A 115,343-nucleotide genomic window follows, 5' to 3' on the forward strand; every position below is an offset into this window, starting at 1 on the left:
ATCACAATGATAGGTGCGGTATGCAGCGGAGCTCCAAAAACTTGATAACTTAAGTTAAGGCTAGCATAAACAGCACCATTATGCGTGGTGAAATTTTGTAAAGTAATATGTGTTGGTTTATTTTCCAATGTCAAATCTTTTATTGATTTTGATTTGTATTTGGAAATATTAAAAAGAAAAAACTAGGTAAATACTAGAGAAATTCTTGTTGTTATCTTTCCACTTTTGGGAGTGGTAGAATGCAGCACCTTCTTCGATTTCTCGAAGGGTTGCTAAGGCATCATCGGGTCTAATCCCTCGTCCTTTCTTTATAACATTTCAATACGATTGTGAACTTTGAATTGCAAATTAACTACTATTTTATGTAACAAGCAAATATTATTAGGCTAGTTTTCAAAGCAGATACAATAAATAACAGAAAAAGCAGGACATCTCTAAACATAATTATTTAGAAACAACCTGCGTATTAAACACTATTAAAATTTGATACTATCAATTAAATAAAGAGTGTGTCATTTTCCTTGGAATACATCAAAAACTGTAAAGAATTTGGTGTGTTAATTAAATTTTTCACATCTGTGTCATTGATACCAAATCGTGGATGAACTAAATCATCAACTGAAAATTTTATTATACTTTTTTTCGATTTTAAATTGCTCAAAAAATGTACTGCCCTGGTAATTCTACTAATTGTCCCCATTTGAATGCTTATTAAATTTTTATATTCTACTTTTTAATTCAATTAAATACTGCCCTGATAAATCTAAATTTCAAAACCTCTACTTTTATCTTTTACCCCCATTAAATGGTAGCAACCTATTACTACAATTTTTAATTTACAGCTATAAAAAAACCCTCCATGTAAAAGGAAGGTTGACTTATAAATATAGATATATTATATAGCGATCACCTCCTTGCGGTTGATTTCGATTTAAGTTTGTATGAAACATGAAAAGTTAAATTCATTTTTGGTATTTTATTTACACAAATTTGAGCGTTTTTTAGATTGTTTCCTAATGATTTACAATAATTTAACATTGATTTACAGCAAATAGTTTAATTTCATAACATACCCTAAAAATACTGTAACATTAAGCGTAGTTTGAGTTACAAAAGCAACAAATTTGCGTCTTATATAGCTGAAAATAGTTAACTGTAATTTTTTAAACAGACCTACTTTAATGTAAAGAAGATGTACATGCTAATGTTCTACATTATCTCAAAGAAAGTAATAAATACATTATTAAACAGTATCGTTTATAATTAAATTCTTTACACAAATAGCAAGACAGTCAATTGCATCTTTGCCTCAATACTATTTTTTACAACAAAAAAAGTTAGGTTTAATTTATTATTCAATTTGGTTTCATACCTTTGCGCTCTAATAAAGAGGAAAAATTTGAACTGATTGCAACCTCTTCATAATGAAACTAATTCGTTATGGATGCTGAAAAATTTTCAGTAGAAAAAAAATGCTAAAGCAGAAACTCTTCTTTAGCTTTTATTGTTGCAATTCCTTTTTCTCGCTTAATTTAAAAATACTATTTATTATGGCTTATTTATTTACGTCAGAATCTGTGAGTGAGGGACATCCAGACAAAATTGCAGATCAAATCTCAGACGCATTAATTGACAATTTCTTGGCTTTCGACGCCAATTCAAAAGTAGCATGTGAAACTTTAGTTACAACTGGACAAGTAATTTTGGCAGGAGAGGTAAAGTCAAACACTTATCTAGATGTTCAACAAATTGCACGTGATGTGATCAAAAAAATTGGTTACACAAAGTCAGAATATATGTTTGAAGCTAACTCATGCGGAATTCTTTCAGCTATTCATGAGCAATCTGCAGATATCAATCAAGGAGTGGATCGTTCAAGCCCAGAAGAGCAAGGAGCGGGAGACCAAGGAATGATGTTTGGTTACGCTACTAATGAAACGGAAAACTACATGCCATTAGCATTAGATCTTTCTCATAAATTATTGCAAGAATTAGCTATTTTAAGACGCGAGAACAACGAAATCACTTACCTACGCCCTGATGCTAAATCTCAAGTTACTTTAGAATACAGCGACGATAACAAGCCGACTCGTATAGATGCAATCGTGATCTCGACGCAGCACGATGATTTTGACGAAGAAGCCACAATGCTTGCCAAAATTAAGAAAGATATTGTTGAGATTCTGATTCCCCGAATTATTGCAAAAAATCCAACAAGTGCTCATTTATTTAATGACAGCATTACGTACCACATTAACCCGACTGGGAAATTTGTAATTGGTGGACCTCACGGAGACACTGGATTAACTGGTAGAAAAATAATTGTAGATACTTACGGTGGTAAAGGTGCTCACGGTGGTGGTGCATTTTCTGGTAAAGACCCAAGTAAAGTAGACAGAAGCGCTGCTTATGCAACACGACATATCGCTAAAAATCTTGTAGCTGCAGGTGTTGCCGATGAGATTTTAGTACAAGTTTCCTATGCTATTGGTGTTGCTAAACCTATGGGAATATTTATTGAAACCTACGGAACATCAAAAGTAAACTTAACTGACGGTGAAATTGCTAAAAAAGTAGAGGCTATATTTGATATGCGCCCTTACTTTATCGAGCAACGTTTAAAATTAAGAAACCCGATTTATAGCGAAACTGCGGCCTACGGACATATGGGACGTACACCAGAAACGGTAACAAAAACGTTCTCAGCTCCAGGTGGTTTAACTAAAACTGTCGAAGTTGAGTTGTTTACATGGGAAAAATTAGATTTTGTTGATGAAGTAAAAACTGCTTTTGAACTGTAATTCATATCCCATAAATACAATAAAACGGCTGCCTTTATGGTTAGCCGTTTTTTTTTAATATAACTCCCAAAAAAAAAGACTATCATATAAAAAATGATAGCCTCTTTACTTTAAAATTAAATTGTGTAATTACAATTTATAAGTAATACCAAGTTTTGCACCACTTACCACGTTTCCACCACCTAGTTGAAGATTTACTCCAAAATTTTCATTAAAGAAATAACGACCACCAACTTGTAAACCTAATCCAAAATTATCTGCTCCGTCATAATTGTATGTACTTCCGTTTTGTTTAGAAGACCAGCTATAGTAATTTAAGTTAGCTCCAGCATAAAAATCCCACTCACTAGAAATATCTAGAATTTCATTAAAATGATAATTTCCATTTGCTTGAATTCCAAAGATAGAACTTCTTACTTCTCCTACTGCCGCTCCAAAATTTTGGTTATACGATTGGTAAGAAAGTTCTCCTCCGACAGTAAAGTTGGTAGCAATACCATAGTCAAGACCAACGTAAACAGGTGTTCCCCAACCTGAAGTCCCTAAACCAGCATTCAGTTGTAATCCATCTTCTTCTAATGGTGCTTGAGCATTCGTGAACCCAAATGCGAACAATGCTAAAAATAAAGCAATCTTTTTCATAATTTTTTGTATCTTATTTTGTACTAAAAAAATACCAGCAATTCGATTTCAAAAATACTATTTATCCTGCTAATTAAAATAATTTTTCAAGCTGAAATAGCCGTACCTAATGAAACAATTATAAATTATATTTCAAACTTAAGATCACATATCTTGGCTGAACCATATACTGAGACGTTCTAAATCCTGTTTGACTAAAACTATCATCATTTAAAGTTTTGGTATTTAGTAAATTCGTCGCGCTAACCGTATACTCCATTTTTGCATCTTTTTTACGATAGCTTAAACTTGTATTAAGAAACTCATACTTGTTATTTACTGTACCCTGCGAGTTCGAATAATTGTAATTATTATAATCAGCTGTAAAAGAAAAACTCTTTAAGAACAGATAATCCAACTTAGCAAAAGGTTGTTTAGTTTTGAAAATCGTATTTTGATAATCATTTAATGTCAAAGAATAACCTACTTCTAAGTTTGGCCAAACTTTAAACTGCGTTCCAAGTGATCCTCTATAACTCTGAGTAAAGGATTCTGTAGTTTGTATGAAATCAATTAAAGGGTTTGTTGGATCAGCAGGATTAGCACGTAAACTATTAAACTTAGACCAGTTTAAATTCACATTTACAGATGCTTTGTAATACTTCATGAATGAACGCTGGTAGCCTACTGTACCATTCAAGCTCTCATTTTCAAAATTAGCATTCACCTTCTCACTAACTTGATTGATCCCTGTAAAAAAAGCTCTATTTACTACTGGATTAGACGTTTTACTGTAATTAAGATTACCAAACATAGTCGTAAAATTATACAAATTATACTTGAAATAACGAAGCGAATGCGTCTCCTGCAAAGCGTTTTCTAGAAAGCGATTTCCTCTATTGAAGGAGTTAAAATTAGAAAAAACATAGCCTTGAACGAAAGAACTAACATCATTGAAAACGTTTGCTTTTCTGTAATTATAGGTAAGTGATTCCGACTTTTTGATTTGGTATTGCGCAAAAACATCAGGCAAAAAACGACTAAAATTGTCTTCTTGCTTGGAATTTAGCTGTACGTTATTTGTATTGTACTGATGAATACTAACACCTGGATTGAAGGTGAATTTACCTGATATAAATTTATAATGAACTCCCAAATAAGCATCATTAAAACGATATTGAACATCATTTATATAATCAGGATCAATAAGATTAGATTGTGTCCCATTATCGAACAACTGATAAATAGACGAATTATAATCTTGATACGAATTTGTATTTCCTGCTGTAATATTCAAATTACTCTTGGCAGTTAATGAATAGTAGTAATCTACTTTTACATCTAGTTTATTTGTTTTAACAAAGCGACTTTGATTGATATTAAAGCTAGTTTGATTTGAATCAAACCCTAAAAACGGAAAAGGATCGTTTAAAAGGTCTGGATTATAGAAAGGATCTTCGTTCTGGTATAAATGCTGCATTTCTAAAGCCCACGTGCTTTTCTTACTTTGTGTCCAAAACATATTTACACTTTGGTTTACTGCGATAGGCTCTTGTTTCTTGAAAGAGGCAATAGTGTTGTTTTGAACAATATCTCCATTGGGATTAAAAGTAATTGAATTAGTAAGGAGATCGTTATCTTCTGTTTGATTTGATTTTCTAAAGGAAATATCGTAGTCAAATTGAAAATTAGTATTTGGCTTGAATTTAGATCCTAATTTAAAAATAGCTAAATTATTTCTCAAATTAGAATTATCTATTCTGTTTTCTGTAGTACTGATCTCAGTAGAATTCGGTTGAAAAATTCCGTTTCTACTTATTGTGTTAGTAAGTGTTTTGTTTGATGAAAGCACTCCAAAAGCACTTAAACTCCATTTTTTGGACATTTGATGGGTCACATTCACTGCCCCAAATTTATTTTCGATATTTGAAGCTCTATTATCACGAGCTGTAGATATCCCTAAGTCATTACTAGACACATTAAAGTTAGTCCCATTTCTACCAATTGTATTTCTAGAACCACCTGTTAATCTAAAATAATCACGAATTGAAAAAGGAACATCTCCAATATTATTAAAATTAGTTAGCACGTTAACGCTTGTCTTAGGACTGTAGTAAAACAATTTGGGATTAATAATGAAGCGCTCTCCAAAATCGGTACCCGCAGAGATATCACCAAAAAAGAAATTCTTCTTTCCTGATTTCAACTTGATATTAATAGCTACATCATCATTATTATTCTCTAATCCTTTTAATTGGCTTACATCACTAAAATTTCTTAATACCTGAATTTTATCTACTGCATCAGCTGGAATGTTTCTTGATCCTAATTTAGTATCTCCTTCAAAGAATTTTTTACCATCAACAAGCATTTGTGTTACTTTTTTACCTTCTACTTCTATCTCTCCATCAGCATTAATCTCAACACCAGGGAGTCTTTTCAACACATCTTCTAGCTTTCGCTCCGTACCTGTTTTAAAAGAATCGGCATTGTAAACAATCGTATCTCCTTTTATAGAAACAGGCATTTCACGTACAATTTCAACTCCGTCTAATTCAATTCCACCTTCCTCAAGCACAATAGTTTTTGTAATATTTTCAGCAGTAGTTATCACTTGCACCTCCTTATTCTGCATTCCCAGGAAGCTTATTTTAATCGAATAGGTCGTATTCGGCTTTAAACTCAGCGAAAACTTTCCTTTATCATTAGTTATAGCATAGGAATCCATTGCTTTTGTGCTGACATTAACCGCCATAACATTTGCCATTTCAAGCCCTAAAGCTTTTGAATCCGTAATAAGACCATCTAATTTAACAGATTGACTAAAAGAGGTTGCGCTTACTATAAGCAACAACAGTAGTAAAGATTTTTTCATATAAACTATGGGTAAAAAAATATTTGAATTAATGCGTAACTAATTATTGACCTATTCTAAATTGTCCACCCCCATTACCTCCACGACCTTGGTACATCTCTCTCATTTCTTGCATTTTTTTGGTAGTTGTTTCATCAAAATCCTTTTGTGAAATTTCTTTACCTTTTGTAGGAGCTTTAATATCAGTCTTCGTTTTAGGATTCAAAACTACTTTTGAGCATAATATCACCGTCTTACCATCATTTACCTCTAATATCAAACCAGGCAATCCCCAGTATTTATCAGGACCTTGATTTACCGGAATTTCAGGAGTATACCACGCTGTTACTATTACATCCTTCGGCATCTCTAAATTATCCATGAAATTTGTTTTCTTCTCTTTCTCTTCGCTCTTCTCTTCTTTTTTCTCTGCAGAATCTTCAGATCTTTTTGGTCTTAAGTTTCTAAAATCAGTTTGAGTTACAGGTACTACTGCTGTAGCCTTAAAACAATTATATCCTCCTATCACCCTAGTTTCACCTTCCAATTTCCAATTTAAGCTCGCTAACGAGTCCTTAACTAAAAACTCCTTACCCATTAGCTCCTTATCAATAGCGTAATACTTATCCTTAACATTCTTATACATTGTACCTCCTGATCCGCTCATCGAAGCCATCATTCGCATTCCTCCTCCTCCTCCTTGAGTAGGACCTTCTAATCGTTCTTCTTCCTTATAAATAGATGCTGTTTTATCAAAATTCAAGAAAAATGTTTTCTCAAACATGGATTTCATTCCCTCTTCCATATTTTTTTGCATTTCAGGCGTAACATTTCTGTTTCCAGACATCCTAGCCTTAAAATCGGCTGTACTGGTTTTAGATTCATACACAGCCATCCCCTGAAAATTTTGAGCAGCAGCTCCAAAACAACTTAAAAAAGCAATCCCTAAAGTCAACGATATTTTATACATAGTTCTATTTTTTTTGCAATAAGACACAACGCTTACTTATTTGTTACATGTTTCTTAAAAAAGATAAGACTACGTAATTGTTAAAAGGTTTAATTGTATTTTAGCTAATTATGAAAAAACTTATTCTTTTGCTAAGTGTATTTATTAGTTTAGGCGCTTTTGCTCAAGACAAAGCAACAATTGTATCGAAAATAAATAGTATTGTAGTCCATTCTGCTAATGCTATTGGTCAAGATCAGTTTGGCTTTTCTTACTATCTATCAAATAACGTTTTTCATAAAATGAAAGACGATAAAGTACTCGAGTATAAAAATGTGTCTTTAGGAAACATCACCAATGTTGATATAAAAAATCCTTTAAAGATTTTGTTATATTATGAAAATTTCAATACTGCCATCCTTTTAGACAACCAATTAAACGAGGTTCAAAAAATAAATTTTTCTGAAAATAATCCTGCATTACTTATTAGTGCGATTGGCATGTCTACTCAAAATCGACTGTGGCTATACAATTACCTCAACCAACAGATAGGTCTATTTGATTACTTAAAAAATGAATATCGCTCAGTCTCTACTTCATTACCAGGAAAGATTATGGCATATCAAGCTAACTACAATTCATTCGAATGGATTGATGAAAATAACAATTGGTACAGTTGTGACTTATTTGGAAAAATCACTACTAAAGGTAAAGTACCTTACTTTGATGAAGTTGTCATTACAGATAATGATCAAATTATATATTTGAAAGAGCAATTATTATATCATTTTGACCGAATAAAAAGCAAAATTACACCAATCAAAATTTCAGAAAAAAGCTTTCGAAATTTTGATTACAAAGACCAAATTTTATCTATTTTTACATCCGAAGGAATTATCAATTATAAAATCACAATACCGTAATGCACATAGCAGTAGCAGGAAATATAGGTTCAGGAAAGACAACATTAACACGCTTACTGGCAAAACATTTTAAATGGGAACCTCATTTTGAAGATGTGGTAGACAACCCATACTTAGACGATTTTTACCATCAAATGGAAAGATGGTCATTTAATCTACAGATTTATTTCTTGAATAGTCGTTTTCGTCAAGTGATGCAAATTCGCGAAAGCGGAAAAAAAATCATTCAAGACAGAACGATTTATGAAGATGCGCATATTTTTGCTCCTAATCTTTACTCTATGGGTTTGATGACCAATCGTGATTTTCAAAATTACTCGTCTCTCTTTGAATTAATGGAGTCAACGGTAAAAGCGCCTGATTTACTTATTTATTTAAGAAGCTCTATTCCTAATTTAGTAGGCCAAATTCACAAGCGTGGCCGCGAGTATGAAAACTCTATTTCTATTGATTACTTAAGTCGCTTAAATGAGCGTTACGAAGCTTGGATTCATTCTTATGATCGTGGAAAATTATTAATAATTGACGTTGACAACATTAATTTTGTAGATAACCCAGAAGATCTAGGGAATATTATCACTAAAATCGATGCGGAGTTGCATGGTTTGTTTTAGATAAAAAAGCCTACAATGAATAGTTGAATCCTATAGTAAATTGTCTTGGTCTCAATGAAAATTGATAAACATTCACGAAATTAAAATAACTGTTTGTTGTTCTGAAAAATTGTGTGTTAAAAACATTATTTAAAGAGGCATTTATATTTACTTTTTTAGAAGGTTTGTAATGAAGAGACATATTAAAAAGCGTGTTTTGATCACTAGTATCACTTTTTGAAGTTGCTGTTCTAGACGAATCTAAACCAAAATTGATTCGTGTAGAACTAGTGGTATATATATCCAAATTCAAATTCTGAAAAAGAATTGAGTTGTTAATTTCATTAGTTGTAGTTGCTGACGTTCCAAAGTTAAACTTAGCTTTATAATCAAGCGTAAACCAACTACCTTTATCCCAACTCAAGCCAAAATCTATACTTTGCCTCCTATTAATTGCATCAAGAAATTGATCATTAAAAAACAATTGACTTTTACTAATATTGTATGCATATGTCAACTCTGTTTTAAAAGAACCTAAAAACCCTTTTGTTACATATAAAGTAAAACCATAATTTTTTAAAGAATTAGGCTGTTTTATAACTTCTGTAACCATAAAACCATCGCTGTTTAACTCATTTGAAAATGTAGCGTCGGATTTGTTTTGATTCAAATTACCTTTTAAACTTAAAAAAAAACTTTTTAGAATATTATTATAATTTATGTAGGAGGTAAATGAATTTATTCTAGTAGTGTTAACAAAATTTGGATTTTGAACTAATGCATTAAAACTAGTTAAAATTATGGGTGTATAAAGCTGTGAAAAATTGGATATGTTATTATTTAAATCATAACTAACAGCAAAATTCCATTTTGAATTAAAACTATATTTAACAGATATACTAGGCTGGATAAATAAAAAGGAATCACTTATTTCCATAGTAGTGCTATTGTTCTCAATAGAATTTAACTTAATATAGTCCGCAGATAGACCCCCGGAAAACATTACTTTGCCTATATTTATTTTTGAATTAAGTTTAGTCGTTGTTTCAACTTTTTGATAATCAAAGTTGCTTGCTAAAGGAAAGTTTTGGTTAGTAGAATTTGAAATTTGTTTTAGATTACTATCAAATCTAAAATTATTATATTTTAATTTCTGATTTAAATTCCATTCTGATTTGAATAATTTAAAATCATATTGGGCAAAACCAGCTAAGTTAATTTTGCTAACAGAAACATCTTGTAAAGTAGCGCCACTACCATTACCACTTCCTATTAAGGTTTCAAAAACTGGAGGTGTCACACTAAGTTCTTCTTTATTTTGTTCATATTGCGCAAGTAGTCCACTTTGTAATATGTTTTTTTTACCAATTAAAGTTTTCAAACTAGTGCTATTACTGAATTGAAAATTATTCTTTAAGTAATTTGATTCAAGATAGTTAGTGTTAATCAAAACTCTTTCAATCCCTGCATCATTTGCAAATCTGTAACTGGTATTATTCTTTAAATAGAAATTACGTTTATTAATTTCTTGATTAACGCCAGCATTGAAACGTACCGTTCTTAATTGATTTCGGCTTTTATTTATAACACTACTCGATTCATTGTTAGACAAAAAAGTACTAGATAAATTATTATCTATTTTGCTTAGTTCGTTGACATAGTTAAAATTCCATTTTACTATAGTTGAATCATTAACTTTGTGCAAAGCATCATTAGTTATTGCATAAGAGTCATTATTGAGCCAATACTTTTCAGAAATAGCAACTCCATTAATATTTGGCACTTTAATAACGTGCGTTTCTTCTAGTATTAGCCCTCCTACATTTATGTTACCAGAAGATAAATCATTACCAATATCACGAAGCGTTTTACCCGTATTGTTTAATTTACCACTACTAATGTTTTGAAATTTATCTTTAAAATAAATTGGTGTGGCATCTAATTTTCCTGTTAAAAATGGCACTCCCGCATCACCTTTTAAACTACCAAATAATAAACCAACATCATCTTTGATTTTTAAGTTAAATGACACGTTATCCGTTTCGGTTCTACCAATATCAATGCGCTCATGATGATGTTTTTTCATTACATCTATTTCTAGTACAGCATCAGCAGGAATTCCTTGTGTTGCAATAGAGTAGCCTCCTTCTAGTAAATCTAAACCATTAATATATAAATGACTGATAGGTTTGTCAAGATATCTTATCTGCCCACTTTCACTTATACTTACCCCAGGTATCCTGCTAATAACCTCTTCGATCGTATAATCTTTTTTAGCTTTTAATCCATTGACATTATAGGTAATCGTATCACCTTTTATCGTTACAACCTTATCTTTCTTTATCAGAACCTCATCAAGTTTTTGGATTTTTAAACTCATTTGAAAATCTTGTTTAGCACTTTTGAGCGGTATTTTAAGAAGAATAGTTTCGTATGAAATATGCCTAATTATTAACCAAATACTATCTAATTTAATTTCTTTACTTAAAATTAATTTATAATCCCCCCTTGCATCTGAATTTTTAAAGGCTAAAATATTGCTGCCATTTTCAGAATCACTAGCAACGATAGTACAACTAGATACGGGTACATTATTATTGCCAAATGTAGTTCCTTCAATTTCAATCACTTGTGAATAACCAAAAAAAGGCATCCCAATTAGGAATGCCAAAAAAATAAAGAAGAAGAGATTGTTATGCTTTTTTACAATCATTCGAAACGTTCTATGAAATTTTTATTTTTGGGTTTTGCATTTAATCTCGATTTTTCACCATTTTCTCCTACGGCAACTAAAGTTGGTACAGCGATTTCAGCACGATTCATAAATCTAATTTTATCACTGAGAGACATTTCACTAAATTTTTTTCTAATTTTGTAAAATTCATCTTTGTCGATATATTCAAATTTTCTATCCTTCTTTTTTACAAAAAAATTTTCGGTTTTTGAATCAATAGGAAAATCCCCTTTTTTTACCTCATTTACAATAAAACTAAAAACATTTTCTGCATCCTTGATCATCATCACCAATCCCGGTAGTCCATGAAATTTATAGGGACCAACTGTAATTGGTATGTCTGGGTTGTACCATGCACTCCAGTCTCTACCTGCATAGTTTACCGTTGCTTTTTTACAAACATAACCACTAATAATAGTATCTTGATTGATTAGTTTCCAATTGTGATTAAGATTTTCTTTGAACTTGTATGCATCACTTCCAATATTCTCATAATGCTCTGTAGAGTCTCCATATGTCTTTACCAAAAAATAAAAGGATGATCTATTGAGAAGCACATCAGCCTCTGTGAGCTCTCTTTCTTGTTGTATTTTATCAAAGTTCATCATTGCCTCGAAAGTAAACAATGAACCTTGATTTGTAACAATCAATATAGCACTTGTACTTTCAGAGGGTACTTCGGTCGCTAATTTTTTGTAGTTCAATTGATACGACACCCAAAGATCTGAACTTTTAATAGGCTTTGCTTGCGAAAAGACAAAATAACTCATTGCAAATACTAATATTGTGATTATTTTTTTCATAACTTTTTTAAAATCGTTCATCAGCAACTATCTTAAGTTCACTTACAGTAGGCTTTCTCATCATAGTACTTCCTGTGACAATCAAACTTGCGTTGTTATCTAATAAATGCCAATTAATGCAGACACTATACTTTCAGAGTTCTATTAACTAACTTATTCAGCTGACAGATCAAAAGAAATATAGACCGAATAATAATTTAAAAATAAAGATAAATTCTCTCATAATTTATCTTTATTTTTTAATTTATTTTGACTAAAAAATGTCAGAGAATATTTTTTAGTCAAACTGCAGTTTAACATAATGATAATAATAACGAGACAAACCATTCATTCAAAACAAAAACGCCTCACTTTAATGAGACATTTTTATTATGATAGCGTACAAACTGATTATTTAAGCAGATTAAATGAGCGTTACGAAGCTTGGATTCACACCTATGATCGCGGAAAGTTATTAGTGATTGACTTAGACAACATTAACTTTGTCGATAATCCAGAGGACTTAGGTAACATCATTACTAAAATTGACGCGGAATTAAATGGATTGTTTTAGAATATACATATAGAAGCAGATCCTTATAGCGTAAAGCCATAAATAAAAAATGCCTCACTTTCATGAGGCATTTTATTTATGAAATAGTAAAAAACGACTATTTCAGAGCATTAAGTTGCGCTTTTACCTCTTCTTCAGTTCCTTTAAACGTTTGAGTTGTAGTCTCACCATTACTAATTTTAGTGTAAGTCCCTACTACTACTCCATTGTCATTTTTAATTTCAAAAGTTATATTTTCTTGCATTGCTGCATGCATGCTAGCTGGATTCATAAATTTACAAGTGGTACTTTTACATCCTTTAGCTACACATTCTTCTTTTGACATTGAAGTACATTTATCCGACATCATGCAGCAAGTCGCCACACCCTTATCAGAAATTGTATGGCTACCATTTCCTAAAATTGGTGCCATTACTAGCCCTATCAAACACGTTAATTTAATCAAAATATTCATCGATGGTCCAGAAGTATCTTTAAACGGATCCCCTACAGTATCACCCGTAACCGCTGCTTTGTGCGCATCAGAACCTTTATACGTCATCTCACCATTAATTAGCACTCCTGCTTCAAAAGATTTTTTGGCATTGTCCCATGCACCACCCGCATTATTTTGAAAAACTGCCCATAATACACCTGATACCGTTACTCCTGCCATATAGCCCCCAAGCATTTCTGCAATCAATTGGTTATTGTTTGCGTAAATTAATTTTCCAAGTAAAACAATAGCGATAGGAAAACCAATAGTCATAATACCCGGTAACATCATTTCGCGCAAAGCAGCTTTAGTAGAAATATCAACACATTTTGCATATTCAGGCTTAGCTGTACCTTCCATGATACCCGGAATTTCTTTAAATTGTCGGCGTACTTCGTACACCATATCCATAGCTGCTTTCCCTACCGAATTCATGGCTAATGCCGAGAAAACTACTGGGATCATTCCACCCACAAATAGCATCGCCAGTACCGGTGCTTTAAAAATATTGATTCCGTCAATTCCTGTAAAAGTGACGTAAGCGGCAAATAATGCTAACGATGTTAATGCTGCCGAAGCAATAGCAAAGCCTTTTCCTGTAGCTGCAGTAGTATTACCTACTGAATCTAAGATATCTGTTCTAGTACGAACTTCTTTTGGTAATTCGCTCATTTCAGCGATTCCACCGGCATTATCAGATATAGGCCCAAAAGCATCTATTGCTAACTGCATTGCCGTAGTTGCCATCATAGCCGATGCTGCTAAAGCTACACCATAAAAACCTGCCAAGGCATAAGTCGACCATATTGCTGCTGCAAATAATAAAACGGTTGGAAAAGTAGAAATCATTCCAGTTGCCAAACCAGCGATTACGTTAGTCCCTGCTCCAGTTGACGATTTTTGAACGATAGCCATTACAGGCTTCGTTCCCAATCCTGTATAATACTCTGTTACTGATGAAATAGCTCCACCTAAGAATAGCCCAATTAAGGTTGCATAGAATACTCTCATAGAGGAAATATCCTGACTTCCTTCACCAAAAAATTCCATCTTCATAGTTACGGGAAGCATGTATTGTACTAAGAAATAACAAGCGATTGCTGTAAGTCCAATAGACACCCAATTCCCTATATTTAATGCTTTTTGAACCTGAGGCTCCTTGGCATTTTCGTCTGTAATTTTAACTAATAATGTTCCAATGATTGAAAATAAAATACCGAATCCAGCTATAGCCATTGGTAGTAAAATAGGTCCTATTCCGCCAAAAGCGTCATTAATACTACCTCCCATATCTTTAATCACATAATTCCCTAATACCATCGCAGCTAAAACAGTTGCTACATACGACCCAAATAAATCGGCTCCCATTCCGGCAACATCCCCCACGTTATCACCTACATTATCCGCAATTGTTGCTGGATTTCTAGGATCATCTTCGGGAATTCCTGCTTCGACTTTACCTACTAAGTCAGCACCTACGTCGGCTGCTTTAGTGTAAATACCACCACCTACACGTGCAAACAAAGCAATAGACTCTGCTCCTAATGAAAAACCTGCTAAAGTCTCCAAAACAATGGTCATATCCTCAGAATTAGTCCAAACTCCATTCATGAAATAATGAAAAAAGAAAATGAAAAATCCAGTCAATCCAAGTACAGCTAATCCCGCTACTCCTAATCCCATAACCGTTCCTCCACCAAATGAAACTTTTAAAGCTTGTGGTAAACTTGTACGAGCAGCCTGAGTTGTTCTAACATTAGTTTTGGTGGCTATTTTCATTCCCATATTCCCAGCTAAGGCCGAGAAGAAAGCACCAAAAACAAAGGCAATAACTATAAATAAATGCGTTTGAACGCCTTCGATTCGTGTAATTCCAGCCAATACTACACTTGCAACCACTACAAAAATAGCTAACAGCCGATATTCTGCTTTAAGGAAGGCAAGCGCACCTTCATAGATATAATCTGAAATCTCTTTCATCTTACCGTCTCCAGCATCTTGCTTTAATACCCACGAGCGTTTCATCCACATGAAAAGCAGTCCTACCACTGCCATAACTATTGGCAAATAAATCATAATTGAATTCATAAATTTGGTTTTTTTTTGGTTGTTGGTTAATTATCAATACAGTATAAAAACGAATTTAAACAAAAAAGCAACACTCTTCACGGAATGTTGCTTTTTTTATAAAATATCGGTTGAAATATTATTTAATACTAAATAATCCCTCTGGTTTATTTTCAATTTGATCAAAACGTTCAGTACATTTTTTGATGATTTCATACGCTTCATCAACATTTCCCCATCCTCCTACGTCAACTGTTTTGTTTTCAAGGTCTTTATACACTTGGAAAAAGTGCTCAATTTCCTTAAGTAAGTGCGGATTCATATCTGATAAGTCATTCAATGAATTCCAAATAGGATCTGAAACAGGCACACAGATTACTTTTTCGTCTGGACCTTTATCGTCTGCCATATGGAAAACACCAATAGGTTTAACCTCCATCACACAACCTGGAAAAGTTGGCTCATTTACTAACACTAACACATCTAGAGGATCTCCATCTAATGCAAGTGTTTCTGGAATAAAACCATAATCAGCTGGATACATCATCGAAGAGAATAACATTCTATCAAAACGCATTCTTTTGATTTCGAAATCATATTCATATTTATTTCTACTTCCTCTAGGGATTTCGATTAAAACGTCGAAAGTTTTTATTTTGTCTGCAGTCATTTTATTAATTATCTAAAGTTCATTTAATTTGGTTGCAAAAGTAACTCAAATACGCTTTTATTACAAAGATATTTATATTTAATACGTATTAAAAATGTAGTCTTACTTGCATAGTCCTTAAAAATAAAAACCAAATGAACCCTTTATAGTGAAATTTTGAGCCTCTGGGTTATTTAAATAATTTCCTCTCCATGCAAAATCAAGACGAAAAACTTTGAAAATATTCCCAATACCAGCACTATATTCCCAATATGCTTTCTCAGGAGCTACGTATGTTAATCCTGAAGCATTAATTGCTCTATTTGCATCGGAGATCCTACCATAAACGGTTCGTGCCCCTATTATTTCTCTCCAATTTAACTTTCTCATAAATGGAATCCTACCGAATAAACGTCCTCCAAAATTATGCTCCCATTGTAATGTAGCATACTGATCAGTTACGAACTCGTAAAAATTCAAATTACTAAAGGTATTCTCTATACTAAAGTAAGTTTGATTTCCAGGTATCACATTCATTAAGCCTAAAGGAATAGTGCCAAAAGTTTTACCTAGCTCTACAATAACATTAGAGCGCCCTAATGGCCCTATAATAATAGGTTGCTTGTAGTACACTTGTATTTTTTCATATTGAAAATCACTATCGAGTAATCCCTTAAAACCTTGACTGTAGTTAAGAAAAAATCGGCTATAAGGACTATCTACAATGCTTCTCTCTACTCCATAACCTATTGTTTTTCGATTGGGAGAATATTCGATTTGAAAATTAATTTCTGATTGCTTCACATCACTCTTAGTAACAGTGCGTGCCGAATCAGTAAAATAATCAAGACTAAATATACTCGATGCTGATTGCAATGTTCTATAAGAAAAACCAGTTTGAAAAGTCAAATTTTTAACAGGCTCAATTTCAATCGCCACATTAGAAAGGTTAATATTAGTTAACTTCCCATTACTTCCTGACGAAAACAACGATGACGATGCAAAGCTTCGTCCTAACACGTCGTTAGTCGTGGTTAAACTAGCACCAATTTGTTCAATATCTCTACGGTTACCTGCTGATAATATGATTCTCTTTTTCTTATCGACCATCCACTTACCTGACAAACCGTATTTGAATTTATCATCATCAAACCCATATGCAGTATACCCTTGCAAACGCCAAGCGTCATTGGGACCAAAATACGTCCTACCTCCTACTCGTAACCTGATTCCCTCGACTACATTGTAACCAAAAGAGGAAAAAATAGGACCATAATCAAAATTACCAAACTGCACATATCCGCTTCCTAGTATAGAAACTGCGCTATAAAGCTGCTTGAATTTTTTAACGGTTTGCAAGGTATCTAACATTTGGTACACACCTCGTTCGTCCTTATTTAAATTTTCAAAGCGATTCTCCTCCCAATACTCCTCGCTTTTACTGTACACCTCGTTATCAATGTAATTGACTTCCTCTTTATACAAAGCGAGTGGCTGCTCGATATTAAACTTATGGTTTTGATACAATGTAGTTCGTTTACCATAAACTCCACGAGATTCTTCTTTTTTGTTCAGCGCAAAGTCAGACATCATGTAATCTCTCGTTAGCAAGAAAACCGAGTCGTTTTGCACCTCAAATTCCTGCTCAATATAAATATCCTTTACCCAGTTAATATTGGCACTTTTAGTCACTGCCATATTTATTTTCTTGATCGCAAATGTGGTATCGCTTACCCAAAAATCTCCTTTAAACGTAAGTTCGTTTTTACGACGTGGGTAAAACAAAATATTAAAACACCACTTGTTATCGATATATGCGCTATCTCTTAAAACATAGTTATATACATCGATTCCTGTTTTAGAAAGCGGGCTCGTAAAGCTCTTATCAAAAAAAGTAAGGTGGTTATTGTAAATATCATAATCAGAATAAAGATCTTTTACAAAAGACAAAATTTGCTGATTATTACTAAAACCAGAATTCTTGTTTGCTTTTAGCTTCTCTTTTACTTTATTGATTTTGTTGTTTCCATAAACATCAGCCAAAGATTCATTAATAAAAATGGGCAAATACGTTTTACCGGTAACATCTGAGGTATCTATATGCTGAAATACAAATTCCATTCCCTTAAAAAGTTTACTTTTCATGAAAGCACTATCAATAGTGTTCATATCAAATTCTACTTTCTCATACTTTTCCATTTGGTATTGATCAAACTGATACAAGCCATTCTTGCGTTTTCTCTCCCAAATTTTTCTCAAGATATCAAGTGCAGGATTGTCTTTTTTAGAAGTTTTACCAGTAAAAATCACAACCTCATTCAAACTTTCAGCCTCGTTCAAAATCACCTTAAAATCGTAACTAACCAATTTAGTAAGCGTAATTTCTTTATCAGAAAAACCAACAGAGGTAACAATTAATGCTTCATAATTATTTTTCGATTCAAGATAAAATCGTCCATCTTCGTTTGACATAACACCTTGATTGGAACCCTTAAAAACCACATTGGCATAAGGAACAGGTTGGTTCATTTTATCTACAATGATTCCGCTTACTTTTGTTTGTGCAAACAAAGAAGTAAGAGAAAAACTCATAAATATAAGAAAATATAAAAACGTCTTGTTCATAGGATCTGTTTTAAAAAAAAGCTTCATCAAACTAACGTAAGATGAAGCTTTTATAGTATTTAGTAAACGTATTTAATTATTTATACATTACCTTTTTTACTGCCTTAATAACATCATCAGCATTTGGCAACCATTCCTTTAATAAAACAGGAGAATATGGCGCTGGCGTGTCAGCAGTAGTAATTCTTTGTATTGGCGCATCTAAGAAATCAAATGCACGCTCTTGAACGATATAAGTAATTTCCGAAGCTACACTAGCAAATGGCCAAGCTTCTTCAAGAACAACTAATCTATTTGTTTTTTTAACTGATGCAATAATAGCATCATAATCCATAGGACGTACCGTTCTTAAATCGATAATTTCGCATGAGATTCCTTCTTTTGCCAACTCTTCTGCAGCAATGTGAGCCTCTTTGATAATTTTACCAAATGAAACGATAGTAACATCAGTTCCTTCACGTTTGATATCAGCAACACCAAGCGGAATTACATATTCGCCATCAGGAACTTCGCCTTTGTCACCATACATTTGCTCTGATTCCATAAAAATTACAGGATCATTATCACGTATAGCAGCTTTCAACAAACCTTTGGCGTCATAAACTGTAGATGGAACTACAACTTTTAAACCTGGAGTATTAGCAAACCAGTTTTCTAAAGCTTGAGAGTGTGTTGCCCCTAATTGTCCTGCCGAAGCTGTTGGACCACGAAAAACGATAGGAACATTAAACTGTCCACCTGTCATTTGACGCATTTTAGCTGCATTATTAATAATTTGATCAATACCAACTAAACAAAAGTTGAAGGTCATGTACTCCACGATCGGACGGTTCCCGTTCATGGCTGAACCTACAGCAATACCCGTAAAACCAAGCTCAGCAATAGGAGTATCTATCACTCTTTTTGCTCCAAACTCAGCAAGCATTCCTTTAGACGCCTTGTAAGCACCATTGTATTCAGCAACTTCTTCACCCATTAAGTAAATGGACTCATCCTGACGCATTTCTTCGCTCATCGCTTCGCAAATAGCCTCTCTAAATTGTATCGTTCTCATATATATATTATGTAAGTCAAGTTTTCGAAAAGCAAAAATAAATATTTAAAACCATTTACAAGCATAATTTTCTGTAAAATTACTAGGAGCTTTTTCCGGCTATTCACTTTATCTTCTTGAGCCTAAAGAAGGCCCAAGAAGGATGCCGTTCCTATCCGGGCTACGAAATCGAAATAGTTTAACAAAAAAATATTGAATAATTTTAAGTCGCAATCACAAATAACTAGTATCATGTTAAATAAAAGTGAATTGTAAACTACTTAATCCCTTTTTATTTTTACTTTACGAAAGATTTAAGTTACAAACAAAACACAAAAAACAGACCTATAAACACGCAATACAACAATGAAAAAAAAAGTACTACTAACATTGTTTTTTTTAATAACAATCACCCACCTGCACAGCCAAACCTTAAAAGGAATTTTAACTAATATCCAACTACAAGGTGTTGGAGACGAAACAGTATTGTCAAAAAAAGCATCAAAACCCATGACGTATTCGTATACGAATTCTCAAAACAAATCAATACAAAACCTAATATCTATTGAAAAGTCATCTATTGACACAACCTATATCGAAAAATACGGAAATAAGTACCAAACCACTTCTACAGTAAACAGGCCGTCCTCTATTACTTCTTACAAAGATTTTGAAGAAAAAAAATATAAGATAATTTCTACTATGAATGATAAGGACACTAATATAAAAGAAGCATTACCAACCTTCAATTGGAAATTAGTAAACGAGAGTCAAACCATAAATGGTTATGCATGCAAAAAAGCGACTACTACAAATACAACTTTTAATTCAAATCAATCTATTGTTGCATGGTACTGCGAATCAATTCCTTTAAACGACGGACCAGGACAATATTGGGGACTACCTGGATTTATCATACAAATCGAGATTAATAAAAACGCTATATTAACTTTTGATAAATTAGTTTTCAGTAAAGAAAATACGCAAATAAACGTGCCAAATAACAGTGCTCCTGAGCTTAGCTATAGTGACTATTTAAAACAAAATTCTCATTAATGACGCATTTACAAAGCATTACAATACATTTAAAAAAGCAGTTATTCTGCTTTTTTTTATTTTGCAGTTTCCCTCTTCTAGCACAACATAGTATCACTGGATCAGTATTTGATGCAATAGGCAAACCAATAAGCCAAGCAACTGTGGTTGTAAAAAACATAAAAACAGATCAAACTATAGCATTTTCTTACTCTGGAAAAGACGGGAATTTTAGTATTCCTCTGGAAGGCAAAGGAACATATATTCTTAAAATTAGTTATCTAGGTTTAGCAACTTATAATAAGGAAATCACCGTAAATACTAATTTATTAGACTTAGGAAAAATCACACTCACTGAAAGCAAAGTTGACCTAGAAACAGTAATTATCAAAAGCGAATCCTCTGGAATGACAGAGGTTGGCGACACCTTAAAATATCGCATTGAAAAATTCTTAAACGGCACTGAAGAAACCCTCAAGGATGTTTTAAATAAACTACCCGGCTTGGATGTCGATAATGAAGGTAAAATCAAAGTTAATGGTAAAGCGGTAGATAAATTTTTGATTGATGGTCAAGAATTCTTCATCGACCAACAAAAAATAGCGACTGATAATATCTCCGCTGAAATGATTAAAAACATTGAAATCATAAATAACTACACTGAATTCAAACAACTTAAAAAAGAGCAAAAATCAGGATTAACCGCTATTAATGTCAAAATCAAAGACAAATTTAAAAATAAAATCACTGGAAATATTGCCTTAGGAGTTGGCCAAGATAAATTTAATCTACACACCAATCTCTTTAATTTTGGCAAAAAAATATACAGTAGTCTTATTAGCGATTCTAACAATACAGGGGAACTCGCTCTTACTATTAATGATTATATGTCGTTTGTCAACAAAAAAAATGATGCCACTAATGGCGAAGTTACCTTCTCTAAAAACAGTGACTTACCACGATTTTTAACATTAGGAAATAACGTTAAAAGTCGTGAATCTTATTTCACTGGACTAAATTTCAAATATTTCCCTTCAAAAAAAATGGAGGTAAACCTATATTCCTTATTTAACACCAATAATCAAACAGAGGAGCAAATAGTAGAACAAGAATTTTATGGTGCAAATTCTAATTTTTTCAATACCGAAAAAAGGAATACACAGGAAAACTCCGTATTCAATATCACGTCCTTAGATGCATCTTACAAAAACACCTCAAATTCACTGTTTACCTATAAATCTATTTTCTCCAACTTTTCTAAAAACAACTTTGTTGTTTTAACCACATCCAATAACAAAATAGACAACGAAAACAATGCCGTAGATTTCAACTTCAATCATAACTTAGAGTACTCCTTAATTTTAAAAAGAAATAAGCAATTGCGAATAAAAGCAGCACAGGAAATCACACACAAATCCAATGATCTAAATATTAATGCAAATCAACCTATTTTAAATTTAAATTTCCCATTTAACAACTATACTATCGCTCAAAATACTAATTATAAAAAACAGGTCTTACTGTTAAACTCAAATTTTGATTTTTATGTAAAAAACCACCCTTTTAGTATTTATAATGAACTTGTCAGCAAAAGAGAGCAATTCGAATCTTTTGAGAAACAATTTTTGCAGTTCCAAAATGAGCTAATACTAGACAACAACTCCAACACAATAGGACTTACCTCTAAATTTGAATTAGGTTTAAAAAATACATTGACAACAAATTTATCGTACTCCGATATATCCTTGAACACAGGTACACAAGAAGCCAAAAAGCAGCTTTTTACACCTAGTTTTGCCCTAAAAACATCTTTCAGCAAACAACATTACGTCAAGTTGAGCTATGCACTAAACAACAAATTATTTGGAGTTGAAAATTTAATTGAAAATCAAACTATTGGAGATTATAGAACTATTTACAGCAATAATGATGTTCAATTTGATGCTATCAATAAAAATAATCAGTTTGGGATGGAGTATTTTTACAATAATTTAAAAAGGAACATAACAGTTATTTCAAATATATCCTACCTCGAAGACACAAATCCAATAACAAATAACTCATTTGCAACTCAAAACAGCAATTTAATTCAATATAAACTAGCACCTTACGAGAGTTTCTTTAACTCGTTTGTATTTGCCGAAAAACAATTTAAAAATTTCCCCTTTTCCCTAAAAGGTAGTGTTTCCTATGCAATTAATAACAAAAACATCTTTTACGAAAATCAAAAAAATGAATTAAATACGATTTCATATAGTGGATACTTTGGAATCATTTCAAGATTAAAAAATAAAAAATTACAATTTGAAACTGGTATACAATACTCCCAAGACACCTATACTGATTCATTTGCCACAAACGAACTAACAATAACAAAACCATACTTTAATTCAAGCTTACAATTATCAAAAGGCCTTTCCTTCACGTCCAACTTGAGTATTATGAAATACGAATCAATATCCTCATCAAATACTATTACTTTTTTTAGTCCAAGGTTAAGATACAGTATTCCAAATTCCAAAATAGAATTGAGTGCAATAGGAAACAATGTATTTAATGTTAAAAATAACGAACAAATAACGATATCAAGCGCCGCAAATTACAATCAACAAAACAGGTCACAAATCTTAGCAGGATATTATCTCTTTTCGGCAAAATTAAAACTGTAGGCACGAAATCGTAATAGTTTAACAAAAAAATATTATGCACGCATAGTATATTATTCGATTTATTATTTTAAATTTGTAAAACAAAAGAATGACAATTAAATATATACATCATGAAAATACTAGTTTGCATAAGCCATGTTCCTGATACTACCGCTAAAATTAACTTTGTTAACGGCGACTCAGAGTTTGATACAAATGGCGTACAATATGTAATTAATCCTAATGACGAATTTGGATTAACACGTGCTATTTGGTTCCAAGAAAAACAAGGCGCAACGGTTACTGTTGTAAATGTTGGTGGACCTGACACCGAACCAACTTTAAGAAAAGCGTTGGCAATAGGTGCTAACGAAGCAATTCGTATTAATGCCAATCCAACAGATGGTTTCTTCGTAGCAAAACAATTAGCTGAAGTAATTAAAAACGGAGGATACGATTTAATTATCGCAGGAAAAGAATCATTAGACTATAATGGTGGAATGGTTCCAGGAATGGTAGCTGGAATTTTAGGATACAATTTCCTAAACTCTTGCACGGAACTAACTGTTGACGGTACAGCTGCTACTGCAGTTCGTGAAATCGATGGTGGTAAAGAAACTGTTTCTACATCATTACCATTAATCATTGGTGGTCAAAAAGGATTGGTAGAAGAAAAAGACCTACGCATCCCAAACATGAGAGGAATCATGACTGCTCGTACAAAACCATTAACAGTAGTAGAAGCTGTTGATGCATCTGTAACAACAAAAGCGGTGAAATTCGAAAAACCAGCACCAAAATCAGCAGTAAAACTGATAAATGCTGACAACTTGGATGAATTAATCAACTTACTACACAACGAAGCTAAAGTAATTTAATAAACAGTCGAAAGCCATCCGTCGAAAGTCGAAAAGTAAATACCATTTACTGCCGGACATTAGACATTTAAACTTTAAGACTAAAAAAAAAAATATTATGTCAATATTAATATACGCAGAATCAGCTGAAGGAAAATTCAAGAAAGTAGCTTTTGAATTAGCTTCTTATGCGAAAAAAGTAGCTGAATCATTAGGAACAACCGTTACTGCTTTAACAATCAATGCAGGAGACGTTTCTGAATTATCAACCTACGGAGTAGATAAAGTATTAAAAGTTAGCAATGATAAATTAGCTGGTTTTACCGCTAAAGCTTATGCTGATGTAATCAAGCAAGCAGCTGAAAAAGAAGGTGCTAAACTAGTTTTACTATCTTCTACTACTGATAGCATTTACTTATCATCACTTACTGCAGTTGCGCTTAACGCAGGTTATGCTTCTAACGTAGTAGGACTTCCTATAAGCACTTCACCATTTCAAGTTAAGAGAACTGCTTTCTCTAATAAAGCATTCAACATTACTGAAATTGACACCGAAGTAAAAGTATTAGGTCTTGCCAAAAACTCTTACGGAATTTTTGAAAATCCAACTTCAACTACTGAAGAAGATTTTAGCCCAACTATTGGTGACAATGACTTTGGTGTAAAAGTAGAATCAGTAGAGAAAGTATCAGGAAAAGTTTCTATCGCTGATGCCGAAGTGGTAGTATCTGCAGGTCGTGGTCTAAAAGGACCTGAAAACTGGGGAATGATCGAGGAGCTAGCAACCGTTATGGGAGCAGCAACTGCTTGTTCTAAACCAGTATCTGACTTAGGTTGGAGACCTCACGGAGAACACGTAGGACAAACAGGGAAACCAGTAGCAACTAACTTATATATTGCAATTGGAATCTCAGGAGCAATACAGCACATTGCAGGTATCAACTCATCAAAAGTAAAAGTAGTAATCAACTCTGATCCTGAGGCACCATTTTTTAAAGTGGCTGATTACGGAATCGTTGGTGATGCCTTCGAAATTGTACCACAATTAATAGAGAAAATGAAAGCTTTCAAAAGTCAGCAATCATAAATTAAACCTCTGTAGTTAATTAATAGCTGTCTGAGAACAAGATAATCGTATCTTTGTTTTCAGACAGTTTTTTTTGTCCTATTTTTGCATTAAAATTGTACGCCATTTAACAACTACAATAAATCAACAAAACAGGGTATTTATTACCTTTCATTACAACAATTATGAGCTTAGTTAAATTATCTATAAAAGGAATTTCATACAGCCAAACACAAAACGGAGCCTACGCTTTAATATTAAATGAAGTCGATGGCGAAAGAAAGCTACCTATCGTAATTGGAGCATTCGAAGCACAATCTATAGCGATTGCTTTAGAAAAAGAAATAAAACCCCCTCGCCCTCTAACGCACGACTTATTTAAAAATTTTGCAGAGCGCTTTGATATCGTTGTTAAACAAGTAATCATACACAAATTAGTCGATGGTGTTTTCTACTCAAGTATCATTTGCGAACGTGAAAATGTAGAAGAGATTATCGATGCGCGCACATCAGATGCAATTGCACTAGCACTTAGATTTAGTGCTCCTATTTTTACGTATAAAAACATCCTAGACAAAGCGGGTATTTATTTAAAAACCAATAATCAGGACAACGATAAAGACTCACAAGAAATTGATGACATCCTATCTAACCCAGAAACTTTTGGAATAGAAGACGATCACAATTCTGATCGTATTTACATTAAACATAGTTTACAAGACCTAACAGAACTTTTAGAGCAAGCCGTATCGCAAGAAGACTACGAGAAAGCAGCTCAAATTAGAGATGAAATTTCTAAAAGAGAATCCTAAAATTTATTTCAAAATCGGTTAGCTATTTAAATCATACAATCACAAACCGATTAACTTGATACTTAAAAAATGAAACAATATTTAGATTTAGTACAGCACGTTATGGAGAACGGTTGTCAAAAAGGTGATCGCACTGGAACTGGAACGAAAAGTGTATTTGGATACCAAATGCGTTTTGATTTAAGCGAAGGTTTCCCTATGGTAACTACCAAAAAACTGCACCTTAAATCTATTATTCATGAATTACTTTGGTTTTTAAAAGGAGATACAAACATTGGATACCTTCAAGAAAACGGTGTGAAAATTTGGGACGCTTGGGCCGACTCCAATGGAGACTTAGGACCAGTTTATGGCCATCAATGGCGCAATTGGAATAGTGAGGAAATTGATCAAATAAAAGATCTAATTACCGAACTAAAAACCAATCCTAATAGCCGGCGCATGATAGTTTCAGCATGGAATCCATCAGTACTGCCAGATACCAGCAAATCCTTTGAGGAAAACGTAGCTAACAATAAAGCTGCTTTACCTCCTTGCCATGCGTTCTTTCAATTTTATGTAGCCGATGGCAAATTATCATGTCAGTTGTACCAACGTAGTGCTGACATTTTTCTAGGTGTTCCTTTTAACATCGCTTCTTACGCCTTGTTAACAATGATGATTGCCCAAGTATGCGGCTTCGAAGCTGGTGAATTCATTCACACTTTTGGCGATGCACATATTTACAACAATCATTTTGAGCAATTAGAGTTACAACTATCTAGAAGTCCAAAGCCACTACCTAAAATGATAGTGAATCCAGAAATAATGGATATTTTTGATTTTAAGTTTGAAGACTTTACACTCGTTGGATACGAACCACACGATGCAATAAAAGGCAATGTAGCCGTCTAAATTATTTTACACTTCCAAAACACTATTTTCTGCACCAGCAAAAGAATTGTATTTGTAAGCATCTGCTTCAGATTCATTTACATAAGCCCCGTCAATAATATATTTATATTCGTATGACGCATCTTTGTCTATATCAAAAACCCCTTTAAATGTTCCGTTTTTTAATTTACTAAGCTCTCCTTCTTCTGGATTCCATTTATTAAAATCACCAACTACTGAAGCTGATTTTGCCTCTTTTGCCTCTACTGAAAAAGTAACTTTACATACTGGCTTTGTTTTCACAAATTGTTTTTTTACTGACATAACTACCTTATTTATAGATTTATATAACAAAGGAAAAGAATTTTTATTAAACAACAACTGCCTAAATAAACTTTTGAGACAATTGAATAAATGGCGCTACATTTAAGTGAATAATCTAAAATAAGAGCTAAAAATTATCAATTAAAAAAAAGAAAACGATTTCATGAAAAATTCCGCAACATACCTTTAGCGACTTTCCAATTTATATTTTATCTTTATAATCTAAAAATCTACCTAATGGAAAGAGACCAACACGAACTTTATGAGTATGCTCGAAAAAGATTAAAGCAAAAAAAGAGGCTTTATTTTCATTTTGTGGTACTTTTTATAGCTAGTCTATTTCTATTCATATCAACAAAAATTTTTAGCTTTAGTCCCGAAACCAATTGGTACATTTGGATTATAACCATCTGGCTTTTTCTTTTCATATTACACTTTATAAAAGTTTTTATAACGGACCGTTTCATGAATAAAAACTGGGAGAGAGAACAATTAGACCGTTTAATAGGGCTACAGCAAAAAAAGATAGCAGATTTACAGTTAAAAATTGAAGAAGAAAACAACAGTTAACACACGAACATCAATGATTATAATGATTGCAGCCGCTGCAGAAAACAACGCACTAGGCAAAAACAATGATTTAATATGGCACTTACCTAATGACTTTAAAAGGTTTAAAGCGCTAACAACCGGCCATCATATTATCATGGGAAGGAAAACTTTTGAAAGTTTCCCAAGACCATTACCCAATAGAACACACGTAATAATTACAAGATCGAAAGACTATGCACCTGAAGGCTGCATTGTTGTTAATAGCATGGAACAAGCCATTGCAGCATGCCCAAAGGAAGAAGATATTTTCATTATAGGTGGAGGAGAAATATATAATTTAGGAATTACCTATGCAGACAAAATCGAACTTACGCTAGTTCATCATACATTTGAAGCTGATGCTTTTTTTCCCACAATAGAGAAAGAAAATTGGATTTTACAAAATTCAGAAAAACAACTAAAAGACGACAAGCATCAATTTGACTATACTTATCAAACCTTTGTTAAAAAATAAAAACACCCTTTCGAGGGTGTTTTTATTTTTAAATAAGTTCAATGAAGGGAACAGGACCTACTCCTGAAACAGTATTTGATAACATAAAATGATGATTACAAATGCTAACAATATCCCCGAGATAAAGATGATAGCATTTGCTGATTTTTGAGAGTACATCTCAAAGAAGCCCTTAATACCAAATACCACAAAGGTACTAAAGACAAAGAAAATTAAAATTTCCAAAAACAAATTTAATCCTAAGAACGTATTTCGCGTTAAACTTACACCGCAGTTTTTAAATACTGCAGCTTCAAAACAGCTTACAAGAACAAGTGAGAAAAGCAACGCAAAAACTAACCACTTGATTTGGGCCTTCCATTCCCTAATAATCATTGAATTTTTATTTTTGTAAATTTGCGCATTTATACATAAGTGCACAATACCCACTTTTAGTGATTTTTAGCTTTTTTAGCTTACCTATTTTTTTAATTTAAAAACCCATTAAAAAGATGACATATAGAGTTGACTGCTTTTAGATAAAAAGTAGAGACTATTATATTATCTTTGTAAAAAATAATAAAATGTCAAAAAATATTACCCCATATAAAGATTCAGGACTTGGAAAAAAAGAACAAGTAGCTCAAATGTTTGATAACATTTCAGGAAATTACGACAGCTTAAACCGTGTAATTTCTTTTGGTATCGATATAAAATGGAGAAAAAAAGTACTTAAAATAGTCCAAGACAGCCAACCCAATACAATCTTAGATATCGCTACAGGTACAGGAGATTTAGCTATTTTAATGGCCGAAACAAATGCTAAAAAGATCATTGGATTAGACATATCAGCAGGTATGTTAGAAGTGGGTGTAAAAAAAATAGCAGAGAGAAAACTGTCTCAAACAATAGAAATGGTTTTAGGCGATTCAGAAAACATACCTTTTGACGACAACTATTTTGATGCAATTACAGTTGCTTTTGGAGTAAGAAATTTTGAAACGCTAGAAAAAGGATTAGCTGAAATATTACGAGTACTAAAGCCTAATGGTGTTTTTGTAATTTTAGAGACCTCCGTTCCAGACAAAACTCCGTACAAACAAGGTTATAACTTTTATAGTAAAAATATCTTACCGCTCATTGGTAAAATGTTTTCCAAAGACAATGAGGCATACGGATATCTATCTGAATCTGCGGCTGCATTTCCATATGGAGAAGCCTTGAACAATATTTTACGAAAAGTTGGGTTTATAGATGTTGTAGCAAAGCCGCAAACTCTTGGTGTAGCAACTATATATGTTGCTTCAAAAAAATAAACAAAGCTTACTTTCGAATGAAAAAAATTGCAGTCATAATCTTCCTCATGCTCACTAGCCCTGGATTCACTCAATCTAAGGGCATGTTTAGCAGAGATCCTTTAATTAATTTAGAAAATTTCCAAAAGCAAAAAGTTTATTTTGGATACTACCTTGGGTTCAACTCTTTTGATTTTAAAATAGATTATAAAACTGTAGGACCTGACATTCAAGTAAAAAAAACCACAGGATTCAATGTTGGAATAGTGGGTGATTTAAAACTGCAAGAATACATTAACTTGCGGTTTGAACCCGGCTTATATTATACAAAAAGAGACTTAAATTACCCGAATTTCAGCAGACCCGTAGACGCTCTTAGGGAGGTAAATAGTACCTATATTCACTTTCCGTTATTATTAAAATTCTCTTCGCTACGTACCGGAAACATAAGACCTTATTTAGTTGGTGGTCTTTCTGCTACTTTAAACTTATCGAGCAATTCTAAATCTATAGATGATAACGAAGAGCAGCGATTTAGAGTTAAACCATGGACTACCAATTACGAATTAGGATTAGGTATAGATATTTTTTCTGAATACTTTATATTTTCACCCTCTATTCGAGGTGTTTTTGGTATCAATGACGAATTAATTCGTGACAACGACCCTAACAGTCCTTGGACCGGAAACATAGAGTCACTAAAATCTAGAGCTATATTGATCAATTTTACTTTTCACTAGTAAATATTATTCATTTTAGGTTTATAAAGCATTTCTTTTAAACTCACTTAAAATAATACCAGTCGCGGTTGCTACGTTTAAACTTTCTGTTTTTTGAACTGGACCAAAACGCGGAATAGAAAGCTTACTTGTAACCCTGTTTTCTATTTCCTTTGAAATTCCGTTAGCCTCGTTACCCATGACAATGATACCTTCGTGAGGTAAATTGCTCTTGTAAATAGAATCTCCATCCATAAAAGTACCAAAGACCGGTATCGAAACATTGCTTAAATAAGCCTCCAAATCAATATAATTAACATTAACTCTTGTTATGGAACCCATAGTTGCTTGTACCACCTTAGGATTATAGATATCCACTGTTTCCTTCGAACACAAGATTTGCTCTACACCAAACCAATCACAAAGCCGAATAATAGTTCCCATATTACCAGGGTCTCTAATGGAATCCAGCGCAACAATCAAACCTTTAGTGCTAGTGGGTTTTTCAACAGGTATATAAAAAACAGCTAAACACGTATTTGGCGTAGCTAAAGCAGAAATTTTTTTTAAATCACTTTCAACCACCACTGATTTTTTATCAGTTGCCACTGAAGCAAAGTCATTTTGAGTGGTGTATAAATGAACAAGCTCTAAATTAGATGACAACAATTCGTTAACAGCTTTAATACCTTCGGCAAAAAACATTTGATTAGCTGTTCGATACTTTTTTTGCTGTAAACTAGTTATTAGTTTTATTTGGTTTTTACTAACCATAAAAATATGTACTTTTGAATTAAATATATTAGAACACTTGAAAAAAATCTTAACAAAAATATCATTATTTATTCTAATAGGAATAATAATATCTGCTTGTGACGCTGAAAAAAGAGTCCCAGCTGATAAAAGACTACTAACTAAAAATGAAATTATAGTTAATGACAAAAAAATAGCAGATGAAATTGTATTTAATCAGCTGTATCAAAACCCCAATAGCACTTTGCTCTTAGGGTACAAACTTAGACTTAATTTGTACAATTTAGCTAATCTAAATCCAGACTCTACTTACCAAGCAAAATTCACCAATAATCCCGGCAAATATGAGCGAAAGTCTAAATGGCTATCAGCCAAACAGGTTGATCGCTTAGGCCAGTCATTTTGGTATCATGGCATACACGAGTTTTTAAAAAGAACCGGTGAACCTCCTGTAATAATTGACAGTGCTAAAACTACAAAATCATTATTAAGACTAAAATATTATTATTTTAATGATGGTTTTTTTGATGTAGAGACATCGGCTAGTCTAGATACCGTTAAACCAAAAAAGGCTGCGGTTAAATATTTAATAAAAACTGGTGCCGCCTACTTGTTAGACACCATCAAAACTACTATTTCTACACCTGCGCTAGACTCTCTTTACGATTCTAGAAAGGAAACTGCTATGATACAATCTGGCAAGCAATATAAAACAACCGATTTTGAAGAAGAACGCAATCGAGTTTCGACGCTTTATAGAAACAATGGAGCTTATTACTTTCAACCCACGTACGTAAACTTTGACATCGATACCATAGGAAAAATAAACAAGGCTAATGTAAACTTGATTATAAACGACTATTCATATCAAGAGCAAGACTCAACTAGAACAGAACCATTTAAATTGTACACCATTAGTGATGTCAATATCTATACTGACTACAATTCAAACAAAGAATCTCAAATAATTAAAGATAGTCTTACGTACAAAAACTTTAATATCTACAGCCACAATAAGCTGAAGTATAAGCCTTATGCCATAACAGATGCTATTTTTATAGCAAAAGGAAGTTTATTTGCTGATTTTAAAACCGTACTAACAAGCAGGTATTTAAATAATCTCAAAATTTTCAACTATCCAACCATACAATACGAGCTTGATAAACGCGACTCAACGGCAAGCTCTTTAATAGCAAAAATATACCTAACACCCAGAAAAAAATACAGCTTTGGAGCTTCGTTTGATGTTACCCACTCTAATATCCAAGATATTGGAATAGCATTCAGCCCTTCATTAACCATACGAAATGTATTCAATGGTGCCGAAACATTAGAACTTTCGGCACGTACAAACATAGGTTCATCTAAAGATTTAGCAAATCCCAATAATCAATTCTTCAACGTTTCAGAATACGGTGCGGATTTAAAACTAAATATCCCAAGAATCTTTCTACCATTTAGAACGGAAAAAATCATCCCAAAAAGTATGATTCCGTCCACTTTGATGGCAATAGGTATCGCCAGACAAACAAATATTGGTCTAGATAAAGAAAATTTCACTGGAGCTGTTTCATACAATTGGAATCCAAAAAGAAATAATACCGCGAGATTTGATTTGTTTAACGTTCAATTTGTTCGCAATCTAAATCCAAATAATTACTTCAATGTATATCGCTCCTCTTACGATGCGTTGAATGCAATTGGGAAAACTTTTAACACCAACAGCACCTATTTTGACAATTCAGCCGACAGGAACTTAATTATTCAATCAGGGACTACAGGGTTCACCAATGATGTGCTCAACAATGCCACGGCATTAACATCGGGAGATGATGAGTATCAGTCTGTAAAAAGTATTGAGGAAAGAAGAGTTCGATTGACGGAGAATGACTTTATATTGGCTACAAGTTTCTCTTTTACGAAAACAACTAAAAAAGACCTTCAAGACAACTCATTTTATCAATTTAAAACTAAAATCGAATCAGCTGGATCCCTATTATCGTTTATTGCGAATGCATCAAACCAATCATTTAATGCGAATGGAAATAGAGAAATTTTTAATTTAGAATACTCTGAATACATTAAAACCGAATTTGACTACATCAAACATTGGGACCTTACTAAGGAAAAAGTCTTAGCAGTAAGAAGCTTTTTTGGGATAGCCATCCCTTTTGGAAACTCTGACAACATTCCCTTTTCACGAAGTTATTTCTCAGGAGGATCTAATGACAATAGAGCTTGGCAACCCTATAGTTTGGGACCTGGTAGCAGTGGAGCACTTAATGATTTCAATGAAGCAAACATGAAAATCGCACTAAGTGCTGAGTTTAGATTTAAGCTTTTAGGAGATCTAAAAGGAGCGTTATTTGCTGATGCAGGAAACATTTGGAACGTGAGCGATAATGTTACTGATCCAAAATCCACATTTACAGGCATTAGTAGCTTACAAGATATTGCCCTTGGTTCAGGATTTGGACTTCGATACGATTTAACCTTTTTAGTTGTGCGTTTTGACTTTGGATTTAAAACATACGATCCCGCGAATGAAACAGGAAAAAAATGGTTCAGACAATACAACTTTGCTAACTCCGTTTTAAATTTTGGTATCAATTACCCTTTCTAATGCTATTTAATTCTTATTTTTGCATACTAAAACTAAAAAAAAGAACCAACTAAAAACAAATTAAAATGGGACACAACATCAAACCGGGCGTTGCCACAGGTGATCAAGTACAAGAGATTTTTAATTACGCAAAAGAAAAAGGCTTTGCACTTCCAGCAGTAAATGTAACTGGATCTAACACTATAAATGCAGTGCTAGAAACAGCAGCAAAACTAAATGCGCCAGTGATTATTCAGTTTTCTAATGGAGGAGCACAATTTAACGCAGGAAAAGGATTATCTAATGAAAATGAAAAAGCTGCAATAGCAGGTGGTGTAGCAGGAGCACTACATATTCATACTTTAGCTGAAGCTTACGGAGCAACAGTAATTTTACATACTGACCACTGTGCAAAAAAACTATTACCGTGGATTGATGGTTTATTAGATGCATCTGAAAAACATTTTGCTGCAACCGGAAAACCTTTGTATAGCTCTCACATGATTGATTTATCTGAAGAGCCAATCGAAGAAAACATCGAAATCTGTAAAGGTTATTTAGAGCGTATGAGTAAAATGGGTATGACATTAGAAATCGAGCTTGGAATCACAGGTGGTGAAGAAGATGGCGTAGACAACTCTGACGTTGATAGCTCTAAATTATATACACAACCAGAAGAGGTGTCGTATGCTTACGAAGAACTTTCTAAAATAAGTCCAAAATTCACAATTGCTGCTGCTTTTGGAAATGTACACGGAGTTTACAAACCAGGAAATGTAAAATTGACTCCAAAAATTCTAAAGAACTCTCAAGATTATGTTCAAAACAAGTGTAACACAGGACACAATCCAGTTGATTTTGTTTTCCACGGTGGATCAGGTTCTACGCTGGAAGAAATCAGAGAAGGTATTAGCTACGGAGTAATAAAAATGAATATTGATACTGACTTGCAGTTTGCTTTTACAGAAGGTATTCGTGATTACATGGTAGAAAAAATAGACTACCTAAAAACACAAATTGGTAACCCTGACGGTGCTGATGTTCCTAACAAAAAATATTACGATCCAAGAAAATGGTTGCGTGAAAGTGAAATCACTTTTAATACTAGACTAGAGCAAGCATTTGCCGACTTGAACAACGTGAATACATTATAAAATAGTGGACAGTAAGCAGTTTCTAGTAGGCAGTTTAAATCAATTTTACTGAATACTTCAACTAATTACAAGCACTAAACATTTGAATACTGAACACTGAATACTAGAAAAATGGCTTGGTTTAAAAGAAAAGAAAAAGGAATTACGACTGCTACCGAAGACAAAATGGATGTTCCAAAAGGACTTTGGTACAAATCGCCTACGGGAAAAATTATCGATGCTGACGAGTTAGAACGCAATTTATTTGTTAGCCCAGAGGATGGTTTTCACGTTAGAATTGGCAGTAGTACCTATTTTGAAATTTTGTTTGATAACAACGAGTTTGTAGAGTTAGATAAAAACCTTACCTCTAAAGATCCTTTGCATTTTGTAGACACAAAAAAATATGCAGATCGTTTGAAAGATGTAATGGAAAAAACAAAACTGAAAGATGCTGTTCGTACAGGAGTAGGAAAATCTAAAGGAAAAGAATTGGTGATTTGTTGCATGGATTTCGCCTTTATTGGTGGCTCTATGGGAGCTGTTGTAGGTGAAAAAATTGCAAGAGGAATTGATCACGCAATTAAAAACAAACTTCCTTTTGTAATGATTTCTAAATCTGGAGGAGCACGTATGATGGAGGCTGCTTATTCTTTAATGCAACTTGCTAAGACTTCTGTAAAATTAGCGCAGTTAGCAGAAGCAAAACTACCATACATCTCTTTATGTACTGACCCTACCACTGGTGGAACTACAGCTTCCTACGCTATGCTAGGAGACATCAATATCTCTGAGCCTGGAGCCTTAATTGGATTTGCTGGCCCAAGAGTTGTAAGAGACACTACGGGTAAGGATTTACCAGAAGGTTTCCAAACAGCTGAGTTCTTGTTAGAGCATGGATTTCTAGACTTTATCACACCAAGAAAAGAATTGAAAGACAAGATTAACTTGTATATCGATTTAATACAAAATAATGAAGTTAGATAATTAATCACTATTTCATTAAAAGCAAAAAACCCAAGAACTATTTCTTGGGTTTTTTTATACGTAAAAATCAACAAATGGATTTTATTCTCTATGAATTACATACAATAGCAAAAAACACTAGGCCTATTACATCCCAGTTCTAATTGCCTCCACAGGATCTAATTTTGAAGCTGTAATAGCAGGTAAAATTCCAGATACCAAACCAATCAACGCCGCTAGTCCAGTTCCTAATAGCACATTCCCCATTCCTAAAACAAATTCAAAATCTAAGGCCTCTGTTAATACAAAAGCAATAATCCAAACAAGGAACAAACCTATTGCACCACCAATTACCGAAAGAATAATAGCTTCGAATAAAAATTGAAATAAGATAAATCTATTTTTAGCACCCAATGATTTTTGAATACCAATTAAATTGGTTCTCTCCTTTACAGAAACAAACATAATATTTGCAATTCCAAAACCTCCTACTAAAAGTGAAAAACCACTAATCATCCAGCCACCAAATTTCATATTTAAGATAATTCCATCGATTAGATCCGTAAAACCAGAGAAAACATTGATAAAGAAATTATCAATTTCACCTGCTTTTAATCCTCTATTCGTGCGTAGCTTTTGTGAAATCTCTTCTTTGTAAGCCTCCATATCTACCCCACTATTAGGCTTAAACACGATAACATTTGTTAAAGAGGTATTATTATCGCCATACGATTGACGGATGAAGTTCACTGGCAAATAAGCAGATGTGTCATCACTATCTCCAAAAAGTCCGGCACCTTCCTTTTTTAAGACTCCAATAACAGTAAACTTTTGCCCATATACACGAACACTTTTCCCTAGGGGATCTATATCTTCAAAGAGTGAACTAGCTATTTCGTTTCCTAAAACAATAACCTTCGCTCCTGAATTAGATTCGGATTCATTATAAAATCGACCTTTCTCAAATTCCAGACCTTGAATATCTATAAACTCGTAAGATACAGGCACCATATTCACATCAGAAACCACATTAGAGTCATACTTTATAGATTCTCTTTTGGTAAAAATCTGAAAGGCAACCTCGTTTGTATTGGTCATTGTACTTTTTAGATAAGTATATTCATCATACGCTACATTAGGAAACTGCTCTCTCTTCCACTGCGGAATATCTGATGGCCCAAATGAGAATCGCATTAAGTAAATAGTGTTTTTATCCAATGAACTAAGATCTTTAGATATCTTTCTATCCAAGGAGTCAACTGCTGCAAGAACTGCTATAATGGAAAAAATCCCAATAGTCACACCCAACAACGATAATAAAGTTCTTAATTTATTATTGCTCAATGCATTCATTGCAAAAGTGAAACTCTCTTTCAATAATCGAAAATATAGTAACATAAAATCTTTATTTGTGTTAAGGTAAAAATCTAAAAATTATATTCAAAAACCTAGCAAGCTATTAATTTGTTTAAACAGCTCAGTTACAATTTCAGTACCCAGTTAGGATAGCAAGCAACTTTATAAATTATCTCAAATTCAAATAGCTCAATTTTAACTTTAAAAAACTATTTTTGCACTTTATAACTATAACTACACATGAGCACAACTAAAACAATTCAATCAGCATTAATTTCTGTTTTTTCCAAAGAAGGTCTTGAACCAATTGTAAGACAACTAAACAGTCAAAATGTTACACTTTATTCTACAGGAGGGACAGAAGATTTCATAAAAAACTTAGGCATCCCCGTTATTCCAGTTGAAGATGTGACGTCATACCCATCTATTCTTGGTGGGAGAGTAAAGACATTACACCCAAAAGTTTTTGGAGGAATTTTAAATCGTCAAGATAATCCTAGTGACGTTCAACAAATGGAAGAATTTAACATTCCACAAATTGACTTAGTGATTGTCGATCTATACCCTTTTGAAAAAACAGTTGCATCGGGAGCAAGTGAAGCAGATATTATCGAAAAAATAGATATTGGTGGAATCTCCTTAATACGCGCTGCAGCTAAAAACTTTAAAGACACCGTAATCGTAGCTTCGGTAAATGATTACAGTACGCTACTTGAAAAAATAACAACACAAAACGGAGCGACAACATTAGAAGACAGGAAATTATTTGCTACAAAAGCATTCCATGTATCTTCACACTACGACACAGCTATCTTCAATTATTTTAATACCGACGAGACCATATATAAAGAAAGTATTACTGAAGGCCAAGTATTAAGATACGGAGAGAACCCGCATCAAAAAGGATTTTTCTTTGGCGATTTTGATGCTATCTTCAACAAAATACACGGGAAAGAGTTATCGTACAATAATTTATTAGACGTAGACGCTGCTGTTAACTTAATTAATGAGTTTAAAAACGACGGCCCTACCTTTGCTATACTTAAACACAATAACGCTTGTGGTCTTGCCTCTAGAAAAACAATTAGCGAGGCTTATGTTGCTGCACTAGCATGCGATCCTACATCAGCATTTGGTGGCGTTTTAATAGCTAATACAAAAATCGACGTTGCTACAGCAATAGAAATTAATAAGTTATTTTGCGAAGTTGTAATAGCACCAGAATATGAAAAAGAAGCGATTGCGATTTTAGAAGAAAAGAAAAACAGAATTATATTAATTCAAAATGAAGTTGAACTACCTAACAAACAAGTTCGTACTTGCTTGAACGGTCTTTTAATTCAAGAAAGAAACAATATCACAGACAATAAAGACGATTTAAAAACCGTTACAACAACAAGCCCTACAGAACAAGAAGTTGAAGACTTAATATTTGCTTCTAAAGTGTGTAAAAACACGAAGTCAAATACAATTGTGTTTGCAAAAAACGGAACACTCATTTCATCAGGTACAGGACAAACATCACGAGTAGACGCATTAGTTCAAGCAGTAGAGAAAGCAAAGGCTTTCGGTTTTGATTTAAAAGGTGCTTCGATGGCAAGTGATGCTTTTTTCCCTTTTCCAGATTGCGTTCAGCTTGCAAAGGAAGCTGGAATAACAGCAGTAATCCAACCAGGAGGATCTATAAAAGATCAATTAAGCATAGATTATTGCAACGAAAATAAACTTGCAATGGTATTTACAGGAACCCGTCATTTTAAACATTAATTTGTTTAACTTTGTTGGCTCTTATTTTTTAACTTTTAAACCCCTAAAAGACATATGGGATTTTTTGATTTCATGACCGAGGATATTGCGATAGATCTTGGTACCGCTAATACTTTAATCATTCACAATGATAAAGTAGTAATTGATAGCCCATCAATAGTTGCCCGCGATAGAATATCGGGCAAAATCATTGCTGTTGGTAAAGAAGCCAACTTAATGCAGGGTAAGACACATGAAAACATTAAGACCATAAGGCCTTTGAAAGACGGTGTAATTGCTGATTTTGATGCTTCTGAAAAAATGATCAGTATGTTTATCAAAAGTATTCCTGCTTTGAAAAAAAGAATGTTTACTCCCGCTCTTAGGATGGTAGTATGTATTCCTTCAGGAATTACAGAAGTAGAAATGAGAGCTGTTAAAGAATCATGTGAAAGAGTAAACGGAAAAGAAGTTTACTTGATACATGAACCTATGGCTGCAGCAATTGGTATTGGTATCGATATCATGCAACCTAAAGGAAATATGATTGTGGACATAGGTGGTGGTACTACAGAAATTGCAGTAATCGCACTTGGTGGGATTGTGTGCGACAAATCAGTGAAAATTGCTGGTGATGTTTTTACAAATGATATTGTGTATTACATGCGTACACAACACAACTTATTTGTTGGTGAAAGCACTGCTGAAAAAATAAAAATCCAAATTGGAGCTGCTATAGAAGATTTAGAAACTCCTCCTGAGGACATGTCAGTTCAAGGAAGAGATTTACTAACAGGTAAACCTAAACAAGTAGACGTTTCATACAGAGAAATAGCGAAAGCACTAGACAAATCAATTCAACGAATTGAGGATGCAGTAATGGAAACATTATCACAAACGCCTCCTGAATTAGCAGCAGATATTTACAATACTGGAATATACCTTGCTGGTGGAGGATCGATGTTAAGAGGTCTCGACAAACGTATTTCGCAAAAAACAGACCTACCAGTTTATATAGCTGAAGATCCGTTAAGAGCGGTTGTTCGTGGTACAGGTATGGCACTGAAGAATATTGGAAAATTTAAAAGCATCTTAATTAAATAAGATGCTATTAGACTTGAGGCTCTCTAAGATTTCCTTAAATCAATACTATCCAAATACTTACGGTTTTTCAGAACAACTTAATCAAATTTAGAGAATGCAGCAAATATTTAATTTCATATTCAAAAACAGTAATCGTTTACTGTTTTTGCTGTTATTATGCATTTCGTTTTTGCTTACCATACAATCTCACTCCTACCACAGAAGCAAGGTGATCAGCTCAGCTAATTTCCTCAGTGGTGGTGTGTACCAACAAATCAATGATGTAAGTGAGTATTTGAATTTAAGAACAGAAAACGAGGCATTAGCTCTTGAAAACGCAAGGTTAAAAAGCATTCTTTTTAATAAAAAGGACACCAGCTATCTCAAAAAAATGGATTCTATTGTTGGAATTCCTGCTGATGATATTTTAGTATCTAAGGTTATACACAATTCCTATAATGTACATGAAAACTACTTAACACTGAACTCAGGATCTAATGATGGAGTAAAACAGGATATGGGAGTCATAAACAATTTAGGAATCGTAGGAATCGTCGATAATACCTCCCCGAAATTTGCTACCGTAGTTAGTATCTTAAATGTAAAATCGCAAATTAATGCCAAAATTAAAAAATCAAATCACTTTGGTTCTTTGGTTTGGAATGGTAAAAGCACTGGTTTTGTTCAATTGATAGATGTACCAAGATTGGCATCTGTTCGAAAAGGAGATACAATTGTAACCGGAGGCCAATCTGTTATTTTTCCAGAAAATGTTAACGTTGGTACCATTCATAAAATATACATCGACAACAAAACAAACTACTATACTTTAGATATTAAACTTTTTAACGACATGACTAACTTAGGACATGTTTACATAATAAAAAGTAAAAATCGCGAAGAACTTAATAACTTAGAAAAACGAAACACAGATGAATAGCACTTTGTTATCCAATATATTTCGGTTTATCTTGTTATTGGCCGTACAAATTGTTATTTTTAACAATATGAACTTTTTGGGATTCATAATTCCATTACCCTATATTTTGTTCATCATACTTTATCCGGTTAACGGAAATAGGTCAGCATTACTTTTAGCTAGTTTTGCATTAGGATTCATGATGGACATTTTTTTAAACTCAGGAGGAACACATGCTACAGCCTGTTTGGTACTAGCTTACATTCGACCTTCTATTTTTAAATTTTCATTTGGAATTAGTTATGAATACCAAACCATCAAACTAAATGATGTTTTAACACCAGAGCGGTTTTCATTTATACTGCTTTCAGTTGTAGTGCACCATTTTATTTTATTTCTGCTAGAAGCCTTTCAAATTAGCTTCTTTTTGGATATTTTAATACGAGCACTTTTAAGCGCCGTATTCACAATCATTAGTTGTATAATTATAATATACCTTATTAAGCCTAACAAAAGATGAGAAAACTTCTGCTGCCTTCTTTAATAATCATTGCAGCATCATTGCTACTTATTCGAATTTTCTATTTGCAAGTTGTCGATGATACTTTCAAATTGAAGTCGGAAAATAATGCAATAAAAATCAAATACGATTATCCAGAGAGAGGTTACATCTATGACAGGAATGGTAAATTACTAGTTGCCAATCAAGCATCCTATGATATTATGGTTATTCCTAGAGAGCTTAAAAACATTGACACTCTAGAATTTTGTCAGTTACTTAATATTACAAAAGAGGACTATATTACTAAAATCGCTAAGGCAAAAGTATACAGTCCTAGACTTCCCTCTGTTTTTTTACCACAGTTAAATAAGAGCGAATTCGCCGCATTTCAAGAAAAAATCAGAAAATTTGAAGGTTTCTATTTTCAAAAACGTTCCTTACGTGACTATGAAGTAGATTTTGGAGCCAATGTATTCGGCTTTATTACGCAAGTAAACGAAAAACTTATTGCTAAAAACCCGTATTATAATAGTGGTGATTTAATAGGCCGCCAAGGAGTAGAAGAAAGTTACGAAGAAATATTACGTGGTATCAAAGGCGTAAAATACATCCAAAAAGATAAATACAACAGAGAAATTGGTTCTTATAAAGATGGAAAATACGATACAATTGCCGTACAAGGAGAAGACATTAACCTGACATTAGATGCTGAATTACAGAGGTACGGTGAGCAATTAATGATCAATAAGCGTGGAGGTATCGTTGCTATAGAACCTAAAACAGGAGAGATTCTAGCTTTAGTAACTGCTCCATCTTATGACCCTTCTATCTTAGTCGGGAGACAGCGATCAAAGAATTATACTCTACTGTACCGCGATTCGATTGCAAAACCGCTTTACGACAGAGGGTTACTTGCAGAATATCCTCCAGGATCACCTTTCAAAATCTTAACAGGTTTAATTGGATTGCAAGAAGGTGTTATAGATGAGCAAACTTCCTTCATGTGCCATCATGGATTTAGCTACGCTAGAGGACGATTTATGAAATGCCATGGATTTGGACCGCATACATTACACAACGGAATTTATAATTCATGTAACACCTATTTCGCTCAGGTGTACATGCGAACGATCAACAAATATTCAAAACCAGGATATGCTGTTGATGTATGGAGCAATCACGTTAAAAGCTTTGGCCTTGGCGATTTTATGGGATACGATTTACCAACAGGAAAAAGAGGTAATGTGCCCACATCTCAAACATACAAGAAAATCTATCCTAATGGTGGATGGCGAAGTACCACAATTGTATCTAACTCCATAGGCCAAGGAGAGGTGTTGATGACCCCTATTCAATTAGCGAATATGATGGCTACGGTAGCTAATGAAGGACACTACTACACACCTCACATCATCAAAAAGATAAAAGGAGGTAATATAGATCCTAAATTTAAAGTAAAGCATGAAACTACAATAGACAAAAAATACTTTAAGCCAATGATTAGCGGTTTATTTGATGTGTATAATTTTGGTACTGCTAGCGCTCTTAGGGTTGAAGGTATCGATATTTGTGGAAAAACAGGAACTGCTGAGAATTTTGCTAAAATAAATGGAAAAAGGACGAAGTTAGAAGACCACTCTATATTTGTTGCTTTCGCACCAAAGGATAATCCTAAAATTGCTATAGCTATCTTAGTGGAAAACGGCGGATACGGTGCCACTATCGCTGGACCAATTGCCAGCTTAATGATTGAAAAATATTTAAGAAATAAAATCACAAGAACCGATTTAGAGAAAAGAATTTTAGAACGTAGTTTACGAGACCGATACGCAAAATTAGGAGGAATGAAGGAAGCTAGCGCTATCGAAACAACCCCTAAAGACACCATCAAGAAAACGGTAACGACAAAAATGAGAACTATTGCAATTGATACTACAAAAGAGAATTAACAAGAGATTCATTTAAAATGAAAAACCAAAGTATAAAAAAAAATATTGACTGGAGTTGTGTCATTATATATGCCCTGCTAGTATTAATGGGGTGGCTTAACATTTACTCTTCATCTCTATCATCTCTAGATGGTACCTACGAAAAACAGTTAATATTTATTGTATTAACCATTCCGTTAATTTTCATGATTCTCGCAATAGACGGTAAATTCTATGAAAAATACGCCAGTATCATATTTGGAGTTTCATTACTTACACTTGCCGGATTATTTCTATTTGGAAAAACGATAGCAGGTCAGCGCTGCTGGTACGCTATCGGTAGCTTTACAATACAACCTTCAGAATTTGCCAAAGCAGCAACGGCACTCGCTTTAGCTAAATATTTAAGTGATTCTCAGATAAATTTAAAAGAAGTTAGCAGACAAGTTCAAGCTCTGGCCATTGTGTTTTTACCTGTTTTATTAATCCTACCTCAACCTGACCCAGGAAGCGCACTTATTTACAGTGTATTTCTAATAGTATTGTATAGAGAAGGTTTGCCATCATGGTATATTTGGACAGGCTTCATTGCAATAGCACTATTTATATTTACCCTTGTATTAGAACCACAATATGTCATTTTAATAGCACTAATTGTTATACTACTTGTACACTTTAAGTCAAGATTAGCAGATAGAAATATTGTCCTAAGTGGCATCCTTTTAGTCTTCATCTCTGGCTTTGTCCTTTCTGTGGACTATGTATTTGATAATGTATTTAAGCAGCATCACAGGGATCGTTTTAATATTCTTTTAGGAAAGACAGTCGATTTAAAGGGAATTGGATACAACACTAATCAATCAGAAATAGCTATTGGATCTGGTGGATGGATCGGAAAAGGTTTTCTAGAAGGAACACAGACCAAAGGCGGATTTGTACCTGAACAACATACCGATTATATTTTTACCACTGTTGGCGAGGAATGGGGCTTTGCCGGTTCGATTGTAGTAATTGGCTTATTTGTAACGTTATTTTTAAGAGTAATTTACCTGGCAGAAAGACAAAAAACCAAATTTAGTCGCGTATACGGCTACTGTGTTGCTGGTATACTATTTACACATTTTTTTGTAAACATTGCCATGGTAATTGGAATATTCCCAACCATTGGAGTACCACTACCCTTTTTCTCCTACGGAGGATCGGGATTATGGGGCTTTACGATTTTATTATTTATCTTTTTAAAAATGGATGCAAATAAAGTAAATGAGTGGTAGAGCACGGGCTACTACTATTTACTAAACCAAGGACTACTTACTATCCACTGATTTTTCCAGTTTATTTTCAATGCTATCTTCAAGCGCTGGAAAAAAATTTATACCTGGTATTTTTTCTATGTAATCTACGGATACCACATAATTAAATAGTGGCTTTTCGCTAGTTTTATTAGGTAGTCTAAAAGCAATCATTTTATAGCAGCCATTAGATTCATCTAAAACTACTTTATGAAATTGTTCTGGAATTGCAATATCTTCGTATCCTATAGTTTTTAGAGACGGATTAAGAACTCCTCTCACAACAACATATACTCCATTATATTTCTCCGCCCAAAAGCGAACTTTTTGCTCTAATCGATTCCAAATACTGCTATTACAATCGTGATCCTGCGGCGCCATATTAGAAGTCAAAAAAGTATCATTATAGACGCCTAGATTGAATTCCATATTAGCTGGCTAGTTGTTGATTTAGGTAAGAAATTAAATTCTGCTGCAATCTCAACGACACCATTTTTACTAGAATATAATTCGACGCTATCTACTACCGAACTAACAGTATTTATCTTTTTACAAGTAAGAACAACCAAGACAAGAGTCACAAAAACCAAGCTAAACTTACTTAACTTCATAAACTCATTTTTCATTTTAAGTATTAGAAAAACATTCAAAATACAAAAGCGCATCAAGATTAACTATGTAATCTTGATGCGCTTTTTATAGTGCTACTAGCTCAATAAAGATTTGACTAAGACTTAGCCACTTTATCCTTTTTTAATGAAGTCGTCATTGACTTTTTAACTACTGCCTTATCTTGTAAATCATCTAATACATTTAAGGCTTCTTCAACATAAACATCCTTTGCCAAACCTTCATGCCATCTCTCTCGTTTTTCTTTTAAAATTTTGTCCTTAGCCATTTGCTCCACTTCGTAAGGAAGCGATGAAAACTGCAAAGAATTTTTATACTGTAAAATTGGCTTGTATCTCTTCGCCGCTTCTTCTACAGCATTTTGCTCCATTTTAAATTTATCGATATTTAGACTATAATCGTTTTCTTTACTTCTATTGTCGATCCATTTAGCATTCTCTTCAATTAACTTGAATTGTGCATTATTCTGAATTCTACTTTTACTATTTGCAATTGCTTTATTAAAATTTGCTGTCTTATCCCACACAGTATAATCTGCAGCATCAATTTTATCCCAAGGCATCGCATTATCCATATCGCGTTCACCCATTTTTAAATAAGCATAACGATCTGGCATAACCACATCACTACTTACTCCTTCTAACTGAGTTGATCCACCATTTATGCGATAAAATTTTTGAGTAGTAGTCTTTAATGCCCCTAAATCTCCAACTTCATTGTTACGAACAAACTGGTTAAGGTCTATAACGTTTTGAACCGTTCCTTTTCCATAAGTCTGCTTACTACCTATTATGATTCCACGCTTGTAATCTTGAATCGCCGCAGCTAAAATTTCAGAAGCAGAAGCCGAAAAGCTATTTACCATAATAACCAATGGTCCATCATACTCAATTTTTTTATCACGATCATACAAAACTTCTTTTTTCCTTCCGGCAGATTTAATTTGCACAATTGGTCCTTGCTCTATGAACAATCCTGCTATATCAACAACAGTAGACAATGAACCTCCACCATCGTCACGAACATCTAAAACGATTCCATCAACTTGTGCACTTTTCAGTCTTTCTACTTCAAGAGCAATGTCCTTACCAGCATCTCTACCGTCTTTATTTTCAAAGTCGATGTAAAATTTAGGAAGATAAATAACTCCATACTTTAAGCCATTTCTGCTTACAATACTTGTCTTTGCGTAAGTCTCTTCAATCTCAACAATGTCTCTAATTATGGAAACAATTTTTATTGTACCGTCCACTTTTTTAACTGTTAAACGAACTTCTGACCCTTTTGGACCTTTAATTTTCTTAACAACATCATCCAAGCGCATTCCTACAACATCTACTGCCTGACCGCTTCCTTGAGCCACTTTCATAACTATATCTCCGGCCTCAAGATCTTTACCTCTCCATGCAGGACCACCCGAAATCAATTCTGAAATCTCAGTATAGTCATTCTTCTTTTGTAAACGAGCCCCAATACCTTCAAGTTTACCACTAATACTCACATCAAATCTTTCCTTTTCTTCAGGAGCAAAATAGTTAGTATGCGGATCAAATCGAGCAGTAATAGAGTTAATATATACTGAAAACCAATCATTTCTATCTAAATCATTCATGAAACCAAAATATTCGTCTAAAGACTTTTTGGCAGACTCTCTCGTCTCTTTTTCAAGCTCATCATATGTTTTAATCTTATCTGCATCCCCTATATCTTTTTTTGAAGCAGCCGCATTTTCTGTCAAGTCATCACCTTGAATTAAACTTGCATCTGTATCACTTACAGTATCCTGTTTAATTCCTTTACTTTTATTTTCTTGCAATTTCAAGCGATCAGTCAAAGAGGATAAAGTAGATAATTTAAGTTGCTTACGCCATCTGTCTTTTAATTCAGAAGTTGACTTGGCATAAGGTGCTTTGTCATAATCTGTATTAAAAGTCTCATTGATCTTATAATCAAAAGGAGTTTTTAAAATATCTCCGTAAATCCCCTTACTTTCTTCCATTCTTTTCATCAAACGATCATAAGTCAGATTAAAAAATGTCAAATCCTTATTAATAATTTGGTCATCCAGCTCAGTTTCATACTTTACAAAATCGTCAATATCGGCTTGCAAAAAGAATCTTTTCGAAGGGTCTAAAGCTTGAATATAGTCTTTATAAATTCCTTTTGAGAAGTTATCATCTATCGCAGCGGGGTTGTAATGGCCTTTTTCTATTACAAATGTTAACAATTCCAAAAGCAATTTGTCTTTATCAGGATCTACCTCATTTGAGGATTTCATCTTGAATGCAAACAGCGTTACAGAAAGTAATACAAGTGCAAGAAGTATTTTATAATTTCTTTTCATATAGTTAATAATAGCATTCATCAAAAATTTTTAATCTAAGTTACGTCAAAAACCATCCCAACGATGGCAAGGCTCGCATAAATTTTTGTTAAAGATAATAAATTGTTTTTTTGTTTTATCATTAACGAAACAAGTTAATAATATTTACTTCCTTTGTTACAAATCACCTTATCAAACTGTTATTTACTAAAATCAAGTCATGAAAAAAGCGAAGCCTTTAATATTAGTTACAAACGACGATGGAATTTCGGCCCCTGGTATGAGAGCACTAATTGATGTGATGTCAGATATTGGAGAGGTAGTCGTAGTCGCACCTGACAAACCTCAAAGTGCCATGGGACACGCCATTACAATAAATAACACCTTGTATCTGAATAAAATTTCAAGCGATGGCGATAAGATTACGGAGTACAGTTGCTCTGGCACACCTGTTGATTGCGTGAAAATTGCAGTAAATGAAATATTAAGTCGCAAACCAGACTTATGCGTATCTGGTGTTAATCATGGATCTAATTCGTCTATAAATGTAATATATTCGGGAACCATGAGTGCTGCAGTCGAAGCTGGAATCGAAGGCATCCCTGCAATAGGTTTTTCACTTTTAGATTTTGAATGGAATGCAGACTTTGAAACTATAAAAACATTTATCCGAAAAATCACGCTCGAAGTGCTAGAAAATAAGCTACCAAAAGATGTGGTATTGAATGTGAACTTCCCAAAATTGAAAAAGGAAGAAATAAAAGGAATAAAAATATGTCGACAAGCAAAAGCTCTTTGGGTTGAAAAGTTTGACAAAAGACAAACGCCGCAAGGGAAAGATTATTACTGGTTAGCTGGTGAATTTGTAAATCAAGACAAAGGAGAAGATACTGATGAGTGGGCACTTGAGCACGGCTATATCTCCGTTGTTCCAGTTCAATTTGACCTGACCGCCCACCACGCTACACAGCAACTTAATACGTGGAATTGGAATGAATAAAAAAAAATTATTTGCGGGAACCATACTTGGTTTTGCAGGAACCATACTTGGTTGTTACATCTACTTATCTCTCTTTACTAAGTTTGACTTTAATCAGGGTGTTTCGGTATTGAAATCACAAGGGTCATTAGGTAAACTAATAACCTTGGGATCCATAGTAAATTTGATCTTATTCGGAATTCTTTTAAAACTAAATCAGGATCTGATGGCACGAGGAATAGTACTTTCTGTAATCATGATGGCGATAGTAACTATGTTCATCTAAAAAGTCTATCTTTTATTTGATTCCTTACAGTGCAATAACTATTTTTGAAATCAATTCTATTTAATCTTTTTAGATCCTAAAAATGAAATACTACATCATAGCTGGAGAAGCCTCAGGCGATTTACATGGCTCTAATCTAATGAAAGCTTTATACCAAGAAGATAGTGTCGCAGATATTCGTTTTTGGGGAGGCGATTTAATGGAATCCGTTGGTGGAACTCTTGTAAAACATTACCGTGAATTAGCCTTTATGGGGTTTATTGAAGTGGTGTTTAATCTTAAGACCATTCTAGGAAATATAAAAGTATGTAAAAAAGATATTTTAAAATTTAAGCCTGATGTAATCATTTTTATCGATTATCCAGGTTTTAACATGCGCATAGCGAAATGGGCGAAAGAAAGTGGAATTAAAACTCATTACTATATCTCACCCCAAATTTGGGCTTGGAAAGAGAATCGTATTAAAGATATAAAGCGTGACGTAGATAAAATGTATGTCATTTTACCATTTGAAAAAGATTTTTACGAATCCAAGCATAACTATCCCGTTACTTTTGTGGGGCATCCACTTATCGACGCCATACACAATCAAAAAGCAATTGTTTTAGATGATTTTAGAATACAAAATAATTTAAGCGACAAACCAATTATAGCCTTATTACCCGGTAGCAGAAAACAAGAAATCACAAAAATGCTTTCTATTATGCTAAGTGTAATAAAAGATTTTCCCGACTATCAATTTGTTATTGCAGGTGCTCCAAGCCAGGATTATTCCTTTTATGAAAGTTTTATTACTAATAGCAACATCAAATTCATCTCTAATAAAACCTATGATCTACTAAAAATAGCAACAGCTGCATTAGTTACTTCGGGCACTGCAACCTTAGAAACTGCCTTATTCAAAGTTCCCGAAGTGGTTTGCTACAAAGGAAGCTGGGCGTCCTACCAAATTGCAAAAGGTATTATAACTCTCAAATACATCTCGTTAGTTAATCTTATCATGGATGAAGAGGTTGTTACTGAATTAATTCAAGACGATTTTAATACTAAAAACTTAAAAAAAGAGTTAGTTAAATTACTTGCGCCCGCTCATCGAGAGCAACTACTAAAAAAATATAATTTATTAGAAACTAAGTTAGGTGGAACTGGTGCTAGTAAAAAAACAGCTCGGTTAATTGTAGCCGATTTAAAATCATAATTACAAAGCCTTGAAACCAATACTTTATTTTATTTCTTTTATTCTTCTATTTGCCTCTTGCAAATCATCATCTGTACTTACTAGTAAAACTGAGCGAAAAGAAAATAAAGAAAATCTGAAATTAGCTGATAACATCATCTATTCTGCGAGCGAAAATCTTGGTGTACGCTACAAAACCGCGGGAACTACTAAAAATGGATATGACTGTTCTGGTCTAGTTCTTTCTACTTTTTCTAAATACGACATTTCCTTAGCCCGAACCTCCTATAATCAAGCAAGGCAAGGAATTATCTTAGGCAAAAATCTAAATTTAGCAAAAAAAGGAGATCTTATTTTCTTTAAAACTAATGGCCGATCTCAAATTAATCATGTCGGCATCGTGACAGAAGTGAAGGACGAGGAGGTACTCTTCATTCATACCTCTACCTCAAAAGGAGTGATTATTTCCTCCACAAAGGAACCCTATTATCAAAAAACTTTCGTACAGTTAAACAGAATTTTAAACTAACAACACGTTTATAAGTAAAATTGAGTACTTTAGAGTAATGAAAGTACTACATTTCCCTTTAATAAAGATTACTTTTGGATTCATTCTGGGAATAGTATGCACCTACTATTGGGCTATATCCCAAACAGCGAATTATTTTGGCTTAGTCTTATCATTGTCCCTTTTTTTTCTTTTTTATTATCTCAAAAAAAATAATGACACAAAAACACTCGCGTTTGGTGTCCTAATTCATTTAGTTGCTTTTTTTATAGGAGGAGTTACATTAATTAATAATACTGACTCATATCGGCAAAATAACTACACGCATTGCGATGTTGCTTTTTCTGCTCCTCAAGAAATGACCTTATTGGTAAGAGAAAATCTAAAAAACACCAAGACAAATGAGCGTTACATTGCGTTGCTACAAACGATCAACGGGATACCATACAGCGGAAAAATAATTCTAAATATCTCAAAAGACAACCATTTTAAAGCGCTTAAAGTAGGTCAATATATCTCCGTTAAAGAATTATTATACAAAAACAAGGAGCCAAACAACCCCAATCAATTTGACTATGGAGCTTACCTCAACAAAAAGCAATTATATGCCCAACTGTACAGCAACACCAATCAAATCGTAATTGGGAGCGAATCTAAAAAAGACATTTGGTTTTACACAGACCAATTGCGAACAACCATTAAAACAAATCTCGAAAAAAATAATTTCAGCAAAAAAGAATTAAATATTGCTGTCGCTTTACTGATGGGACAAAAGCAAGAAATAGATCCTGATATTATGCAAGACTATCAATATGCAGGAGCTATTCATATTTTATCAGTTTCAGGACTACATGTGGGTTATTTGATGCTGTTTTTAACCTTTCTTTTAAATCCTATTCCTAACACTAAAAAAGGGACTTTTATAAAGCTAGTGTTAATTATACTCACTTTAGTAGCTTTTGCAATTATTGCGGGACTCTCACCCTCCGTTTTACGATCTGTTGTAATGTTTTCGTTTGTGGCAATCGGTTATCAATTGCGAAGAAGCGTTAATGTTTATCACACTCTACTGGTTTCGGCGCTATTGCTATTATTCTTTCAGCCCTATTTTCTTTTCGACATAGGTTTTCAATTAAGTTACCTTGCACTTTATTTTATATTGTGGTTTCACCCCTTGATCGAGCAATTATTTGCACCCAAAACAAAAATCGTAAAATACGGTTGGACTCTTCTTAGTATATCAATAGCAGCGCAAATCGGTACACTCCCTTTAAGTATCTATTACTTTCATCAATTCCCGGGCTTATTTTTTATAACAAATCTTGTCGTTGCACCTCTACTTACATTTATTATGATTGTAGGGATTATAGTGATGTTCTTAGCCTCAATTGACTTTGTATTTACGGTACTAACGGTTCCTTTAGAGCTTGGGATCTACAGCTTAAACTACGTCATCCACTTCGTGGCTTCTTTTGAACAATTTTTAATAAAAGATATTCCTTTCAATACTTTCCTTCTACTTACTCTTTATGCAATTATAATAAGTGCTATACTGTACTTGAAAAAACCTGCGTTCTCAAAATTAATAAGCGTGTTGTCACTTGTAATAATCCTACAACTTGGCCAGCTCTACAACAAATTTACCATTCAGAACGAGCAAGTATGGATTGTTTTAAATTCGAAAAAAAATACTATAATACTTGAACGAAATGGAAGCAAAGTAAAAATGTTTACAAACGATAAACTAAAAATAACCGACTATAGTAGTACGATTGTACGCTCCTACTTAGTAGCCAATTATAGTCAACTAGAGGCAAAACTAAAGCTATCGAATGTACTGTACTACAATCATAAAAGTGTTTTGATAATTGATAGTACAGGTATATATCCCAAACAACTACAACCTGACATTCTACTACTTACCAATTCACCCAAGCTAAACTTAGATAGGGTGCTAAAAACACTTAAGCCTAAACAAGTTATTGCAGATGCAACGAACTACACTAATATGCAGAAACAATGGGAAGAAAGTTGTAAAAAACAAAAAATCCCTTTTCATGCCATTGCTGAAAAGGGATTCTTTAAACTGAATTAATTTAATTCTGCGTATGTATGATTCCGTTGGCAACTTCTAAAAAAGCTGTTGGCCCTCCCGGAACGTATCCTGTACTACCCAAACCTTCAAAATTAACCTTGCCTTCTTTTTGAGTCGCCTTTACGAGATGTATTGTAGGAAACCCTTGTACACCAAAAGCCTGCATAACCTGATTGTTTTGATTTTGCATCTCCGGAGTTTGCAGATTCTTTCTAGGGAAATCTAGCTCGACTAATATTACATTTGCAGCAGCCCATTTTTCAAACTCAGCTGTTCTCAATACTTCTTTTTGAAGTTTAATACACCATCCGCACCAATCGCTACCAGTAAAAAATAGCAATAAGGGTTTGTTTTCTTTATTACTTACAACCAAAGCTTCCTTCACATCAGTATGCCATGTTAAGTTGGTTGCTTCTCTAGAATCGCTATTAGCTTGTGAATGAATTACCAGCATGTTAAAAAACAAAGCTGTGATAAAAAATAAATTTTTCATGAGTAAATTTAGGTTGTAATCTTAAAGCAAAAATGATACCGTAAAAAACTAGAAGCTACTTTATTCCGTGCATCAATTTCTTCATTACCGGAGTTAACATAATCATCAATAGTCCAATACTAATAGACACAACCGTAAAAATCATAAAAAAAGTAGACAAACTATATTGGGTACTGATAGTTTCGATCATTCCTCCCATTAACCCTGCAATCTTATTTCCCATACCAATAAAAAGGTAATAAACACCGAACATTATCCCAATCCAGGTTGCTGGCACAAGCTTACTAACATAAGACAATCCAACCGGTGAAATACATAACTCTCCCAGAGTATGAAACAAATAAGCAGCGATTAACCAAAACATGCTAACACGAACAACAGATTCCGGATTAATACCCATACTTCCGTAAGCTAAAAACCCAAAACCTAAACCTAATAAAGTCATTCCTAATCCAAATTTCATTGGTCCCGAAAGATTATAGCGACTTTCCCACCATTTTGAAAAAACAGGTGCAAAACACACAATAAACAAAGAGTTTAAAATACCAAACCACGTTGCTGGCACCTCAGTACCTGTAGCAGCGAACTCTCTTCCCACTTTCCACAAAACTATCCCCCAAATCATCACAAAACTAGTTGCTAGAATAAAGTTACCTGTAGCGTACTTTTTATAAGTCTGTTTGAATAATTTCACTAAAACATAAGTAATGACCAAAAGTGGTATAATCGTTAATAACGCATCCGCAATTTTAAATATGGAAGCACTTGCTCCGAAGAGTTCTCTTTGCGTATATTTTTCAGCAAAAATAGTCATTGAACCCCCCGCTTGCTCAAACGCTGCCCAAAAGAATACAGTGAAAACAGAAAAAATTAAAACTGCAATAATTCGATCTCGGATAACATTAGGAGCTGTATTTTCAGCAGCTGCTTTTGCTTTAGACGCTTGCTTAGATTCAGCAGACGGTTTTAAACCTATATCTCCAAAAATATCTTGCGTAAAATAGAATTGCAACATTCCAAAGAACATAAAGATTCCAGCTAGTCCAAATCCCCAACTCCAAGAAATTTTTTCCCCGATGTAACCGCAAAGCATAATACCTAAAAAGGCTCCAGCATTTACTCCCATGTAGTAAAGAGAATAGGCTCCATCTTTCTTCTCAGGGTGTTTTTCGTACGCATAAGAAATAATAGAAGTCATATTGGGTTTAAACAATCCATTACCTACCATCAAAAACCCAATTCCAATATATAAAAACAAAGGTGTTTCCACTGCCATCGAGGCATGTCCTAAAGTCATTGATATAGCCCCTAAAATTACTGCCCAGCGATATCCTAAGTATCGGTCCGCTAACAACCCTCCAATTACGGGTGTAAAATAAACAGCCATTGTGTAAGTTCCATATAATGATAATGCATCTTCAATAGTCCATGCCCAACCACCTTTGGCTAATGAAGATGTTAAGAAAAGTACGAGTAAAGCACGCATTCCATAATAAGAGAAACGTTCCCACATCTCGGTGAAAAACAATACAAAAAGTCCAGCTGGATGTCCTAAAACATTAGTTTTAAAAAAATCGTCGTTCGTGTTTTGATTCATTCTATTGTAATATATAATTTAATTACTTTTTTATTTTTCGTTATCCTCTGCACCGTGAGTCAACCTTTTTAATGGTTTCAATAATAATAAAAAGATTCCTCCTATCACAAGAGTGAAAATTAGTATTCCTAAAAACACCGTGTACTCTCCTAAACTACTTGCTGACTCGCCTATGATACCAGCTACTTTATTCCCAAGACCAGTTGCTGCAAAATATACCCCCATCATTAAAGACGCATATTTTACGGGCGATAACTTCGTTATAAAAGATAGAGCTACAGGTGATATACAAAGCTCTCCTATTGTATGAAAAAGGTAAGCCAAAACTAACCAGATCATACTAGATGACCCTGATTCTTCGAATTGCATTGCGGCAAAAACCATGAATAAAAATCCAAATCCCATGATAACGATACCAATCGCCATTTTACAAATAGAGGAAGCTTCTTTACTTTTCAATTTACGTTTTGCCCAAATACCAGCTACAACGGTAGCAAAAAGTATAATAAATCCTGCATTTAAGCTTTGGAACATAACTGTTGGCACTTCAAAACCTAGCAACATTCTATCCGTCTTAGTGTCTGTATACAAGTTCATTAATCCTCCAGCTTGCTCGTAGGCACCCCAAAAAATAATCACCATAATAAATGATAACAATAATACCAAAAAACGATCCTTATCTTGTTGAGAAGATAGTTCTTTATAAATCATCATCATTAAACCTACGACAACCGTTAAAAACAAGAACAATAAACCGTAACCCCATCCTAAAGTATACCATCCAAACAAAGACAAAATCAAAAACAAACCTGTAATCATTAATTGGTTTGTTGACTTCAGTAAATCCCCAAAAAGCTGACCATATGAACTTTGTTCTGTATCAGCCGCGTCCTGTTTAACAAAGTTACCAACATGTACCAAATATTTTTGTCCCCATAAATATACTACTAAACCTAAAACCATTGCTATACCTGCCAATCCAAAACCAGCATGCCAACCCCATTGTGCAACAACAAAACCAACAATCATAGTAGCTAAAAGTGACCCTGTGTTTATACCTATATAAAAAATGCTAAATCCTTTATCCCTGCGTATATCACCTTGACCATACAAACCTCCTACCATTGTAGAAATATTAGGTTTAAGCAAGCCAACTCCCAAAACTACTAGCCCTAACCCAGTATAAAAAGCCCACGTTTGAGTAAACACTAGAACCCCGTGGCCTATGCACAAAACGATTGCACCTACTAACACAGCCTTTTTCTGTCCTATTAGTTTATCTGCAATCATACCGCCAGGAATTGACATTAAATATACTAACATAGTATACCATCCATAAAGTGCTAAAGCCTCCTGACTTGTCCAGCCTAAACCAGCACCTCGCGGATCATCTCCAAGTGTAGAGGTCGTTATATACAACACTAAAAGTGCTCTCATTCCATAATAAGAAAAACGCTCCCACATCTCTGTAAAAAACAAAATATACAACCCTGTCGGATGACCAAAAAGAGTTGAGTTAATAGGTGCTACAGCGGTTTTTGACATAATATTAAATTTGGTTAGTATGAATATTGTTTTGATTATTGAATATAACAAAAGCCATAGAATGAGAGACTATGGCCGTGCTGAATTATTATTCTTAAAGGTTATCTTTAATAAAATTAGTCATCTTAGTATATAGCTGAATTCTAGTCATTCCGCCAGAAATACCATGATTTTTATCTGGATATATTTGTGAATCGAATTGCTTATTTGATTGAATAAGTGCTTCCATCATTTGCATCGAATTTTGCACATGTACATTATCATCGCCACTTCCATGAATTAAAAGGTATTTTCCCTTCAACTTATCTACATGATTAATTGGTGAATTCTGATCGTATCCACTTGCATTTTCTTGCGGAGTATGCATGTAACGTTCCGTGTAAATACTGTCGTAAAATCTCCAATTAGTTACTGGCGCAACTGCAATTGCAATTTTAAAAACGTCGTTCCCTTTCAAGATGCAATTAGAAGCCATAAAACCACCAAATGACCATCCAAAAATACCAATTCTTGATTTATCAACGTAAGGATAATTACCTATAACTGTTGCAGCATCAATTTGGTCTTCTACTTCGTACTTTCCTAACTCTAATTGAGTCACTTTTTTAAAGTCGGCTCCTTTGTAACCCGTACCTCTACCGTCTACACAGGCAACGATATACCCTTGCTGTGTCAACATCATAAACCAATAGTCGTTTGAACTTGACCAAGTATTCGCCACTTGTTGTGAACCTGGACCTGAATACTGAAACATAAATACAGGATACTTTTTAGAAGGATCAAAATCCTTTGGTTTAATCATCCACGCATTCAACTCATTTCCTTTCTCTGTTTTAATAACAAAGAATTCCTTAGTAGGTAAATCAAATCCTTTGATCTTCGTTGCTAATGCAGCGTTATCTTGTATAACTTGCAATTGCTTTCCATCCTTAGCTGAATTCAGTGTGTAAAGAGTGGGCTGACTTGCGCTTGAAAATCTATTAATGAAATATTGAAAGTTGGGGCTGAATGTAGCTCCATTAGTACCTGTTTGTGTAGACAATTGTTTTTTGCCTTTACCATTCAACCCAATACTATAGATCGCTCTGTTAATAGAACCATTCTCTGTAGATTGATAAAAAATAGAATTTGTTTTTTCATCAAAACCATAATAAGAGGTTACCTCCCATTTTCCGGTAGTAACTTGGTTTTTTAGTTTTCCTGATTTATCATATAAATAGATATGATTAAACCCATCTTTTTCACTTGTCCAAATAAAACTATTATCTTTCAAAAAAGTTAAGTTATCTGTTACATCGACATAGGCTTTATCTTTTTCGTTTAAAGCAACATTGACTTTACCAGTAGTTCCATCGACAAAAAGCAAATCTAAATTATCTTGATGACGGTTTAAAACTTGCGCCGAAAGCACATTGGCATCTTTTGTCCATTGCATTCTTGCAATATAAAAATCGTTGTATTTTCCTAAATCAACTGTTTTTGCAGCATTAGTAGTAACATCAAACAAGTGCAACGAGACTACTGCATTTTTCTCCCCCGCTTTTGGGTATTTAAAAGTTTCTACTGTTGGATATAAATCTTTATTAAACATAGACATCGAAAACTCTGGAACTTCGCTTTCATCAAAACGGATGTACGCTAGCTTCTTACTATCTGCACTCCAATCAAATGCTTTTACAAAGGCAAATTCTTCCTCATACACCCAGTCAGTAATTCCATTGATAATGGCATTTTTCTTTCCGTCAGTTGTAATTTGAACTACTTGTTTGGATGCTAGATCGTATACAAATAAATTATTACCTCTTGCATAAGCAATTTTCTTTCCATCAGGAGAAAAAGTTGGCTCTTGAATTTGAAAATCAAATAATTTAGTTAATTGCTTTGTCGCTATTTCGTACAAATAATAGTCAGCTGTAAAGGAGTGGCGGAAAATTTGCTTAGAATTACATGCCAAAAGCATTGTTTTTTCTGTTGAATCAAATGTATACCCATCAATGAAAGGAAGCCCCTTATGATCTTTAGTATCTATTAATGTTACCGATTTTTTTAAAGTAGCATAATCATATACATCAACTTGTATGCTTCTAGAGGCACGATCCATATTGAGAACAGTATACTGATTTGTGTTTTTCAAGGACTGCAATGCATCCATTCCTTGAGCGCGAAAAGTACCATTATAAATTTGTTCAACAGTAATTTTTTGTTGTGCAAAAATACTGACACAAAAAAATAAAAATAAGACCGAAAAATGTTTTGACTTCATATTATTGATTGATATGTAAAAAGTAGCCCAATTTTAGTGAAAATTTTACAATTATCTAACATTTGTTATGTTAAAAGTTAAAAGCAAATAACCAAAACCCCTTTATTCCAGCTACTAAATTCAAAATCGAAACAGCTAAAAATGTATCTTTGCATTTAATTATAATATAATCTATTGAGAATGAATAACGCCGTTACAGGATTTTCTAAATTATCGAAAGAAGAAAAAATCAATTGGATTGCCAAAGAATACTTTTCGACTCCAACAGAAGCGATCAAATTGCTAAAGAACTATTGGAATACTGATGAAAAAATACAAAAACTACACGATGAATTCATCGAAAACACCATAACAAACTTCTATATACCACTTGGAGTCGCTCCAAATTTCCTAATCAACGGGAAATATAGCACCATTCCTATGGCAATCGAAGAAAGTTCAGTAGTTGCTGCAGCATCAAAATCAGCTAAATTCTGGTCAACAAGAGGTGGTTTCAAAGCAACTGTAATCAATACTGAAAAAATAGGTCAAGTACACTTCTTGTTCAATGGAGACCCTTCTAAATTAGCCTTGTTTTTTGTTGAAATGAAGCAGAAATTCTTTACCGATACGGAAAGCATTACTAAAAATATGCAAAAAAGAGGTGGCGGAATTTTAGACATCACCCTTGAGGACAAAACAAATTTACTTCCTAACTACTATCAACTCCATGCAACCTTTGAAACCAAAGACAGTATGGGTGCTAATTTCATCAACTCCTGCCTAGAGCAATTTGCCAAAACACTAAAAGAAGAGGCACTGAGCTACGCACTTTTCTCCGAAACTGAAAGGGAAATCCAGGTGATTATGAGCATTCTTTCTAACTACGTGCCTAATTGTGTTGTTCGTGCCGAAGTTTCTTGCCCAGTAGCAGATTTACAAGAAAAACATATTGAAAACCCGCTAGAATTTGCTCAACGTTTCGTTCAAGCAGTTCAAATTGCCGAAGTAGAACCTTTTAGAGCCGTTACACATAACAAAGGAATTATGAATGGTATCGATGCCGTAGTTTTAGCAACCGGGAATGACTTTCGCGCAGTCGAAGCGGGCATACATGCCTACGCCGCAAAATCAGGCACCTACACCAGTTTATCCCATGCAAAAATAGAGAACGATATTTTTACCTTTTGGCTAGAAATACCATTAGCACTAGGAACCGTAGGCGGACTAACTTCCTTGCATCCACTAGTAAAACTATCCCTAGAAATGCTCGAGAATCCATCGGCACGCGAACTAATGCAATTTGTAGCTGTAGCAGGATTAGCACAAAACTTTGCAGCATTACGCTCCTTAACAACAACAGGAATACAGGATGGTCATATGAAAATGCACTTAAACAACATCTTAAATCAATTTGATGCAACTGACTCCGAGCGAATCGCTATTAGAAACCATTTTAAAAGCCAGGCCGTTTCCCATAGTGCTGTAGTAGATCTAATCGAAAAATTAAGAGAAAAAGCTATATAAGCTCCATTTTCCTAGGAGCTATTCCCGCTATACGCTGCAATCTTTTTACTTCCTTTTACTTTTCAAGTAAAAGGAAGTAAATAGGATTTACGCTGCTATCGGGGCTAAAAAAATCTGATTCTGAACAAAATCCAGTCAAAATGAAACAAACATTTTACAGCAACGGAAAACTATTAATTACAGGAGAATACCTTGTTTTAGATGGTGCAAGAGCATTTGCACTACCCACTAAATTCGGACAATCTTTAATCGTAGAACAAGGAAATAATAACGAAATAGAATGGACAAGCTATGATGCTGATGGTAGTATTTGGTTTAAAACACTACTCCCGTTTGCAACCATAACCTCAACACCTGACCCAAAAGAAACATCGATAGAAGCTACCTTAATTACTATATTACATCAAGCCTATTTAGCAAATAGTGCTTTTATTGACCAGAGCAAAGGCTTAATTATCTCAACACAGCTTACATTTCCTCGAAAATGGGGTTTAGGCACATCATCAACACTGATCAACAACATTGCGCAGTGGACACAAATAAATGCCTTCACACTGCTTAAATCAAGTTTTGGTGGTAGTGGTTACGACATTGCGTGCGCGCAAAACGACGAACCTATAATTTATCAAATAATCGACCAAGAACCACAGGTCCAAAAAGTGAACTTTGAACCCGCTTTTAGCAATTCCATCTATTTTGTTTACCTAAATAAAAAACAAAACAGCAAGACAGCAATAAGCAATTATCAGAATAATACAAAAACGGAGCTGGCTAAAAATGTAGCAATGATAAACAACCTAACTACTACAATTTTGCACGCGCCAAATTTGCGAACATTTACACAAGCTTTAGAACAACATGAGGTGCTACTAAGTCACCTGTTAGAGACAAGCACCGTACAAGAGAACTTATTTCCTGACTTTGATGGCACCATAAAAAGTCTTGGTGCATGGGGAGGTGATTTTGTAATGGTCATAAGCGAAACAAACCCCAAAAACTATTTCAAATCAAAAGGATTTGAAACCATACTTTCCTATAAGCAAATGATACTTTAATAGTACAAAGCACATTTTAAGGCATAAAAAAACTCGATACTTGGTATCGAGTTTTTTTTATGAATAATAATTAACTAGGTATTTTTAGTAATTAAATTGTTTTCTGTTATCTTCAATTTCTGCCTTATCTTTAAGTGCAGGTAATACCCTGTTTACATCACCAGCAGTTTGACCTTTAATTCTAGCAACATATGGACTAAAGTCTTTTATCGCTGGAGCTTTAGTTGTACTTACGTTTTTAACTACGTAGATACCAGTAGATCCTTCAATAGGAGCTGATACTTTATTCGCAGCCAAAGCAAAAGCAGTACCTACTACTCTAGGCTCTTGACCTACACCACCCGCTAAAACTGGGTTAGCTAAAACTACATCTGTAGCTTGCTCTACTTTTGAACCTGTTGCTTTCGCAATCGCTTCTAAAGAAGATCCTGTCATCTTTGCTTTAATCAATTCTGCTTTTTTCTTGTTCTTTAATATTGGCTCCACGAAAGCTCTAGCTTGTGTAACAGGAACTAAACCTGAATCATCAATGCTTTTCACTCTTGCAATTACGTGACCTACATTAGCAACCTCAAATCTTTTTACTGCACCTATTTTAGAATCACCTTCAAAGGCCCATCTAACAATTGCTCTCTGATTTCCTAACGGACCAAAATTTTCTTGCATAGCACCTACAACGATAGGTCCTGCAACATTTAGTTGCATTTGCTTCGCTAAAGCTGAAAAATCTTTATCTGCCGCTTCCATTTCAAACTTAGTAGCTTGAGTAAATGATTTATCAGAAGTAGATTCTGACGCTTCTAATTTAAGAGCTACAGTAGCTAAACGAATTCCATCTTGCTTATCTGTAATTTTAATAATATGATAACCAAAATCTGTTTCCACTAAACCAACTTTCCCAATCCCATTGTTAAAAACAAAATCATTAAATGGCTTTACCATTTGGTTTGGACTAAAATAACCTAAATCACCACCTTGTTGAGCTGATGAATCATCAGAACTTTGAAATGCCAACATTAAAAAACTATCAGGATTTGCATTTACCTGTGCTAAAATAGCCTCAGCTTTAGCTTTAGCTTCTTCTTTAGTTCTACTTTCTTTCTGATTAGGGACTTGAGTTCCTTCATAGCTAATTAAGATATGACTAGCTTTTGCATTCACTCCTAATTTTTTACCATAAGATTTAGAGATACAGTAGTAGTTACCAAAAACGTAAGGACCATAAACTTGGCCTGGAGCTAAGTTATACAATTGGTCAGCATCAATAGCTGGCAAATCTTTTTTAGCTACATAAGTAGAATCGTAAGGAACATCTGAATTTGAATTAACAAATTCCTCTACATTCTTTGCATTTCTAAAACCAGCCAAAGTATCATTTTTACCAGTTGCTTGGTTATAAACAACACTTCCTGACAATAATTGATTTATTCTTGATTTTACTTCAGCCTCATCTTCTTTTGATGCTTTGTCTTCTATAAGAACATATTCTACCTCACGAGACTCTTCTGATTTGAATTTCTTTTCATTCTTCTTCATGTAATCAACAATCTCAGCATCCGTAACTTTTACATCACTATCTTTTATTGTAGAGTACAAACCAGCAACATAAGCAAAACTAACTTTGTTTGTTTCCATCTCATACTGTAACTTACCTTCAACATCAGTGGTAAAAATCGCTGATCTTACCAGTGTGTTATAGATTTGGTATTTAGCATTAAGCTCAGCATCTTTCTCTTTGTCTTTCAAAAACTGTGCTTGCGCAGGATTTGATTTAAAGTATTCTTTAAATTTTGCAATATCAAAAACTCCGGCAGTATTCAAGAACATTGGGTTTTGCCCAATACTTTGATCGGCTTTTAAAACTTCAAGAATATGCTTCTCACCTACTCTCAAACCTAATTTATCAAATTCAGAAGTTAATAAAGCTACTGAAACCTCTTGTTCCCATACTCTAGTAGCTGCCGCTGTAGAAGTGATTCCTTGACCACTTTTTTCAACGTTACTTACTTTAATTCTAAAATCCTCAAATGAAATATCTTTTCCATTAATGCTTCCCACATCCTTAGAGGTACTGTTGAAACTTCCACTTTGGAATAAATCACCAATGATAAATGCAAATAAAGCAAATGCGATAACTGCAATCATTAAAGCGGAACGTTGTCTAATTTTTGATAAAACTGCCATTTTTATTGTTGTTAATTTTATATTCAGTTTGCGAAAATACAATTATCTAATTAATAATTATACTCGTAACGTTTTATTTTGCAAAAAAAAACTCATTGAAAAAAAAATCAGTCTTTTATGGTCATTTTCACTAATTCAATTTTCTTATTTGTTGCTTCTTCTATAACAAAGTGATAGGTTCCTATAGAAATAGCCTCTCCTTTTAGCGGAATTTCCTTCGTGAAATCGACAATAAATCCACCAAGGGTTCCATAAGAATCACTTTCGGGAATTTGCAGTTTATAGGCTTGATTTAAGTATTCTACATCAAATCGAGCAGAAAAAAGATAGGAATCATCGCCTAATTCTTCTTCTATTAACGTTTCATCAGCATCGTGCTCATCCTCAATCTCCCCAAAGAGCTCTTCAACGATATCTTCCACTGTGATAATCCCAGAAGTTCCTCCGTATTCGTCTAGAATAACAGCAACGCTTTTTCTCTTAATAGTCAGTAAATTCAAAACATCCTTGATAAAAATCGTTTCCGGAAAAAATTCTACAGGGATCACCACTGACTTAATATTTTTTGGCTTTTTAAACAAATCAAAAGAGTGTACATAACCAACAATATCATCAAGTGAGTTTTCATAAACTACAATTTTAGAATAGCCTGTCCTAACAAACAAATCCTTCAACTCATCTATTGGATCAAACAAATCTATAGCCACAATCTCTGTTCGAGGCGTCATAATATCGCGGGCTTTAACACCTGAAAACTCTAAAGCGTTTTGAAACATTTGAATCTCTGAATCGACCTCCTCATTATCTTCATAAGTACTCATTTGCTCGGTGATATAATTCCCTAATTCCACTTTACTAAAATACAATTGAATTTGATCTCCTGCTGTCCTGAAAAATTTTCTCAAAATAAAATCAGATACCCAGATGAAAAAGGTGGAAATAAAATAAAACAAAACATAAAATATGTAGGCTGGAATAGCAAAAAACTTGATTAATGAATTAGCATACAACTGAAAAAACACTTTAGGTAAGAACTCAGCAGTAATCAAAACAATGAGCGTAGACAAAACTGTCTGTATCAATAAATTTAATAAAGGGGAGAATTGGTATCCTAAAGAATCGATCAAAACCATTAATAAGTCACCCATGAAAAAACCATAAATAACTAAGGTAATATTATTACCAATAAGCATTGCAGCAATGAACTTAGAAGGTTTTTCAGTAAGTTTAGTTAAAATCTTCGATATAAATCCGTCTTGCTTTTTTTCTATTTCAAGATAGATTTTATTAGAAGAAACAAATGCTATTTCCATTCCAGAAAAAAAAGCACTTAGTATTAAACATACAATTATAATACTAATTTCCATGGACTAGGATTTGTTATTTCTGTTATGCAGTTTCTTAGCAAAATTTCTTCTAAAGAAAAACATAAATACACAAACCGCAGCAAAAGCTACACTAATTAAAGGAGTTGCATCAGGCACATTCCATTTTGAAATAGCATCGTAGACAAACGCAATAGCTACAATAAGATATAAATAAGGGGTATACTTTAAATAATTCATAAGATGAAATTTGTGTTTTATTCAGACGATTCGATTTCGCCCATGATACGTTGTGAGTTAATGATTTTAAAATCTTTACTAAAATCAATTCCCTGACCGTTTGAAGTCCCTTTTTGGTCTGTAAATTTAAACTTTTTCTCGGTATAAAACCATTCATTCTTTTGATCGAAATACAATTGTTCAGTTTCCAACTGCTGTCCATCCTCAGAAAGAATTTTCACTTTTCCCTGTAAGTCTATTATCGACGTTTGTTTATAAGAAATCGCATAGTTCGAAGTAACCCTCGTTGTTTTGCCCTTATCATCATAAAGTGTGACATCTATACCTTTGGGAAACTCCGTAAAGGGAAAGGCCACAGTAGCAAAATCCAACATCTTAGGACTTATTAAAACTACCTTTATCAAGCCGGAGTCCGTATATTTTAAGTTAACCTTATCTGCGTCACCACTAGGTGTAAACTCAGTAAAGTTAATTTTTTGAACCTCTTTAAAATTACTTTCGCACCCAAAAAACAGAGTCACGGCAAAAGCCATGACCAAGTAAATTAATTTGTATTTTTTTTGTAAAATCATATTTCAAAAAAGGCCAAAATGAATTCCATTGTTTTGCGATATTGCATTAAACACTATTGGAATTTTCGCTTCTCAAACCATCTATCGTTAAGTGAAAGCCCAACGCTAAAGTTAGCATAATTTTCTTGAATTAATCCAGCATTAGTTGTTCCTCTTTTTCCCATTTCGAAACCGAAATTAATATTAGAAAAAGAACCTGTTATTGGTAGTCCAAAACCAAGAGTGAAACCCATATCGTTTATAGACTCTGAATTAACAATTAAACCTGTTTTCTCATATTTTAGACCTGCACGATAAACAATTCGCTTAGCATAGCTCGAAAAAGAATTATAATTTGGCACGAAGTAACCACCTAAACTATATTTCATCGATTTCTCATAAGAAACAGCATTTGATTGATTATAACTATTAACTAAGTTTCCAACACTTCCTATAACCGCTTGCGCTCCTACCAACCATTTTCTTGCTTCTCCAATACCCAAACCTGCAGAAATCTTGCTTGGGAGCGTTAATATTCTTGTATCACTTACTTCATCACCATCCTCTACAGTAGAAAAATTAAAATCAGTATTATAATTTACTATTGACACACTACTTGTATTGTTAGAAGTCAAATCACTCTCTAACTTGTAACTTAAGCTAGTAAACAAGCTTATTTTTTTATATATCTTAGTTTGATACATGGCACCAAAAGAGAAATCTACACCAGAAAGTTTCGAATTATTTAGCTCTCTCGTTCCAACAGGAACGTCATTTACAAACACCAAACCAGAATTTTCTATTGTACCAAAATTATAATTAACATCAGCACCTAAACTAAATTTAGGACTAATTTTGTACGCTGCTCCTAAGAATGCTTTATTCAAGCCTCCACTACCATCATACCTACGGTTAACACCTCCATCAGCGGAAGACAAAGACTGTATCTGATACCCTACTGAGGAATAAGGAATTAAACCAAAACCTACACCCAATTTACCTAATGGCAATCCAACAGCTAAGTAATCTAGTGTTGTTCGTCTAGCATCCTCCGTAATGGAAGATGATTGCAATTTAGTCGTATTGTATGATCCTCCTAAAGAAAAAGTGGTTAACTTTAAATTCGCATAACTAGCTGGATTATCAATATTCAAGTGAATACTATCCTGCTCTACTGCTATCCCTGCCATCGAACGAATCTCGGCAGTACCTTTATACCTCACATCACCAATACCGTAAAAAGAATAAGGAGAAGAAGTTCCCTGCTGAGCAAAAGAAACTACTGACAAAAACAAGCAAGTAGCTATGAAAAGATTTTTAATCATTGTCGATTTTATATTGAAAAGTTTGGTTCAAACTTTCTAAAAGGAAATTTGAATTGGCAAATATGGTATTTTTTAATCGTTTAGCCAAAAATTCTGTGTCTCCACCCGTTAAAATTATTATAAAATTTGAAGCCAATCCCTGATATTCATCTATGAAACCATCAATCTCATGGACCAATCCATTAATTACTCCTGAATGAATTGACCCTGAAGTTGACGTACCAATTAGCTGATCGACATCTTCTACAATCAATAAAGGTAATTTAGCAGTAAACGCATGAAGTGATTCGTATCGCAAGCGCAAGCCTGGAGAAATTGCTCCGCCTCGATAATTATCATTCTCATCAACAAAATCATACGTGATACAAGTGCCTGCATCAATAACTAATCGATTACGCTTTGGAAACTGTAGTGTAGCTCCAGCAGCTAAAACCATTCGATCAATACCTAAAGTATGTGGTGTTTCATATAAGTTCGTAAAAGGAAAAATATCTTGATGTGAAATGAAATGAATTTGAACTTGTTTTTCGAATGCTAAAAAAGCTTGTTTTTCTAAAACACCAACAGAAGCCACCACTAAATAAAGTACTTTGGGGTATTTTTTTAAAATTTTTAAAATTTCTTTTTCTAGTTGTTTATGGTCAAAAACAAAAAACTCTAATGAGGTAGCATCCTCAAAAACAGCACCTTTAATTCGTGTATTCCCAACATCGATAGTTAAAATCATAATTAGTTTTTTGATACCGCGAAGATACGAATAGATTTTTTTTAAAAAATGTTTTGCATAAACTAAAAAAGGTTATATATTTGCACCCGCAACAAGCTCGGTACCTTAGCTCAGATGGTAGAGCAATGGACTGAAAATCCATGTGTCCCTGGTTCGATCCCTGGAGGTACCACCAAAACCCACTAAGAAATTAGTGGGTTTTTTGTTTTTTATAAGTACCTATTAAAACTAGTGGAAGGTTACAAAATAATTCAACCCTAAAAAGATCCCTAATCATAGCATTTTGAATAATTAGGAATCTCTTTTTAATAAATTGAATTTTAATCAATCGACATCTCTGGAATTTCTCCATCAACGATTAAGTGCGTAGCGGTTGCTTTTATAATTTCTTCAACAGAAACTCCAGGCGCTGTTTCTACTAGCCTAAAACCATTAGGCGTAACTTCTAAAACAGCTAACTCAGTAACTATCTTTTTTACACAACCAACACCGGTTAATGGCAGTGTACATCTTTTTAGAATTTTAGATTCTCCTGCTTTGTTAACATGCATCATGGCCACGATGATATTTTCGGCCGATGCAACTAAATCCATCGCACCACCCATACCTTTTACCATCTTTCCTGGGATTTTCCAATTAGCAATATCCCCATTTTCAGATACTTCCATAGCGCCCAAAATTGTTAAATCTACTTTTTGAGCCCGAATCATACCAAAACTAAATGCCGAATCAAAAAAACTTGCTCCTAGCAAGGTCGTGATTGTTTGTTTTCCTGCATTAATGATATCAGCATCCTCTTCGCCCTCATAAGGAAAGGGTCCCATTCCTAAAACTCCGTTTTCACTTTGAAATTCTACTGAAATATCGTTTGGAACAAAATTTGCCACCAATGTAGGAATGCCAATTCCTAGGTTCACAAAATATCCTTCTTTCACCTCTTTGGCAATTCTTTTTGCTATCTGATTTTTATCTAAAGCCATGATTTAATTTCTTTTGCGTGTTGTACGTTGCTCAATTCTCTTTTCAAAATGCGCTCCTTTAAAAATGCGCTGTACCATAATTCCAGGTATGTGAATTTGGTTTGGGTCCAATGCCCCTGCGGGCAGTAACTCTTCGACCTCAGCAATTGTTATCGTAGCTGCTCCAGCCATGCATCCGTTAAAGTTTCTCGCAGTTCCCTTAAAAATCAAATTCCCAGCCTCATCTCCTTTCCAAGCTTTTACAATTGCAAAATCGGCTTTGTATGCTAATTCCATAAGGTGCATTTTTCCATTAAACTCGCGCACTTCTTTCCCTACGGCTACTTCCGTTCCGTAACCTGCAGGAGTAAAAAAAGCAGGTATTCCAGCCTGAGCTGCTCGACACTTTTCGGCCAAAGTTCCTTGTGGCGTAAGCTCTACTTCTAATTCACCCGAAAGCATCTGACGTTCAAATTCTGCATTTTCGCCTACATAAGAGGAAATCATTTTTTTGATTTGTTTCTTTTGCAACAGTAGTCCTAGTCCAAAATTATCGACTCCTGCATTATTTGAAATACAGCTTAAATCGACTATTCCTTTTTTCACCAATTCGGCAATACTGTTTTCTGGAATTCCACAAAGACCAAAACCTCCTAGCATAAGTGTCATTCCATTCTCGATTCCTTCGAGAGCTTCTTGCACGGTATTTACTTTTTTATTTATCATAATTCACCTTGTTTATTACCTATTAGAATTAAAAAAATCTGTCAGAACTACTTCTGACAGATTTAATCCAAATGAAACTAATTTAAAAAAACCAAAATTTTACTGAGCGCTCCAACCTCCGTCTAAAGTAAAAGTGGAGCCAGTAATTGTCGTTGCGTGTTCGCCAGCCAAAAGAAGTGCCATTTCAGCAATAGCCTCAATAGGAATAAATTCTTTTACAGCCTGCTTTATTAGCATAATCTTCTCTAACACCTCATCCTCTGAAAGAGCATGTGCTTTGGCCTGATCCTTAATTTGGTTTTCCACCAAAGGCGTTCTTACATATCCAGGGCAGATTGCATTGGACGTTATATTATAAGGTGCTCCTTCTAATGCCATTACTTTAGTCATACCCACAACACCATGCTTTGCGCTTACGTAAGCCGACTTAAACTCAGAAGCCCTGATTCCATGAACAGACGAGATATTGATTATGCGACCAAATTTTTGTTCTTTCATATATTTCCATGCTGCTTTAGCAGCATAAAACACAGCATTCATATTAATTGCTATTATCTTTTCATACATTTCATTTGGGAAGTCCTCGATTGGAGACACATACTGAATTCCGGCATTATTAATCAAAACATCAATCGAGCCCAATTGCGACACTGTGTCTTCAACAAGCTGAGTAATTGCGGCAGAATCCAGTAAGTTAGCATTTGAATACCCCGTTTTCACTTTAAATTTTTCTCCTATGTTCGATGCAATTTCAGCACCATTTGCTTCCAGTCCATGAAACATTATTTGGTAGCCGTTTTTTGCAAAAATTGTAGCTATCCCCAATCCGATTCCGCTGGTACTTCCTGTAATAAGAACTGATTTACTCATTTAGTAAAAAATTTAAAATGATCGTGTTAAAAGCTTCGTGTTGATCCATTACAACTCCATGTCGTGAATTAGAGACAATAGCTACCGTTGCATTTTGCATTCTGGAAGCATACTCTTCTTTATAAGAAACAGGCATATAGTCCATATCAGATCCAACTACTAGTGTTTTATGCGGAATAGTTTCTAGTTTGTCTCCTAACCCCCATTCCATCAATGTCACAAATGTTTTATAATATACTTCTGGATTATTTTTACCGCATCGTTCTTCAAATTCATGTCGAAGCTTCTGTTGTTGTGGCTCAGGAAACATGTTTTTTGAAATTTCTTTGGCGAGTTCTTGAAGCCCTTTCATTTTTAGAAACGCAGTTCTACTTTCTAATAGTTCCGTCCCCATTTTTCCCATATTGTCAAAATCAGGTCCACTGTTGACTATTATTAATTTATCAACTACTTCCGGATGTGATACTGCCATTTGAAAAGAAACAGCACCCCCCATTGAGAAGCCAATAAAAGACGCTCTATCAATCTCTAATTTTTGCAGCAACTGGAAGATATCTTCTGTTAAGAATTCAACTCCAAAATCATTGTTATTAATCCCTGACCTTCCATGACCTCTAAAATCAGGAATGATTAATCTAAATTTTTCAGATAAGACTGAGATTTGAAAATCCCAGTCTTTTATTGTTGAGCCCAAGCCATGAAGTAGCACCAGAGTTTCCCCATGACCAACATCCTCATAGTTGATTTCTATTGAGTTAACCATTGTTTTCGGCATTCTAATTGTCTTTAGTTAACTACTTATTTCTTAGGGAAAAAGTCTATTGTATACTTCATCTCCACGTTGAACAAGGTGCTAATCACTGGCGAAGCTACAAACTCTCTCACTTTTGCATTGAAAATATTCGTAAAACTAGCTCCAAACGACAAGCGATCCGTTGCATAGTAACCAACATTAGCATCCACTGTAAATCCTCCTAGCTGTCCGTAATTCCATGTTCTTCCGTTTCTAGCATGTTCTACAATATCGTTAGTTCCATCACCGCTTAAATCCTGAGTTTTAGCAGCAATATTGATTCCTGAGAAGAAGTCATATTTTTGAACGAATCGTCCATAAACAGCACCATAGAATTTGCCTTTATTGTAATGCAATCCAACGCTAAATTTGTGCGTTGGTGTATTGATTGGCAAATCCGTTTCAAGTACTTTCCCATCTTGATTCCCATCATTACCAAGATCATTTGTATCTAGATCTCTTCCGAAATAGGAGTAGTTGAATGTAGTTCTAAAAGCATCATCGAAATAGTAATTTAACCCTAAGTCAAAACCGTAAGTATCAACCGCTCCAAAATTAGAATAAGTAAGAATAAATGCTCCATTAGAGCCTGGGACTACCTCGCCAATTGGTTTGTCACCTACCATAGTTACCGTTCTTCCGTTTGTAGCAATGTTAACTAACGGACTAATGAATCTATCTGATTGGTTATAGTAGGCATTTACATCAAGAAATAGTTTTCCCGACAGCTTTCCTTTGTATCCTATTTCGTAAGAATTGATTGTTTCCACTTCTAATTTTGCAATTTTAGTACCATCCGAAAGGGTAAAACCTTCACCATTCCCTAATACTAAACCACCAAACAAATTTCCTTTCAAATTCAGTATAGAAGGCACTGCCATTCCTTTACCATAAGTTAAACGAAAAGTACCTGTTTCAAATGATTTTGTGATTGCCGCTTTCGGAAGAAAATTGGATCCGTAAAAATCATGATTATCCACACGCATGGCAGCAAGGAATGCCCATCCTGATTCTGGCGCTTTGTACTCAAATTGGCCATACACTCCAGTTTGAGCTATCTTGATTACTCCGTCCTGATCCAATAAGTAGGTTCCTTTAGAATCTGCCATATCATATTGATACTGAGCTCCAGCGGTTAAGTAGAAATTACTCCAGTTATTATTATACTGCCCTTCAGCATTGTATCTTTTTGAAGCATCTTTAAACAATGAGCCTCTTTGTAAGGGCACACCTCCAGAACCAATTGGAAACCATTGCTCATTATACGACCTCCTTAAAGCTTCTTCCTCTGAAAAACCATTGTTAATAAAGGACACATAATTTTGTGTTCTTTGATTAATCGCGTAGGTTTCATCTGTTTTACTCCAGCTGTAATAGGTATTTAGAAAGAGACGTGGCGAAACATATTTTAATTGCGCTACATCAATGGACCAATCCTTAATTTGATTTCTACCGGCACTCGTAACCCCTAAGTTGTTACTGTTACTGTGTCCGTAATAAGTACTTAATTCTGAATCAGGAGTTAATTTGTAAAATAATCCAGCGCCATATTTTTGGGTATCAAACTTACGATCTAATTCTAACTCTTTATATGCTTTTGTACTCACATAAACTGAATCTGTATAATTGAATTCAGTTCCTTGTGACCTTTCAAAATGAAATTTGTAAGCGAATTTATCACTAACAACCTGCGCATGACGCAATCGCGCTGTTACTACGTCTTGGTTTCCCGCACCAATTGCGAAAGTAGTTCCCTGATATTTAAATGGATTTTTAGTAATAGTATTCACTAAACCATTGTGCGCATTTGGTCCGTACAAAGTTCCATTTGGTCCTAATAAAATTTCAACTCTTTCTACATCGTCTTTCGTCACTGTTTCCATTACTCCTAGTGGTAATCCTGTTGCTACTAAAGAAGACAAACGGTCATCAGTTATCTGAAGGTTTTTAGAATTAAAGGCAGAGTTAAATCCTCTGATGTTTATTCCTGTTCCTAAAACTCCTGTACGAACAAAATCAACTCCTTTTTGTCTTGATGCTAATTCCCCTAAGTTAAAGCTTGAAAACTGCTCAATTTCTTTAGTTTTTATAACGTTTACCGTTGCTGGAACCTCCGTTAACTTTTGTGGTTTCTTACCAGCCGAAACGACAACTTCATCTAGTTGTCCAAAAGATTCCTCCATTCTTAGATCTAGTTGTGTCGACTTACCGCCTTGAACTGTAACTGATAGAGAATACCCTTCAAAACCAACAAATGATAAAGCTACTTTATAGTTACCTGCAGGGACTTTGTCGAATACAAACTTCCCATTTGCATCTGATACAGTCGTTTTTTTAAGACTTACTATCTGAATCGTCGTTCCAATAAGCGGCATGCCATTCATATCGGTAATTGTTCCATTTATTGAACCATTATCCTGAGCAAAGATGAGCTGTACAAACAGGATAAGAAAAAGGTAAAGATGTTTTTTCATTGGATTAAGTATTTGATTAGTTGGTGCAATCTAAAACGAAATCAAAGAGAGCTTTCCGACTTTGTACGATTTTTTGGTGTGACTTTAGTACCATACAGCCCAAAATACACAGATACTAAATTAAAGTACCTTGATTTACTTAGATATTTTTAGGTGTGACTTTAATTTTGAAAAAGCATCAGGAAGATTTTTCGACAATCGATTGATCACTTGAATCATTAGATTCCTCTGGCTTTCGGAAATAATAATGCCATCCAATGGTTCTTTAATCTCCTCGAGCAATCGAGTAGAATTAATTTTTCCTTCCATATACTTGGATAAAGAAACGCTCCATGTAATCGTGGGCACATAATTGTCCCTTTTTCTACGATCGTTTTCAAGTTCCTGGAGTTTGTATTTTTGAAAAAGCTGCAAAACTTCATCGTATTTTTCTTTAGAAATTAACACATTAAAATAAGACGTAAAGAAAAGGTGCCAGCGGTGTTTTAGAATTGCTTCTTCATTTTTTCTAAGAAAAAGCCGCGCTATATTTTCAGCTTGTAAAAGCTGGTTAAACTCTGTCAATAATCTTATGTGGTAGGAAGTATAGCTAATTTTTTGATGGTAATTGTGGGTCAATTCTGAAAGTGATTTGAAATTTTCTAATAACTCTAATGCTTTTTGAGGCTTGTTGTTTTTTATCAAAATAGCAACTAAGTTATTGACATACATCAAAGTGTCGTCATTGTCTTGACGGATAGAAAGAAAGCCAAAATACTCCGCTTTTACCAATTCGTTTTCTTTACTGTGCAGCAAAACTCTATTGGCATAATAGTTTGATAACAGCCTGCGTGAATACATTTCTCCACGACTAAAAAAAACATCGATTTGATCAAAAAGTAGCTTTAATTTCTTATTATCGTTGTAATTTGTAAACATAAAGGCCAATAAAACAAAAGCCTGATACCTATTCCGGCCGTCAATTGTTGTGGTACTAAAAACTTTATACAACCATTTTTCCCAATATTTAGTCTCGCTATTCTTGAGCGTATATTGGTTAGTAATTTCTGTTGTAGCTTGATAAAGCTTGTCCTGTATTGTTTTTGCTTTTGAAAAATGGGGTGCATATAGCTCTAGAAAATCCGCAATAATTTGATGGTCATTGTACCTCATCCGGATCAAAACATACCCTCTGTATTCTCGAGCTAATTCATATAAATTCTGAAAATTGTAGTCGAGATATTTGTAATTTTGAATGTATTGAAGAAAGTGGTCCTCTTCTAATGATGAAATGGTATCAGTTAGAATTTTCTTTTTATAAAGCATAATCCATTCGGTCGTAAGATCGACATCGATGAAGGTTAGCTTTTTCTCCATCCAATTTTTAATATAATTGTACTTTCTCTTGTCGATATTTTCGTCAAAAGAAATAAAAACATTCTGGGAAAGTGCGTTTTTGACAACTTGATTAAAAATATCCCGCTTTTCCTCGTCCTGAAAATTATGAATCAAAGCGAGGTATTGCGCTTCATGCGGCAGGATTCTTTTGCTAAGCTCAGTAAATTTTTTTAGTTTAATCTTCATTAAATAACCTTATGACCTTTACTCTAACCAATTGGTCATTATACGATTTACTTCTATAGGTTTTTCAAACTGAACAAAGTGCCCACTTTCGGAAACAAAGTGTAAGGTACTATTTTTGATCTTTTCCTGTGCAATACCGCCAACTAAACTTATTGTCAAATTTGGATTTAGGTACCTATTCGGGATCAGATTATCGTTTTCTCCAAAAACCACTAATGTTTTCACTGCTATTAAATTCAATTCCGCATGAGTTGGCTGGTCTAACATCCCTGCAATACTTTTTACAATTGCATCACAATATTCTGGAAAATCAGCAGCTTGCTTGATCTTTTTACGATCAGAAATCATTTTTTGCGCTTCTTCAGGTAATTTAAAAAAATTGAGTTGGTAATTACGATCAATTTGCTCATCGGTTGTATTAGCCAACATATCTGCCGTTACGGCATTTTTTAATAAAAGAGCCTGTTTCTCGTTGAATGCTTCTATTCCCGCTGGCGCAATTAGAATAAGTTTGTTCAGTTTCTCAGGATAATTTATGGCCAATTTAATCGCAGCCTGTCCACCCATCGAATGTCCCGCAACACTTACATTTTTTAACTTTAATTTATCTATCAATTTCACCACTATATCAGCATAATAGCTGGGTGTATAGGCTGGTGCAACTTTGGATGATTTTCCAAAACCTGGTAGATCTATAGCTACGCAGGTGTACTTCTCTTTCAAGATTTCGATATTACGGGACCATGCATCAGCATTACTGCTCAAACCGTGAATAAAAACTATCGTTTGCTTTCCCTTACCTTCTTTTAAATAGGCAATTTCTAAATTATCAATAGTAGTATAATGAGTAGCAAACGTATAATCTGAGGTGATATTTTTCATGGTTTCAGCTTTTTGAGAAAAAGAAACAGTACTAATTATTAGGCTTAAAAACAGATACATTTTGATCATGATTTTGGAATTAATGAGTTAAAATATTCATATAGTTTTTTTCGAGAAACTTTCCCTAAACTTGTCAGCGGAATTTCATCTAAGATAAAAATGTACTTTGGATGTTTATAATATGCTAAATTTCTTTTGAGAAAATCATGAACCTTTTCGCTTGTAATTAACGCATCATTACATGTCACAAAAGCAATACTACACGCTCCCCATTTTTGATCTTTTATAGGTAAAACCAATGCATCTTTAATACCCTTCAGTTTTTCTATGCAAAACTCAATCTCTTGCGGATAGATATTTTCTCCGCCTGAAATATACATATCATCTTTCCTCCCTTTTAGGTACAAATATCCTTCAGAATCGCTACAAACTAAATCGCCTGTATGTAACCAACCATCTTTTATTTTATCCCTAGTAGCTACTGAGTTGTTCCAATAACCAGGAGTTATGATATCTCCTTGAATGCATAACTCGCCAATTTCATTTTCTTTGAGTCTTTTCCCATTCTCATCTATAATCTTAATCGAAAGATAAAAGTTAGGTTTACCAATAGAATTGGGTTTTAACAGCACCATTTCATGATGGAGAGAAGTAATACTTGGTCCAGCTTCCGTTAAACCGTAACCAGGTCTAATGTCAATATTTTTCTCTTTTTTCCAGTGTGAAACTAATTCAAAACTAACCATTTCTCCTCCCGAAATGATGTAGCGCAAATCGGTTAATTTTGCTTTTTGAAACACATCAGTTTTTTGCATCATCGTCAACATTGTTGGCAAAGCCATAAACAAAGTTGTTTTATTCTCTTCCAAAAGATATAAAACTCGTTCAGCATCAAATTTTTCTACCATCCCAATGTGCGCCCCTTTGTGCAATAAAGGCGTAATAAAAATATTCCAGCCTGAAGTATGATAAGGCGGTAGCGAATTAATAGTAGAATCTTTAAAAGTAATGCCCAGTTGCATTGACGTATTCAAACTGTTCCAAAACATCATTTTATTGGTATACAAAACACCTTTGGGCATTCCAGTAGTTCCCGAAGTATAAAAAAGAAATAATGGATTACTCTCTTTTACTTCTTTTTTAATTACGAAAGCAGGTTCCTCTTCTCTTTTAAATATAGCTGTCAATTCTGAAACATCATAAAAAGGAATATTTACTACCTCAAAATTAATTTTAGCCTGTTGAGCTTTACTACAAATTAGTAAAGACGGGCGACAATCGGCGACCAAATCGCCAATTTCAGCTTGAGAAAGCCTATAATTTAAAGGCGTCAGTATCGCCCCTAACCTTTGGCATGCCGAAAAAAGGACCAGATAAAAAGGACCGTGTTCTGCTAAAACAGCAACTCGATCTCCTTCGTGAATATTTAAACTAATTAGATGGTTTACTAAATGGTTAGTATAATTATGAATAGCAGCATAAGTATAGCTCTCTTGATCATCATATGATGTTACAGCTATCTTATCTGGCGTATAATCAGCCCATTTCGCAATCCAGTCTAATGCATTCATATATTGGTAGTTTTAGTACTAAAGGTATACAAAATCAATCCAGTACCTAAGGAAATCAAAATTGCAATCGCTGCTGATACTCCAGGATTATTTACAGTTTCCTGCATGTATGGTGTAATTCGTAAATAATAAATACCAAAATGGGACAACAACGCTACTACACTAGCAGTAAACACCACTTCTATAGGGACTTGCTTGAAAAAGGTACCAAACAAAACTGGAACAAAAGCGGCAGCAAAATAAGCGTACACTCCATTTTGAGCAAAAATCGCAACACTTAATGCTGGATGCTGAATTTGTTCCCAACTTAAAACAAAGCTTACAACTGCTAATAAGACGATTACGACTTTGTTGATCATAAATGATTTTTCTTTCGATTTTGGAGCTACTGTTCCAATTATATCTGTGGTTATTGTAATGGATAATGACTGAATTAAACTCTCTAATGTAGATAATCCGGCAGAAATAAGCCCTACAACTACTAATACTCCTGCTGCAACAGAGAACTTAGTAACCACATAAGTAGGAATAATTTCATCCATTTTTAGGGGCTTGCCATCAACCTTCAGATCTGGAAAAGTTAGACGCGCGTACAAACCCGTGAACACAACCAAAAAGTAAATCGCCATAAAAAATATACTGCTAAGCAAATACAAATTTACTTTCGATGGATCTTTTAGCATCAGTGATTTTGTAATAATATGAGGTTGGCAAACGATGGCGACACCAATTACGATTTGCGCAAAAATAATTTCGAAATAATCCCTAAACAAAAAACTACTATCGTTTGTTGTCTGCGTCAATTTAGGGTCGATTGCATTTAGTTGGTCCATAAAACCGGAAATGCCATTTTCAAAAAAATCCTTTCCCGAGTAAATTAACATAATAGCCACTATGAGCATTATAATTGCTTGAATAGTATTGGTATAAACCATAGAATTAGCTCCTCCAAACATCATATAGCCAAAAACAAAAATCGTAATTCCCATCAAAACATAAAAGGGATCCACTTGTAAGGATTTAGAAATTACCTGCGTTAATCCTACATTAATTAGAACAATAAAGGTTATCAGTAATAGTGCAATCAGACCGAAGAAAAACTTATACGAATTACTATTATATCGATTTCCCATCCATTGTGCCATCGTAGTTGCTTTTACTTTACTACCGTATTTAGCAAATCCTTTTGTAAAAACGATTAGAGAGATAATGGCTGCTATTGGCATTACAACTCCAAATGAAATGAAGCCAGAAATACCATATAAAGCAATGAATCCAGGATTAATTACAAAAGTAGCCGCACTAGTCATTGAGGCAGCTAATGACAATCCTACGACCCAAGAAGGAAATCCCATATTACCTACTGCATAATCCGAAATACTTTTTGCTTTTATAGCGCCTCTAACCACAAAAAACAAAATAACTAAAGCATACAATACTAATATCATACTGACGTATAACGTCCAATTTTGGGAATCCTTCATAATTTCAGAAATTTATCTGTAACAAAAAAAACAATTATCGATTACAATCCTCCACAAGTGTATTAATATACAAGTATGACTATTAGAACAAACAAACTGTTTTTAAGTCAAAATAACAATAAAAATGTACTTAAAACACAGTGTGACTTAAAATAATATTTCGAATCATCATCTCGTAAGCCCAACCTAATTACCCAATATTAAAGTTATAATCTAACCCTTACATACCCCACCCCTCTCACATTGATTTTTAAAGTACAAAAACACGAATGTTGTTATCTTAAAATCGGCTATTGTCATGTAACGTTCGCTTTTTTGAATTTTAAGATATACTTTTTAACATCAGCAAAAGGTTTCGCTCAGAGTTCACTATGTTCTTGAGCTATGGCATTCTTAAAATTAGTATTTGTAGTAAAAAACAACAGGAATACCATACTATCGTCATCAACATTTTTAGCGATAAGAATTCCTTCATGGTCATAAAAAATATACAAGCGTACTGCTACTGCTTTAACAAGGTAAAAAAGTAAATGGCTGATCATTCAGATCGACAAGGATGCGATACTTGTCTGGATAAACTAGCAGCTATTCTTCAGAAATAGCAATCAAATTATGCATGCTAGTTAAAAAGGAGGTTGTTTTTAAATAATCGAATGCTCGCTAACTATTTGATTTTTTATAAAATGATACTCCTATATAAAGGCAACAATCCAGACAAGGTTTTATACTTAAGACTTACTTACATCTTGAAAAAAGGACAATAGCAAAACCCTCATAAAAGTAGCAAAACCCCAATAAATACACGTTAAAAATAAGTTATCTGTAAATTAAAATCATTTTGTTTACATTATTCATTAAATATAATTGCTAATTTACTATATTTATGCAAACTTTATATACATGGAGATTTTAGCCTGCCCGAAATGCCAAGGAAACCACATTATAAAAAGTGGTGTAATCAACAATAAACAAAGGTACTTATGTAAAAAATGCAATTATTTTTTTACGGTTAATAAAATCGGAAAAAAGATAGATGATTATTACGTTACTAAGGCACTACAACTCTATCTCGAAGGTTTGAGTTATCGCGAAATAGAGCGTATTATTGGGGTATCGCATGTTACTGTAAGTAACTGGGTAAAGTCTTTTAATATAAAAAAACCTTCGCAAGCCAACTACCACCCTACTTATAAGATTTTTAATCACTTAGAACTAGTAGAATACATCAAGAACAAAGATTTACTTTCCGGTGCAGGTATGATAATAACCGAGCTCGGAGATAAGTTTATGCTAATAAAGTGGGAACGATTTAAAGATTAACTATAGTTATTTACATATATATATAGCTTACTTTTTTTTCTTAACAAAAAATTAGACTTTGGTACTCTAGAAACTAACCATTTCTCCTAACCAAACTAAAAGTTTATTATGAAAAAAGTGTATTTGATCGCAGTAGTCCTGCTTTTATCTGTAAAAGGCTTTTCACAAGGATCACCAGATTACGGCTCAGGAATGAAATTCAACTTGAACGAAGACGGCTCTAAGTATCTCAGAGTTATTTCTTGGGCACAAGTTTGGGCTCAATACAATCAAGATCGCCCTTTGGATGGCAACGGAAATCAGCAAGCAGATTTAGATTTCAGTGTTCGACGAGCGCGCGTTTTGATGTATGCTCAAATCAACAAAGACTTTATGATCTTAACTCATTTTGGACTTAACAGCCTTAATGATTCCAACTTAACCCCTACAGGAAAAGGAGACAGTTCACAAATGTTTTTACATGATGTTTGGGTGCAATATAGTCTCGGAAAAGACCACGCAGTTGGCGGAGGATTGCATTATTGGAACGGAATTTCGCGTTTAAACAATCAGAGTACTTTAAACATAATGACATTAGATAATGATAGACAAGCTTGGGCAACATTAGGACTGTCTGATCAATTCGCAAGACACATCGGTGTTTATGCTAAAGGTGCTTTCGGAAAACTACAATATCGCGTAGCTATAAATGGAGCAGCTACAAACAATTTGCAAGCAACTACAGTTCCAACTAATGGTGGTAACGTCACTTATACAGGTGCTAGATTATTGGGATCTAAGGAAGCTGGAAGAACATATGCAGGTTATTTTGAATACGGTTTTCTGGAAGCCGAAAGTAACTTTTTACCTTATAAAGTAGGAACTTATCTTGGGACAAAAAAAGTATTTAATGTAGGAGCAGGTTTTTTTGCTCATCCTAACGGAGCTGTAATTGCAGATCTTGCTGGAAACTTAACAGGAGAAAATGTTACTATTTTTGGACTAGATGCATTTTATGATGTACCGGTAGGATCACAAGGGGCTGCACTTACAGCATATGCCTTGTACCAGAACTCTAATTATGGAAAAAATTATACCCTAGGCACAACGTATGAAACTGGCGCTATGATACACAGCCATGTAGGCTACGTGATTCCAAGTAAATCAAAAACTCGTTTTCAACCCTATATTTCTTACGATAACCGCAAAATAGACGCTATAAATGACAATGCCTCTCAAGTAGGACTTGGTGCAAATGCATTTTTTAGCGGTCACAATTCTAAACTAACATTAGAATATCAAACCTTAAAATATGCCACAAACAAAGCAGTGAATACCCTTACACTGCAAGCAATGATTTACCTATAAACTATTAACTTTTTAACCACAACAATCATGAGCGATAAACAAGACAACGCAACTGCATATTGGAAGGAAAACCTAAGATACCTTCTGATATTATTAAGCATTTGGTTTGCTGTCTCCTACGGAGCAGGAATCCTTTTCAAAACTGCATTAGATTCCATAAAGTTAGGTGGTTTCCCACTTGGTTTCTGGTTTGCACAACAAGGTTCGATTTATGTATTTGTCATATTGATATTTGTCTATGTTCGATTAATGAACAAACTAGATAAAAAATACGGATACGACGAATAATTTTTAAACTATAAAAAATAAAACATCATGGATTTACAAACTTGGACCTACATAATTGTTGGAATAACCTTTGCACTTTATATCGGAATCGCTATTTGGTCGCGTGCCGGAACTACTAAAGAGTTTTACGTTGCTGGAGGAGAAATCTCTCCCCTTGCCAACGGTATGGCGACTGCTGCTGACTGGATGAGTGCCGCTTCATTTATATCAATGGCTGGGATCATTTCCTTTGATGGGTACGACGGAGCTGTGTACCTCATGGGATGGACAGGAGGATATGTTTTGCTTGCCCTCTTACTAGCGCCCTATCTTAGAAAATTCGGGAAATTTACTGTTCCAGATTTTATTGGAGAACGCTATTACTCTAATACTGCCCGTACCGTAGCAGTAATTTGTGCACTTGTCGTATCATTTACCTACGTTGCTGGGCAAATGCGAGGTGTAGGACTTGTATTCTCCAAATTCTTGGAAGTTGACATTAATACTGGAGTAATTATTGGGATGGTTATCGTTTTGTTTTATGCCACTTTAGGAGGCATGAAAGGGATAACATACACTCAAGTGGCACAATATTGCGTTTTGATATTTGCTTTTATGGTTCCTGCGATCTTTATTTCGATTCAAATGACAGGAAACCCAATTCCACAATTAGGAATGGGAAGCACTGTTACGGGTACAGATACTTACTTAATCGATAAGCTAAATGGACTCTCTACAGACTTAGGTTTTGCCACTTATACAGATGGGACAAAGTCCATGATTGACGTATTTGCCATTACACTAGCATTAATGGTGGGAACAGCTGGATTACCCCATGTAATTGTTCGTTTCTTTACGGTTAAAAGAGTGAAAGACGCAAGAAAATCAGCCGGATATGCTTTAGTTTTAATCGCCATTTTATACACTACTGCTCCTGCCATTGCTGTTTTTGCAAAAACAAATTTAATAGAAACCATAAACGGAAAAGAATACTCAACAATGCCAGCCTGGTTTACTAAATGGGAGACTACAGGTTTACTAACTTTTGATGATAAAAATGGTGATGGTAAAATTCAATACTATAATGATGCGTCAAAGGACGCTACTTTTTTAGCTGCTCAAGAAGCAAAAGGAAACAAAGGAAGCGAACTAATTATTGACAAAGACATAATGGTTCTTGCAAATCCTGAGATTGCAAACCTTCCAAACTGGGTAATTGCACTAGTCGCAGCAGGAGCTTTGGCTGCTGCCTTATCCACTGCTGCCGGATTATTACTAGTTATTTCTGCATCAGTATCACACGATATAATCAAAAAAATGATCAAACCAGATATTTCAGAAAAAGGAGAACTTTGGGCTGCTCGTGGAGCTGCCGCTGTAGCTGTTATAATTGCTGGTTATTTTGGGATAAATCCTCCTGGATTTGTAGCCGCCGTCGTCGCATTGGCTTTTGGACTGGCTGCAGCATCTCTTTTTCCTGCAATTATTCTTGGTATTTTTGACAAGAAAATGAACAAAGAAGGAGCTGTATCAGGAATGGTAGTTGGGTTATTATTGATGCTTTTCTATATGCTAAAATTTAAATTTGGTCTGTTTGATGGTGGTAAAGATGCCGTAGCTGGTTTAAAAGAAAGCTGGTGGTTTGGTATTTCACCAGAAGGCTTTGGAACTATCGCTATGATTGTAAACTTTGCTACAGCTTTTATTGTTAAAAGCTTTACACCTGAACCTCCAAGCGACGTTCAAGATATTGTTGAAAACATCCGTATACCCTCTGGAGCTGGTGAAGCCACGCACTAATTAGTATTACACTGATTAATAAAATTTTAATAAATACAATCTCTACATTTGTTTGTAGAGATTGTATTATTTAACCACATGAAAAAAAGACACGAACAAAAATTAGTTATCTTATCACTACTAATGTTATTGGTATTGAATATTCCGCTATTGCTATTGTTTGATAACGCCTCAGCCGTCCTAGGTTTCCCAATTATATACTTGCATATTTTCTCTGCATGGTTCTGTTCTATACTTATTTCTTACATTATCATAAAAAGATATTATGAATAGTCTAAGTCTCTTATTGATTTTAACAATCTATGTGTCAATACTATTTTACATAGCATATTGGGCTGAAAAAAAGAGTCGATCAAAATGGACAAATAATGCATATATCTACTCCTTTTCACTAGCTGTATATTGTTCAGCATGGACTTATTACGGTAGTATAGGTGTGGCAGCCGACTCTGGCTTAAGTTACTTAACGATCTATATAGGTCCCATTATTATCATTCCTACATGGATGATTATTCTAAAAAAAATAATACGCATTTCTAGAGTAAATAAAATAACCAGTATTGCCGATTTTATTTCATTGCGTTACGGTAACAGTAGATTTCTTGGAGCTTTAGTTACCTTAGTTTGCATTTTTGGAGTTTTACCTTATATCGCGCTGCAACTAAAATCGATTTCAGACACTTTTAATATCGTTACAAAAACACAATCTAGTTCTGACATTTTTAGCGACACTGCTACCTATGTATGTATTGCATTAGCCTTATTTGCTTCCTATTACGGTACAAAATATGTCGATGCTTCTGAAAAAAGAAGCGGTATAGTTACCGCCGTGGCGATTGAATCCATACTCAAACTTGTGTTCTTTTTGATTATTGGTGTTTACGTTACGTACTTTGTTTTTGACGGCTTTGATGATATTTATGCCAAAGCATCGTTACTTAAAAATTTCGAAAAAAAGAATACTATCGGCGGATTATCCGAAGGAATCAATTGGTTCTTTCTTTGTGTATTATCCATGTTCGCCATTTTTTTATTACCAAGACAGTTTCACACGGCTATTGTCGAAAACAACAAGGAAAAACACATTCAAACTGCAATTTGGTTGTTTCCACTCTATTTATTGTTATTCAATATTTTTGTGTTCCCAATTGCTTGGGGTGGCAACATCCTTTTTGATGGACAAGGTCTCAACGCCGACACTTATTCCTTATTAATTCCGCAATTTTTTAATAATACTTTTTTAACAGTTTTAGTCTTCCTTGGTGGGTTTTCAGCAGCAATTTCAATGATTATTGTATCTTCAATTTCTCTAGCAACCATGTTGAGCAACAACTTACTTATCCCTTATGGATTTGTAGGATCATTAGAAAACCTATCACAAGAAAAAAACAGTAAACGAATAGTAATCAGTAGAAAAATTGGGATATTCTCACTTATTATTTTTGCTTACGCCATCTATCGCGGTTTTGTTCTTGACTACTCCTTAGTATCTATTGGTCTAGTTTCATTTGTAGTTATTGCGCAGTTAGCACCAGCATTTTTTGGCGCCATTTTCTGGCGAAGAGGCTCCAAAAAGGGAGCTATAACCGGAATAATTTTAGGGTTTTTAGTGTGCTTATATACCATCCTAATCCCTTATGCTATTGGTGTAACAAAATCATCTAGTACTTTTATTCAAGAGGGTCCGTGGGGTATTGCAATGCTTAAACCATTTGCCATTTTAGGATTAGATTATTTAGAGCCTATACAGCATACCTTCTTTTGGAGTATGTTCTTGAATACGATGAGTTACCTTGCAATTTCAGTTAGTTTTAAAGGGAATTACAGGGAACGTAACTATGCCGAAATGTTTGTAGACATAGATAAATACATCACTAATCATGAAAATGCTTTTATCTGGAAAGGTACTGCCTACATCTCTGACATTCAAAAAGTACTGCTGCGTTTTCTTGGCGAAGAACGCACTAATCGAGCATTAACAATTTTTAATATAAAGTACAACATCGAAAAAAACACCAATACGGCTGATGCCCGATTTGTAAAATTTGCCGAGAATTTATTAACAGGTCACATCGGAACGGCTTCTGCTAAAATATTGATCGCCAGTGTAATCAAAGAAGATAAAATCAGCTTGCCTGAAGTCCTTCGTATTTTGGAGGAATCTAAAGAGAATATCATCATAAACAAGAAACTAACCGATACATCTAACGAATTAAAACAAATATCTGAACAATTAAAAAACGCCAATTTAGAGCTAATAAATAAGGATATTCAGAAAGATGAATTTCTTGACACCGTTACACATGAACTACGAACGCCTATTACTGCAATAAGAGCAGCAAGTGAAATACTCCATGACGATGATGATATACCCGAGGGATTGCGCAAACAATTTTTGAAAAATATCATTTCAGAATCAGATCGTTTAAATCGCTTAATAGATAAAATTCTGGATTTAGAAAAGTTTGAAACAGGCAAACAAAAGATTTACTTATCAAAGAATGACATATCATTGACCATTACAAAGACGCTGAATTCTTTAAACCAGTTAATCGTAAACAAAAATATTAATATTGAATTAAAGAATAATCATTCTGAAATAAAAGCATTTTATGACGAGGAACGCATTGTACAAGTAATACACAATTTATTATCTAATGCTATAAAATTTTGCCCTGAAACCGATGGAAAAATCAGCATTACCATCGAAGAAAACGATGATCATATCGCTGTAAGGATTCACAACAATGGCAAAACGATAAAAGAGCACGATGTTGAGCCAATATTTGATAAATTCTATCAATCACGAAATCAAAACATTAAAAAACCGATAGGAAGCGGCTTAGGATTAGCCATTTGTAAGCAAATTATAGAACACCATAAAGGTACTATCAAAGCCCTGCCCAATGTTAGCGATGGAGCCACGTTCCTTTTTACGTTACCTAAATACAACACAACAGAAAACAATTAAAAAATGAGAAAAATTTTAATCGTAGACGACGAACCCAATATTGTAATGTCCTTAGAATATACTTTCAAGAAAAATAATTTTGAGGTTTTTATAGCGCGTGACGGCCAAGAAGCATTAGACATCTTAAAAATACAATTGCCAGACATTATTATTCTTGATGTTATGATGCCTATGGTAGATGGATATGCTACGCTCGAACAAATTAAAAAAGACGAACGGCTTCAGCATTGCAAAGTGATTTTTCTATCGGCAAAAAACAAAGAACAAGACATCGAGAGGGGACTACAATTAGGAGCTAATTTATATGTTACTAAGCCTTTTTCTGTAAAGAAACTAGTTGATCAAGTTCAGGAATTAATCCAAAAATAAAACCTTAGAGTAATGAATTATATAGAAACATACAAACAAAGCATCGAGCAATCAGATATGTTCTGGGCACAGCAAGCTAATCAGATTGCATGGTATACCAAGCCCTCCATAATTCTTGACAAAGATGAGAACGAATACCCGCTTTGGTATAAAGATGGCGAGTTAAATATGTGCCACCTAGCTCTAGACCACCAAATAGAGAATGGACACGGTGATCAAATTGCCTTTATTTATGACTCACCAGTTACTCAAACAATCAAAAAATACAGCTATTTAGAGGTAAAAACTGAAGTAGCAAAACTAGCAGGAGGCATGCAATCTCTAGGGTTAAAAAAAGGCGATACGGCTATAATTTATATGCCTATGATTCCGCAAGCTGCTTTTGCAATGCTTGCTTGTGCTCGAATTGGTGTTATCCATTCTGTTGTTTTTGGCGGATTTGCTCCGCATGAATTAGCTATTAGAATTGACGATTGTAAACCCAGACTTATCCTAACCGCCTCGTCCGGTATCGAAGTAGATCGACTAATCACCTACAAACCATTAGTAGATGAAGCGATCGAACTCGCCTCACACCGACCAAAAAAAGTGATCGTATTCAATAGAAAATTAGGAGCCCGAATCCCTTTTAAAAAGTACGACGTCGATTACGACGCACTTGTGTATGGATCAGAAGAAGCTCCTTGTGTTCCTGTTGCTAGTTCGCACCCATTGTACATCTTGTATACCTCAGGAACAACGGGAAAGCCAAAGGGCGTTGTTAGAGATACTGGAGGTTATGCAGTGGCATTAAAATTCTCTATGCAATCTATCTATAATGTAAAAGAGGGCGATGTTTTTTGGGCCGCTTCTGATGTAGGTTGGGTTGTAGGACATAGTTTTATCGTATACGGACCTTTAATTAATAGAAACACTAGTGTATTATTTGAAGGAAAACCGATAAAAACACCTGATGCAAGCACCTTTTGGAGAATTATAGACCAGCATAAAGTGAATGCTATGTTTACCGCTCCAACCGCTATCAGGGCTATTAAAAAAGAAGACCCAGAGGGTGAGTTTATTAAAAAATACGACTTGAGTTCCTTGAAAACACAGTTTTTAGCAGGAGAACGTTGCGATATCGTCACCCTTGATTGGTATACAAAACACATTCCGATTCCTGCAATAGACCATTGGTGGCAAACCGAATCTGGCTGGCCAATGATCGCCACAATGATGGGAATTGAATACTTTCCTATTAAACAAGGCTCTGTTGGTAAAGCAGTTTGTGGTTACAATATTAAAATAGTTGACGAAAGCGGAATTGAAGTAGGACCAAACGAAGAAGGATATGTAGTGCTACAACTCCCTTTACCTCCTGGAACACTACTTAATTTATGGAAAGACAACGAGCGATTTAAAGCAGGTTATCTAGATAAATTCCCAGGATTTTACTTCTCTGGCGATGGTGGTTACAAAGATGAGCAGGATTACATTTTTATTACCGGCCGTGTAGATGATGTTATCAATGTAGCAGGTCACCGCCTGTCTACTGCCGAAATGGAAGAAGTTGTAGCCTCTCATTCTCATGTTGCTGAATGTGCAGTAATAGGTATTCACGACGAACTTAAAGGACAAATTCCCCTAGCGTTAGTAGTTACTAAATTAGACTCCGAGATGGAGCAGTACCAATTAGAGCAGGAAACCATTAAGCTTGTCAGACAGCAAATTGGAGCGGTAGCTTCCTTACGAAATGTGGTTATTGTACAGCGATTACCCAAAACAAGATCAGGGAAAACACTGCGCAAATTAATGCGTTCGATTGTTGATGGCGCTGATTTCCAAATACCATCAACAATAGATGATGCGGCTATAATTCCGGAGCTCATCGAAACATTAACTAAATATAAAATAGGCGTTTATAATCTATAAAAAAATTAAAATCATGAGTTACTACGAAATCAATACACTAGAAGAATACTTTAAACACTATAAAAAGTCAGTAAGAGAACCCAAAAAGTTTTGGGACAAAATCGCTGCCGAAAATTTCACCTGGTATCAACAATGGGATAAAGTAGTTGATTTTAACATGGCCGAAGCCGATATTAAATGGTTCACCGAGGCTAAAGTTAATATCACCAAAAACTGTATTGATAGACATCTAGCTAAAAAAGGTGACAAAACGGCCATCATTTTTGAACCAAATGATCCCTCTGAAGAAGCTTTGCATATATCCTACAATGAGCTCCACCAAAAAGTGGGTAAAATGGCCAATGTTTTGCGTGAGCAAGGAATAAAAAAAGGAGATCGTGTCTGTATTTATTTACCTATGATTCCTGAACTAGCCATTGCTACACTAGCTTGTGCAAGAATTGGAGCCATCCACTCCGTTGTTTTTGCAGGATTTTCTGCCTCGGCAGTGACTTCAAGAATCAATGATAGTGAATGTAAAATGGTTATCACCTCAGATGGTGGTTATCGTGGTAATAAAACCATTGACTTAAAAAGCATTATCGATGATGCTCTTTTGAATTGTCCTTGTGTAGAGAATGTTTTAGTTGTAAAAAGAACTAATACAACTATCGCAATGAAGGAAGGTAGAGACCAATGGCTTGAACCTCTTTTAGAGGAGGCATCTGACAATAATGTGGCCGAAATTATGGATGCCGAAGATCCCCTTTTTATCTTGTACACCTCGGGATCTACAGGTAAACCAAAAGGAATGGTACATACTACAGCGGGATACATGGTATATACTGCCTATACTTTTAAAAACGTATTTAACTACAGAGACAACGATATATTTTGGTGTACTGCCGATATTGGCTGGATTACAGGTCATTCTTATATTTTGTATGGGCCATTATTGAATGGAGCTACAACTGTTATTTTTGAAGGTGTTCCTTCTTACCCTGACTTTAGCCGTTTTTGGGAAATCATCGAAAAACACAATGTTACTCAATTTTATACCGCTCCTACCGCCATTAGAGCTTTAGCCAAAGAGAATTTAGAATACGTTCAAAAATTTCCTTTAAAAACGTTGAAAGTAATTGGGTCTGTAGGAGAACCTATTAATGAGGAAGCATGGCACTGGTACAACGACCACGTGGGTGATAAAAGATGTCCCGTAGTTGATACTTGGTGGCAAACCGAAACAGGCGGAATTATGATATCGCCTATCCCATTTGTGACACCTACAAAACCTACATATGCTACATTACCATTACCCGGAATTCAACCCGTGTTAATGGATGAGCGTCGTAATGAAATAGAAGGCAATCAAGTGGTAGGAAGTTTATGTATTAAATTTCCTTGGCCAGGAATTGCTAGAACTATTTGGGGTGACCATCAACGGTATAAAGAAACCTATTTCTCTGCCTTTCCAGGCAAATATTTTACAGGAGATGGCGCTTTGCGTGACGAAGTGGGCTACTACCGAATTACAGGCCGCGTAGATGACGTAGTGATTGTATCTGGACATAATTTAGGTACTGCTCCTATCGAAGATGCTATAAATGAGCATCCAGCTGTTGCAGAATCAGCAATTGTTGGATTCCCTCACGACATTAAAGGAAATGCTTTATACGGCTTTGTGATTTTGAAAGAAACCGGAGAGTATAGAAACAGAGAAAATTTATCAAAAGAGATTAATCAACAAATTTCTAACCAAATTGGACCTATTGCTAAATTAGATAAAATTCAATTTGTTACTGGCTTGCCTAAAACAAGATCAGGAAAGATTATGCGTCGTATCCTGCGTAAAATTGCCGAGGGAGATTATTCTAATTTTGGAGACATCTCTACTTTATTAAATCCTGAAATTGTTGATGAAATCAAGGAAGGGAAAATTTAATTGTAGGTTTTATTTGTTATTAAGCTGCTTCATCATTGGAGCAGCTTTTTTTATTGCTAAATCAAAAAGATGTCATTTAGAATTAATACATTACCTGGTTTAGTACCAAACTACAAACCAGTACCCATAAATATTTTTTTTAACAATTTTAACTCACAACAAAATTTAATGGAGTCATTTGAAAAAATGAATTTCAAACCAAGATAAAGTGCAACATAAAATTTATTGCTATATTTAGACCAAAGGGAATACCATCATGAAAGATAAATATAAAAAAATAGGCCTTGTTTTAGTCATAATTGTGCTACTTGGAACCGTTTTGAGTTTAGGTGCTAATTGGTGGATCAATGCCCAATTGCCTAAAATAATTTCAGAAAATAATGAGACACCTTATCTTATTAAATACGATAATATAGATGTTTCAATACTATCCAGAAAAATTGAAGCGACCGGGATTCGAGTTGTACCTAAAGAAAGAGAAAAGGACAGTTTAAGAAAAAACGGCATTTTTGCGTCAGTTCAAAAAATAGTAATCACCAACTACAGTATTTTACCACTACTGTTTCAAAATAAGATTGAAGCAAATAGCATAACATTCTTTAAACCAAAAATTACGCTTTTTAAGGATAATGATAAAAGCATTAATTCCTCTAAGGGTATAAGTAGCCGTATTGTGGCTCCTTTTCAACAGTTAGTAAAAGTTGCTAATCTTGATTTAGAGCAGGGCACTTTTTACGTGATAAATCTTTCGAATAATAAAACCTTATTTCAAGCTAAAAATGTAAAAATTCAGCTCAATGAAATTGCTATTTCTGAAGAAACATTAAACAAAAAGATACCTTTTAATTTCAAAAGTTATGCCTTTAGCTGCGACAGCTTACTATACTTAACCAATAGTAAATATAAAATCGCAGTACAACAAATTGTAACTACCAATGTAGGACTTGAACTAAAAAAATTCTCTATGTTATCCGAGTTGAACAGAAAACAATTTGTTAACCAACTACCTTTAGAAAAAGATTTATATAATTTAAAATCTGATAAAATTTCGATTAAAAATATGAGTTGGGGTTTTAAGGACGAAATCTTCTTTTTCTCTACCAATCACATTGCAATCGACAAAGCAGATGCCAATATTTATCGAAGTAAAGTACCTGCCGATGATAAAAGTGTAAAACCGTTATACAATAAACTGCTAAGAGAACTAAAGTTTGACATGAAAATTGACACGTTGTCTATCACAAACACAAAGTTAGTTTATGAAGAAGAGAAAAGTTTCGATAAAGGCGCTGGAATTCTAACCTTTAACGATTTTAACTTGCAAGCTACTCATATCAATAGTGGCTTTAAAAACACAAAGTTACCTGATGTTGCTATTTTAGTAAAGTGTAAATTCATGAACCAATCACCGATGACTATTGACTGGCGATTTAATGTGATGAACACTGCTGATCGTTTTTCGATAAAAGGCAGTATTCACAATTTTAAAACAAAGGATTTAGCTGTATTTACAAAACCGTACTTAAACGCAACTTTTACCGGTGATTTTGATCAAATATTCTTCAATTTTACTGGTGATCACACGAAGGCAAATGGCGATTTTGCAGCTAGATACGCCAACTTAAAACTGAGTTTATATCAGAAAAAAGATCGCACTAAGAAAAGCAAATTAAAAAGTTGGATAGGTAACTTGTTGATGGATAAGAATTCTAATGATGAATTAGTCGAAAATGAAATTGCAGTAGAGCGGGACAATGAAAAATCCTTTTTTAATTACTTATGGTTATGTATCGCAGACGGACTTAAAAAAACATTGATATAAAAAAAGGTCTTTTCATTTTCAGAAAAGACCTTTTCAACATTAAAAATTAAAAAAACTACTGCTTTATTAACTTCGTAGTAGCGGATTTGTTATCGTCTCCTACGATTTTTACCAAATAATTTCCAGCTGTTAATCCATCGATTGGGTAACTGTGTCTTGCATCAAAATCACCTTTGAATTCTTTTACAAGCTGTCCCAGCATATTATAGATGAGAACTTGCTTCGCAGGCGAACTTATCCAAAAATGTCCATTAGGCGCTGGATTGGGATATAAATTTACTTCTTTAGAATTTTCAAAATCTTCAATTGCTAGAGAAGCTGTTTTATTGCCATAAATTCTAAAATCACCTGCAGCTAAACTTATAGGAGTATTTACATTGGTTACGTTAATTGCTGTATTATCCATTAAATTGTACCACGTTCCTGTGTAAGGGAAACCTGTAGCTATATTTTGCGTAGTAACATCAAAGTTAGCTATAATCAAAACATCTTTCAACTGCGTAGAAACTAAGTTGCTATTGGTGATTTTTATATTTTGAGATAATGAGTTTGAATTTGTGACTACTGCTGTCCCTGAGAACACGGGCTCTACTTGTTTCATCGTTATCATCTTAGCCCAATCATTATAAATAGCTCCTCTGGTCGTAGTACCTAACCAATTATTAACCCATTGTGGTTGCGGTTTCGTATCCAACTTACAGTCACCAGAAATTGCATCGTTAGGTGTATTTACCGTTCCATTATTACATGCAAAAATAGAAGTCTCCCAACCTAACTCACCAAATTGCCATATCATCTTAGGTCCAGGAATCAATAACGAAACTGCTCCTAGAGCAGACATTCTAGACAAGGCTATATTTAGATTTTTTACGTTATGAGAAGTATTACTTGTGTTACCAAACTGAAGATTCTTATACATCAATCTTTCTTCATCATGGCTTTCAGCATAACCCATTAGGCGATTTGCGGTGAAGCCACGACTAGTACTCGTCATTCGAGCAATATTTGCAGGATAACCCATCGACAAGTCGTTGTAATTATCAGTTAACTTACCCCACATCATTATCCCTTTACTTGGCGTTTCAGCAACTCTATAATTTGCCCATTGTTGCTCCTCTTGATCACTTCCTAGATGCTCAAAAATAGCATAATGAGTAGGATCTAAACTCCAAGAGTAATCTGCATATTCCTTTAAAACATCTACTCTATCTTGCTGGTAACTATTAGTGCAACCATCATCACTAGACGAACAATTTTGAGTAAACCCTTTGGTTAAATCCCAACGTAAACCATCGATTTTATATTCTTCAATCCATTGCTTTACAACTCTTTTTACATAATTCTTAGTTAAAGCTTTTGTATGGTTAAAATCCTCTCCCACATTATAGCTATGCCTTGCTGTAGTATTAAAATACGGATTTTCGGTTGTTGGAGTACCAAATCCATCACCATCAGGATCATTCATCCACATTCTAACCATTGGATTTCGTCCAAAAGCATGGTTCAACGCCACATCCAAAATAACCGCAATTCCGTTTTGATGACACAAATCAATAAACTCTTTTAGTTTATTCGAAGGGCCATAAAATTTATCAAGAGCCATATGAAAAGACGTATTGTAACCCCAACTCTCATTACCTTCAAACTCCATTACTGGCAGTAACTCTATAGCGTTTATTTTAAGATTCTTGAAATAATCTATTTTATTGATTAAATCTTGATAGCTTCTGTTGGCATCAAAATCCCTTACTAATAATTCATAAACCACTAGTTTTTCTTTCTCTGGCTTTACAAAATTTGTAGTTGCAGCACTCCAAACATAAGGCGCTTGTCCCGTTTGCAATACAGTAACTTCACGTTCCTGACCTGCTGGATAAACGGGCATATTAGGATACGAAGCAGCTGGGATAAAAGGATCATCATAAGGTGATAAAACTAAGGTAGAGTACGGATCGGCAGTCTTTACTAAAGCAGGAGAATTAGCAATAGGAGTTGCATCTCCGACCCAATATTGGTAACTGTAATTCACTCCTGAAACTAGACCTATTAATTCTAGCCAAAATTTACCAGTTGTAGGATCCTTTTTCATGGCATAAGAATTTGTAGGCTGCCAATTATTAAAGCTTCCTGCCACATAAATAAAATCTTTTAAAGGTGCATCGAGAACCAAAGAAGCCTTTGTCGGATCGGTACTATTGTAATTAATACCATCTACAAGACCTGCTGGCATAGCAGCGGTAATTGTACCAGGATTAGCAATTACTGAAAACTTCTTAATTATGGTTAATGCTCCTTGAGTTACCTCAAGTTCATAGTTTTGATTTCCTTGAATAGCAGTATGAGTAAAAGAATAACTTGCCGTACTTGCGTTGGTATTGATGCTTACACCATTAGCCTTTAAATTGTAACTAGCACTTCCACCGCTGTTGGTAGCAGCTATGGTTAAACTTCCTCCTGAAGCTAAAATAGTTGCACTATTCTCTACTGGTGAACTTAGCGATACTTGAAAACTCCCTACCTCAGCTAAAATATCTTGTGATTTTTTATCACCAGTACCATCCTTTGCTTTAACTAAAAAACCGATGCGCCCCAGGTTGGTTCTATTATAAAATGTTGATGGAGTAATCGTTTTGGTATATGTATCTGAGGCTACATTATAGGTAAATCGATTAGTCTCACTCGAAGCAGTCCAAGCACCATTAGTAGGACAATCAACAATATTTGCGTCATTAATATCAAACGACCAAGCCCACATGTATAAAGCATTTCCACTTACTCCCCAAGCTGCCTCGTTAACACTGCTACCATTTATGGTAATCGTAATCGAAGTCGTTTCTTCAAAAGTAGGTGGATTAATACTGTATGTTACTGTTTGCTGTTGCGCTGAGACCACAATTGAAAAGAGAAACAAATATAAAAGTATAATTTTCTTCATAACAAATTTTTATTAGATTATAAAAAAGGGCTACCTAAAAGATAGCCCTCAAGGGTATTTGTGATAGTTACTCTTGATTAGGAAGCATCAAATAACTTCCATCTAAATCGTTAAAGTAAACCTTATACTTAGTTTTCGCTACTGGAATATCTCCTCCACTTGCTCCATTACCAGTAAATCCGGAAAAAGAAGTATCTCCTCCCCAACTAGTGTCCCACACATTATTCGCTCTAAATTTTCCTTTACCATCATACAACGAAACTGATAACGACCAAGTATGAGAATTAAAAGTAGATACTGTCATTGAGGTATCATCACCATTCCAACCTGCATCTGTTCCTGTTCGAGAAGAACCTAAGAAACCAATTCTAGAATATATTGAGGCGCTATTAGCATTGAAAGGGATTAAAGAATATGTTAGAGTAGTGGTGTTAAAGGTAAAAGTATAATAACCCGTACTAGGAATTGTAAACTCCCCAGCATTATCCTTAATTTCTATAGCACCACTTCCAGCATTACCCAATTGAAAAGCCCAACTTCCTTTTTGTGAAATAAGTTTGAAATTACCTGCAATAAAGTATCCTGTAAATTTATAAATATTAGAATTTACTCCACCTCTAAACATTGGTTGATGAGCGGTGTCTACATTGTTCTCCCAGCCTCCCTCTACAGCTCCGCCTATAAGATACCAATCTGTAAAGGCATAAGGAACTAATCCAGTATAAGCAGTTACGTTAATCGTTAATACATTTTTTGACATCATAGGTAGATTACCTGCAACTGTTGACATCACTTTAACATCAAATAATTTTGCAGCTCCAGGCTCCGCTCCTAGTGCTATTACCGCTTCGTTTAAATTCTTAACCGTAACGGCAACCTGAGTAAGGTCACTAGTAGTAATAAGTTTTTGCGCTTTTGTAAAATCTCCTCCTTGAACATCAATCATTAAAGCATATTCTACCACTACTTTATCAGAATATTTGGCAGCAGACCAAACAAAACGATCAGCGTCTTTATCCTTATCTGCTTCGATCAAGACATAGCTTTTATTAGCTTCGGGAGCTAGTACCTCTGGAGTAGTAATTGATTCAAGAACCGGTCTGTTTTCAACATCATCAGCGGTACAAGATACTAAAGCTATGCTTAGAAAAGCAAATAGCATTTTATGTAAATTTTTCATTTTTAAATTTCTAAATTGTTTATTAATAGCCTGGGTTTTGTTTAAGTGTTGGATTTGCTTGGATATTTCTTGCTGGAATAGGCATTAAGTCTCTGAAGGAAGCAGTGCTTGTTCCGTTAACAGTACCACCTTTCCATTGCCAAATTTTTGAACCACCAGTAAATTTTCCAAAACGTATTAAATCAGTTCTTCTGTGACATTCCCAAAACAACTCTCGTCCTCTTTCGTCTAAAATAAAATCTAGCGTAAGATCTGATGCTGAGATTTGTGTAGCAGCTGCACGTATTCTCAATTTATTAACGTAACCAACAGCTACTCCAATATCTGTACCAGTAGCACCTCTAGCAGTGCACTCGGCATACATCAAGTAAACATCCGACAATCTGAACATTGGAAAATCAATATCTGGAATATCATTTCTTTGAGCTGCTGAACCATCAGCATTTTTATTAATATATTTAGTAACTGCATAACCATCAGTAAAAGTACCAACATTAGCAATATCTAAATTCTGACCGTCAGTGTAAAAACTTCCTCTTTTATCAGCCGTAGCTGTAGCATCAGAAAAAAGATTGACAAACTCTCTACGAGTTCTTATTCCAAACCATCCTCCATCCATTCCGCGAGAAGCAGCATCCATGCTTCCTCCAATTGAAGCATGCATTATAAAGCTCATACCTCCACCAGTGGCTCTAATAGCATTACCATCACTTACAATTGGAAAAATAAATTCGCTCTGTGCTCCATTTCTATTGTTGTCAGCCGAAAACAAATCCTTGTAAGCTACATTAGCAAATGTGTATCCTGAATTAGTAATAATGTCTTTACATAACACAGCAGCTTCATTAAATTTTGCAGTACCCGTATATACTTTAGCATTTAGATACACTTGAGCTAATAAAAATTTAGCAGCTGTTTTATCTACTCTTCCGTATTCATTAGTTTTAGAAGTAGCTAAGCTGTTGTTTAAATCTAGTAATTCTGATTCAACAAAAGCAAAAACTTCTGCTCTTGTCTTTTGCTCAGGATAGAAAAAGCCTACCGGATCATTTTCAGTGGTAATTGGTACGTTACCAAATAAATCCATTAAATTGTAGTATGAAAAAGCTCTTAAAAATCGAGCTTCAGCTCTAAAAGTAGCAATTTCAGCTTTCAAACTTGCATCTACACCTCTAGCCGTCAACTTATCGTCTGAAGTTTGTCTTAAAAACTCATTGGCTATACTAATTTCATAAAATGCTCTAGAAAAAGTTCCTGACAAAAATTCATTTGCAGGTGACCAAGTTTGCGCATTCATTGTTGGCAATGTACCATCTGCCCAAGCAATGATCGCCTCGTCAGTTGGTAATTCTTGGGTAACAAAAAGCAATCGTAAATAACTACTAAAATCCCCTCCAATTCCAGCAATATCAGCTGATCCATCTCCATCATTACCTCCCACATACAAACCTGCATATAATTTTGCTAATACTTGTTTGTATGATGCTGGATTTTGAAAGAACGTTTCAGATAAAAATTCATCATCGTCGCCGGGTGTCACATTGAGGTCACTCGTGCACGAGATAAGCGTTAGATTTAGTCCTAAGATGAATAGGAAAAAACAAGCTACATGTTTAAATGATATTTTCATTTTGTTTATTTTTAAAATTTTATTTTTCAGTATACTTTTTAGAAATTGGCATTCACACCAAACAAGAAAGTTCTTGCTCTAGGATAAACATTGTTATCAATTCCGTTAAATTTTTCTGGATCTAAGCCTTTATATTTTGTTAATGTCAAAACATTTTGAACACCAGCGGTGAATCGCAATGAAGCGGCTTTAATTATGCTTTTATCAAAAGTATATCCAATAGTTACATTATCTAATTTTATAAAAGAAGCGTCTTTTACAAAATAGTTAGACAAGTATCGTTGTGTACCATTATCTTCAAAAGTAAAACCAGTATTATTGTAATCTGAACTTACATTTGATAAATCAGTTTGTCTTCTTAATCCTGCATCTGAATACCCTAAATTAGAGCTTACGTTGTCAAAGATATAATTTCCTAAACTCGCTCTCCAGTTCATTGTAAAGTCAAACTTTTTGTAATTTAAAGTAGAGAATAAACCAAAAGTATAATCTGGTGCTGATTTATGGAATCGATAACGATCTTCGGCATCGATTTTTCCATCTTCATTACGATCTACATAAGCCCCTTGAATTGGTCTTTTATTAGAATCATACAACTGCTCATAAACAAAAAATGAATTTGGAGCATACCCAACAGAATTAATCTGAATGTTATTCCCTGCACCTCCGGCTATGCCACCTGTAGTATAACCTTGAAAACCAGGGACTGTAATTCCTAATCCAGCAATTTTTTGATCAATAAAAGTCGTATTAAAAGCAACGTTCCAAGTTAAATCATTGGTTTTAAAGATATCCGACTCAATACTAAATTCTAACCCTTTTGTTCGTACACTACCAATATTAAAGAAACCCTCGTTTCTAAGATTAGCGCCATCTGGGACTGCAATTTGAGCTAACAAATCAGTTGATTTCTTATCAAAAAAGTTAACAGATCCCGTAATTCTATTGTTAAACAATCCGTAATCGATACCCAAGTTTAACTCAGCTAATTCTTCCCATTTGATGTTTTCGTTATATCCTTCAGGTCTGGCAGTAGAATAAACTGTATTTCCAAATATATACTGAGAGTTTATTGTACCAATAGTTACTCTTCTTAAATAATCATACTGAGCAGAAATATCTTGTTGCCCCGTTGTACCATATCCAGCTCTTAATTTCAAGTTAGAAAGTATCGAATTATCTTTTAAAAACGATTCCTCGGATAAATTCCACGCAAAAGCAGCTCCTGCAAAATTTCCCCATCTGTTATCTTGAGAAAAACGTGACGTTCCATCTCTACGATAGTTCAATGTCAACAAATAACGGCTATCATACCCTAAATTTAATCTACCAAAATATGACTGTAAATTAATATCTGGATCTGTTGCTACATCTGCGTTTGGAGTAGGTCTTCTTGTATCTCCTGACGAATATCCAACTCTTTGAAATAACTGATAGTTATATCCTGCTGTTGCATCAATTTTTATTTTTCCTAAATCCTTGGTGTAATTCAAATACGTATTTAAGTTTTTGTTTTGACGTGCATCAGTGTAGCTTGAATAGTCTCCTAAATTTACATATCCTGAACCATTAAATGGTTTGGGTTGATATCCTAAAGCACTTTGCGTACTCACCTCAGTAGAACCATTACTATCGAATCTATCGATACCAGCTTCAGCAACAACTCTCAAATCTTCAAAGAAATGTAATTTATAATCTACTCTTACATTCCCCCATTTTCTCGTTGATGTTGCTCTACGTTCATCTTGATTTAATCTAGCTACAGGATTTCTAGCTGGCAATAATGGCAAATTCCCATTAGGCTCTAACCACTCAAAGTAACCCCCATAACGAGAACCTACTGCATATACTGATTGCGTAGGATCAAATCCAATAGCACTACCTATAACGGCTCCTTCATCTTGAAATCTGTTTTTACCAAACGATAAATTTCCGTTAATATCAATTTTCAAATGGTTGTCAAATAAAACTGGATTTAATGATATTGAGGTTGTTGTTCTTTCGAAAGTTGTATTTCGAAGAATACCATCATTGTTAACATTTCCAACTGACAATCGAACAGGTAATTTACCAAACAAAGCACCGCTTGCAGATATATTATTAGTACTAGTTAATGAAGTATGGAAAATTTCATCTTGCCAATTTGTATTAGCTGTACCTAACAATGCTTTTTGAGCATCAGTCCCCTTTTCATTTACAAAGGCACGAAATTGATCTGCACTTAATACATCAACTGTATTCGCTACAGTATTAACTCCTACTTGTGAGCTAAAGCTAACTTTCACTTTTCCTTTTGCTCCTTTTTTTGTCGTAATTACGATTACACCATTTGCGGCTCTAGATCCATAAATTGCTGCTGCAGAAGCATCCTTAAGAACGGTAAACGACTCGATATCATTAGGATCTATTGTTGACAAAATACTAGTCGCTCCACTTGGTGTAGCATTACTTAAAGGCAGCCCGTCAAGAACTACTAGCGGCTCATTTGAAGCATTTAAGGATGAACCTCCACGAATACGAATATCGGCTTTAGCACCAGGCGCTCCGCCTCCAGTTACGTTAACACCTGCGATACGACCACTTATTAAACTTTCAGGGGTAACATTTTGTCCCTTATTAAAATCCTTAGCAGCAATCTGCGAAACCGCTCCAGTTGCATCTTTCTTCTTAACGGTACCGTATCCTACTTGTACAATAACTTCATTTAATTGATTTTGATCTTCCTCAAGAGCAACTGTCAACGATTTTTGCGCGACATAATTAACGATTAAATTTTTGTACCCAATGAACGAGAATAAAAGCGCATCCCCCTTTTTAACATTGGTTAGTTGAAATTTACCATCAAAATCTGTCGAGACACCATTAGTTGTACCTTGTACAGTTATATTTACTCCTGGAATTGGCTGTTTGGTAACATTGTCCAAAACAGTTCCAGTAATAGTGTTCTGAGCCAGAATACTAAAAGGGAGTAACAGTACTAAAAATAACAACTTTTTATAAATTGTTTTCATACGATTTGTTTAAATTAATTGGTTTTTATTGTGCTTCAACTTTACTTCGAATGCTAAATCTATGTAAATTTTCTAGCATTCGACAAAAGCCTTTTTAAATTGAGTTACGAAAACGTGATAGTGTTGAAAACTTTCTATATTCTCTACTTATTTTAAGCTTAAATTGCAGAAAGTTAAAACAAACACTATATTATTTAGGAATATAATTATTATTCAATTCACAGTCATGAAAAAGAAGGTAACACTTAAACAAATTGCAAAAGAACTTGATGTTTCCATTTCAACTGTTTCTAAGTCATTAAGAAACAGCCTTGAGATTGGAGAAGAAACTAGATTAAAGGTCCAAGCATTTGCTAAATTTTACAATTACAAGCCTAACAATATCGCACTAAGCTTAAAGAATAGAAAGACAAAAACGATTGGAATCATTATCCCTGAAATAGTGCACCACTTTTTCTCGACCGTCATTAATGGCATAGAACAAGTGGCCAATGAAAATGGTTATAGTGTTATTATTTGCCTATCTGATGACTCTTTCGACAAAGAAGTACTAAACCTTGAAATGCTTGCTAACGGCAGTATCGATGGTTTTATCATGTCACTCTCTAAGGAAACACAACTAAAAGGTGATTTTCACCATATCACAGAGGTAATCAACCAAGGAATGCCAGTAGTCATGTTTGACCGTGTTACTAATGAAGTGTATTGCGACAAAGTTATTATTGATGATAAAGCCGCTGCTTATGAAGCAGTACAAAGTTTAATTGATAAAGGTCGTCGAAAAATTGCCTTAGTCACCACCGTCGATTATGTTAGTGTAGGAAAACTCAGAACCGATGGATATACCAAAGCACTATTAGATAACAATATTGATTTTGATGAAAATCTAATTATAAAAATCGAAGATGTTGATAATTGCGAAATAATTATCTCTAAGCTATTGGAAGACAAAGCAATCGATGCCGTTTTTGCAGTAAATGAATTATTTGCAGTGACTTGTATTAAAACTGCCAATAAATTAGGACTCAATGTACCTAAAGACTTAGCTGTAATTGCTTTTACAGATGGAATTATCTCTAAATATTCCACACCTACTATTACTACTGTTAATCAAAGTGGAATCAAAATGGGAAACAGAGCTGCTAAAATACTAATCAACAGATTGGAAGAAGAGGAAAAAACAGACGAAGAAGAAGAGGAAAATTATAAAACCGAGATCATTGAGACCCATTTAATAGAAAGAGAATCTACTAACTAAACTTTTTTATTACAAAACTCATAACTACAACCTTGTAGTTAAAAAAACTCAAATATATTTAGTTCAAAAAAATAAAAGTGTAGGAAAAAAAATTATATTTACCGCAAAATCAAAGCTTCTACTTTACTTCGAAAAAATAAGATTAGTTTTGATAAGCATCGCGCTTATCGTATCAATACATTAAATTACGATAATGGAAAAGCGAAAATTAAGTTTTTGGCAAATTTGGAACATGAGTTTCGGTTTCCTAGGGATACAATTTGGTTTTGCCCTCCAAGGAGGGTTTATGTCTAGAATATTTCAAACACTAGGCGCAAATGTAGATGACATTCCAGGATTATGGATTGCCGCTCCCTTAACTGGATTATTAGTGCAACCGATAGTTGGATATTTATCTGATAATACTTGGAGCCCAAAATTTGGTAGAAGAAAGCCTTATTTTCTTATTGGTGCTATTTTAGCCTCCATTACTTTGTTTATAATGCCTCACTCTCCCGTTTTATGGGTAGCGGCAGGACTGCTATGGATTTTAGATTCTTCCATAAATATTAGTATGGAACCGTTCCGTGCCTTAGTAGCTGATAAATTGCCTGAATCGCAACGTTCTAATGGTTTTGTGATTCAAACTTTAATCATCGGTATAGGAACTTGGATAGCTAGTAATTTACCTTGGTTGGTGACTAAATTGGGAGTTTCAAACGAAGCGCCTTCAGGAGTCATTCCGCCATCGGTAGTTATTGCGTTCTCAGTGGGTGCTTTTGTGTTTTTGATTAGTATTTTATACACCATTTTCACTACCAAGGAAGACCCACCTGCTGATCTTATCCAGTTTAAGCTAGAAAAAAAAGAATCACGTTTCATTCCTGACTTAATCGAAAGCTTGAAAGAGATGCCTTCTACAATGAAAAAATTAGGTGTTATCCAATTTTTTAGTTGGTTTGCTTTTTTCACTATGTGGAGCCTTTCTACTCCGGCCTTAACAGAGCATGTTTTTAATGCACCCAAACCCAATAATATAGAATACGCTCAGCTAGACGATAAAGGCGAAGCATTAAAAAACAGTAATAATGAAGTCATTTTCTTAACAGATCAAAAAGCAGTAGAATACAAGCAAAAAGATAAAGAATTTAATGACGCAGCTGATCTAGTTGGTTCTTCCACGGGAGTTTATGGCTTATCGTCAATGGCTTTTGCTCTACTACTTACCTTTTACACTGCCAAAAAGAAAATTAATAGGAAGTACATCCATATGGTGTCTTTACTACTGGGTGGACTTGGATTTATTTATATGTTTTTTGCTACGCCAGCCACTTTAATGTACTCGTTTGTATTAATTGGTTTTGCTTGGGGAAGTATATTATCTATGCCTTACGCTATGCTTTCGAGTGCTGTTAATCCTAAAAAGATGGGAATGATGATGGGATTATTCAATATGTTTATTGTCATACCACAAATCATTGCCGCACTTGGAGGTATAAACTTCCTGTACAAACTTATAGGAGAAGCGCACATTAACGCCATGATTTTAGCAGGTATTGCACTGATAACAGCAGCTTTTTCTACTTTATTGATTACAGATAAAAATGCCATTTCAGGATAAAATTTAAAAAATGACAAATAAAAAAGCATTTATATTCGATTTAGATGGTGTTATTGTTGACACAGCAAAATACCACTTCTTGGCTTGGCAAAAAATTGCTAACCAATTAAATATCAACTTCACCTTAGAAGATAACGAACTATTAAAAGGAGTGAGTCGCGTGCGCTCCTTAGACATTATTTTAGAATTAGGACAGGTAACCGCTTCGCAAGAAGACAAGAATAAGTGGCTTACACAAAAAAATGAAGAGTACTTAACTTATCTTGTCGATATGGATCAAAGCGAACTTCTTCCTGATGTGTTGACCATTTTACAATTTCTTAAAAAAAACAATCAACCCATCGCTTTAGGATCTGCTAGTAAAAACGCTAGACCTATTCTAGAAAAAACAGGAATCCTATCCTATTTTGATGCGATTGTTGATGGCAATGACGTAACAAACGCCAAGCCTGATCCTGAAGTTTTCTTGATTGCGGCACAACAATTAGGAATCTCGCCTGAAAACGCGATCGTTTTTGAAGACTCGGTAGCTGGAGTACAAGCTGCTAATGTTGCTAAAATGATCAGTATTGGCATTGGTGATGCAAAAACGTTGCATGAAGCAAAATATATATTTGAAGATTTCACTCATATAGAAACACGCTTTTTAGAGAACCTTATTAGAAAATAGAATTTTTAAAATTAGGAAACACTCCATACGAGTAAGATAGAACGGTATTGTTTTACCTTTTTTTAGAACTTAAAAATATAGAAAATGAATCAAGATTATATAAAACCAGATAATTGGTCCATCATCGAAGAAGGCTTTGATGGCGAAAGCGTAAAATCATCGGAAAGTCTTTTTAGTATCGGTAATGGGGCTATGGGTCAACGTGCCAACTTTGAAGAGAACTACAGCGGTAAAACTTTTCAAGGGAGTTACATAGCTGGTATCTACTACCCCGATAAAACAAAAGTAGGATGGTGGAAAAATGGTTATCCTGAATATTTCGCAAAAGTATTGAACGCGCCTAACTGGATTGGAATTGACATTGAAATTAATGGCGAATCTCTTGATTTGAACCTATGTAAAAAGGTAGCTAACTTTCGCCGTGAATTGAACATGAAAGAAGGATGGTACCACCGCTCTTTTGAAGCTACGTTACAAAACGGCACTGAAATCGCAGTGCACATTCGACGTTTTCTATCTTTAAATCTTGATGAGTTAGGATGTATTAATTATGAAATCACTCCTGTCAATAAGGATGCTAAAATAATTTACAAACCGTATATCGATGCTGGAGTAACTAACGAAGATGCCAACTGGGACGAAAAATTTTGGGAACCACTAGAGGTTAAAAAAGCGGGAAATGAAGCTTTCGTAACAGCACAAACGTTCAAAACTCATTTCAAGGTTACCACGTTCATGCAAAATACCATCTTGGAGAACGGAAAGAAAACGGCTATATCACCAGCTAATATTGATACTACAACTGATAAAATCCAGTTTAGTTATGATGTATTAGTGCCTCAAGGTCAAAAATCATCTATTCAGAAACTAGGTGGTTACACAGTATCACTAAACCACACTAATACCGTTTCAGCTGCTGAAAAAGTGATAAAAGAGGCATTATCTATTGGATACGATCAATTATTACAAAATCAAATAGACGCTTGGGCAAAAATCTGGGAAATGTCAGACATCACTATAGAGGGTGATGTAAAGGCACAACAAGGTATCCGCTTCAACATTTTTCAGTTAAACCAAACGTATTTAGGAAAGGACAGTCGCTTAAATATAGGTCCAAAAGGATTTACTGGCGAAAAATATGGTGGATCAACCTATTGGGATACCGAAGCGTATTGTATCCCATTTTACATGGCTACTAAGGATCAACAAGTCGCTCGTAACTTACTAACATATCGATACAATCAATTAGACAAAGCTATTGAAAATGCCGAGAAATTAGGTTTTAGTAATGGAGCCGCCTTGTATCCTATGGTTACTATGAATGGTGAGGAATGCCACAATGAATGGGAAATCACTTTTGAAGAAATTCATAGAAACGGGGCTATTGCTTTTGCGATATACAATTACCATAGATACACAGGTGACTATAGTTATATCCCTGAAAAAGGTTTGGAAGTCTTGATAGCTATTGCTCGTTTCTGGCACCAAAGAGCTAATTTTTCTACCAAGAAAAACCAATATGTCATTCTAGGAGTAACAGGTCCAAATGAATATGAAAATAATGTCAACAATAATTTTTACACTAATTATATTGCTAAGTGGTGTTTAGAATACACCTACGATCAAATTCAGAAAGTATCTTTAGAATATCCCTCAGATCACAAACGCATTACCGAAAAAGTAAATATCACCGACGCAGAGCTTCAATCTTGGAAAAAAGTATCTGACAATATGTACTTCCCTTTCTCAGAAGAACATAATGTCTATTTACAACAAGATGGATTCCTAGACAAAGATCTAGTTCGCGTGGCGGATTTAGATAAAACACAAAGACCAATTAATCAAAAATGGTCTTGGGACCGAATTCTACGTTCGCCTTACATCAAGCAAGCAGATGTTTTACAATGCTTCTATTTCTTTGAAGACCATTTTTCGAAAGAAGAATTAAAAAATAATTTTGAATTCTACGAGTCTTTTACAGTACACGAAAGTTCCTTATCGCCATGTGTTCACTCTATACAAGCTGCCTTACTTGACAAAATGGACATGGCCTACACCTTTTACCTACGAACTTCCAGACTGGATTTAGATGATTATAATAAAGAAGTCGAAGAAGGTTGCCATATCACTTCGATGGCAGGAACATGGATGAGTATTGTTGAAGGATTTGGCGGAATGAGGATAAAAAACAATCAATTACACTTCTCACCGAGAATTCCGAAAGAATGGGAAGCCTATTCATTTAAAATTAATTTTAGAAATCAAATAGTAACTGTAAGCGTAAATCAAGAGAATACTACCTTCTCCCTTGATGGAGACGCCGCACTTGAAATTGTATTGAATGATACTGTCATCAATGTTAATCCGACAGCAGTTACAGCTTAAACGTATTTAAAACCACAATACGGTTCAGAATATATAATAGAATTAAAGCAACCAAGCAATCCCAAATTTATTTGGGATTGCTTACTTATACTAATTACTAACACACCAAATACTGTATTTTAAAAGAACAAGAAAGTAAATCTTTACTCCTATAATTTTTAATAAGCATTTTTTGGGTTAAATTTGATTTTAATGTACACACGCTACACTACAATAACAAAAAGAATAACCTTATTCCTTTTCTTTATGTCCCTTAGTCTAACTGCTCAAATCAATAAAATAGAACCTCCATTCTGGTACGTAGGAATGCTTAATCCTGAGCTACAAATTCTATTTTACGGAGATAACATTTCCTCTTACGACGTTACTGCATCGAATGCAGTCCCGATCATAGACATTAAAAAAACAGAAAACAAGAATTACCTTTTTGTTACAATAAACACCAACAATATTCCAGTATCAGACTTGTTGTTTACTTTTAAAGCTGAAGACAAAGCAACAATCAGACAAAAGTACTCCTTGAAGCAACGACGCGCTAATTCGGCTGAACGACAAAGTTTTGATTCGTCAGATATGATTTACTTATTAATGCCGGATCGCTTTGCTAACGGAAATACTAAAAATGACAGTGATGCTAGCACCACCGAAAAATACAATCGCGACCTTCCCGGCGGCAGACATGGTGGAGACATACAAGGAATAATTAATAACTTAGATTACATCTCAGCATTAGGCGCTACAACTATTTGGAGTACGCCCCTTTGCGAAGACAACGATAAGGAATATTCGTATCACGGTTACGGACAATCGGATGTTTATAAAATTGATCCTCGATATGGAACTAATGATGATTATGTTCGCTTATCTGCAACAATGCACACAAAAAACATGAAACTAGTCATGGATTATGTGACTAATCATTGGGGAATAAACCATTGGATGATCAACGATTTACCCACCAACGACTGGATTAATCAGTTTGATAATTATACTCAAACAAATCACAAGAGAACAACCATAACTGATATCCATGCTGCTAAAATAGATGAAGAAACATGCGTTAAAGGATGGTTTGTACCCTCGATGCCTGATTTGAACTTATCCAATCCATTAGTACTAAATTATCTAACTCAAAATGCAATCTGGTGGATAGAATACGCAGATCTAGATGGCTTTAGAGTCGATACTTACAACTATTCAGATCCGCAAGGAATTGCAAAATGGACAAAATCCATAACAGATGAATATCCCACATTTAATATCGTGGGCGAGGTATGGATGCAGAACACATCGCAAATGGCGTATTGGCAAAAAGACAGTCCAATAGGTAAAATTCAAAACTACAATTCGAATCTCCCATCAGTAATGGACTTTACACTTTTAGACGCATTGAGTAAAGTTTTTAGCGAGGACGATGGCAGCTGGGATAAAGGCATGATAAAATTATATGATAATTTTACTAATGACTATTTATACGCTGATCCCAACAACATCTTAGTTTTTGCTGAAAATCACGACACCAATCGTTTCAACGAAATTTATCAAAACGATATTCGAAAATATAAGATGGCAATGGCTGTACTGGCAACGGTGCGTGGTATTCCTCAATTGTATTACGGTAGTGAAATAGGAATGAGTGGTAATAAGGACAAAGGTGACGCTGCCATTCGTCTCGATTTTCCTGGCGGATGGAAAACGGATCCTAACAATGCCTTTCAACCTGAAAGTAGATCTCAAACACAGAAAGACTATTTTGATTTTACGGCCAAACTATTTCAGTGGAGAAAAAAAACCACTGCAGTTCACTCGGGCAAAATGACGCATTACATTCCTGAAAACAACGTGTACACTTACTTTAGATACAATGATGACAATACAGTAATGATTGTTTTAAACAATAATAAAGAATCTATCAAACTAAGCACAAAGCGTTTTGCCGAAAATATTCAAAAACATGCTACAGCAAAAGACATTCTAACTGACAAGTTACTTGATATTACTACTGAAATTGAATTAGAACCAAAGTCGGTTTATATTTTAGAACTTCAATAAAATTTCTTAAACACCTGTTTCAAAACACATTGATAAAACCCATTCAGAAATGAAAAAACAAATCTTAATAGTAGCAACGATTGCGATTACTTTATTAGTTAGTTGTAATTCAACAAAAAAACCAATCGAAAGTACAACTGCAGCAGCTACAAAGAAAAAAGCACCTTTTATTTGGGAAGCAGCCACTGTCTACTTTTTGATGACAGACCGTTTTAATAATGGTGATAAATTAAACGATTTAAATTATGACAGAACTAAAACGGCTGGCAAATTACGTGGTTTTCAAGGTGGCGACATCAAAGGGATTTCAAAAAAGATAGATGAAGGATATTTTGACAAACTAGGAATCAACGCTATTTGGTTCACACCAATAGTAGAACAAATACACGATGCTGTTGATGAAGGAACTGGTTTAAGCTACGGATTTCATGGCTATTGGACGAGAGACTGGACCGCACTAGATCCAAATTTTGGAACCAAAGAAGATCTTGCTAATTTGGTAAAAAAAGCACACGCTCACGGAATCCGAATCGTCCTTGATGGCGTAATCAATCATACTGGGCCTGTAACTGAAGTTGATACCGTTTGGCCAAACTACTGGGTTCGTACAAGTCCCGTGTGCGATTATCAAAACTATGACAGCACCACTATTTGTACTCTTGTCGCTAACTTGCCAGACATTCGAACAGAAAGCACACAAAACGTAGACTTACCTCCTTTCCTTGTCGAAAAATGGAAGAATGAAGGTCGATACGATCAAGAAGTAGCAGAACTTGATGCTTTTTTTAAAAGAACGGGCTATCCAAGAACACCGCGCTACTATATCATAAAATGGTTGACGGATTACATTACTGATTACGGTGTAGATGGCTACAGAGCCGATACTGTAAAACATACAGAGGAAAGCGTTTGGGCTGATTTTAAAAAACAATGCGATTATGCTTTTACCACATGGAAGCAAAAAAACCCTACTAAAGTACTAGATAGCAACTCATTCTATACGATTGCTGAGGTTTACAACTACAATATTAGCGCCGGTAAGTATTTTGATTTTGGAGACAAGAAAGTAAACTACTATGCAAACGGATTCAATAATATGATCAATTTTGAATTTAAGTGGGATGCTAAAAAAGACCACGAATACATTTTCTCTAAATACTCTACCCTATTAAACGGAGAATTAAAGGGTTCGAGCGTACTCAACTATTTATCCTCTCATGATGATGGCGCGCCTTTTGACGGCCTGCGTACCCATGGTATAGAAGCAGGAACAAAACTATTACTTTCCCCTGGGGTCGCACAAGTTTTTTATGGTGACGAGTCTAACCGAGTTTTAGAAGTAGCAGGAACACAGGGTGATGCTAAATTACGTTCGGCTATGAATTGGGATGCTATTAAGTCAAATCCTTCAACCAAATCAAATCTCTTACACTGGCAAAAACTAGGTAAGTTTAGAAAAAATCATCCTGCTATTGGTGCTGGAGTACACCAACAACTTTCGGCCACGCCCTATATATTTACTAGAACATTGATTAAAGATGGATTTAAAGATCAGGTTCTAATTGGTCTTGACCTTCCTGTGGGTAAAAAGCAACTCGATGTTTCGGCCGTTTACCCAGATGGAACAAAATTAAAAGATGGTTACTCTGGTCTAACCACAATTGTTAAGAATGGGCAAATAAAACTCAAAACTGACTTTGACATCGTTCTACTTGAAAAAAAATAGAAGCAATTAAGAAGCACAAATCAAATCAGGTTTGTGCTTTTTTTATTTGCACTTATTTCCCTGCGATCAGAAAAATATATATGCCTAAAATTGTAACTTTTTGTAAAAATAATCGTCTAATAAAGGAACCAAACCTTTACTATGAACTTTCTAGAAAACTACGAACCTTTGCTTAAAGCTTTCTGGTACATTGCGCTACCTGTTAGTTTGTTTTTTGCTCTTCAGACCATTATGACCTTTGTGGGTTTAAGTGATGGCGAAACCGATATGGATTCAGATACCGGCGACAGCGACCTGCCTTTCGAAATCTTTACGCTACGCAATTTAATCAACTTTTTATTGGGTTTTAGCTGGACAGGAATATCCTTTTACAACACCTTCAACAACAAATTGATTTTGATTGCTATTGCAGTAGGCGTAGGCTTACTGTTTGTAAGTTTCTTTTTTTTGATGATCAAACAAATTTTAAAGTTATCCGAAAACAATAGCTTCAAAATCGAAAATGCATTACACAAGACAGCCGAAGTTTATTTAAGTATTCCCGCAGCTAAAACCGGAAAAGGCAAAGTAATGATTAGCATTAATGGCGCTTTTCATGAGCTAGATGCCATGACCTTATCCTTAGAGAAAATCCCTACTAACGCTTCGGTGGTAGTTGTTGGCATCGAAAACAATCTTTTAATCGTAGAAAAAAATTAAACCTAAATAAACCATGACTGAAATTATTATTATTGTTGTTGCTGTTTTTATCATTTTTGTAACCTTTCTAACACTCATCTCTCGTTACAAACGATGTCCGTCAGATAAAATCCTGGTCATCTATGGTCGTACAGGTGGTACATCTGCAAAATGTGTACATGGTGGTGGTGCCTTTATTTGGCCTGTAATTCAAGACTATCAATACTTAGATCTTAAACCATTATCTATCGAAGCGAATTTAACGAATGCCTTATCGCGTCAAAACATTCGTGTCGATGTTCCTTGTCGTTTTACCATTGCTATTTCGACAGAAACAGAAAGTATGAACACTGCTGCTGAACGTTTATTAGGACTTTCGCCTGAGCAAATTCAGGAACTAGCTAAAGACATTCTTTTTGGACAATTGCGTTTGGTTATTGCTACTATGACAATCGAAGAAATTAACTCTGATCGTGATAAGTTTTTAGATAATATTTCTAAAAATGTCGACTCAGAATTGCGTAAAATTGGTCTAAAATTGATCAACGTAAACGTTACTGACATCAAGGATGAATCAGGATATATCGAAGCTTTAGGAAAAGAGGCTGCAGCCAAAGCAATCAACGAAGCTAAAATCTCAGTTGCTGAGCAAGAGAAAATTGGAGAAACCGGAAAAGCTATGGCTGACCGTGAAAAAGACGTTCAAATTGCTGAAACCCATAGAGATCGTGATGTAAAAATTGCAATCACAAACAAAGACAGAGAAGTATCTATTGCTGCCGCTTTTAAGGACGAAAGTATTGGTAAAGCAGAAGCACAAAGAGATACTCGTGTAAAAACATCCGAAGCAAATGCAATCGCCATCAAAGGAGAAAACGAAGCTAGAATTGCCATTGCACAATCAGAGGCTGCTCGTCGAGAGCGTGAAGCAGAAGCATTGAGAACTGCTTTGGCATCTGAAAAAGTACAAAGCGCAAGAGCACTAGAGGAATCTTATGTTGCTGAGCAAAAAGCAGAGGAAGCGCGTGCCGAAAGAGAACGCTCTACACAAAATGCCAACATCGTAATTCCTGCGCAAATTGCAAAACAAAAAGCCATTATTGATGCGCAAGCAGAAGCCGAAAAAACAAGAGAATTAGCAAAAGGAGAAGCAGATGCTATTTTTGCAAAAATGGAAGCAGAAGCAAAAGGTTTGTATGAAATACTAACTAAGCAAGCAGAAGGTTACAAAGAAGTGGTTGCCGCAGCTGGTGGAGACCCAACTAAAGCGTTCCAATTATTGTTAATTGAAAAATTACCAGAATTGGTTAAAACACAAGTAGAGGCAGTTAAAAACATCAAAATTGATAAAATTACCGTTTGGGATTCAGGAAATAATGGCGATAACGGAGCAGGATCAACCGCTAACTTTGTTTCAGGTATGATGAAAACGGTACCGCCTTTGAACGATTTATTTAACATGGCCGGTTTGAACTTGCCTACCTATTTAAAAGGAGAAGACAAAATAGAACCAACTACACCAGATACAACTGATGTGTCGAATGTTGATTTAAAATAAAAATCAATTGTAGTAGGGCCATTTGACCATACAAGTGATAAGAATGCAAAAGCACAAACCTAAATTGGTTTGTGCTTTTTTATTTTAAGTACCTTTGTCAAAAAGTAGTTCTATGCTGAAAATTGGACATCGTGGTGCCAAAGGTTACGAACCCGAGAATACCTTAATCAGTTTTGAAAAAGCGCTTGAATTGGGTGTTGATCAAATTGAATTAGATGTTCATCTGAGTGCTGACGGAATAATCATGGTAATTCACGACGACACTATTGATAGCATAACTAACAGTACAGGTCTAGTAAGTAGTTACAGCTGTGGCCAATTACAGGAATTTGAACTAGATAAAAAACAGTTTATTCCAACCTTAGAAGAGGCTTTAAATGTCATAGACAAAAAATGTTCGGTTAATATTGAAATTAAAAGTAGTGACGTAACAGCCGAATTGGTGATCCTAATCGAACGCTTTATTACTCAAAAACAATGGACGTACAACCATTTTTTAGTTTCAAGTTTCGAATGGAGTAACTTGGAGCAGCTTTATTATTTGAATGCAAAAATTCCGATTGCCGTTTTAACCGAAACAGATATTGCACTTGCTTTGGCTTTTGCCAAAAAAATAAAAGCACACGCAATAAACCCCAACTTCCAGCTGCTAACGCTAGAAAACAGACAAGAAATTCAGGAATCAGGGTTTAAAGTATACCCATGGACGGTCAATGAAATAACCGATATTGATAGAATGAAAAAATATAAAGTAGACGGAATCATATCAGATTTTCCGGATCGATTATAAATTTTGCTTTACGCAAAAACAACAAAAACATGAATCAAGATTTTGATATAATTATAGTAGGGGGTGGTGCAGCTGGATTTTTTACAGCGATTAATATCGTGGAGAAAAATCCAAAATTAAAGGTTGCCATTTTAGAACGCGGCGCCGAAGTTTTACAAAAAGTACGCATCTCTGGTGGTGGTCGCTGCAATGTAACTCATGCTTGTTTTGAACCTAACGAGCTAGTAAAATTTTATCCTCGTGGCGAAAAAGAACTACGAGGTCCTTTTCATCAATTTTGCTCAGGAGACACCATCGAATGGTTTGAAAAACATGGTGTGGAACTAAAAATTGAGGATGACGGGCGCATGTTTCCTATTTCTAACTCTTCGCAATCTATCATCGACTGTTTCCTGCAAGCTACGACCAAATTGGGGATAAAAGTACTCACAGGACAGAGTGTACAATCAATCTTTAAGAAAGAAAATGTTTGGAAAATAGAAACACAAACTGAAAATTATATTATTGAGAAATTAATTTTGGCAACGGGTAGCAATCCTAAAATTTGGGAAATGCTTCAAACCTATGGACATGCTATTGTCAATCCAGTCCCTTCGCTTTTTACTTTTAATATTAAAGATGCTAGAATTAAAGAATTGCCTGGCGTAGTAGCATTAGCAACTGTAAAAGTAAAAGACACTAAATTAGAGTCGACAGGTCCGTTGTTAATTACCCACTGGGGAATGAGCGGACCTGCTGTTTTGAAATTATCGGCTTGGGGCGCACGAATCTTGCATGATAAAAACTATCAGTTTACTATTTATGTAAATTGGCTGAACGATGTTGATACTGACGATGCCGAGAAAAAACTAAAAGATCTTAAGCAAGAGCACGCTAAAAAAGCTGTTTCAAAAAAATCGCCTTTCGACTTCGCCAATCGTTTATGGGAAAGCATTGTTCTAGCATCTGGAATAGAATCTGAAACGAAATGGGCTGATTTATCGAAAGTACAATTACAAAATTTATCCAATCAATTGACCAACGCTTCGTTTCAAGTCAACGGAAAAAGTACTTTTAAAGAAGAATTTGTCACAGCTGGTGGAATCGACTTGAAAGAGATTAATTTCAAGACGATGGAAAGCAAATTACATGACAATTTATATTTTGCTGGCGAAATTGTAAATATTGATGCTATTACTGGCGGATTTAATTTCCAAAATGCCTGGACAAGCGGATTTATTTTGGCCAATGCTATTTAAAAAAATTAACACGTTTTTACATCTTTACTAAGTTTTTCTTGTGAGCAATCGCATACCTTTACTTTCATTATAACAGCTACTTATGAAAGAAAAACTACTTGTTGCACTATTTATTGTTTGTTTTCAAATTAGCTTCTCC

89 protein-coding genes, 1 tRNA gene, 1 pseudogene and 1 riboswitch (2 of these 92 cut by a window edge) are annotated in these 115,343 nt (G+C 34.5%); of the genes and pseudogenes, 52 read left to right on the forward strand and 39 right to left on the reverse strand.

Features of this window, described 5'->3' with window-relative positions; all coding sequences use genetic code 11:
• Positions 1-128, reverse strand: partial view of a bifunctional aspartate kinase/homoserine dehydrogenase I gene (gene thrA / locus H8R22_RS00245; protein WP_187009522.1) — the beginning only. Its footprint begins 3,259 nt before the window's first position; 128 of the gene's 3,387 nt are visible here — the first part of the coding sequence; it begins with the start codon at positions 126-128; the stop codon falls past the left edge of the window.
• 80 nt (positions 129-208) lie between these two features.
• A riboswitch (SAM riboswitch) is annotated at positions 209-317 on the reverse strand.
• A 1,233-nt stretch (positions 318-1,550) separates the two neighbouring features.
• Between thrA and metK the strand changes: the two genes are divergently transcribed.
• Positions 1,551-2,801 (forward strand): methionine adenosyltransferase, encoded by a 1,251-nt coding sequence (gene metK / locus H8R22_RS00250; RefSeq protein ID WP_187009521.1) that lies wholly within the window; start codon positions 1,551-1,553, stop codon positions 2,799-2,801.
• Positions 2,802-2,930: 129 nt separating this feature from the next.
• Here metK and H8R22_RS00255 read toward each other — a convergent pair whose 3' ends face one another.
• From H8R22_RS00255 to H8R22_RS00265, 3 genes are all read right to left on the reverse strand, one after another.
• The gene (locus H8R22_RS00255; protein ID WP_187009520.1) at positions 2,931-3,443 is read right to left on the reverse strand and encodes an outer membrane beta-barrel protein; all 513 of its coding nucleotides are present in this window, start codon (positions 3,441-3,443) and stop codon (positions 2,931-2,933) included.
• A 118-nt stretch (positions 3,444-3,561) separates the two neighbouring features.
• Positions 3,562-6,297, reverse strand: coding sequence for a carboxypeptidase-like regulatory domain-containing protein (locus H8R22_RS00260; protein WP_187009519.1), 2,736 nt, complete (start codon positions 6,295-6,297; stop codon positions 3,562-3,564).
• A 43-nt stretch (positions 6,298-6,340) separates the two neighbouring features.
• On the reverse strand, positions 6,341-7,246 hold the full coding sequence (locus H8R22_RS00265) for a GLPGLI family protein (RefSeq protein WP_187009518.1): 906 nt from the start codon (positions 7,244-7,246) through the stop codon (positions 6,341-6,343).
• 110 nt (positions 7,247-7,356) lie between these two features.
• Here H8R22_RS00265 and H8R22_RS00270 point away from each other — a divergent pair, with 110 nt between their 5' ends.
• Complete coding sequence (locus H8R22_RS00270; RefSeq protein WP_187009517.1) at positions 7,357-8,148, forward strand: hypothetical protein; 792 nt, start codon at positions 7,357-7,359, stop codon at positions 8,146-8,148.
• The gene (locus H8R22_RS00275; RefSeq protein ID WP_187009516.1) at positions 8,148-8,762 is read left to right on the forward strand and encodes a deoxynucleoside kinase; all 615 of its coding nucleotides are present in this window, start codon (positions 8,148-8,150) and stop codon (positions 8,760-8,762) included. Before H8R22_RS00270 ends, H8R22_RS00275 begins: the two co-directional genes overlap by 1 nt.
• 10 nt (positions 8,763-8,772) lie before the next feature.
• On the opposite strand, the gene H8R22_RS00280 is transcribed toward H8R22_RS00275, so the two are convergent.
• Both H8R22_RS00280 and H8R22_RS00285 read right to left on the reverse strand, forming a co-directional pair.
• Positions 8,773-11,454 carry a TonB-dependent receptor gene (locus H8R22_RS00280; RefSeq protein ID WP_187009515.1) on the reverse strand — a complete coding sequence of 894 codons (2,682 nt, stop codon included), beginning with the start codon at positions 11,452-11,454 and terminating at the stop codon, positions 8,773-8,775.
• Positions 11,451-12,278, reverse strand: coding sequence for a GLPGLI family protein (locus tag H8R22_RS00285; RefSeq protein ID WP_187009514.1), 828 nt, complete (start codon positions 12,276-12,278; stop codon positions 11,451-11,453). Before H8R22_RS00285 ends, H8R22_RS00280 begins: the two co-directional genes overlap by 4 nt.
• A gap of 271 nt (positions 12,279-12,549) precedes the next feature.
• Between H8R22_RS00285 and H8R22_RS00290 the strand changes: the two are divergent.
• A pseudogene (locus H8R22_RS00290) lies at positions 12,550-12,831 on the forward strand (deoxynucleoside kinase); the annotation flags it as partial.
• 97 nt (positions 12,832-12,928) lie between these two features.
• Here the strand turns inward: H8R22_RS00290 and H8R22_RS00295 are convergent.
• The 4 genes from H8R22_RS00295 to H8R22_RS00310 all read right to left on the reverse strand — a co-directional run bounded on the left by H8R22_RS00295 (position 12,929) and on the right by H8R22_RS00310 (position 19,701).
• Positions 12,929-15,394 carry a sodium-translocating pyrophosphatase gene (locus H8R22_RS00295; RefSeq protein ID WP_187009513.1) on the reverse strand — a complete coding sequence of 822 codons (2,466 nt, stop codon included), beginning with the start codon at positions 15,392-15,394 and terminating at the stop codon, positions 12,929-12,931.
• Between the two features lie 118 nt (positions 15,395-15,512).
• On the reverse strand, positions 15,513-16,043 hold the full coding sequence (locus H8R22_RS00300; protein WP_187009512.1) for an inorganic diphosphatase: 531 nt from the start codon (positions 16,041-16,043) through the stop codon (positions 15,513-15,515).
• Positions 16,044-16,160: 117 nt separating this feature from the next.
• Positions 16,161-18,647 (reverse strand): DUF5686 and carboxypeptidase-like regulatory domain-containing protein, encoded by a 2,487-nt coding sequence (locus H8R22_RS00305; protein ID WP_187009511.1) that lies wholly within the window; start codon positions 18,645-18,647, stop codon positions 16,161-16,163.
• Positions 18,648-18,723: 76 nt separating this feature from the next.
• Positions 18,724-19,701 carry a pyruvate dehydrogenase complex E1 component subunit beta gene (locus H8R22_RS00310; RefSeq protein ID WP_187009510.1) on the reverse strand — a complete coding sequence of 326 codons (978 nt, stop codon included), beginning with the start codon at positions 19,699-19,701 and terminating at the stop codon, positions 18,724-18,726.
• Between the two features lie 345 nt (positions 19,702-20,046).
• Between H8R22_RS00310 and H8R22_RS00315 the strand changes: the two genes are divergently transcribed.
• The 6 genes from H8R22_RS00315 to H8R22_RS00340 all read left to right on the forward strand — a co-directional run bounded on the left by H8R22_RS00315 (position 20,047) and on the right by H8R22_RS00340 (position 26,992).
• On the forward strand, positions 20,047-20,736 hold the full coding sequence (locus H8R22_RS00315; RefSeq protein WP_187009509.1) for a GLPGLI family protein: 690 nt from the start codon (positions 20,047-20,049) through the stop codon (positions 20,734-20,736).
• The gene (locus H8R22_RS00320; RefSeq protein ID WP_187009508.1) at positions 20,736-23,384 is read left to right on the forward strand and encodes a carboxypeptidase regulatory-like domain-containing protein; all 2,649 of its coding nucleotides are present in this window, start codon (positions 20,736-20,738) and stop codon (positions 23,382-23,384) included. Before H8R22_RS00315 ends, H8R22_RS00320 begins: the two co-directional genes overlap by 1 nt.
• 110 nt (positions 23,385-23,494) lie before the next feature.
• Positions 23,495-24,241 (forward strand): electron transfer flavoprotein subunit beta/FixA family protein, encoded by a 747-nt coding sequence (locus H8R22_RS00325; protein WP_187009507.1) that lies wholly within the window; start codon positions 23,495-23,497, stop codon positions 24,239-24,241.
• A 97-nt stretch (positions 24,242-24,338) separates the two neighbouring features.
• Entirely contained in the window at positions 24,339-25,307 is a 969-nt protein-coding gene (locus H8R22_RS00330; protein ID WP_187009506.1) for an electron transfer flavoprotein subunit alpha/FixB family protein, read from the forward strand.
• Between the two features lie 164 nt (positions 25,308-25,471).
• Positions 25,472-26,098 (forward strand): bifunctional nuclease family protein, encoded by a 627-nt coding sequence (locus H8R22_RS00335; protein ID WP_187009505.1) that lies wholly within the window; start codon positions 25,472-25,474, stop codon positions 26,096-26,098.
• A gap of 69 nt (positions 26,099-26,167) precedes the next feature.
• On the forward strand, positions 26,168-26,992 hold the full coding sequence (locus H8R22_RS00340) for a thymidylate synthase (RefSeq protein ID WP_187009504.1): 825 nt from the start codon (positions 26,168-26,170) through the stop codon (positions 26,990-26,992).
• A gap of 6 nt (positions 26,993-26,998) precedes the next feature.
• Here H8R22_RS00340 and H8R22_RS00345 read toward each other — a convergent pair whose 3' ends face one another.
• Positions 26,999-27,295: an isoamylase early set domain-containing protein gene (locus H8R22_RS00345; RefSeq protein WP_187009503.1), complete on the reverse strand. Its 297-nt coding sequence runs from the start codon at positions 27,293-27,295 to the stop codon at positions 26,999-27,001.
• 237 nt (positions 27,296-27,532) lie between these two features.
• On the opposite strand from H8R22_RS00345, the gene H8R22_RS00350 reads away from it, so the two are divergent.
• The 4 genes from H8R22_RS00350 (at position 27,533) to porT (ending at position 30,375) form a co-directional block, all read left to right on the forward strand.
• Positions 27,533-27,865: a 2TM domain-containing protein gene (locus H8R22_RS00350; RefSeq protein ID WP_187009502.1), complete on the forward strand. Its 333-nt coding sequence runs from the start codon at positions 27,533-27,535 to the stop codon at positions 27,863-27,865.
• A gap of 13 nt (positions 27,866-27,878) precedes the next feature.
• Complete coding sequence (locus H8R22_RS00355; RefSeq protein ID WP_187009615.1) at positions 27,879-28,361, forward strand: dihydrofolate reductase; 483 nt, start codon at positions 27,879-27,881, stop codon at positions 28,359-28,361.
• Between the two features lie 563 nt (positions 28,362-28,924).
• The gene (gene ubiE / locus H8R22_RS00365; protein WP_187009501.1) at positions 28,925-29,656 is read left to right on the forward strand and encodes a bifunctional demethylmenaquinone methyltransferase/2-methoxy-6-polyprenyl-1,4-benzoquinol methylase UbiE; all 732 of its coding nucleotides are present in this window, start codon (positions 28,925-28,927) and stop codon (positions 29,654-29,656) included.
• A gap of 17 nt (positions 29,657-29,673) precedes the next feature.
• The gene (gene porT / locus H8R22_RS00370; protein WP_187009500.1) at positions 29,674-30,375 is read left to right on the forward strand and encodes a type IX secretion/gliding motility protein PorT/SprT; all 702 of its coding nucleotides are present in this window, start codon (positions 29,674-29,676) and stop codon (positions 30,373-30,375) included.
• 21 nt (positions 30,376-30,396) lie between these two features.
• Here porT and H8R22_RS00375 read toward each other — a convergent pair whose 3' ends face one another.
• The gene (locus H8R22_RS00375; protein ID WP_187009499.1) at positions 30,397-31,128 is read right to left on the reverse strand and encodes a TrmH family RNA methyltransferase; all 732 of its coding nucleotides are present in this window, start codon (positions 31,126-31,128) and stop codon (positions 30,397-30,399) included.
• 37 nt (positions 31,129-31,165) lie between these two features.
• On the opposite strand from H8R22_RS00375, the gene tamL reads away from it, so the two are divergent.
• The 3 genes from tamL (at position 31,166) to accD (ending at position 35,829) form a co-directional block, all read left to right on the forward strand.
• On the forward strand, positions 31,166-33,730 hold the full coding sequence (gene tamL, locus H8R22_RS00380) for a translocation and assembly module lipoprotein TamL (protein ID WP_187009498.1): 2,565 nt from the start codon (positions 31,166-31,168) through the stop codon (positions 33,728-33,730).
• A gap of 65 nt (positions 33,731-33,795) precedes the next feature.
• On the forward strand, positions 33,796-34,863 hold the full coding sequence (fbaA, locus tag H8R22_RS00385) for a class II fructose-bisphosphate aldolase (protein WP_187009497.1): 1,068 nt from the start codon (positions 33,796-33,798) through the stop codon (positions 34,861-34,863).
• 111 nt (positions 34,864-34,974) lie between these two features.
• Positions 34,975-35,829 carry an acetyl-CoA carboxylase, carboxyltransferase subunit beta gene (gene accD / locus H8R22_RS00390; RefSeq protein ID WP_187009496.1) on the forward strand — a complete coding sequence of 285 codons (855 nt, stop codon included), beginning with the start codon at positions 34,975-34,977 and terminating at the stop codon, positions 35,827-35,829.
• A 126-nt stretch (positions 35,830-35,955) separates the two neighbouring features.
• Here the strand turns inward: accD and H8R22_RS00395 are convergent, their stop codons facing one another.
• Entirely contained in the window at positions 35,956-37,206 is a 1,251-nt protein-coding gene (locus H8R22_RS00395) for an ABC transporter permease (protein WP_187009495.1), read from the reverse strand.
• 198 nt (positions 37,207-37,404) lie between these two features.
• On the opposite strand from H8R22_RS00395, the gene purH reads away from it, so the two are divergent.
• The 6 genes from purH (at position 37,405) to rodA (ending at position 44,616) form a co-directional block, all read left to right on the forward strand.
• A complete protein-coding gene (purH, locus tag H8R22_RS00400) occupies positions 37,405-38,931 on the forward strand; it encodes a bifunctional phosphoribosylaminoimidazolecarboxamide formyltransferase/IMP cyclohydrolase (RefSeq protein WP_187009494.1) in 1,527 nt (508 codons plus the stop codon).
• Positions 38,932-38,985: 54 nt separating this feature from the next.
• The gene (locus tag H8R22_RS00405; protein WP_187009493.1) at positions 38,986-40,014 is read left to right on the forward strand and encodes a rod shape-determining protein; all 1,029 of its coding nucleotides are present in this window, start codon (positions 38,986-38,988) and stop codon (positions 40,012-40,014) included.
• 94 nt (positions 40,015-40,108) lie between these two features.
• Positions 40,109-40,933, forward strand: coding sequence for a rod shape-determining protein MreC (gene mreC, locus H8R22_RS00410; protein ID WP_187009492.1), 825 nt, complete (start codon positions 40,109-40,111; stop codon positions 40,931-40,933).
• Complete coding sequence (locus tag H8R22_RS00415; protein WP_187009491.1) at positions 40,926-41,432, forward strand: rod shape-determining protein MreD; 507 nt, start codon at positions 40,926-40,928, stop codon at positions 41,430-41,432. The genes mreC and H8R22_RS00415 overlap by 8 nt, the downstream gene beginning before the upstream one ends.
• Positions 41,429-43,363: a penicillin-binding protein 2 gene (mrdA, locus tag H8R22_RS00420; protein ID WP_187009490.1), complete on the forward strand. Its 1,935-nt coding sequence runs from the start codon at positions 41,429-41,431 to the stop codon at positions 43,361-43,363. Before H8R22_RS00415 ends, mrdA begins: the two co-directional genes overlap by 4 nt.
• Positions 43,364-43,380: 17 nt before the next feature.
• Positions 43,381-44,616, forward strand: coding sequence for a rod shape-determining protein RodA (gene rodA / locus H8R22_RS00425; protein WP_187009489.1), 1,236 nt, complete (start codon positions 43,381-43,383; stop codon positions 44,614-44,616).
• Between the two features lie 33 nt (positions 44,617-44,649).
• On the opposite strand, the gene H8R22_RS00430 is transcribed toward rodA, so the two are convergent.
• The 3 genes from H8R22_RS00430 to H8R22_RS00440 form a co-directional block, all read right to left on the reverse strand.
• Positions 44,650-45,063 carry a DNA/RNA non-specific endonuclease gene (locus tag H8R22_RS00430; RefSeq protein ID WP_187009488.1) on the reverse strand — a complete coding sequence of 138 codons (414 nt, stop codon included), beginning with the start codon at positions 45,061-45,063 and terminating at the stop codon, positions 44,650-44,652.
• Positions 45,048-45,245: a hypothetical protein gene (locus H8R22_RS00435; protein ID WP_187009487.1), complete on the reverse strand. Its 198-nt coding sequence runs from the start codon at positions 45,243-45,245 to the stop codon at positions 45,048-45,050. The genes H8R22_RS00430 and H8R22_RS00435 overlap by 16 nt, the downstream gene beginning before the upstream one ends.
• Positions 45,246-45,361: 116 nt before the next feature.
• Positions 45,362-47,629, reverse strand: coding sequence for a carboxy terminal-processing peptidase (locus H8R22_RS00440; RefSeq protein WP_187009486.1), 2,268 nt, complete (start codon positions 47,627-47,629; stop codon positions 45,362-45,364).
• Positions 47,630-47,807: 178 nt separating this feature from the next.
• Here H8R22_RS00440 and surE point away from each other — a divergent pair, with 178 nt between their 5' ends.
• The 5 genes from surE to H8R22_RS00465 all read left to right on the forward strand — a co-directional run bounded on the left by surE (position 47,808) and on the right by H8R22_RS00465 (position 52,632).
• Positions 47,808-48,587, forward strand: a complete 780-nt coding sequence (gene surE / locus H8R22_RS00445) for a 5'/3'-nucleotidase SurE (RefSeq protein ID WP_187009485.1) — start codon at positions 47,808-47,810, stop codon at positions 48,585-48,587.
• Complete coding sequence (locus H8R22_RS00450; RefSeq protein WP_187009484.1) at positions 48,580-48,852, forward strand: hypothetical protein; 273 nt, start codon at positions 48,580-48,582, stop codon at positions 48,850-48,852. Before surE ends, H8R22_RS00450 begins: the two co-directional genes overlap by 8 nt.
• Positions 48,853-48,934: 82 nt before the next feature.
• The gene (gene lpxB, locus H8R22_RS00455) at positions 48,935-50,050 is read left to right on the forward strand and encodes a lipid-A-disaccharide synthase (protein ID WP_187009483.1); all 1,116 of its coding nucleotides are present in this window, start codon (positions 48,935-48,937) and stop codon (positions 50,048-50,050) included.
• 10 nt (positions 50,051-50,060) lie between these two features.
• On the forward strand, positions 50,061-50,558 hold the full coding sequence (locus H8R22_RS00460; RefSeq protein ID WP_187009482.1) for a C40 family peptidase: 498 nt from the start codon (positions 50,061-50,063) through the stop codon (positions 50,556-50,558).
• A 37-nt stretch (positions 50,559-50,595) separates the two neighbouring features.
• Positions 50,596-52,632, forward strand: a complete 2,037-nt coding sequence (locus H8R22_RS00465; RefSeq protein ID WP_187009481.1) for a ComEC/Rec2 family competence protein — start codon at positions 50,596-50,598, stop codon at positions 52,630-52,632.
• A gap of 1 nt (position 52,633) precedes the next feature.
• On the opposite strand, the gene H8R22_RS00470 is transcribed toward H8R22_RS00465, so the two are convergent.
• The 4 genes from H8R22_RS00470 to H8R22_RS00485 form a co-directional block, all read right to left on the reverse strand.
• On the reverse strand, positions 52,634-53,125 hold the full coding sequence (locus H8R22_RS00470; RefSeq protein ID WP_187009480.1) for a thioredoxin family protein: 492 nt from the start codon (positions 53,123-53,125) through the stop codon (positions 52,634-52,636).
• A 55-nt stretch (positions 53,126-53,180) separates the two neighbouring features.
• Positions 53,181-54,722, reverse strand: coding sequence for a peptide MFS transporter (locus tag H8R22_RS00475; protein WP_187009479.1), 1,542 nt, complete (start codon positions 54,720-54,722; stop codon positions 53,181-53,183).
• Positions 54,723-54,752: 30 nt separating this feature from the next.
• Positions 54,753-56,267 (reverse strand): peptide MFS transporter, encoded by a 1,515-nt coding sequence (locus tag H8R22_RS00480; RefSeq protein WP_187009478.1) that lies wholly within the window; start codon positions 56,265-56,267, stop codon positions 54,753-54,755.
• A gap of 94 nt (positions 56,268-56,361) precedes the next feature.
• Entirely contained in the window at positions 56,362-58,530 is a 2,169-nt protein-coding gene (locus H8R22_RS00485; protein WP_187009477.1) for a S9 family peptidase, read from the reverse strand.
• Between the two features lie 180 nt (positions 58,531-58,710).
• Between H8R22_RS00485 and H8R22_RS00490 the strand changes: the two genes are divergently transcribed.
• Together H8R22_RS00490 and H8R22_RS00495 are read left to right on the forward strand one after the other, a co-directional pair.
• On the forward strand, positions 58,711-60,036 hold the full coding sequence (locus H8R22_RS00490) for a hydroxymethylglutaryl-CoA reductase, degradative (RefSeq protein ID WP_187009476.1): 1,326 nt from the start codon (positions 58,711-58,713) through the stop codon (positions 60,034-60,036).
• A gap of 140 nt (positions 60,037-60,176) precedes the next feature.
• Positions 60,177-61,091 (forward strand): GYDIA family GHMP kinase, encoded by a 915-nt coding sequence (locus H8R22_RS00495; protein ID WP_187009475.1) that lies wholly within the window; start codon positions 60,177-60,179, stop codon positions 61,089-61,091.
• A gap of 84 nt (positions 61,092-61,175) precedes the next feature.
• On the opposite strand, the gene H8R22_RS00500 is transcribed toward H8R22_RS00495, so the two are convergent.
• From H8R22_RS00500 to H8R22_RS00525, 6 genes are all read right to left on the reverse strand, one after another.
• Positions 61,176-63,275: a peptidylprolyl isomerase gene (locus H8R22_RS00500; protein WP_187009474.1), complete on the reverse strand. Its 2,100-nt coding sequence runs from the start codon at positions 63,273-63,275 to the stop codon at positions 61,176-61,178.
• Between the two features lie 107 nt (positions 63,276-63,382).
• Positions 63,383-64,642 (reverse strand): hemolysin family protein, encoded by a 1,260-nt coding sequence (locus H8R22_RS00505; RefSeq protein ID WP_187009473.1) that lies wholly within the window; start codon positions 64,640-64,642, stop codon positions 63,383-63,385.
• A 3-nt stretch (positions 64,643-64,645) separates the two neighbouring features.
• Positions 64,646-64,840, reverse strand: a complete 195-nt coding sequence (locus H8R22_RS00510; protein WP_187009472.1) for a hypothetical protein — start codon at positions 64,838-64,840, stop codon at positions 64,646-64,648.
• Between the two features lie 17 nt (positions 64,841-64,857).
• A complete protein-coding gene (lptC, locus tag H8R22_RS00515) occupies positions 64,858-65,412 on the reverse strand; it encodes an LPS export ABC transporter periplasmic protein LptC (RefSeq protein WP_187009471.1) in 555 nt (184 codons plus the stop codon).
• A gap of 53 nt (positions 65,413-65,465) precedes the next feature.
• On the reverse strand, positions 65,466-66,716 hold the full coding sequence (locus H8R22_RS00520; protein WP_187009470.1) for a hypothetical protein: 1,251 nt from the start codon (positions 66,714-66,716) through the stop codon (positions 65,466-65,468).
• Positions 66,709-67,443: a type III pantothenate kinase gene (locus tag H8R22_RS00525; RefSeq protein ID WP_187009469.1), complete on the reverse strand. Its 735-nt coding sequence runs from the start codon at positions 67,441-67,443 to the stop codon at positions 66,709-66,711. Before H8R22_RS00525 ends, H8R22_RS00520 begins: the two co-directional genes overlap by 8 nt.
• A 99-nt stretch (positions 67,444-67,542) precedes the next feature.
• Here H8R22_RS00525 and H8R22_RS00530 point away from each other — a divergent pair.
• Positions 67,543-67,618 (forward strand) — tRNA-Phe (locus tag H8R22_RS00530).
• A 145-nt stretch (positions 67,619-67,763) separates the two neighbouring features.
• Here the strand turns inward: H8R22_RS00530 and H8R22_RS00535 are convergent.
• The 9 genes from H8R22_RS00535 to H8R22_RS00575 all read right to left on the reverse strand — a co-directional run bounded on the left by H8R22_RS00535 (position 67,764) and on the right by H8R22_RS00575 (position 78,765).
• The gene (locus tag H8R22_RS00535; RefSeq protein ID WP_187009468.1) at positions 67,764-68,423 is read right to left on the reverse strand and encodes a 3-oxoacid CoA-transferase subunit B; all 660 of its coding nucleotides are present in this window, start codon (positions 68,421-68,423) and stop codon (positions 67,764-67,766) included.
• A gap of 3 nt (positions 68,424-68,426) precedes the next feature.
• Positions 68,427-69,128: a CoA transferase subunit A gene (locus H8R22_RS00540; RefSeq protein WP_187009467.1), complete on the reverse strand. Its 702-nt coding sequence runs from the start codon at positions 69,126-69,128 to the stop codon at positions 68,427-68,429.
• A 99-nt stretch (positions 69,129-69,227) separates the two neighbouring features.
• Positions 69,228-69,998: a 3-hydroxybutyrate dehydrogenase gene (locus H8R22_RS00545; protein ID WP_187009466.1), complete on the reverse strand. Its 771-nt coding sequence runs from the start codon at positions 69,996-69,998 to the stop codon at positions 69,228-69,230.
• Positions 69,991-70,773: an alpha/beta fold hydrolase gene (locus tag H8R22_RS00550; RefSeq protein ID WP_187009465.1), complete on the reverse strand. Its 783-nt coding sequence runs from the start codon at positions 70,771-70,773 to the stop codon at positions 69,991-69,993. Before H8R22_RS00550 ends, H8R22_RS00545 begins: the two co-directional genes overlap by 8 nt.
• A gap of 23 nt (positions 70,774-70,796) precedes the next feature.
• On the reverse strand, positions 70,797-73,265 hold the full coding sequence (locus tag H8R22_RS00555) for a TonB-dependent receptor (RefSeq protein WP_187009464.1): 2,469 nt from the start codon (positions 73,263-73,265) through the stop codon (positions 70,797-70,799).
• A 135-nt stretch (positions 73,266-73,400) separates the two neighbouring features.
• The gene (locus H8R22_RS00560) at positions 73,401-74,828 is read right to left on the reverse strand and encodes a hypothetical protein (RefSeq protein ID WP_187009463.1); all 1,428 of its coding nucleotides are present in this window, start codon (positions 74,826-74,828) and stop codon (positions 73,401-73,403) included.
• An 18-nt stretch (positions 74,829-74,846) separates the two neighbouring features.
• Positions 74,847-75,710, reverse strand: a complete 864-nt coding sequence (locus H8R22_RS00565; protein WP_187009462.1) for an alpha/beta fold hydrolase — start codon at positions 75,708-75,710, stop codon at positions 74,847-74,849.
• A 65-nt stretch (positions 75,711-75,775) separates the two neighbouring features.
• Entirely contained in the window at positions 75,776-77,281 is a 1,506-nt protein-coding gene (locus tag H8R22_RS00570) for a class I adenylate-forming enzyme family protein (protein WP_187009461.1), read from the reverse strand.
• Entirely contained in the window at positions 77,278-78,765 is a 1,488-nt protein-coding gene (locus tag H8R22_RS00575; RefSeq protein ID WP_187009460.1) for a sodium:solute symporter family transporter, read from the reverse strand. The genes H8R22_RS00570 and H8R22_RS00575 overlap by 4 nt, the downstream gene beginning before the upstream one ends.
• A 900-nt stretch (positions 78,766-79,665) precedes the next feature.
• Between H8R22_RS00575 and H8R22_RS00580 the strand changes: the two genes are divergently transcribed.
• The 10 genes from H8R22_RS00580 (at position 79,666) to H8R22_RS00625 (ending at position 92,493) form a co-directional block, all read left to right on the forward strand.
• Positions 79,666-80,085 carry a transposase-like zinc-binding domain-containing protein gene (locus H8R22_RS00580; RefSeq protein ID WP_187009459.1) on the forward strand — a complete coding sequence of 140 codons (420 nt, stop codon included), beginning with the start codon at positions 79,666-79,668 and terminating at the stop codon, positions 80,083-80,085.
• A 108-nt stretch (positions 80,086-80,193) separates the two neighbouring features.
• Complete coding sequence (locus H8R22_RS00585; protein WP_187009458.1) at positions 80,194-81,432, forward strand: hypothetical protein; 1,239 nt, start codon at positions 80,194-80,196, stop codon at positions 81,430-81,432.
• A 27-nt stretch (positions 81,433-81,459) separates the two neighbouring features.
• Complete coding sequence (locus H8R22_RS00590; protein ID WP_187009457.1) at positions 81,460-81,720, forward strand: DUF4212 domain-containing protein; 261 nt, start codon at positions 81,460-81,462, stop codon at positions 81,718-81,720.
• Positions 81,721-81,747: 27 nt separating this feature from the next.
• On the forward strand, positions 81,748-83,499 hold the full coding sequence (locus H8R22_RS00595; protein WP_187009456.1) for a sodium:solute symporter family protein: 1,752 nt from the start codon (positions 81,748-81,750) through the stop codon (positions 83,497-83,499).
• A 78-nt stretch (positions 83,500-83,577) separates the two neighbouring features.
• The gene (locus H8R22_RS00600; protein WP_187009455.1) at positions 83,578-83,772 is read left to right on the forward strand and encodes a hypothetical protein; all 195 of its coding nucleotides are present in this window, start codon (positions 83,578-83,580) and stop codon (positions 83,770-83,772) included.
• Positions 83,765-86,470 (forward strand): sodium:solute symporter family transporter, encoded by a 2,706-nt coding sequence (locus tag H8R22_RS00605; protein WP_187009454.1) that lies wholly within the window; start codon positions 83,765-83,767, stop codon positions 86,468-86,470. Before H8R22_RS00600 ends, H8R22_RS00605 begins: the two co-directional genes overlap by 8 nt.
• A 3-nt stretch (positions 86,471-86,473) precedes the next feature.
• Positions 86,474-86,839, forward strand: coding sequence for a response regulator transcription factor (locus H8R22_RS00610; RefSeq protein ID WP_187009453.1), 366 nt, complete (start codon positions 86,474-86,476; stop codon positions 86,837-86,839).
• Between the two features lie 12 nt (positions 86,840-86,851).
• Positions 86,852-88,750 (forward strand): AMP-binding protein, encoded by a 1,899-nt coding sequence (locus H8R22_RS00615; protein ID WP_187009452.1) that lies wholly within the window; start codon positions 86,852-86,854, stop codon positions 88,748-88,750.
• 13 nt (positions 88,751-88,763) lie between these two features.
• Positions 88,764-90,671 (forward strand): acetate--CoA ligase, encoded by a 1,908-nt coding sequence (gene acs, locus H8R22_RS00620; protein WP_187009451.1) that lies wholly within the window; start codon positions 88,764-88,766, stop codon positions 90,669-90,671.
• A gap of 256 nt (positions 90,672-90,927) precedes the next feature.
• Positions 90,928-92,493 carry an AsmA family protein gene (locus H8R22_RS00625; protein ID WP_187009450.1) on the forward strand — a complete coding sequence of 522 codons (1,566 nt, stop codon included), beginning with the start codon at positions 90,928-90,930 and terminating at the stop codon, positions 92,491-92,493.
• A 55-nt stretch (positions 92,494-92,548) separates the two neighbouring features.
• Here the strand turns inward: H8R22_RS00625 and H8R22_RS00630 are convergent, their stop codons facing one another.
• The 4 genes from H8R22_RS00630 to H8R22_RS00645 all read right to left on the reverse strand — a co-directional run bounded on the left by H8R22_RS00630 (position 92,549) and on the right by H8R22_RS00645 (position 101,249).
• The gene (locus H8R22_RS00630) at positions 92,549-95,428 is read right to left on the reverse strand and encodes an alpha-amylase family glycosyl hydrolase (protein WP_187009449.1); all 2,880 of its coding nucleotides are present in this window, start codon (positions 95,426-95,428) and stop codon (positions 92,549-92,551) included.
• A 67-nt stretch (positions 95,429-95,495) separates the two neighbouring features.
• Positions 95,496-96,608 carry a SusE domain-containing protein gene (locus tag H8R22_RS00635; RefSeq protein ID WP_187009448.1) on the reverse strand — a complete coding sequence of 371 codons (1,113 nt, stop codon included), beginning with the start codon at positions 96,606-96,608 and terminating at the stop codon, positions 95,496-95,498.
• A 22-nt stretch (positions 96,609-96,630) separates the two neighbouring features.
• Entirely contained in the window at positions 96,631-98,238 is a 1,608-nt protein-coding gene (locus H8R22_RS00640) for a RagB/SusD family nutrient uptake outer membrane protein (protein WP_187009447.1), read from the reverse strand.
• Between the two features lie 38 nt (positions 98,239-98,276).
• Positions 98,277-101,249, reverse strand: coding sequence for a SusC/RagA family TonB-linked outer membrane protein (locus H8R22_RS00645; RefSeq protein WP_187009446.1), 2,973 nt, complete (start codon positions 101,247-101,249; stop codon positions 98,277-98,279).
• Between the two features lie 226 nt (positions 101,250-101,475).
• On the opposite strand from H8R22_RS00645, the gene H8R22_RS00650 reads away from it, so the two are divergent.
• The 11 genes from H8R22_RS00650 to H8R22_RS00700 all read left to right on the forward strand — a co-directional run.
• Complete coding sequence (locus H8R22_RS00650; RefSeq protein WP_187009445.1) at positions 101,476-102,507, forward strand: LacI family DNA-binding transcriptional regulator; 1,032 nt, start codon at positions 101,476-101,478, stop codon at positions 102,505-102,507.
• A 193-nt stretch (positions 102,508-102,700) separates the two neighbouring features.
• Positions 102,701-104,107 (forward strand): MFS transporter, encoded by a 1,407-nt coding sequence (locus tag H8R22_RS00655; RefSeq protein WP_187009444.1) that lies wholly within the window; start codon positions 102,701-102,703, stop codon positions 104,105-104,107.
• 10 nt (positions 104,108-104,117) lie between these two features.
• Complete coding sequence (gene pgmB, locus H8R22_RS00660) at positions 104,118-104,777, forward strand: beta-phosphoglucomutase (protein WP_187009443.1); 660 nt, start codon at positions 104,118-104,120, stop codon at positions 104,775-104,777.
• Positions 104,778-104,861: 84 nt separating this feature from the next.
• Positions 104,862-107,162 (forward strand): glycoside hydrolase family 65 protein, encoded by a 2,301-nt coding sequence (locus H8R22_RS00665; protein ID WP_187009442.1) that lies wholly within the window; start codon positions 104,862-104,864, stop codon positions 107,160-107,162.
• A gap of 192 nt (positions 107,163-107,354) precedes the next feature.
• Positions 107,355-109,214, forward strand: coding sequence for a glycoside hydrolase family 13 protein (locus H8R22_RS00670; protein ID WP_187009441.1), 1,860 nt, complete (start codon positions 107,355-107,357; stop codon positions 109,212-109,214).
• Between the two features lie 49 nt (positions 109,215-109,263).
• Positions 109,264-110,940, forward strand: coding sequence for an alpha-amylase family glycosyl hydrolase (locus H8R22_RS00675; protein ID WP_187009440.1), 1,677 nt, complete (start codon positions 109,264-109,266; stop codon positions 110,938-110,940).
• Positions 110,941-111,081: 141 nt separating this feature from the next.
• Entirely contained in the window at positions 111,082-111,639 is a 558-nt protein-coding gene (locus H8R22_RS00680; protein ID WP_187009439.1) for an NfeD family protein, read from the forward strand.
• Between the two features lie 13 nt (positions 111,640-111,652).
• Entirely contained in the window at positions 111,653-113,176 is a 1,524-nt protein-coding gene (locus H8R22_RS00685) for a flotillin family protein (protein ID WP_187009438.1), read from the forward strand.
• A 112-nt stretch (positions 113,177-113,288) separates the two neighbouring features.
• Positions 113,289-113,966: a glycerophosphodiester phosphodiesterase gene (locus tag H8R22_RS00690; RefSeq protein ID WP_187009437.1), complete on the forward strand. Its 678-nt coding sequence runs from the start codon at positions 113,289-113,291 to the stop codon at positions 113,964-113,966.
• A 29-nt stretch (positions 113,967-113,995) separates the two neighbouring features.
• On the forward strand, positions 113,996-115,204 hold the full coding sequence (locus H8R22_RS00695; protein WP_187009436.1) for a BaiN/RdsA family NAD(P)/FAD-dependent oxidoreductase: 1,209 nt from the start codon (positions 113,996-113,998) through the stop codon (positions 115,202-115,204).
• A gap of 82 nt (positions 115,205-115,286) precedes the next feature.
• Positions 115,287-115,343 carry the 5' portion of a hypothetical protein gene (locus H8R22_RS00700; RefSeq protein WP_187009435.1) on the forward strand. It continues 672 nt past the right edge of the window, so 57 of the gene's 729 nt are visible here — the first part of the coding sequence; it begins with the start codon at positions 115,287-115,289; the stop codon falls past the right edge of the window.

This window comes from Flavobacterium kayseriense (genome assembly GCF_014305095.1).
GTDB classification, from domain to species: domain Bacteria; phylum Bacteroidota; class Bacteroidia; order Flavobacteriales; family Flavobacteriaceae; genus Flavobacterium; species Flavobacterium kayseriense.

Bases quoted from the DNA above. Each gene is read 5' to 3' on its own strand.
- H8R22_RS00585 (WP_187009458.1), top strand. From the start codon at position 80,194: ATGAAAAAAGTGTATTTGATCGCAGTAGTCCTGCTTTTATCTGTAAAA.
- H8R22_RS00415 (WP_187009491.1), top strand. From the start codon at position 40,926: ATGAATAGCACTTTGTTATCCAATATATTTCGGTTTATCTTGTTATTG.
- H8R22_RS00270 (WP_187009517.1), top strand. From the start codon at position 7,357: ATGAAAAAACTTATTCTTTTGCTAAGTGTATTTATTAGTTTAGGCGCT.
- metK (WP_187009521.1), top strand. From the start codon at position 1,551: ATGGCTTATTTATTTACGTCAGAATCTGTGAGTGAGGGACATCCAGAC.
- H8R22_RS00435 (WP_187009487.1), bottom strand. From the start codon at position 45,245: ATGAAGTTAAGTAAGTTTAGCTTGGTTTTTGTGACTCTTGTCTTGGTT.
- H8R22_RS00500 (WP_187009474.1), bottom strand. From the start codon at position 63,275: ATGGCAGTTTTATCAAAAATTAGACAACGTTCCGCTTTAATGATTGCA.
- H8R22_RS00430 (WP_187009488.1), bottom strand. From the start codon at position 45,063: ATGGAATTCAATCTAGGCGTCTATAATGATACTTTTTTGACTTCTAAT.
- H8R22_RS00310 (WP_187009510.1), bottom strand. From the start codon at position 19,701: ATGAGAACGATACAATTTAGAGAGGCTATTTGCGAAGCGATGAGCGAA.
- H8R22_RS00440 (WP_187009486.1), bottom strand. From the start codon at position 47,629: ATGAATGCTATTATTAACTATATGAAAAGAAATTATAAAATACTTCTT.
- H8R22_RS00615 (WP_187009452.1), top strand. From the start codon at position 86,852: ATGAATTATATAGAAACATACAAACAAAGCATCGAGCAATCAGATATG.
- H8R22_RS00450 (WP_187009484.1), top strand. From the start codon at position 48,580: ATGAATAAAAAAAAATTATTTGCGGGAACCATACTTGGTTTTGCAGGA.
- H8R22_RS00480 (WP_187009478.1), bottom strand. From the start codon at position 56,267: ATGTCAAAAACCGCTGTAGCACCTATTAACTCAACTCTTTTTGGTCAT.
- rodA (WP_187009489.1), top strand. From the start codon at position 43,381: ATGAAAAACCAAAGTATAAAAAAAAATATTGACTGGAGTTGTGTCATT.
- H8R22_RS00340 (WP_187009504.1), top strand. From the start codon at position 26,168: ATGAAACAATATTTAGATTTAGTACAGCACGTTATGGAGAACGGTTGT.
- H8R22_RS00565 (WP_187009462.1), bottom strand. From the start codon at position 75,710: ATGAAAAATATCACCTCAGATTATACGTTTGCTACTCATTATACTACT.
- H8R22_RS00625 (WP_187009450.1), top strand. From the start codon at position 90,928: ATGAAAGATAAATATAAAAAAATAGGCCTTGTTTTAGTCATAATTGTG.
- lpxB (WP_187009483.1), top strand. From the start codon at position 48,935: ATGAAATACTACATCATAGCTGGAGAAGCCTCAGGCGATTTACATGGC.
- H8R22_RS00665 (WP_187009442.1), top strand. From the start codon at position 104,862: ATGAATCAAGATTATATAAAACCAGATAATTGGTCCATCATCGAAGAA.
- H8R22_RS00695 (WP_187009436.1), top strand. From the start codon at position 113,996: ATGAATCAAGATTTTGATATAATTATAGTAGGGGGTGGTGCAGCTGGA.
- H8R22_RS00685 (WP_187009438.1), top strand. From the start codon at position 111,653: ATGACTGAAATTATTATTATTGTTGTTGCTGTTTTTATCATTTTTGTA.
- mreC (WP_187009492.1), top strand. From the start codon at position 40,109: ATGCAGCAAATATTTAATTTCATATTCAAAAACAGTAATCGTTTACTG.
- H8R22_RS00635 (WP_187009448.1), bottom strand. From the start codon at position 96,608: ATGAAAAATTTACATAAAATGCTATTTGCTTTTCTAAGCATAGCTTTA.
- H8R22_RS00540 (WP_187009467.1), bottom strand. From the start codon at position 69,128: ATGATAAATAAAAAAGTAAATACCGTGCAAGAAGCTCTCGAAGGAATC.
- H8R22_RS00560 (WP_187009463.1), bottom strand. From the start codon at position 74,828: ATGAAGATTAAACTAAAAAAATTTACTGAGCTTAGCAAAAGAATCCTG.
- H8R22_RS00520 (WP_187009470.1), bottom strand. From the start codon at position 66,716: ATGATTAAAAATCTTTTCATAGCTACTTGCTTGTTTTTGTCAGTAGTT.
- H8R22_RS00300 (WP_187009512.1), bottom strand. From the start codon at position 16,043: ATGACTGCAGACAAAATAAAAACTTTCGACGTTTTAATCGAAATCCCT.
- H8R22_RS00600 (WP_187009455.1), top strand. From the start codon at position 83,578: ATGAAAAAAAGACACGAACAAAAATTAGTTATCTTATCACTACTAATG.
- H8R22_RS00690 (WP_187009437.1), top strand. From the start codon at position 113,289: ATGCTGAAAATTGGACATCGTGGTGCCAAAGGTTACGAACCCGAGAAT.
- H8R22_RS00525 (WP_187009469.1), bottom strand. From the start codon at position 67,443: ATGATTTTAACTATCGATGTTGGGAATACACGAATTAAAGGTGCTGTT.
- H8R22_RS00315 (WP_187009509.1), top strand. From the start codon at position 20,047: ATGAAAAAAAAAGTACTACTAACATTGTTTTTTTTAATAACAATCACC.
- H8R22_RS00295 (WP_187009513.1), bottom strand. From the start codon at position 15,394: ATGAATTCAATTATGATTTATTTGCCAATAGTTATGGCAGTGGTAGGA.
- H8R22_RS00555 (WP_187009464.1), bottom strand. From the start codon at position 73,265: ATGAAAAAACATCTTTACCTTTTTCTTATCCTGTTTGTACAGCTCATC.
- H8R22_RS00590 (WP_187009457.1), top strand. From the start codon at position 81,460: ATGAGCGATAAACAAGACAACGCAACTGCATATTGGAAGGAAAACCTA.
- H8R22_RS00505 (WP_187009473.1), bottom strand. From the start codon at position 64,642: ATGGAAATTAGTATTATAATTGTATGTTTAATACTAAGTGCTTTTTTT.
- H8R22_RS00325 (WP_187009507.1), top strand. From the start codon at position 23,495: ATGAAAATACTAGTTTGCATAAGCCATGTTCCTGATACTACCGCTAAA.
- surE (WP_187009485.1), top strand. From the start codon at position 47,808: ATGAAAAAAGCGAAGCCTTTAATATTAGTTACAAACGACGATGGAATT.
- H8R22_RS00645 (WP_187009446.1), bottom strand. From the start codon at position 101,249: ATGAAAACAATTTATAAAAAGTTGTTATTTTTAGTACTGTTACTCCCT.
- H8R22_RS00350 (WP_187009502.1), top strand. From the start codon at position 27,533: ATGGAAAGAGACCAACACGAACTTTATGAGTATGCTCGAAAAAGATTA.
- H8R22_RS00580 (WP_187009459.1), top strand. From the start codon at position 79,666: ATGGAGATTTTAGCCTGCCCGAAATGCCAAGGAAACCACATTATAAAA.
- purH (WP_187009494.1), top strand. From the start codon at position 37,405: ATGAGCACAACTAAAACAATTCAATCAGCATTAATTTCTGTTTTTTCC.
- H8R22_RS00650 (WP_187009445.1), top strand. From the start codon at position 101,476: ATGAAAAAGAAGGTAACACTTAAACAAATTGCAAAAGAACTTGATGTT.
- H8R22_RS00595 (WP_187009456.1), top strand. From the start codon at position 81,748: ATGGATTTACAAACTTGGACCTACATAATTGTTGGAATAACCTTTGCA.
- H8R22_RS00630 (WP_187009449.1), bottom strand. From the start codon at position 95,428: ATGAAGAAAATTATACTTTTATATTTGTTTCTCTTTTCAATTGTGGTC.
- accD (WP_187009496.1), top strand. From the start codon at position 34,975: ATGGCTTGGTTTAAAAGAAAAGAAAAAGGAATTACGACTGCTACCGAA.
- H8R22_RS00575 (WP_187009460.1), bottom strand. From the start codon at position 78,765: ATGAAGGATTCCCAAAATTGGACGTTATACGTCAGTATGATATTAGTA.
- H8R22_RS00550 (WP_187009465.1), bottom strand. From the start codon at position 70,773: ATGCCGAAAACAATGGTTAACTCAATAGAAATCAACTATGAGGATGTT.
- H8R22_RS00255 (WP_187009520.1), bottom strand. From the start codon at position 3,443: ATGAAAAAGATTGCTTTATTTTTAGCATTGTTCGCATTTGGGTTCACG.
- H8R22_RS00375 (WP_187009499.1), bottom strand. From the start codon at position 31,128: ATGGTTAGTAAAAACCAAATAAAACTAATAACTAGTTTACAGCAAAAA.
- H8R22_RS00405 (WP_187009493.1), top strand. From the start codon at position 38,986: ATGGGATTTTTTGATTTCATGACCGAGGATATTGCGATAGATCTTGGT.
- acs (WP_187009451.1), top strand. From the start codon at position 88,764: ATGAGTTACTACGAAATCAATACACTAGAAGAATACTTTAAACACTAT.
- H8R22_RS00345 (WP_187009503.1), bottom strand. From the start codon at position 27,295: ATGTCAGTAAAAAAACAATTTGTGAAAACAAAGCCAGTATGTAAAGTT.
- mrdA (WP_187009490.1), top strand. From the start codon at position 41,429: ATGAGAAAACTTCTGCTGCCTTCTTTAATAATCATTGCAGCATCATTG.
- H8R22_RS00285 (WP_187009514.1), bottom strand. From the start codon at position 12,278: ATGAAAAAAATAATCACAATATTAGTATTTGCAATGAGTTATTTTGTC.
- H8R22_RS00675 (WP_187009440.1), top strand. From the start codon at position 109,264: ATGAAAAAACAAATCTTAATAGTAGCAACGATTGCGATTACTTTATTA.
- lptC (WP_187009471.1), bottom strand. From the start codon at position 65,412: ATGATTTTACAAAAAAAATACAAATTAATTTACTTGGTCATGGCTTTT.
- H8R22_RS00260 (WP_187009519.1), bottom strand. From the start codon at position 6,297: ATGAAAAAATCTTTACTACTGTTGTTGCTTATAGTAAGCGCAACCTCT.
- H8R22_RS00280 (WP_187009515.1), bottom strand. From the start codon at position 11,454: ATGATTGTAAAAAAGCATAACAATCTCTTCTTCTTTATTTTTTTGGCA.
- H8R22_RS00355 (WP_187009615.1), top strand. From the start codon at position 27,879: ATGATTATAATGATTGCAGCCGCTGCAGAAAACAACGCACTAGGCAAA.
- H8R22_RS00495 (WP_187009475.1), top strand. From the start codon at position 60,177: ATGAAACAAACATTTTACAGCAACGGAAAACTATTAATTACAGGAGAA.
- H8R22_RS00605 (WP_187009454.1), top strand. From the start codon at position 83,765: ATGAATAGTCTAAGTCTCTTATTGATTTTAACAATCTATGTGTCAATA.
- H8R22_RS00395 (WP_187009495.1), bottom strand. From the start codon at position 37,206: ATGTTACTATATTTTCGATTATTGAAAGAGAGTTTCACTTTTGCAATG.
- ubiE (WP_187009501.1), top strand. From the start codon at position 28,925: ATGTCAAAAAATATTACCCCATATAAAGATTCAGGACTTGGAAAAAAA.
- H8R22_RS00640 (WP_187009447.1), bottom strand. From the start codon at position 98,238: ATGAAAATATCATTTAAACATGTAGCTTGTTTTTTCCTATTCATCTTA.
- H8R22_RS00670 (WP_187009441.1), top strand. From the start codon at position 107,355: ATGTACACACGCTACACTACAATAACAAAAAGAATAACCTTATTCCTT.
- H8R22_RS00485 (WP_187009477.1), bottom strand. From the start codon at position 58,530: ATGAAGTCAAAACATTTTTCGGTCTTATTTTTATTTTTTTGTGTCAGT.
- H8R22_RS00335 (WP_187009505.1), top strand. From the start codon at position 25,472: ATGAGCTTAGTTAAATTATCTATAAAAGGAATTTCATACAGCCAAACA.
- H8R22_RS00465 (WP_187009481.1), top strand. From the start codon at position 50,596: ATGAAAGTACTACATTTCCCTTTAATAAAGATTACTTTTGGATTCATT.
- H8R22_RS00680 (WP_187009439.1), top strand. From the start codon at position 111,082: ATGAACTTTCTAGAAAACTACGAACCTTTGCTTAAAGCTTTCTGGTAC.
- H8R22_RS00545 (WP_187009466.1), bottom strand. From the start codon at position 69,998: ATGAGTAAATCAGTTCTTATTACAGGAAGTACCAGCGGAATCGGATTG.
- H8R22_RS00470 (WP_187009480.1), bottom strand. From the start codon at position 53,125: ATGAAAAATTTATTTTTTATCACAGCTTTGTTTTTTAACATGCTGGTA.
- H8R22_RS00570 (WP_187009461.1), bottom strand. From the start codon at position 77,281: ATGAATGCATTAGACTGGATTGCGAAATGGGCTGATTATACGCCAGAT.
- H8R22_RS00320 (WP_187009508.1), top strand. From the start codon at position 20,736: ATGACGCATTTACAAAGCATTACAATACATTTAAAAAAGCAGTTATTC.
- porT (WP_187009500.1), top strand. From the start codon at position 29,674: ATGAAAAAAATTGCAGTCATAATCTTCCTCATGCTCACTAGCCCTGGA.
- H8R22_RS00475 (WP_187009479.1), bottom strand. From the start codon at position 54,722: ATGAATCAAAACACGAACGACGATTTTTTTAAAACTAATGTTTTAGGA.
- H8R22_RS00510 (WP_187009472.1), bottom strand. From the start codon at position 64,840: ATGAATTATTTAAAGTATACCCCTTATTTATATCTTATTGTAGCTATT.
- H8R22_RS00610 (WP_187009453.1), top strand. From the start codon at position 86,474: ATGAGAAAAATTTTAATCGTAGACGACGAACCCAATATTGTAATGTCC.
- H8R22_RS00655 (WP_187009444.1), top strand. From the start codon at position 102,701: ATGGAAAAGCGAAAATTAAGTTTTTGGCAAATTTGGAACATGAGTTTC.
- H8R22_RS00265 (WP_187009518.1), bottom strand. From the start codon at position 7,246: ATGTATAAAATATCGTTGACTTTAGGGATTGCTTTTTTAAGTTGTTTT.
- fbaA (WP_187009497.1), top strand. From the start codon at position 33,796: ATGGGACACAACATCAAACCGGGCGTTGCCACAGGTGATCAAGTACAA.
- H8R22_RS00275 (WP_187009516.1), top strand. From the start codon at position 8,148: ATGCACATAGCAGTAGCAGGAAATATAGGTTCAGGAAAGACAACATTA.
- H8R22_RS00490 (WP_187009476.1), top strand. From the start codon at position 58,711: ATGAATAACGCCGTTACAGGATTTTCTAAATTATCGAAAGAAGAAAAA.
- H8R22_RS00330 (WP_187009506.1), top strand. From the start codon at position 24,339: ATGTCAATATTAATATACGCAGAATCAGCTGAAGGAAAATTCAAGAAA.
- H8R22_RS00305 (WP_187009511.1), bottom strand. From the start codon at position 18,647: ATGAACAAGACGTTTTTATATTTTCTTATATTTATGAGTTTTTCTCTT.
- pgmB (WP_187009443.1), top strand. From the start codon at position 104,118: ATGACAAATAAAAAAGCATTTATATTCGATTTAGATGGTGTTATTGTT.
- H8R22_RS00535 (WP_187009468.1), bottom strand. From the start codon at position 68,423: ATGGCTTTAGATAAAAATCAGATAGCAAAAAGAATTGCCAAAGAGGTG.